The organism is Pelagimonas sp. KU-00592-HH (assembly GCF_040369695.1).
Taxonomy (GTDB): Bacteria; Pseudomonadota; Alphaproteobacteria; order Rhodobacterales; family Rhodobacteraceae; genus Shimia.
In genome coordinates this window covers 510,848-601,427 of the sequence record NZ_BAABWM010000004.1, presented here as the reverse complement: position 1 = coordinate 601,427, position 90,580 = coordinate 510,848, and the positions used below count along the sequence as shown (strand labels likewise).

At 61.5% G+C, this 90,580-nt stretch carries 85 protein-coding genes (1 of these 85 only partly in view); 24 read left to right on the top strand and 61 right to left on the bottom strand.

What is annotated here, in order from left to right; genetic code table 11:
* Positions 1 to 108: 108 nt before the first annotated feature.
* Entirely contained in the window at positions 109 to 720 is a 612-nt protein-coding gene (locus ABWV42_RS18165; RefSeq protein ID WP_353341400.1) for a hypothetical protein, read from the bottom strand.
* Between the two features lie 133 nt (positions 721 to 853).
* Here ABWV42_RS18165 and ABWV42_RS18160 point away from each other — a divergent pair, with 133 nt between their 5' ends.
* Positions 854 to 2,212 carry a cytochrome P450 gene (locus ABWV42_RS18160; protein WP_353341399.1) on the top strand — a complete coding sequence of 453 codons (1,359 nt, stop codon included), beginning with the start codon at positions 854 to 856 and terminating at the stop codon, positions 2,210 to 2,212.
* A 4-nt stretch (positions 2,213 to 2,216) separates the two neighbouring features.
* Here the strand turns inward: ABWV42_RS18160 and ABWV42_RS18155 are convergent, their stop codons facing one another.
* From ABWV42_RS18155 to parC, 3 genes are all read right to left on the bottom strand, one after another.
* Positions 2,217 to 3,347 (bottom strand): M48 family metallopeptidase, encoded by a 1,131-nt coding sequence (locus tag ABWV42_RS18155; RefSeq protein WP_353341398.1) that lies wholly within the window; start codon positions 3,345 to 3,347, stop codon positions 2,217 to 2,219.
* Positions 3,344 to 4,630 carry a DUF898 family protein gene (locus tag ABWV42_RS18150; RefSeq protein ID WP_353341397.1) on the bottom strand — a complete coding sequence of 429 codons (1,287 nt, stop codon included), beginning with the start codon at positions 4,628 to 4,630 and terminating at the stop codon, positions 3,344 to 3,346. Before ABWV42_RS18150 ends, ABWV42_RS18155 begins: the two co-directional genes overlap by 4 nt.
* Before the next feature lie 69 nt (positions 4,631 to 4,699).
* Entirely contained in the window at positions 4,700 to 7,045 is a 2,346-nt protein-coding gene (gene parC / locus ABWV42_RS18145; RefSeq protein ID WP_353341396.1) for a DNA topoisomerase IV subunit A, read from the bottom strand.
* 443 nt (positions 7,046 to 7,488) lie between these two features.
* Between parC and ABWV42_RS18140 the strand changes: the two genes are divergently transcribed.
* From ABWV42_RS18140 to ABWV42_RS18125, 4 genes are all read left to right on the top strand, one after another.
* Positions 7,489 to 7,788, top strand: coding sequence for an SH3 domain-containing protein (locus ABWV42_RS18140; RefSeq protein ID WP_353341395.1), 300 nt, complete (start codon positions 7,489 to 7,491; stop codon positions 7,786 to 7,788).
* Between the two features lie 65 nt (positions 7,789 to 7,853).
* A complete protein-coding gene (locus tag ABWV42_RS18135; protein WP_353341394.1) occupies positions 7,854 to 8,684 on the top strand; it encodes an SDR family oxidoreductase in 831 nt (276 codons plus the stop codon).
* A gap of 82 nt (positions 8,685 to 8,766) precedes the next feature.
* A complete protein-coding gene (locus ABWV42_RS18130; RefSeq protein ID WP_255107234.1) occupies positions 8,767 to 8,970 on the top strand; it encodes a twin transmembrane helix small protein in 204 nt (67 codons plus the stop codon).
* A gap of 6 nt (positions 8,971 to 8,976) precedes the next feature.
* On the top strand, positions 8,977 to 9,549 hold the full coding sequence (locus ABWV42_RS18125; RefSeq protein WP_353341393.1) for a cob(I)yrinic acid a,c-diamide adenosyltransferase: 573 nt from the start codon (positions 8,977 to 8,979) through the stop codon (positions 9,547 to 9,549).
* Positions 9,550 to 9,594: 45 nt separating this feature from the next.
* Here the strand turns inward: ABWV42_RS18125 and ABWV42_RS18120 are convergent, their stop codons facing one another.
* Complete coding sequence (locus ABWV42_RS18120) at positions 9,595 to 10,383, bottom strand: enoyl-CoA hydratase/isomerase family protein (RefSeq protein ID WP_353341392.1); 789 nt, start codon at positions 10,381 to 10,383, stop codon at positions 9,595 to 9,597.
* 293 nt (positions 10,384 to 10,676) lie between these two features.
* Between ABWV42_RS18120 and ABWV42_RS18115 the strand changes: the two genes are divergently transcribed.
* On the top strand, positions 10,677 to 11,435 hold the full coding sequence (locus tag ABWV42_RS18115) for an electron transfer flavoprotein subunit beta/FixA family protein (RefSeq protein ID WP_353341391.1): 759 nt from the start codon (positions 10,677 to 10,679) through the stop codon (positions 11,433 to 11,435).
* Positions 11,435 to 12,364, top strand: a complete 930-nt coding sequence (locus ABWV42_RS18110; protein ID WP_353341390.1) for an electron transfer flavoprotein subunit alpha/FixB family protein — start codon at positions 11,435 to 11,437, stop codon at positions 12,362 to 12,364. The genes ABWV42_RS18115 and ABWV42_RS18110 overlap by 1 nt, the downstream gene beginning before the upstream one ends.
* A gap of 54 nt (positions 12,365 to 12,418) precedes the next feature.
* On the opposite strand, the gene ABWV42_RS18105 is transcribed toward ABWV42_RS18110, so the two are convergent.
* On the bottom strand, positions 12,419 to 13,237 hold the full coding sequence (locus ABWV42_RS18105; RefSeq protein WP_353341389.1) for a DUF6473 family protein: 819 nt from the start codon (positions 13,235 to 13,237) through the stop codon (positions 12,419 to 12,421).
* Positions 13,238 to 13,395: 158 nt separating this feature from the next.
* Between ABWV42_RS18105 and ABWV42_RS18100 the strand changes: the two genes are divergently transcribed.
* The gene (locus tag ABWV42_RS18100) at positions 13,396 to 14,271 is read left to right on the top strand and encodes a 3-hydroxybutyryl-CoA dehydrogenase (protein ID WP_353341388.1); all 876 of its coding nucleotides are present in this window, start codon (positions 13,396 to 13,398) and stop codon (positions 14,269 to 14,271) included.
* A gap of 36 nt (positions 14,272 to 14,307) precedes the next feature.
* Here ABWV42_RS18100 and ABWV42_RS18095 read toward each other — a convergent pair whose 3' ends face one another.
* Genes ABWV42_RS18095 through ABWV42_RS18065 form a run of 7 tightly spaced genes read right to left on the bottom strand, consistent with a single transcriptional unit; the run spans position 14,308 to position 19,701 of the window.
* A complete protein-coding gene (locus ABWV42_RS18095) occupies positions 14,308 to 15,192 on the bottom strand; it encodes a lysophospholipid acyltransferase family protein (protein ID WP_353341387.1) in 885 nt (294 codons plus the stop codon).
* Between the two features lie 26 nt (positions 15,193 to 15,218).
* Positions 15,219 to 15,497, bottom strand: coding sequence for an HPr family phosphocarrier protein (locus ABWV42_RS18090; RefSeq protein WP_255106861.1), 279 nt, complete (start codon positions 15,495 to 15,497; stop codon positions 15,219 to 15,221).
* Between the two features lie 3 nt (positions 15,498 to 15,500).
* Positions 15,501 to 15,893 carry a PTS sugar transporter subunit IIA gene (locus ABWV42_RS18085; RefSeq protein ID WP_255106862.1) on the bottom strand — a complete coding sequence of 131 codons (393 nt, stop codon included), beginning with the start codon at positions 15,891 to 15,893 and terminating at the stop codon, positions 15,501 to 15,503.
* 24 nt (positions 15,894 to 15,917) lie between these two features.
* Entirely contained in the window at positions 15,918 to 16,820 is a 903-nt protein-coding gene (gene rapZ / locus ABWV42_RS18080; RefSeq protein WP_255106863.1) for an RNase adapter RapZ, read from the bottom strand.
* 3 nt (positions 16,821 to 16,823) lie between these two features.
* Positions 16,824 to 17,270 (bottom strand): HPr kinase/phosphorylase, encoded by a 447-nt coding sequence (locus ABWV42_RS18075; protein WP_353341386.1) that lies wholly within the window; start codon positions 17,268 to 17,270, stop codon positions 16,824 to 16,826.
* Between the two features lie 3 nt (positions 17,271 to 17,273).
* Entirely contained in the window at positions 17,274 to 18,992 is a 1,719-nt protein-coding gene (locus ABWV42_RS18070; protein ID WP_255106865.1) for a sensor histidine kinase, read from the bottom strand.
* Between the two features lie 7 nt (positions 18,993 to 18,999).
* A complete protein-coding gene (locus ABWV42_RS18065; RefSeq protein ID WP_255106866.1) occupies positions 19,000 to 19,701 on the bottom strand; it encodes a response regulator transcription factor in 702 nt (233 codons plus the stop codon).
* A gap of 363 nt (positions 19,702 to 20,064) precedes the next feature.
* On the opposite strand from ABWV42_RS18065, the gene ABWV42_RS18060 reads away from it, so the two are divergent.
* Complete coding sequence (locus ABWV42_RS18060; RefSeq protein WP_255106867.1) at positions 20,065 to 21,663, top strand: phosphoenolpyruvate carboxykinase; 1,599 nt, start codon at positions 20,065 to 20,067, stop codon at positions 21,661 to 21,663.
* Positions 21,664 to 21,762: 99 nt separating this feature from the next.
* On the opposite strand, the gene ABWV42_RS18055 is transcribed toward ABWV42_RS18060, so the two are convergent.
* The 18 genes from ABWV42_RS18055 to ABWV42_RS17970 form a co-directional block, all read right to left on the bottom strand.
* Positions 21,763 to 22,881, bottom strand: coding sequence for an ABC transporter permease (locus tag ABWV42_RS18055; protein WP_353341385.1), 1,119 nt, complete (start codon positions 22,879 to 22,881; stop codon positions 21,763 to 21,765).
* Between the two features lies 1 nt (position 22,882).
* Positions 22,883 to 25,621, bottom strand: coding sequence for a ribosome-associated ATPase/putative transporter RbbA (gene rbbA / locus ABWV42_RS18050; protein ID WP_353341384.1), 2,739 nt, complete (start codon positions 25,619 to 25,621; stop codon positions 22,883 to 22,885).
* Positions 25,622 to 25,632: 11 nt separating this feature from the next.
* Entirely contained in the window at positions 25,633 to 26,634 is a 1,002-nt protein-coding gene (locus ABWV42_RS18045; RefSeq protein ID WP_353341383.1) for an HlyD family secretion protein, read from the bottom strand.
* Positions 26,635 to 26,673: 39 nt separating this feature from the next.
* A complete protein-coding gene (locus ABWV42_RS18040; protein WP_353341382.1) occupies positions 26,674 to 28,053 on the bottom strand; it encodes a bifunctional enoyl-CoA hydratase/phosphate acetyltransferase in 1,380 nt (459 codons plus the stop codon).
* 7 nt (positions 28,054 to 28,060) lie between these two features.
* Positions 28,061 to 28,834 carry an enoyl-ACP reductase FabI gene (gene fabI / locus ABWV42_RS18035; RefSeq protein WP_353341381.1) on the bottom strand — a complete coding sequence of 258 codons (774 nt, stop codon included), beginning with the start codon at positions 28,832 to 28,834 and terminating at the stop codon, positions 28,061 to 28,063.
* A gap of 4 nt (positions 28,835 to 28,838) precedes the next feature.
* The gene (locus ABWV42_RS18030; RefSeq protein WP_353341380.1) at positions 28,839 to 30,605 is read right to left on the bottom strand and encodes a PHA/PHB synthase family protein; all 1,767 of its coding nucleotides are present in this window, start codon (positions 30,603 to 30,605) and stop codon (positions 28,839 to 28,841) included.
* 284 nt (positions 30,606 to 30,889) lie between these two features.
* Complete coding sequence (locus ABWV42_RS18025) at positions 30,890 to 31,279, bottom strand: RidA family protein (protein WP_353341379.1); 390 nt, start codon at positions 31,277 to 31,279, stop codon at positions 30,890 to 30,892.
* Positions 31,280 to 31,366: 87 nt separating this feature from the next.
* Positions 31,367 to 33,457 carry a molybdopterin oxidoreductase family protein gene (locus ABWV42_RS18020; protein ID WP_353341378.1) on the bottom strand — a complete coding sequence of 697 codons (2,091 nt, stop codon included), beginning with the start codon at positions 33,455 to 33,457 and terminating at the stop codon, positions 31,367 to 31,369.
* A gap of 11 nt (positions 33,458 to 33,468) precedes the next feature.
* Entirely contained in the window at positions 33,469 to 34,575 is a 1,107-nt protein-coding gene (locus ABWV42_RS18015) for an acyl-CoA dehydrogenase family protein (RefSeq protein ID WP_353341377.1), read from the bottom strand.
* 5 nt (positions 34,576 to 34,580) lie between these two features.
* On the bottom strand, positions 34,581 to 35,759 hold the full coding sequence (locus tag ABWV42_RS18010) for an acyl-CoA dehydrogenase family protein (protein WP_353341376.1): 1,179 nt from the start codon (positions 35,757 to 35,759) through the stop codon (positions 34,581 to 34,583).
* 58 nt (positions 35,760 to 35,817) lie between these two features.
* Entirely contained in the window at positions 35,818 to 36,978 is a 1,161-nt protein-coding gene (locus ABWV42_RS18005) for an ABC transporter substrate-binding protein (RefSeq protein ID WP_255106878.1), read from the bottom strand.
* 42 nt (positions 36,979 to 37,020) lie between these two features.
* Positions 37,021 to 38,907, bottom strand: a complete 1,887-nt coding sequence (locus ABWV42_RS18000) for an AMP-dependent synthetase/ligase (RefSeq protein WP_255106879.1) — start codon at positions 38,905 to 38,907, stop codon at positions 37,021 to 37,023.
* A gap of 2 nt (positions 38,908 to 38,909) precedes the next feature.
* Positions 38,910 to 39,683 (bottom strand): ABC transporter ATP-binding protein, encoded by a 774-nt coding sequence (locus ABWV42_RS17995; RefSeq protein WP_255106880.1) that lies wholly within the window; start codon positions 39,681 to 39,683, stop codon positions 38,910 to 38,912.
* Positions 39,680 to 40,444 carry an ABC transporter ATP-binding protein gene (locus tag ABWV42_RS17990; protein ID WP_255106881.1) on the bottom strand — a complete coding sequence of 255 codons (765 nt, stop codon included), beginning with the start codon at positions 40,442 to 40,444 and terminating at the stop codon, positions 39,680 to 39,682. Before ABWV42_RS17990 ends, ABWV42_RS17995 begins: the two co-directional genes overlap by 4 nt.
* Positions 40,441 to 41,538 (bottom strand): branched-chain amino acid ABC transporter permease, encoded by a 1,098-nt coding sequence (locus ABWV42_RS17985; RefSeq protein ID WP_353341375.1) that lies wholly within the window; start codon positions 41,536 to 41,538, stop codon positions 40,441 to 40,443. The genes ABWV42_RS17990 and ABWV42_RS17985 overlap by 4 nt, the downstream gene beginning before the upstream one ends.
* Positions 41,539 to 41,542: 4 nt before the next feature.
* Positions 41,543 to 42,418, bottom strand: coding sequence for a branched-chain amino acid ABC transporter permease (locus ABWV42_RS17980; RefSeq protein ID WP_353341374.1), 876 nt, complete (start codon positions 42,416 to 42,418; stop codon positions 41,543 to 41,545).
* A gap of 91 nt (positions 42,419 to 42,509) precedes the next feature.
* Positions 42,510 to 43,544 carry an alcohol dehydrogenase catalytic domain-containing protein gene (locus ABWV42_RS17975; RefSeq protein WP_353341373.1) on the bottom strand — a complete coding sequence of 345 codons (1,035 nt, stop codon included), beginning with the start codon at positions 43,542 to 43,544 and terminating at the stop codon, positions 42,510 to 42,512.
* Positions 43,544 to 44,218, bottom strand: coding sequence for a TetR/AcrR family transcriptional regulator (locus ABWV42_RS17970; protein ID WP_353341372.1), 675 nt, complete (start codon positions 44,216 to 44,218; stop codon positions 43,544 to 43,546). The genes ABWV42_RS17975 and ABWV42_RS17970 overlap by 1 nt, the downstream gene beginning before the upstream one ends.
* 258 nt (positions 44,219 to 44,476) lie before the next feature.
* On the opposite strand from ABWV42_RS17970, the gene ABWV42_RS17965 reads away from it, so the two are divergent.
* Positions 44,477 to 45,829, top strand: a complete 1,353-nt coding sequence (locus ABWV42_RS17965; RefSeq protein WP_353341371.1) for a calcium-binding protein — start codon at positions 44,477 to 44,479, stop codon at positions 45,827 to 45,829.
* Positions 45,830 to 45,832: 3 nt separating this feature from the next.
* Here ABWV42_RS17965 and ABWV42_RS17960 read toward each other — a convergent pair whose 3' ends face one another.
* The 8 genes from ABWV42_RS17960 to ABWV42_RS17925 form a co-directional block, all read right to left on the bottom strand.
* Positions 45,833 to 46,315 (bottom strand): RNA pyrophosphohydrolase, encoded by a 483-nt coding sequence (locus tag ABWV42_RS17960; protein WP_353341370.1) that lies wholly within the window; start codon positions 46,313 to 46,315, stop codon positions 45,833 to 45,835.
* Positions 46,316 to 46,485: 170 nt separating this feature from the next.
* Entirely contained in the window at positions 46,486 to 47,823 is a 1,338-nt protein-coding gene (locus ABWV42_RS17955; protein WP_353341369.1) for a S41 family peptidase, read from the bottom strand.
* Between the two features lie 3 nt (positions 47,824 to 47,826).
* Positions 47,827 to 48,963 carry a murein hydrolase activator EnvC family protein gene (locus ABWV42_RS17950; RefSeq protein WP_353341368.1) on the bottom strand — a complete coding sequence of 379 codons (1,137 nt, stop codon included), beginning with the start codon at positions 48,961 to 48,963 and terminating at the stop codon, positions 47,827 to 47,829.
* A complete protein-coding gene (gene gpmI / locus ABWV42_RS17945; protein WP_353341367.1) occupies positions 48,960 to 50,480 on the bottom strand; it encodes a 2,3-bisphosphoglycerate-independent phosphoglycerate mutase in 1,521 nt (506 codons plus the stop codon). Before gpmI ends, ABWV42_RS17950 begins: the two co-directional genes overlap by 4 nt.
* 93 nt (positions 50,481 to 50,573) lie before the next feature.
* Positions 50,574 to 52,631, bottom strand: a complete 2,058-nt coding sequence (locus ABWV42_RS17940; protein WP_353341366.1) for a hypothetical protein — start codon at positions 52,629 to 52,631, stop codon at positions 50,574 to 50,576.
* Positions 52,628 to 55,372 (bottom strand): DUF4159 domain-containing protein, encoded by a 2,745-nt coding sequence (locus ABWV42_RS17935; RefSeq protein ID WP_353341365.1) that lies wholly within the window; start codon positions 55,370 to 55,372, stop codon positions 52,628 to 52,630. Before ABWV42_RS17935 ends, ABWV42_RS17940 begins: the two co-directional genes overlap by 4 nt.
* Positions 55,372 to 56,244, bottom strand: a complete 873-nt coding sequence (locus ABWV42_RS17930) for a DUF58 domain-containing protein (protein ID WP_353341364.1) — start codon at positions 56,242 to 56,244, stop codon at positions 55,372 to 55,374. Before ABWV42_RS17930 ends, ABWV42_RS17935 begins: the two co-directional genes overlap by 1 nt.
* Positions 56,241 to 57,248: an AAA family ATPase gene (locus tag ABWV42_RS17925; protein WP_353341363.1), complete on the bottom strand. Its 1,008-nt coding sequence runs from the start codon at positions 57,246 to 57,248 to the stop codon at positions 56,241 to 56,243. Before ABWV42_RS17925 ends, ABWV42_RS17930 begins: the two co-directional genes overlap by 4 nt.
* 68 nt (positions 57,249 to 57,316) lie before the next feature.
* Between ABWV42_RS17925 and ABWV42_RS17920 the strand changes: the two genes are divergently transcribed.
* Positions 57,317 to 57,907, top strand: coding sequence for a DUF1285 domain-containing protein (locus ABWV42_RS17920; RefSeq protein WP_353341362.1), 591 nt, complete (start codon positions 57,317 to 57,319; stop codon positions 57,905 to 57,907).
* Between the two features lie 50 nt (positions 57,908 to 57,957).
* Here the strand turns inward: ABWV42_RS17920 and ABWV42_RS17915 are convergent, their stop codons facing one another.
* Complete coding sequence (locus tag ABWV42_RS17915; protein ID WP_353341361.1) at positions 57,958 to 59,313, bottom strand: aspartate aminotransferase family protein; 1,356 nt, start codon at positions 59,311 to 59,313, stop codon at positions 57,958 to 57,960.
* Positions 59,314 to 59,338: 25 nt separating this feature from the next.
* On the bottom strand, positions 59,339 to 60,136 hold the full coding sequence (locus ABWV42_RS17910; protein ID WP_353341360.1) for an IclR family transcriptional regulator: 798 nt from the start codon (positions 60,134 to 60,136) through the stop codon (positions 59,339 to 59,341).
* A gap of 165 nt (positions 60,137 to 60,301) precedes the next feature.
* On the opposite strand from ABWV42_RS17910, the gene ABWV42_RS17905 reads away from it, so the two are divergent.
* The 7 genes from ABWV42_RS17905 to ABWV42_RS17875 all read left to right on the top strand — a co-directional run bounded on the left by ABWV42_RS17905 (position 60,302) and on the right by ABWV42_RS17875 (position 68,272).
* Positions 60,302 to 61,243 (top strand): tripartite tricarboxylate transporter substrate-binding protein, encoded by a 942-nt coding sequence (locus tag ABWV42_RS17905; protein ID WP_353341359.1) that lies wholly within the window; start codon positions 60,302 to 60,304, stop codon positions 61,241 to 61,243.
* A 63-nt stretch (positions 61,244 to 61,306) separates the two neighbouring features.
* Entirely contained in the window at positions 61,307 to 61,837 is a 531-nt protein-coding gene (locus ABWV42_RS17900; RefSeq protein WP_255106899.1) for a tripartite tricarboxylate transporter TctB family protein, read from the top strand.
* Between the two features lie 10 nt (positions 61,838 to 61,847).
* Positions 61,848 to 63,467 (top strand): tripartite tricarboxylate transporter permease, encoded by a 1,620-nt coding sequence (locus tag ABWV42_RS17895; RefSeq protein WP_255106900.1) that lies wholly within the window; start codon positions 61,848 to 61,850, stop codon positions 63,465 to 63,467.
* Positions 63,350 to 64,816, top strand: coding sequence for an aldehyde dehydrogenase (locus ABWV42_RS17890; protein ID WP_353341416.1), 1,467 nt, complete (start codon positions 63,350 to 63,352; stop codon positions 64,814 to 64,816). Before ABWV42_RS17895 ends, ABWV42_RS17890 begins: the two co-directional genes overlap by 118 nt.
* A complete protein-coding gene (locus tag ABWV42_RS17885) occupies positions 64,813 to 66,108 on the top strand; it encodes an aspartate aminotransferase family protein (RefSeq protein WP_353341358.1) in 1,296 nt (431 codons plus the stop codon). The genes ABWV42_RS17890 and ABWV42_RS17885 overlap by 4 nt, the downstream gene beginning before the upstream one ends.
* Complete coding sequence (locus tag ABWV42_RS17880) at positions 66,105 to 67,037, top strand: phosphotransferase enzyme family protein (RefSeq protein ID WP_353341357.1); 933 nt, start codon at positions 66,105 to 66,107, stop codon at positions 67,035 to 67,037. Before ABWV42_RS17885 ends, ABWV42_RS17880 begins: the two co-directional genes overlap by 4 nt.
* Positions 67,037 to 68,272, top strand: coding sequence for a Tm-1-like ATP-binding domain-containing protein (locus ABWV42_RS17875; protein ID WP_353341356.1), 1,236 nt, complete (start codon positions 67,037 to 67,039; stop codon positions 68,270 to 68,272). Before ABWV42_RS17880 ends, ABWV42_RS17875 begins: the two co-directional genes overlap by 1 nt.
* A gap of 49 nt (positions 68,273 to 68,321) precedes the next feature.
* Here ABWV42_RS17875 and ABWV42_RS17870 read toward each other — a convergent pair whose 3' ends face one another.
* Positions 68,322 to 69,338 carry a putative 2-aminoethylphosphonate ABC transporter substrate-binding protein gene (locus ABWV42_RS17870; protein ID WP_353341355.1) on the bottom strand — a complete coding sequence of 339 codons (1,017 nt, stop codon included), beginning with the start codon at positions 69,336 to 69,338 and terminating at the stop codon, positions 68,322 to 68,324.
* A 205-nt stretch (positions 69,339 to 69,543) separates the two neighbouring features.
* On the opposite strand from ABWV42_RS17870, the gene ABWV42_RS17865 reads away from it, so the two are divergent.
* The gene (locus ABWV42_RS17865; RefSeq protein WP_353341354.1) at positions 69,544 to 70,050 is read left to right on the top strand and encodes a DUF2478 domain-containing protein; all 507 of its coding nucleotides are present in this window, start codon (positions 69,544 to 69,546) and stop codon (positions 70,048 to 70,050) included.
* 64 nt (positions 70,051 to 70,114) lie between these two features.
* Positions 70,115 to 70,945 (top strand): glucokinase, encoded by an 831-nt coding sequence (locus tag ABWV42_RS17860; protein WP_353341353.1) that lies wholly within the window; start codon positions 70,115 to 70,117, stop codon positions 70,943 to 70,945.
* Here the strand turns inward: ABWV42_RS17860 and ABWV42_RS17855 are convergent.
* Positions 70,942 to 71,709: a sulfite exporter TauE/SafE family protein gene (locus ABWV42_RS17855; protein WP_353341352.1), complete on the bottom strand. Its 768-nt coding sequence runs from the start codon at positions 71,707 to 71,709 to the stop codon at positions 70,942 to 70,944. The genes ABWV42_RS17860 and ABWV42_RS17855 overlap by 4 nt on opposite strands.
* Positions 71,710 to 71,853: 144 nt before the next feature.
* Here ABWV42_RS17855 and ABWV42_RS17850 point away from each other — a divergent pair, with 144 nt between their 5' ends.
* Positions 71,854 to 73,542 carry an acyl-CoA dehydrogenase family protein gene (locus ABWV42_RS17850; RefSeq protein WP_353341351.1) on the top strand — a complete coding sequence of 563 codons (1,689 nt, stop codon included), beginning with the start codon at positions 71,854 to 71,856 and terminating at the stop codon, positions 73,540 to 73,542.
* A 94-nt stretch (positions 73,543 to 73,636) separates the two neighbouring features.
* Here the strand turns inward: ABWV42_RS17850 and ABWV42_RS17845 are convergent, their stop codons facing one another.
* Positions 73,637 to 74,152 (bottom strand): hypothetical protein, encoded by a 516-nt coding sequence (locus ABWV42_RS17845; RefSeq protein ID WP_353341350.1) that lies wholly within the window; start codon positions 74,150 to 74,152, stop codon positions 73,637 to 73,639.
* A 146-nt stretch (positions 74,153 to 74,298) separates the two neighbouring features.
* Positions 74,299 to 75,984, bottom strand: a complete 1,686-nt coding sequence (locus tag ABWV42_RS17840) for a calcium-binding protein (RefSeq protein ID WP_353341349.1) — start codon at positions 75,982 to 75,984, stop codon at positions 74,299 to 74,301.
* A gap of 307 nt (positions 75,985 to 76,291) precedes the next feature.
* Between ABWV42_RS17840 and ABWV42_RS17835 the strand changes: the two genes are divergently transcribed.
* Positions 76,292 to 76,843, top strand: a complete 552-nt coding sequence (locus ABWV42_RS17835; RefSeq protein WP_255106909.1) for a TetR/AcrR family transcriptional regulator — start codon at positions 76,292 to 76,294, stop codon at positions 76,841 to 76,843.
* Position 76,844: 1 nt separating this feature from the next.
* Positions 76,845 to 77,246, top strand: a complete 402-nt coding sequence (locus tag ABWV42_RS17830) for an META domain-containing protein (protein WP_353341348.1) — start codon at positions 76,845 to 76,847, stop codon at positions 77,244 to 77,246.
* Here the strand turns inward: ABWV42_RS17830 and recO are convergent.
* The 14 genes from recO to folK form a co-directional block, all read right to left on the bottom strand.
* On the bottom strand, positions 77,221 to 77,952 hold the full coding sequence (gene recO, locus ABWV42_RS17825; RefSeq protein ID WP_353341347.1) for a DNA repair protein RecO: 732 nt from the start codon (positions 77,950 to 77,952) through the stop codon (positions 77,221 to 77,223). The genes ABWV42_RS17830 and recO overlap by 26 nt on opposite strands.
* A gap of 10 nt (positions 77,953 to 77,962) precedes the next feature.
* Entirely contained in the window at positions 77,963 to 78,295 is a 333-nt protein-coding gene (locus ABWV42_RS17820) for a DUF1491 family protein (protein ID WP_255106912.1), read from the bottom strand.
* Positions 78,296 to 78,317: 22 nt separating this feature from the next.
* Complete coding sequence (gene era / locus ABWV42_RS17815; RefSeq protein WP_255106913.1) at positions 78,318 to 79,226, bottom strand: GTPase Era; 909 nt, start codon at positions 79,224 to 79,226, stop codon at positions 78,318 to 78,320.
* A gap of 40 nt (positions 79,227 to 79,266) precedes the next feature.
* Positions 79,267 to 80,148, bottom strand: a complete 882-nt coding sequence (locus ABWV42_RS17810) for a DMT family transporter (RefSeq protein WP_353341346.1) — start codon at positions 80,146 to 80,148, stop codon at positions 79,267 to 79,269.
* A 5-nt stretch (positions 80,149 to 80,153) separates the two neighbouring features.
* Positions 80,154 to 80,834, bottom strand: coding sequence for a ribonuclease III (rnc, locus tag ABWV42_RS17805; protein ID WP_255106915.1), 681 nt, complete (start codon positions 80,832 to 80,834; stop codon positions 80,154 to 80,156).
* Positions 80,831 to 81,667: a signal peptidase I gene (lepB, locus tag ABWV42_RS17800; RefSeq protein WP_255106916.1), complete on the bottom strand. Its 837-nt coding sequence runs from the start codon at positions 81,665 to 81,667 to the stop codon at positions 80,831 to 80,833. Before lepB ends, rnc begins: the two co-directional genes overlap by 4 nt.
* A 70-nt stretch (positions 81,668 to 81,737) precedes the next feature.
* Complete coding sequence (gene acpS, locus ABWV42_RS17795; protein WP_255106917.1) at positions 81,738 to 82,169, bottom strand: holo-ACP synthase; 432 nt, start codon at positions 82,167 to 82,169, stop codon at positions 81,738 to 81,740.
* Positions 82,166 to 82,792: a LysE family translocator gene (locus ABWV42_RS17790; protein ID WP_353341345.1), complete on the bottom strand. Its 627-nt coding sequence runs from the start codon at positions 82,790 to 82,792 to the stop codon at positions 82,166 to 82,168. Before ABWV42_RS17790 ends, acpS begins: the two co-directional genes overlap by 4 nt.
* On the bottom strand, positions 82,789 to 83,238 hold the full coding sequence (locus ABWV42_RS17785) for an ABZJ_00895 family protein (RefSeq protein ID WP_353341344.1): 450 nt from the start codon (positions 83,236 to 83,238) through the stop codon (positions 82,789 to 82,791). Before ABWV42_RS17785 ends, ABWV42_RS17790 begins: the two co-directional genes overlap by 4 nt.
* Positions 83,239 to 83,249: 11 nt before the next feature.
* Positions 83,250 to 83,990 carry a pyridoxine 5'-phosphate synthase gene (locus ABWV42_RS17780; protein WP_353341343.1) on the bottom strand — a complete coding sequence of 247 codons (741 nt, stop codon included), beginning with the start codon at positions 83,988 to 83,990 and terminating at the stop codon, positions 83,250 to 83,252.
* A gap of 70 nt (positions 83,991 to 84,060) precedes the next feature.
* Positions 84,061 to 84,723 carry a DUF2062 domain-containing protein gene (locus ABWV42_RS17775; protein WP_255106921.1) on the bottom strand — a complete coding sequence of 221 codons (663 nt, stop codon included), beginning with the start codon at positions 84,721 to 84,723 and terminating at the stop codon, positions 84,061 to 84,063.
* A gap of 13 nt (positions 84,724 to 84,736) precedes the next feature.
* Positions 84,737 to 86,896: a RelA/SpoT family protein gene (locus tag ABWV42_RS17770; protein WP_502930972.1), complete on the bottom strand. Its 2,160-nt coding sequence runs from the start codon at positions 86,894 to 86,896 to the stop codon at positions 84,737 to 84,739.
* A gap of 27 nt (positions 86,897 to 86,923) precedes the next feature.
* Positions 86,924 to 87,277 carry a DNA-directed RNA polymerase subunit omega gene (gene rpoZ, locus ABWV42_RS17765; RefSeq protein WP_255106922.1) on the bottom strand — a complete coding sequence of 118 codons (354 nt, stop codon included), beginning with the start codon at positions 87,275 to 87,277 and terminating at the stop codon, positions 86,924 to 86,926.
* Positions 87,278 to 87,353: 76 nt separating this feature from the next.
* Complete coding sequence (gene folK / locus ABWV42_RS17760) at positions 87,354 to 87,899, bottom strand: 2-amino-4-hydroxy-6-hydroxymethyldihydropteridine diphosphokinase (RefSeq protein ID WP_353341342.1); 546 nt, start codon at positions 87,897 to 87,899, stop codon at positions 87,354 to 87,356.
* 166 nt (positions 87,900 to 88,065) lie between these two features.
* Here folK and ABWV42_RS17755 point away from each other — a divergent pair, with 166 nt between their 5' ends.
* The gene (locus ABWV42_RS17755; protein ID WP_255106923.1) at positions 88,066 to 88,638 is read left to right on the top strand and encodes a LabA-like NYN domain-containing protein; all 573 of its coding nucleotides are present in this window, start codon (positions 88,066 to 88,068) and stop codon (positions 88,636 to 88,638) included.
* Between the two features lie 42 nt (positions 88,639 to 88,680).
* Here the strand turns inward: ABWV42_RS17755 and ABWV42_RS17750 are convergent, their stop codons facing one another.
* Complete coding sequence (locus tag ABWV42_RS17750) at positions 88,681 to 90,291, bottom strand: DUF1963 domain-containing protein (protein ID WP_353341341.1); 1,611 nt, start codon at positions 90,289 to 90,291, stop codon at positions 88,681 to 88,683.
* 115 nt (positions 90,292 to 90,406) lie between these two features.
* On the bottom strand, positions 90,407 to 90,580 hold the 3' end of the coding sequence (locus ABWV42_RS17745) for a c-type cytochrome (protein ID WP_500151002.1). 231 nt of this gene lie beyond the right edge of the window; the window shows 174 of its 405 coding nt (coding positions 232-405); its start codon lies off the right edge, out of view; the stop codon is at positions 90,407 to 90,409.

Here is a 90,580-nt window from a genome sequence, read left to right as displayed (position 1 = left end):
CGAGGCGCCTTCTAGTTAAGAAATCTGGAAAGGGCCGTGATTGGCCCAAATTGGTCTACCGCGCGCGACATATTGGGTTGCGCGACAAAAATCAAGCGTGTCTTGGAACTATTGCCCCATCAGCTCCTGACGGCCCTTGTCATCCTTGTTGTCCTGCCAGCAGGCAGCCAGTTCTTCGGCTGTCGGATCGTCGCGCAAACAGGCCCTGTTTTCATGCAGCCAGGCCTCGATCGCGGCGGCGGCATTCTGGGAAAGATTGGCCATTTGCTCTTCTGCGGTCATGGTCAGACCAGAGCCGACGATGCTGGCACCGGTCAAGGTTTCCAGCACGATGATCTCCTTGGCTTCGTCATTGAACTTGCCACCAGCGCGGTCGTCCCATGCGGTCACGGTGATAATCAGCGCGGATTTCGGGGCCAGGAGAATCGGGATACCGGTCTGGGCCAGTACATAGCCGGACACGTTGATTCCCAGATGCACCTGACGCGTACCCTCATAGCGGCCCAAACGCGTCTCGACCGCATTCTTGACCGAGGCGATCCAGTCTTCCTTGGAGGCTTCGCGCGACAGCGGGCCTTTGCCGAGGTCAGGCGCGACGACAATGTTGTGGCCAAGCGTGAAATCGCCAAGATCCAGCTTTTCAGATGTCACGGGATCCTGCGGCGCCCCGCAGGCGGCAAGGGTCAGGGCAGCCAAAAGAACGGCCAGAAATCGCACCATTTGCGGGTCACTCCTCGAATTTCCTCTTTATGCGGCATAGCCGATGCAGGGGTGTCACGCAATCGGGCAGAGGGCCATCAGCATTTGCCCGCCTGCCGGTGGCGGCCTATGTTCGAAGGGGAAGGAGCCCACGATGTCCGCGACCCAGCCTGCCCTGCCCGCCCATGTTCCCCTTGCCACCGAACCGCTTGGCATCATGGGGTCGCTCAAGGCGGCGCGCAGCAACCTTCTGAGCATCCTGCCGGAGCTGGCCGTGCGTCAGCCAATGGTGTCGGGACGCACCGGCATCCGCTGGCACATGGTGATGGAGCCGGGCGCGATCCGGCGCATCCTGCTGGAAGAGGTCGACAACTACCCCAAGTCGAACGCCACCAAGAACATCCTGCGCCCCGCCATCGGAGACAGCCTGTTCATCGCCGAAGACGCGCACTGGCGCTGGCAACGACGGACGGCGGCACCGGTTTTTTCACATCGCAATGTCATGGCGCTGGCCCCAATCATGTCAGCCGCCGCCCAGCGCAGTGCCGATCGCCTTGGGGCCACGGGGGATCACGCTGTCGACCTGCTAGAAGAGATGGTCCGCACCACCTTTGACGTGATCTCGGACGTTACCTTTTCCGGCGAGGGCACATTCGACAGTGCGGCGGTACATCGCGCGATTGATGGCTATATCGCGGCGGCGGGCAAGGTTTCGATTCTCGATATGCTGGGCATGCCGGACTGGCTGCCGCGTCCATCGCGGTTCCGCTCTGGTCCGGTGGTGAAACAGATGCGGCACGTCGCGGACGAGGCCATCGAGGCCCGTATGCAGCGGGGGCAAGGCGACATTCCCGATCTGCTTGACCTGTTGCTGGCGGGCGAAGACCCCGAAACGAAACGGCGGATGAACACTTCAGAGCTGCGTGACAACCTTCTGACCTTCATCGTGGCCGGACATGAAACCACGGCGCTGACCCTGGCCTGGGCGCTTTACCTCTGTGCTTTCGATCAGGACGTGCAAGAGCGGGCGCGGCGGGAAATCGACGAGGTTGTCACAGGAGAGATGGTCACAGGCGAGGACGCCCAGAACCTGCCCTTCCTGCGGTGCATCGTGGACGAAGCCCTGCGCCTTTATCCGCCGGCGGGAATCATCTCGCGGACCGCGCAGAAGACGGACATGCTCTGCGCGCGCGATGTCCACCCCGGCGATACCGTGATGATCCCGATCTACGCGTTGCACCGGCACAAGCAGCTTTGGGAGGAACCGGATGCCTTTCGGCCCGACCGTTTTGCCGATCGCAAGGCAATAGATCGCTATGCCTATCTGCCGTTTGGCGACGGTCCGCGCATCTGTATCGGGGCCAGCTTTGCCATTCAGGAGGCGGTGATCATCCTTGCGACATTGCTTCGTCGGTTCCGGTTCAACCTTGTTCCCGGGCGTCCGCCGTCGCCCGTCATGATCCTGACATTGCGGCCGGACACGGGCGTGTGGCTAACGCTGGATCCCGTCTGAGGCCCTAGTTGCAGATACCTTGCAGGTCCTTCCATGCCTCGGCAGTCAGGATCGGCTTGGCCACGAACCCCTCGGGCGTTGCGTGATCCGCGGCTTCGATGCGTTCCGCCATGCGCGGGTGCGAAATGAAATGCGCCTGTATCCCGTCGGTATCGCCGTATTTCGCCTTGAGCCGTTTGAACATCGCCCCGAGTGCGGCGGGCTCGACCTCGGCTTTTGCAAGCACGTCATGGGCAAAGGCATCCGCCGCCACTTCGGCGCCCTGACTATACTGCGCTTCTATCAACTGCTCGGTCAGGAACAGCACAAGCGCCCCGCCTGCGAAATCCCCAAACAAAAGACCCAGCACACCAATTGAGCCAGCAGAGCGCAGGGCATGGCGGGTCGGATCGCGCGAGACCACGTGGCCGATTTCATGGGCAAAGACAGCGGCCACCTCTTCGGGCGCTTCCGCCTCGTCGATCAAGCCACGCATAAAGACGACATGGCCACCGGGCAGGGCGAAGGCGTTGACCATCTTGTGATCCAGTACCGTCACTGTGAGCGGCACGGGCAGGTCGGTATGGTCACTCAGGCGCGCCTGCATTTGGTTCAGCGCAACAAGGCCATCCGCATTGGTGCAGGTCTTCACCGAGATCGCCTCGGACCCCAGGGCGGATTTGATCTGTTCAAGCGTGGCATCGCCCAGCGCCTTTTCTCCCGCTGGCGGAATGAAGTTGGCAAGCTGGTTGGCCATGATCGGCACAAGGACAAAGATGATCAGCGCAACAGAGGCCAGCGCCGCCACCGCCCATTTCGCCAGCCTTGCGCGGGGCGCATCGGCGATGCGTTTGTGAAGGGCGGGAAACCCTTGCGCCAGGACGCGGTCATTGGTCAGCACACGGGCTGTCGGATCAGAGGCCGCGCGCAGGACAAGACCCTGCCGCCCCGCCTGATCCGGCACCAGCCGCACATCCGACAGGTGCCAGTCGACAACCTGCCCTCTGCCGCGGATTTCAAGCACGTCACGCATTGGATTGATCGTCAGGGCCACCTCATGCGCGGTGGCATCTTCGCCGGTGAAAAACAGCCCGTTTACCTGTTGGCCTTCTGCGGTTTTGCCAACCCGGATCACGGTCGGAATGGTCGACGTCATATCGCGGCCCCCACATCAAGCGCCTCGGCAAAGCCTTCGGCCTCTTCGAACTCGTCCCGCGGACGCTGCGAGATCGCGCCGATCTGGCCGGGATCAATCACCGTCAGGGTTTCGGCATAGTGTTTCCAGAGCGGCATGGTGATGAAAGCATGTGCCATCGCGGTCCAGATCAGGAAGATGGCAAAATATGTGGCCACGCCAGCCACCGCAAAGGCCCCTTCACCGATCTTCGCCAATGCCTCGACGCTGGCCCCGATTTCGCTAAAGATCCCCGCCGCAATGGCCGCGGCGAGGAAGAACCCGCCTAGGAATAATGAGGCAGCAAAGCCGCTCAGGAAATAGCCTCCGACATAGATCCAGAACACGCGCCATGGTCGGGGCTGGGCGCGGAACACGATGTCACCGGCGCGCTTGGCATTGGTCAGGATTTCCCAGCTTTTGACCCGGTAGTAGACGATTCCAAAGGCAAACCAGACACCGCAGGCTGCGGTCCCGAGAAACAACGCGGGATTGGCGTAGGCCCCTGCGATCGCGCAGATGCCCCCGACAATGGTGGGCAGAAGAACGTGGCGCACTGCCGGAAACAGCATCTGCCAGCGCCCCTCCTGTTCAAGCCGGACATCCCCGTACCAGGTGCGGTCCGTCTTGTATTTCTCAAGCCAGAAGGTCATGCGCGGCCACAGGATACCTGCCGTCACAAGGGTCAGCCCCCAATGCACCAGGGCCCGCCAGGCATAGCCCCAAGCGCCGGGTTCCAGACCGAAGCGGATGCCGCGCCAGCGGGTGCGGGCGAGGACGTAGCGGCGGGCGCGGTAGGTGGCGTAGAACCAGAGCGGGACGACGCCGACGAAACTTAGCAGATAGGCTGCGAAATTGTCCTGAAAGAAGGAATAGCTCAGGAACATCAGCAACAGGTTCACGATGCCGATATAGAAGGCGAGGATCACCACGGCGATCAGGAAACCCAGAAGCTTTTCAAAGGGATCGCCGACATATTCCCCCGGCACACCGCCAACACGCACCGCGGACCAGTACCAGCGGCGCATGCGGGTTTTCATCCAGAAACGGTAGATCCCAAGCGTCAGCACGGTGAAGATCGAGGTCTTCAGGGCAAGGCCGAAGATGCGCCCGCGACGCCCGATAAAGTCGCCCTGCAACCCTTCGACATCCGGCAAATCCTGCTGTCTGTTTTGCGTCGGTATTACGTCGGTATCGCGGAGGTGCGAGTCTGCGCCGCCCTGTTGCCACGGGCCGCCGTTGATAGGCCTGTCTGAACTGCTCAAATGGATCACCAGAAATGAGAAACCGCCCCCGACAATGGGGACGGTTTGTTTGTAACATCGAAAATCGCGTCAGGTGAACTTGTGATTTCGCGGAAAGCCGTAGGGCGGCTTCTTGCCCACACCTGCCCGCTTGCCAAGCCATTCTGTCATGTCCGGCTCATGACGTGTCTTGCCGCCGCCCATTTCCCAGCTGAGACCCTCGTCCCAGTTGAAGGTTGTGAGGTCGGACAGGCCGCCATCAAGTTCAAGCGTCCCCTGACGCCCGCGCGCCATGTTGTATTTCTGGATACGCACTCCCTTGCCGCGGCCCATTTCGGGCAGCTCGGACACCGGGAAGACAAGGAACTTGCCGTTCTCGGACACAACGGCCACGTGGTCGCCCTTGATCGGATGACAGATCTTGGCGCGGGCGTCGTCCTTGACGTTCAACACCTGCTTACCGGTCCGGGTTTGGGCGATGATGTCCTTTTCGGCCACCACGAAACCGTCGCCCGCCGACGAGGCCACCAATAGCTTGCCTTCGGGGTCGTGGATGAAGATATCGAGAATCTCGGCCTCGTTCGGCAAATCCACCATCAGGCGCAGGGGTTCGCCCATGCCACGCCCACCCGGCAGGTTCGCGGCGCTGACCGTGTAGAAGCGGCCGTTGCTTGCGAAAACCAGAAGGCGGTCCGTGGTTTCGGCGTGGAAGATGAAACAGGGGCCGTCGCCGTCCTTGAATTTCAGCTCGCGGGTCAGGTCGATATGGCCCGACATGGCACGGACCCAGCCCATCTGCGAACAGACAACCGTGATCGGTTCCTTGTCGATCATCGCCTCGATCGGCACCTCTTCGATTTCTCCGGCTTCGGCAAACTGGGTGCGGCGGGCGCCGCCGTCATGGTTCTTGCCGAACTTGAGCTTGGCCTCTTTCAGTTGATCCGCGATGCGCCCCCATTGCAGATCATCGCTGGCCAGAAGGTCTTCGAGACCCGCGCGCTCTTCCATGAGAGCATCACGTTCGCGGATCAGTTCCAGCTCTTCCAGACGGCGCAAGCTGCGCAGGCGCATGTTGAGGATGGCTTCGGCCTGAACTTCCGACAGTTCCCCTTCCCCTTCCGGTGCGGGCAGCGGCGAGCGGTAATCCTCTTCAGAGGTGGCGCGCACATGATCAATGCCCCAGTTTTCGGCCATCAGGGCCTGTTTGGGCGCATCGTCATAGCGGATGATGTCGATCACGCGATCGAGGTTCAGGAAGGCAATGATAAAGCCTTCGAGCACCTCGAGACGGTGGTCGATCTTGTCCATCCGGTGTTTCGAGCGGCGCTGGAGCACTTCGCGACGGAAATCGAGGAAGGCGCGCAGCACCTCTTTCATCGAACAGACCTTCGGGGTCACGCCGTCGATGAGCACGTTCATGTTGAGCGAGAACCGCACCTCGAGATCGCTGCTGCGGAACATCATACCCATCAGCACTTCGGGATCGACGTTCTTGGAGCGCGGCTCGAGGATCACCCGGATGTCGTCTGCCGATTCATCGCGGATGTCGGCAAGGATCGGCACCTTCTTGGTCTGGATCAGCTCTGCGATCTTCTCGATCAGCTTGGATTTCTGAACCTGGTAGGGAATCTCGGTAACGACGATCTGCCACTGGCCGCGTCCAAGGTCTTCGACCTCCCATTTACAGCGCAGGCGGAAACCGCCCTTACCCGTGCGATAGGCCTGGGCGATGGTATCCTTGGGTTCGACAATAACGCCGCCGGTCGGGAAATCCGGCCCCGGCACATAGTTGAGCAGCGTGTCGTCGCGGGCATCCGGCGTCTTGATCAGATGCAGGCAGGCATCACACAGTTCCGAGATGTTGTGCGGCGGGATGTTGGTGGCCATGCCGACCGCGATGCCGCTTGCGCCATTGGCAAGGAGATTCGGAAACTCTGCCGGGAGAACAACAGGTTCGGTCAGGCGGCCGTCATAGTTGTCACGATAATCGACTGCGTTCTCTTCGAGCCCCTGCAACATGGCCTCGGCGATAAAGGTCATGCGCGCCTCGGTGTAGCGCGAGGCCGCCGGGTTATCGCCGTCGATGTTGCCAAAGTTGCCCTGACCGTCGACCAGCGGGTAACGGACGTTGAAATCCTGCGCGAGACGGGCCATCGCATCATAGATGGCGGCGTCGCCGTGCGGGTGGAAATCACCCATCGTATCGCCGGAAATCTTGGCCGATTTCAGGAACTTGCCATTGGCCGCCAGCTTGAGGCGGTTCATGGCATAGAGGATGCGGCGGTGGACGGGCTTCAGACCATCGCGCGCATCCGGAAGAGCGCGGTGCATGATGGTGCTGAGGGCATAGGTCAGGTAACGATCTCCGATCGCACGGCGCAGCGTTTCCGTTACTTCGCTTGTCGGGATTTCGTCGTCATCGATCAAATCTGTCATGCTCCCGGTGTAGCCCCAAGATCACAGGCGCTCAAGCAACAGGGGGGAAAATCGCCGGATTTTTTCCATGACGCAAAGCGCGTCAACCTGTCAGGTTTTGTGGAAATTCACAGTCTGTAGTAAACTTGGTCCCAGTGACCCTCCGGGGAAAATTCATCATGACTCGTTTTGTATTACTGAGCTTTGCATTCCTGGGCTGGGCCTTTTACGAGGTCAGCGGTGGTTCCGATTTTGAACCACAGACACCCGGCCGCCTTATGGTGGCCGAGGCCGCAACAACTCAGCCTGCCCCCGAGACGGCGGAGACGACGGCGCCGATAGTGACCGCCGCACTGCTGACGACCGAAGAGACTGTGACGCAATCTCCCGCTTCTCTGGATGTGCCGACTACCAGGCGCGATACAGGTCCGGCAGAAGTGCGGCCGGCGTTGGTCTCTATGCCCATGCCCACACCGGCCACGGAGCGTGTCCGGATCGGTCCGTCACCTTCGGCCCCAACCGAAGCCACCCTTGGCACGTCCGCCATCGAGCAGGAGCAGGTTGCGGATCTCCGTAGCGTGCGCGGCAGCCGGGTGAACATGCGGTCCGGTCCGGGCACGAGCTATGGTGTCATCGGAAGCCTTGTGCGAGGAGATCGCGTCGAGGTGCTGCGTGATCCCGGCAGTGGCTGGGTCAAGCTCAAGGTGGAAGAGACCGGCCGAATCGGCTGGATGTCGGCACGGCTGCTTACCAAGGCGGAATAACCCTACAGGATTGCTTTTGCGCGCGGCCTTGGCCATAGCTGGCACGGGCAATGAACAGGGCAGTCATGGAAAAATCCATTCTCATTACCGGGTGTTCTTCGGGTATCGGGCTGGATGCGGCTCGGCAGTTGCGGGCGCGCGGGTGGCGTGTGTTTGCGGCCTGCCGGCAGGAAAAGGATTGCCTGCGGCTGCGAGAGGAAGGGTTTGACAGCCCGCGCCTCGATTACGAGGACGCCCACAGCATCAGGGCAGCGGTCGCGGAGGTTCTGGAGGCGACGGGCGGCACGCTGGATGCGCTTTTCAACAACGGCGCCTATGCGATCCCCGGCGCGGTGGAAGACCTGCCACGTGAGGCATTGAGTGCGATTTTCGAGGCCAACGTGGTGGGCTGGCACGACCTGACCCTGCAGGTGATCCCGGCCATGCGGGCACTGGGCCACGGACGGATTGTCAATTGCTCTTCGGTTCTGGGCATGGTGCCGATGAAGTGGCGCGGTGCCTATATCGCGTCCAAGTTCGCCCTTGAGGGCCTGACCGACACATTGCGCCTCGAGATGCGGGACACCGACATTCATGTCGCCCTGATCGAACCCGGGCCGATCACGTCGGAGTTTCGCCGCAACGCCGTGGTGCAGTTCGAGAAATGGATCGACTGGGAAAACAGCCCGCGCGCGGACCAGTATCGCGCGAGCCTTCTGAAACGCCTTTATTCCGCGAGCGACACGCCTGACCGTTTCGAACTTGGCCCCGAGGCGGTCACCCGGAAACTGATCCACGCGATCGAGGCAGACCGCCCGCGCCCGCGCTATTTCGTGACCACACCCACCTATATGATGGACATCCTGCGCCGCGTCCTTCCGACACGGGTTCTGGATTGGGTGCTTGCCAAAGGGTGATCCCCTATTAAATCCACTCGGAACGCCTTAGAGAACAACCAACCTCATTCGGGACAGGAGACGAATCATGAGCAAAGACGGACTGGCCAGCGACCCGCTTTTCTGGGTGGTCGCCGCAGCAACACTGGCCGTGCTTGTCATCCTGTCTGTCGGGATCGGCGGGTTCGCGAAGGGCGGGGAATTCAATCGCAAACATGCCAACAAGATCATGCGGTGGCGCATCGCGGCCCAGGCCGTGGCTGTCGCGCTCATCCTGCTCTTTGTCTGGCTGCGCCGGGGAGGCTAAGAAATCATGGTTGTCTTGAACAAGATCTACACCCGCACCGGGGACAAGGGCACAACCGCATTGGGCAACGGCGAACGCGTTGCCAAGCACGATGCGCGCGTCAACGCCTATGGCACCTCGGACGAATTGAACGCCACCGTCGGCGTGGCCCGCCTGCACGCCGATGGCGACATGGACCAACGCCTGTCGCTGATCCAGAACGACCTGTTCGATCTTGGCGCAGACCTGTGCCGCCCCGACATGGCAAGCGATGCCGAGGCCGAATACACCCCGCTGCGGGTGGTCGAAGCACAGGTGAACCGCCTCGAGGCCGAGATCGACGATATGAATGCGTCGCTGTCGCCCCTGCGCAGCTTTATCCTGCCCGGCGGTTCGGCGCTTTCGGCGCATCTGCATATCTGCCGCACGGTGGCCCGCCGCGCCGAGCGTCTGGCGACCGAACTTGCCGAGGTCGAAGACGTGAACCCGCTGGCGGTCAAATACCTCAACCGCCTGAGCGACTGGTTCTTCGTGGCCGCACGCACCGCCAACAACAACGGCGAAGATGACGTGCTTTGGGTGCCCGGCGCGAACCGCTAGGCACCTCCAGCCACAATATTGACGACATCCCCAAAGGGCGCGTTATCAGCGCCCTTTGAAGACCGGTTTCTGCTTGGTGATGAAGGCCGCAATGGCATTCGCCGAGTCCGAGGAATTGGCGCATTTGTTCTGATATTCGCTTTCCATCAGCGCGGTCTGGGCATGGCTCTGCGTGTGCGCGGCGCGCAGGATACGCTTGCCATACCGCAGGCTGAGCGGCGCGCGCTCGGCAAGGGATGCCCCCCATGCGGCGGCCTCGGCGTCCAGCGCATCATCAGCAACAACGCGGTTGACCAGCCCCATCTCTTCGCAGTCTTTCGCCGAAATGTGGGTGGCTTCGGCAATCGCGGCAAAGGCGCGTTTTGATCCCATGTGCTGCAGCAACAGCCAGCTCAGGCCCCCGTCCGGCACCAGCGAGATATTCGAGAAGGGCGCAAAGCAGGTGGCGCTCTCGGCCATCAGCGCCAGATCACAGCTCAGCGCGATGGACAGGCCGACCCCCCCGGCGACGCCGTTGATCGCGGCGATATAGATCCGGTCACTTTCGGTGATGCCGTCGATGATCGGCTTGTAGTCGCGAACCGAGATGTCGAACATGCCGTGCTTGCCATGAAACTCGCCCAGTTCCTTGAGATCGGTGCCCGAGGTGAAGGCGCGGCCTGAGCCGGTCAGGATGACGACTCGGATGTTGTCGTCGGCTTCGGCCTTGGCCTGGGCCGTCAGAATCTCGCGGCGGGTGGCGGCATTCATCGAGTTCATCGCCTTGGGACGGTTGATTCGGATCGTGGCCACATGGCCGTCGCTGGAATAAACTACGTTTGCGTCTTCGGTCATTTCCGGGGTCTCCTCCGTGGGACATTGCCCAATCAAAGACCGGATTCGCCAGCATTCCCAGACCTTGGAAAAGGCGACGTTGGGGCACCCCGACCTTCCCTAGCGTCAAATAAATTTCCGTTTGGCAACAATCTTGCAAAGAAATTGCGTTCAAACCTCGAAACGCGACGTCGTATGACCTCAACGTGACGATTTTGCGCTGTTTCAAGACGGCGCAAGATTATATCAACGCGGCGAGAGCTATTCGTCGAGTCGGCTTGCCGGCTTGTAAACTGTCAAGGAGTCCAACGCCCATGAAGGTGCTCGTACCTGTCAAGCGCGTGATTGACTATAACGTGAAGGTCCGCGTGAAAGCGGACGGTAGCGGTGTCGATCTCGCGAACGTCAAAATGTCGATGAACCCGTTCGACGAAATCGCCGTCGAAGAGGCCATCCGCCTGAAAGAAGCCGGTAAGGCTGATGAAGTTGTTGCCGTATCGATCGGCGTCAAGCAAGCGCAGGAAACCCTGCGGACCGCGCTGGCCATGGGTGCCGATCGCGCGATCCTCGTTGTGGCCGCAGACGATGTGCACACCGACATCGAACCGCTGGCCGTCGCCAAGATCCTGGCGAAAGTTGTCGAAGAAGAGCAGCCGGGCATCGTTCTGGCCGGCAAGCAAGCCATCGACAACGACATGAACGCCACCGGCCAGATGCTGTCGGCGCTTCTGGGCTGGTCGCAAGGTACCTTTGCTTCCGAGCTGGACATCGAGGGCGACAGCGCCAAGGTGACCCGCGAAGTTGACGGCGGTCTGCAGACCATCAACGTGAAGATGCCTGCCATCATCACCGTTGACCTGCGCCTGAACGAGCCGCGCTATGCGTCGCTGCCCAACATCATGAAGGCGAAGAAAAAGCCGCTGGACGAGAAAACCGCCGCCGACTACGGCGTCGACGTCTCGCCGCGCCTGGAAATCGTTTCGACCACCGAGCCGGAAGCCCGCGCCGCAGGCATCACCGTGGGTTCGGTCGACGAACTGGTTGAGAAACTCAAAGAAGCGGGGGCTGTATAATGGCTGTTCTTCTTCTCGCAGAAGTCAACAACGGCGAACTGGCGCTGGACGCCACCGCCAAGGCTGTCACCGCTGCAAAAGCGCTGGGTGACGTCACCGTTCTGGCCGCTGGCGGTTCCGCTGCCGCAGCCGGTGAAGCCGCTGCCAAGATCGACGGCGTTGCCAAGGTTCTGGTTGCCGAAGACGACTCGCTGGGCCACCGCCTCGCGGAATCGACCGCGGCGCTGATCGTATCGCTGGCGGATGGCTACGAGCACATCGTTGCTCCTGCCACCACCGACGCCAAGAACGTCATGCCGCGCGTTGCAGCGCTGCTCGACGTGATGGTGATCTCGGACGCCACCGAAGTGGTTGATGGTTCGACCTTCGTACGCCCGATCTATGCCGGCAACGCGATGCAGACCGTCAAATCGTCGGACGCCAAGAAGGTTGTCACCTTCCGGACCTCGACCTTCGACGCCGCAGGCGAAGGCGGTTCGGCCTCGGTAGAAACCGTGTCGGCAGCTGCTGATCCGGGTCTGTCGAGCTGGGTTGAAGACAAGGTTGCCGCAAGCGACCGCCCCGAGCTGACCTCGGCTGGCGTTGTTGTGTCGGGCGGCCGTGGCGTCGGCTCGGAAGAAGACTTCAAACTGATCGAGACCCTGGCTGACAAACTGGGCGCAGCTGTTGGTGCATCGCGCGCCGCGGTTGACTCGGGCTACGCACCGAACGACTGGCAGGTTGGCCAAACCGGTAAGGTTGTTGCTCCCGAGCTCTATGTCGCCATCGGCATCTCGGGCGCCATCCAGCACCTTGCTGGTATGAAGGACTCGAAGATCATCGTCGCGATCAACAAGGACGAAGAAGCCCCGATCTTCCAGGTCGCAGACTTCGGCCTCGTTGCTGACCTCTTCGACGCAGTTCCCGAACTGACCGAGAAACTGGGCTAAACCCCGGTTCACGCATTTCCGAGAAGGCCCGCCTACGGCGGGCCTTTTTGCGTTTCAGGCCAGCATCGACAGCAAGGCATTGGCGGCCTCGTCATGGGCCTGACAGCCAAGCATCCGCATCGCCGCGGGGCGTTCGAGATCGCGGAACACCATGCCGCGCACGCCCTGCGACAGCGCCTCGGGGCTGACCACCGCCTCGACAAGGCCGCTGACCATCGGGCGCAGCAGGTCGAGCATCTCGCGATCCACGAAAAGGGGATCACGCCCCATGCCGCGCTGCGTGCAATTGCCCGTGGGCGCATGATCGGCGAACCACAACAGGGTGACAGGGGCATCAATCGTCGCAATCAGCAGCTTCATCCGGGCAACCCAGGCCTTGCGCAACTCTTCGATCATCGCGGCGTACCTGTCAGGCGCCCGCGCGGCCAGCGCCCCGACCATGTGGCGCGTGAAATGAAACTCGGTGAAGTCCAGCTCGCGGAACGTCATCTGCATGGAGCTCGAGGCCCCGGTGAAGCGGTCATTGCGGCGGGGATGCACCGAGTAATAGCGGTTCGACATGTTGTGCGCGCCCATGATCTGAATCACCGTCATCTCGGCCTGATGCGCGGCCTGAAGAACGGCCGGGGTATGCAGAAAGACATCGATCCCCGCATTCACCACGCCAAAGTTGGCGCACTGGCGCCCCGTCATCTCGGCAATCCGCTGCGGATATGGCTTGGGCACAAACTTTCCATAGGTTTCGGTCCCGCCAAGAAAGACGGTGTATTTCCCACTCAGATCCGGCTGTGGCCCACGAAAGGCCAGCCGGGAACTCGACAGTCGATACGGCATGTAATCAAGGGCGCCGTCCCCCACCTTTTCAAAGGACATGATTCCCACCACAAATTTTCACCCACCCCGAGAATCGCGCCGACAGATTGCGAAATGGCTAATGCTTCATCTTGTCTTAAGTTTTAGACGTACCAGCCACTTGCGGGCATGGGACCGACAGGCATAAGGTCAGCACGAGATGTCAGGAGGAGCGGTCCATGGAAATCAAATCAATCGGTGTTGTCGGTGCAGGTCAGATGGGCAACGGGATCGCCCACGTCATGGCGCTTGCCGGCTATGATGTCATGCTCAACGACATCAATCAGGACGCTCTGGACGCGGCCGTGGCGCGCATCGACAAGAACATGGATCGACAGGTCTCGCGCAACCTCATTTCGGCGGATGACAAGGCCACCGCGATGGCCCGCATCGGCACCACGCTGGAACTGCCGTCGCTTGGGCAGACCGATCTGGTGATCGAAGCCGCAACCGAGCGCGAAGACATCAAGCACAAGATTTTTGATGCGCTTCTCCCGCATCTGCAACCGCATACCATCCTGACGTCGAACACCTCGTCGATCTCGATCACACGTCTGGCAAGCCGCACGGACCGTCCGGAAAAATTCATGGGCTTCCACTTCATGAACCCGGTGCCGCTGATGAAGCTGGTCGAGCTTATCCGGGGTATCGCCACCGACGAAGAGACCTATCAGGCCTGCCTTGCCATCGTGAACAATCTTGGCAAGACCGCTGCCAGCGCCGAGGATTTTCCGGCCTTCATCGTGAACCGTATCCTGATCCCGATGATCAACGAGGCCTGCTATACCCTGTATGAAGGCGTGGGCAATGTGGCGTCGATCGACAACGCGATGAAGCTGGGTGCCAACCACCCGATGGGGCCGCTGGAACTGGCCGATTTCATTGGTCTCGACACCTGCCTTGCGATCATGAACGTGCTGCATGACGGTCTGGCGGATACCAAGTACCGCCCCTGCCCGCTTTTGACGAAATATGTCGAGGCCGGATGGCTGGGCCGCAAGAGCAAACGCGGCTTCTATGATTATCGCGGCGAGGTTCCGGTACCGACCCGCTGAGCCAGAGTTGAGACGGGCGCCCGAGGGCGCCCTTTTTTATGCCTGATTGCCAAGGTCCAGCGTGTGCTGGCGGAGCCACGCCATGAAGCCGCGCGGATCGGTTTCGAGACGCGCCATCTGTTCCTCGGTCAGCGGCTTGCCGACGATGGGCGCCTGTGGCTTGTTGCAGGAACGGACGATCTCGTGCAGCAGGAGCCCCTGCCGCAGGATCGGGGAAATTTTGCAGGCCCATTGATACCAGCGCGAGTTGGACCCCGGGAAGAAGATCGGCACCACCCGCGCGCCCGAGCGGCGGATCATCTTGGCGGTGAAGACATTCCATTCCCGTTCGATGGCCGGACCCATCCAGGTATCGGAGGACATCACCACGCCCGAAGGAAACAGGGCAACCACGCCGCCGTCGGCAAGATAGGCCATCGCCTTGGCGCGCATCTCGACCATCTTTTTTTGGGCTTCCGGATCATGCGGGAAGGGCACCGGGATCATGAAGGAGGTTGCGGTTTCATCAAGTCCGGTCAGGACAGAGCGGGTCAGGATGCGATAATCCTGACGGACGCGGCCGATCAGATCGGCAAAGATCATGCCGTCGACCATGCCATGCGGGTGGTTCGCGACCACGACAACCGGACCTTCGCCGGGAATGTTTTCCAGTTGCTCCAACGGTGTCTTGAGCTCGATGCCCATCACGTTCAGTGCACCGCGCCAGAACGCCTGACCGCGGTATTCGGCGTTGTTGCGCTCGAACTTTTTCACCATGCGCAAGACGCTGATCTTGCCTGTCATCCACTCGATGGCGCGAATCGCGTTGCCGGTCCAAGGATTGTCGAAGCTGTTGGCGTAGGTCAGCGTGCTGCGATCATAGACTTCGCCCTGTTGTGGTTTGGGCGGGGTATCGTGCACTGGTTCAGTCAAATCTTTCATCCTGCCCTTCCGCGCAAACTTTGCGGTCAGACTCCTTCGCCGAACTTGTCGGCCACGAGCGCTTCTATTGCATCTGCAAGCGGCCCGGCATCGGGGCCCGACGTTTCCACATGGATCGACGTGCCTTTGGAGGCCGCCAGCATCAACAAGCCCATAATACTGTCGCCGCAGGCACTCAAGCCATCCTTTGACACATCTGCCGTCGCGTCAAATCCCTCGACGACCTCGACAAGCTTGGCCGAGGCGCGGGCGTGCAGGCCTTTCTGGTTCACGATCTTCAGTGTGCGGGTCACGGTATCGGTCATGGGTCAGTCCGTATTTATGTTCTGGCTGTCGATGTACTTGCGGCCGGCCTCAAGCGAGGCGCGCACGGCATCCGGCACGCTCAGATGGCGGCTTTTGGCAAGTTTGATAAGCATCGGCAGGTTGGCACCATACATGATGCGGCGGTTGTCCGGCTGGCAGGCACGCAGGCTCAGGTTCGAGGGCGATCCGCCGAACATGTCAGTCACGACGACAACGCCGTCGCCCTGATCGACCGTCTCGGCCGCCTCGCAGATCTCCTGCTGTTTGGCGGCGCGGTCGTGTTCATTTTCGATGGTAATGGCGAGGATGCCGGGCTTGCTGCCCACAACATGTTCCACGGCGGCCAAATATTCTTTGGCCAGCCCACCATGCGCAACGATCACTATGCCGATCAATCCAGTTCGCCCTTACTTTTCGTCTCAGGTGCGGGTCTTGGAACCAAGTTCCGCACGACGATCCAACTCGCGATGCCTAATTGACACCTGCCAGCCCTGTTGTGCAAGGGTGTGCGCCAATCTTTCGGTGGTAAAAACCGATCGGTGTTGCCCGCCGGTGCACCCGAACGCAATCGAGACATGGGACCGTCCCTCGGCAAGATAGGCCGGGAGCAGCATTTCGACCATATCGCGCAGTTTGTCGAAGAACGGGGCGAACCGTTCGTCGGCACCGACATAGTCTGCAACGGGCGCGTCCAGACCATTCATCTGGCGCAGGGAGGGCTCCCAGTAGGGGTTGCGCAGGAAGCGGCAGTCAAACACCAGGTCGACGCCCAGCGGCAAGCCACGCTTGTAGCTGAAGGATTGCACCGTGATTGACAGCTTGCGGGCGCTGTCGGGGGCGAACCAGCGTTCGATCTCGGCCCGCAAGGTGTGAGGCGTCATTTCGGAGGTGTCGATCAGGATGTCGGCCCTATCGCGGATCGGAGACAGCAGCTCCAGCTCGCGCTCGATCCCTTCCATCGGGCTTTCGCCGGGGGCCAGCGGGTGACGGCGGCGGGTTTCGTTGTAGCGCCGTTGCAGCACCTCGGGCTGGCAATCGAGATAAAGAAGCTCTGTCGCGACGCCGGCCTTGCGATCCAGCATATCGAGAGCAGAGAGAAGCGCCGACTGCGAGAAATCGCGGTTGCGTACATCCAGCCCAAGCGCCATCGGACGTTCAAGCGAGGGGCCGGAGAACAGCCGTTCAAGAAGGCCCAGCGGCAGGTTGTCGATGGTCTCATAGCCGGAATCTTCCAGCGCCTTGATGGCAGTGGAACGTCCTGCACCCGAAGGCCCCGTAACAAGGACCAGTCGCTGTGCGGCGGGAGAGGCCTGAGTTGTCATCGCTTACGCTCGTCTGCCAGATGCCAAATGGAGAAAAATTGCTGCCGGGAAATGGCCCTGATCCACGCGATGAAGCAAGGGGACGGATTGCCCCATGATCGTGGTTTCGCGCTGTGGCGGCAGGCGGTCGGTTTCCACGGTTTCCAGATCAACAACCAGCGCCACGGGGCATTCGGACACGGTGGGCGCGTTCAGGATGCCAACACCACGCGCCTCGATTATGCCTGCAAGGGGTGCCGGACAGCGGGCAATGACGCGGCCCCTTTCACATGTCAGAACCGTGCGATCATCGGCCACCAGCTTGCCCCCCAAGGCAATAAGCTGGAGCGCCAGCGCAGATTTTCCACTGCCGGATGGTCCGGTGATCAAGACGGCGCTGCCCGCGTGGGCAACGCAGGTGGCGTGCATGATCTCTTGCGCGTGTTGAGGAGGCTGCACGCCGTCTGTCACGGATCAGATCGGAAGGCCGACGACGAAACGCGCACCCAAGGGTTCGGAGGTCACGTCTGCATCCGTCGGGCGGATGTTTTCGGCCCAGATCACACCGCCATGCGCTTCGACGATCTGCTTGGAGATCGCAAGTCCAAGGCCCGAGTTGTTGCCGAACTGATCTTCGGGGCGCTGCGAATAGAAGCGGTTGAAGATCTTGGCCAGTGCCTGATCGGGAATGCCGGGGCCGGTGTCTTCGACCACGACAAGCACGCGGTTTTCGCGGCGACGTGCCCAGACACGGATGGCATCGCCATCCTCACAGAAGCTGACGGCGTTGGTGATCAGGTTCACGAACACCTGTGCAAGCCGCGCTTCGAGACCGTTGATATGGATCGGCTTGGCGGGCAGATCGGTGATGAAATCGATCCCCTTGCCCTTGGCATCCTCGCCCAGATACTGGGTCAGGTTGCCGATCATCTCGAGCAGGTTGAACCGCTCTTCCTCTTCCTTGACCAGTTCGGAATCAAGGCGCGAGGCGTTGGAGATGTCGCTGACAAGACGGTCAAGGCGGCGCACGTCGTGGTCGATCACGTCGAGCAGTTTCTCTCGATGCTCTTCCTTTTTGACCATGCGCAGCGAGCCGACGGCCGAGCGCAGGCTGGCCAGCGGGTTCTTGATCTCGTGGGCAACGTCGGCTGCGAATTGCTCGTTGCTGTCGATCCGGTCATAAAGCGCGGACACCATCCCGCGCAGGGCCCCGGACAGGCGGCCGATCTCGTCGGGGCGCGCGGTCAGATCGGGGATGCGAACGCGGCCGGGGTTCACCGTGTGGGAATCTCTGTCGCGGCCGATCTCTGCAGCTGCAGCAAGATCGGAAAGAGGATTGGAAATGGTCGAGGCCAGCACCATCGAGAGGCCAATCGACACCACGGTCGCGATGACGAACATCTGCAGGACGCGCTCGCGTTCACTGCGCACCAGTTGGTCCAGCTCGCCTGCGGCGCTTGTCAGGACTACGACACCCACCGGCGATCCGTTTTGCGTAAACGGCTGTGCAACGGCAAACACCGAGCTGTCCTCGGGGCCGCGCAGCGTGGTTAGAAGCGCCTCGCCGTTCAGCGACTGGGTGGCGATGGCCGTGGCCTGATCAAGGATGCTCTGGCCCTTGGTGGAAATCAGGTCTTCTTCACCGGCGATATTCCCCCACAGCCAGTTCAGCGTGTTGGTAATCGGCGTACCGCTGGGCCGTTCGGCAAGAGCATTGGCCGCTTCCGATGTCGCGGTGCCCTGGTTGGTGCCAACCAGATTGTCGGTGGTGTCGAAGACATAGACGTGGGTGCCCTGACGAAGGGGCAGTTTTTCAAGCGTCTGGCCAACATCAACGCCATCCCCCGTCACGAGGTTAACCGGTGCACCGGCGGGCATCTGGGCCTCGAACGCACCGGCAATCAGCCGCGCTTCGGACAAGAGGCCCGATGCGCGCTGCACCGCGAGACTGTCGCGGGCCGAGTTGAGGTAGAGGATACCTGCAACAAGAATGCACAGCGCAATCAGGTTGAACGTGATGATCTTGCGGGTCAGTGGCGATTTGCTCAGGGGCAGGAGGCGGCGACGCTCACGGCGTCCCCGCAACTCGTTTTCGACATTGGCTTCGGGGGCGACCCAATCGTCGCCCAGCACAACGTCGCCATCCCGCCCTTGGGCCATGTCGCGCACGTCTATCCTTTCGGCCAGAGCCATTTATCGCTCACTCTTCGTTGTATCTGTATCCGATGCCGTAGAGCGTCTCGATTGCGGAGAAATCGGAATCGGCTGTACGCATCTTCTTGCGCAGTCGCTTGATGTGGCTGTCGATGGTCCGGTCATCCACATAGACCTGATCGTCATAGGCGACATCCATCAGTTGATCGCGCGATTTCACGAAACCGGGACGCTGAGCCAAGGCCTGAAGCAGGAGGAATTCCGTCACCGTGAGGGTCACGTCCTTGCCTTTCCAGCTGACCGAGTGGCGCAGCGGGTCCATTGTCAGCTCACCGCGCACCATCACCTTGGTGTCTTCGGTGTCGCCGGTCACGTTGCCTTCGACCGCATCCTGACGGCGCAGGAGGGCGCGGATACGTTCTACCAGAAGACGCTGCGAGAAGGGTTTCTTGACGTAGTCGTCCGCGCCCATGCGCAGGCCGAGAACCTCGTCGATCTCGTCGTCCTTGGAGGTGAGGAAAATCACCGGCATCGTGGTCTTCTGGCGCAACCGCTGGAGCAGGTCCATGCCATCCATGCGCGGCATCTTGATGTCGAGCACGGCCATGTCCGGGAGTTTCTTGTTGAATGCGTCGAGGGCCTGCTGGCCGTCGTTGTAAGTTTCGACCTCAAAGCCTTCCGCTTCGAGAGTCATGGATACTGATGTGAGGATGTTCCTGTCGTCATCCACCAAGGCGATCTTCGACATTGCCTGATCCTTTACTGCTCTAATTTTTATGCCTGCTTTTTTGCGTCATTATGCGCCTTTCCGGGGATTTAGATCAATCCCAAAGTACGAATCAGGCCGGAACCACCCCATATTTGACGTCGATTTCCCTTATCAATGGCTAAAATGACTCACTGTTTTAGGCGGTTTTCTACCAATGCGGGCGTTGATGGCGCTAACGTCCACTTGGTTGCGCTAACTGCGCGAAAGCGTCCTGTTCATTCACAGAAGCGCCATGCTAAGAGCGCTGCATCGCCGCACGAGTCACGGCGAAAGGGCAATCAATTCGTTGCCCGAGAAGGAATAAACCGCCGCCTCGGACGAGCCGGCTACAGGAGTTAGAGCATGACATTTGGACGGGTAAACCCGCAATTCCGCCTCGAAGATCAAGGGATCGAAGGGCTGGGCAATGTCTATTATAACCTCATGGAGCCCGCGCTGATCGAAGCCGCGCTCAAGAACGGCGAAGGAACGCTGGGTAACGGTGGTGCATTCCTCGTTTCGACCGGCAAGTTCACCGGCCGTTCGCCCAAGGACAAGCACGTCGTCAAAACCGACAGCGTTGTCGACAGCATCTGGTGGGAAAACAACGCCGCGATGACCCCTGAAGGGTTCGACAACCTCTATGCCGACATGATCGAGCACATGAAAGGTGGCGACTACTATGTTCAGGATCTGGTTGGCGGTGCCGACGCGAAACACGCGATCAACGTGCGTTTCGTTCAGGAACTGGCCTGGCACAACCTGTTCATCCGCCACATGATGCGTCGCCCCGACCGTGAAGACCTCGACGGCTTCCTGGCGGATTACACCGTCATCAACTGCCCCAGCTTCCAGGCGAACCCGGAGCGTCACAACTGCCGTTCCGAAACCGTCATCGCGATGAACTTTGATCGCAAGATGATCCTGATCGGTGGCACCGAGTACGCAGGCGAAAACAAGAAGTCGATCTTCACCCTGCTGAACTACCTGCTGCCGGAAAAAGGCATCATGCCGATGCACTGCTCGGCAAACCACGCCAACAACAACCCCGTCGATACCGCCGTCTTCTTCGGCCTGTCGGGCACCGGCAAGACCACCCTCTCGGCCGATCCGTCGCGCACCCTGATCGGCGACGACGAACACGGCTGGTCGGACAACGGCACCTTCAACTTCGAAGGCGGCTGCTATGCCAAGACCATCAGCCTGAACCCCGAGGCCGAGCCGGAAATCTATGCCACCACCTCGAAGTTCGGCACCGTGATCGAGAACATGGTCTTTGATGAAGAGACCAAGGAACTCGACTTCGAAGACGACAGCCTGACCGCCAACATGCGTTGTGCCTACCCGCTGGAGTATATCTCGAACGCGTCGAAAACCGCCGTGGGTGGCCACCCCAAGAACATCATCATGCTGACCTGTGACGCATTCGGTGTTCTGCCTCCGATCGCGCGCCTTACCCCGGCGCAGGCGATGTACCACTTCCTGTCGGGCTTCACCTCGAAAGTGGCCGGAACCGAGCGCGGCGTGACCGAGCCCGAGCCGACCTTCTCGACCTGCTTTGGCGCGCCCTTCATGCCGCGTCGCCCCGAAGCCTATGGCAACCTGCTGCGTGAGAAGATCGCCCAGCACGGTGCGACCTGCTGGCTGGTCAACACCGGTTGGACCGGTGGCGCCTATGGCACTGGGTCGCGTATGCCGATCCGCGCCACCCGCGCCCTGCTGACCGCCGCGCTGGAAGGCACCCTGAGCGAAGTCGAATTCCGCAAGGACCCGAACTTTGGCTTCGAAGTTCCGGTGAACGTACCTGGTGTTGCAGAAGTCCTGCTTGATCCGCGCCGCACCTGGGACGACGCCGACGCCTATGACCGTCAGGCCGCGAAACTGGTCGAGATGTTCTCGAACAACTTCGAACAATACCTGCCCTACATCGACGCAGACGTGAAAGCGGCTGCCATCGGCTAAGCCGGGTTTCGGTTACAGAATTGAAAAGCCCCGCATCGCGCGGGGCTTTTTCTTTTGCGGCGGAGGCATGTGGCCCAAACTCGGCAGCGGGTTTGGCGGTCAGGAACTGATCGTATTGCGGAACCGTGCAAGGCTGCCGGTCAGGAACACGGCACCCAGACCGAAGATGGTAAGCAGTTCGGGCCAGACCGTGCTGATCCCTGCCCCGCGGAAGGCCACGGCCTGGGCAAAGGCCATGTAGTGGCGCGAGGGCAAAAGCCACGAGACCGGCTGCACGATTGCTGGCTGGCTTTCAATCGGGCTCATCCCACCGGACAGCATCATCATCGGCAGCACGATCATCAGCACCATCAGCGCGAACTGCGCCATCGTGCGGGCCATGGTGCCCAGCAGGATGCCAATGGCGGCAGCAGCAAAGAGATACAGGCCGGTGCCCGCAATCAACAACGCCTCGGAGCCGGCAATCGGCACGTTGAGAAAGCCTTTCACCACAAAGTTCAGCGACAGGGTGAACGCCCCGATGATGACCAGCCCGTTGGCCCAGATCTTGGCCGCGGCGATTTCAAAGGCGGTCAGTGGCATCACCAGAAGGTGCTCGATAGTGCCGTGTTCTCGCTCGCGGATCAGCGCAGCACCAGTGAGCAGAATGGTCACCATCGACAGGAAATCCAAAAGGCCGGTCATCGCCGAAAACCAGACCTGTGTGCCGTTTTCATTGAAGGCACGGCGCAGGACAAGGGTGATCGGCATCTCTGTCTCAACATCCTCGCGCGCGATGTGGCGCGAGATTTCGTCGGCAAGGATGCTTTGGATATAGCCATCCCCCAGCCCCGCCTGAAGCACCGCTGTCGCGTCGATGTTGAGCTGGATTTCCGGCTTCAGCCCCTTGCGCAGATCAGCTTCGAAGCGGGGTGGAATGACCAGCGCAAAGAGGTATTCACCACGGTCCATCGCGATGTCGATCTCGTCGATGCCAAGATGGTCCGGCCGTTGGAAGAAAGGCGGATAGAAGGCATCAGAGATTTCACGGGAGAGGGGCGAATTGTCCTCGTCCACGATGGCGATGGAAGCGTTGTTCAGGTTCTCGGGAATTTCAGCGGCCTGCGAATAGACCATGACGGTAAAGACAAACAGGATCAGGCCGCTCATCACCGGATCGCCGAGAACGGCGCGGAGTTCCTTGGTGCCCAGCCAGAAAATGCGCAGAAGGCTTTTCATCTTACCCCTCCTGCTTTCTGAGGCGCATGAGCGCGAGGCCAAGGAAAACCGGGACGAATACCATCATCCAGAAGACATCCGCCGAAAGCTCTTCGAGACCAAGCCCCTTGGTGATGGTGCCAACACTGATCCGCACGAAATAGGAGGCGGGCCAGAGGTTGCCGATCATCTGGCCGCCTTCCGTCAGGGTCGAGATCGGCTGAACCATGCCCGAGAACTGCACGGTCGGCATCATCGACAAGAGGGCGGCGGTAAAGACGGCGGCAACCTGGCTGTTGGTCAGGGTCGAGATCAACAGGCCGTAGGACGTCGAGACCACGACATAGACAAGCGCCGCAAGGGTCATCGTGAGGAGCGACCCCTTGAAGGTGACCCCCAAGAGCGTCGTGATCAGGAACAGGAGCAGGAAGAAATTGACCAGGCCAATCACCACGTAGGGCAATTGCTTGCCAACAAGGAATTCGATCTTTGTCGTCGGCGTCACGTAGAAGTTAGTGATGGTGCCGATTTCCTTTTCGCGGGCGACGGAGACGGCCATGAGGATGGCGGGGAACATCATCAACAGGATCGCGGGGATGGCGGGGCCCATGGCGTTGATGCTCTCGAAGGTGGGGTTATAGCGATAGCGGCTTTCGACGGCATAGGTCTCGAACGCCTCCGGATCATAGCCTTCGTCGCGGATCACCTTCTGGACCTGTTCGACATGGGCGGCGTTGACATAGCCTTCGATGGTGCCCGCGCGCATGGTGTTGGCGCCGTCCACCCAGGCCGAAATCTCGGGCGACTGACCCTGCCGCAGGTCGCGACCAAAGCCGTTGGGGATTTCGATGGCGACGGTCACCTCGCCCTTTTGCAGAGCCTTTTCAAGCTCTTCCACGCTTTGCAGGGGCGGCTGTTCCTCGAAGTACCTTGAGCCGGACAGGTTGGCGACATAGTCGCGGCTGGCCGGTGTCTGATCAAGGTCGAGCGCGGCCATGGTGAGGTCTTCAACATCCATCGACACACCGTAGGACAGCACCACGAGCAACAGGGCCGACCCGACAAAGGCAAAGGCAAGACGGATCGGATCGCGGACAACTTCCATGGCTTCGCGCATGGAATAGGCCAGCAGACGTGCCATGCTAAAGCCGCGGTGACGCTTGCGTTTGGGGGCGGATTCGGGCTGTCGGTCCTGCGTCGGTGTTACGTCGGTATCGCGACGGTCCCCGATCGCGTCCTCGATATAGCCGATGAACGCCTCTTCCAGCGTCTCGGCCCCGCGCTTTTCGACAAGGCCATCCGGCGTATCCGCAACCAGCACCTCGCCCGCGTGCATGAGCGAAATGCGGTCACAGCGCAGAGCTTCGTTCATGAAATGGGTCGAGATGAAGATCGTCACCCCCTCGCCGCGCGACAGTTCGACCAGCAGCTCCCAGAAATCATCCCGCGCCACCGGGTCCACGCCCGATGTCGGCTCATCTAGGATGAGGATTTCCGGTTCGTGCAACACCGCGACGGCGAGCGACAGGCGTTGGCGCAGGCCAAGGGGCAGATCGCCCGAGGGGCTGTCCATATGCGGGCTGAGACCAAAGCGATCCGCCAGCGCGGCAATGCGGTCACGGGACGCCGTTGGATCAAGACGGAACAGGCGGGCGTGCAGCGTGAGGTTTTGTTCGACCGTAAGTTCGCCATAGAGTGAAAAGGCCTGGGACATGAAGCCCACGCGCTTGCGCATCTCAATGTCAGAGGCATCAACCGGATGGCCAAACAGATAGGCCTCGCCTTCGGACATCGGCAGAAGACCTGTGAGCATCTTCATTGTGGTTGTCTTGCCGCAACCATTGGAGCCGAGAAAGCCGAAGATCTCGCCGCGCCTGATTTCGAAACTCACGTCTTTCACCGCCGTGAAATCACCGAAACGGCGGGTCAGGTGGCGGGCGGTGATGGCGGGCGTGTCGCCGTGATCTTCCAGAGGTGGGATGACAAGCTCGCGGGCATTGGCGCGCTTTTCTTCCGGCAGCAGCTGGACAAAGGCGGCCTCAAGATCATCGGTGCCGGTTTTGGCCATCAGCTCCTCTGCCGTGCCGGTGTCGAGCACCCGACCCGCATCCATCGCCACCAGCCAGTCAAAGCCCTGCGCCTCGTCCATATAGGCGGTGGAGACAAGGACGGACATGGCCGGACGATCCTCGCGGATGCCGGCGATCAGCTGCCAGAACTGGCGTCGCGACAGCGGATCGACCCCGGTGGTCGGCTCGTCAAGGATCAGCAGATCAGGATCATGCAGCAGGGAACAACACAGGCCCAGTTTCTGTTTCATGCCACCCGACAGCTTGCCTGCGGGGCGGGAGAGAAAGGGATCAAGGCCGGTGGCCTGTGTCAGACGCGCGATACGGGCTTCGCGTTCCGCCGGTGTCAGGCCGAACAGTTGGGCAAAGAAGGTCAGGTTCTCGCGCACGCTCAGCGTATGGTAGAGGTTCTTGCCCAGACCCTGCGGCATATAGGCGATGCGCGGTCCTGCGGTGCCCCGATGGCGGGCCGAGGCCATATTGCCATCCAGCACCATCACCTCACCGGTCTGGACCGCACGGGCGCCAGAGATGAGATCAAGCAGGGTGGATTTGCCCACGCCGTCGGGACCGATCAACCCGGCCATGATCCCGGCGGGGATGTCCAGAGAGATATCATCCAGTGCCACAACGCTCTTGTAGCGCTGGGACACGCCGCGCAACGAGATGACAGGGGGCTTGGGAGGGTGCATCGGCAACCTCCTTACTGGTCAAGAATTGGGGTCGGCAGGCTGGTCTCAAGGAAGTCGGGCCAGGGCGAAGACGGTTGATCCGAGGCCAGACGCACATAGGCCACGCCACGAATGCCGGTTTTCACGAGGTCCATGCGTTGCTTGACCAGTTCCTCGGGGATGCGCACCTTAACGCGGAACATCAGCTTGTCGCGTTCGTCCGCGGTTTCGACCTGCCGCGGCGTGAACTGCGAAACGGGCGACACAAAGCTGACGGTGGCGGGCACTACGACAGGGGCCACATCAAGGCGGATACGCGCCTCGGAGCCGATGGCGATGCGATGCACCTGCGAGGATGGCAGGAAGAACTCGAGATACACGTCGGACAGGTCGACCATCGTCAACAAGCGGCCGCCGGCCCCAATCACTTCGCCCGGCTCGGCAAGGCGATAGAGGATGCGACCCTTTGCGGGCGTGGCAAGCGCCGTATCCTCAAGATTGGTTGTGATCTCATCCACCACCGATTGCGCCGCATCCACGCTGCGGCGGGCCGCTTCCACCTGTGCCTGCGCCGCACGGTGATTGGCATCCGCGACGCGCTGGTCCGACATGCGCTGATCCAGCAGTTCCTGCGAAGCAACATCGCGTTCGTGCAATTGGCGGGTGCGTTCCAACTCTTGTTCGGAGAGATGCAACAGGGCTTCGGCCTGTACCTGAGCGGCCTCGGTGGCGGCCACATTGGCGATGCTGGCGGCCACTTCGGCCTTGGCACGTGCCAGCTGCGCCTCAAGCGCGCGGCGGTCAATGGTGGCGACAACCTGGCCCGGTTCGACCATGTCGCCCTCTTTCACGCGGATTTCGTCAACCCGGCCCGCGATCTTCGAGGAAATGTCGATCTGCACCGCTTCGATCCGACCATTGCCATAGGCGATGTCCTCGGGCAGCACCTCGCCATTCTGGTTCTGGTAGACATAGTATCCAATGGCCGCAGCAATGACGGCCCCTACCAAGACAAAACCCCGATTGATCTTCATCGGCCCCTCACAATGCTTTCTTCGAATACCGCAGGGCCATCAGGCCCCGCGTCTTGTTATATATAGGGACGCAAGCGCCGCAGAGGCTATCCTCGCGCGCATACCGTCGTTGCGTCCAGCGGTCAGCACCGGCACCTTTGCCCCCATCAGAAGCCCTGTCATCTCGGCCCCGGCGAGGTGGGTCAGCTGTTTGGCAATCATGTTACCCGCTTCGAAATCGGGCGCGACAAGAATATCGGCCTGCCCTGCCACATCCGATCCGCGGCCGGGCATGGTTTTGGCAGCCACCATCGAAATGGCCGTATCAAAGGCCAGCGGGCCATCCAGAACCGCACCGGTGATCTGGCCGCGATGCGCCATCTTGCACAGGGCCGCGGCATCAAGTGTCGAGGGCACGGCGGGCGTGACCTCTTCCACCGCCGAAAGGATCGCAACCCGGGGCTGATCAATCAGCAGGGTGTGTGCCAGATCGATGGCATTGCGGATGATGCCCGCCTTGGCGTCGAGATCGGGCGCGACATTGACGAGGCCGTCCGTCACCAGCAGCGGCTTCTGGTAGCCGGGCACGTCCAGCGCCACCACGTGGCTCAGGATGCGGCCCGTCCTGAGGCGCTCGCGAACAGGTTTGACCAGCTTGTCGATGCGGATCGTCCCCTGATCGATCGCGTCCACCTCGCCCGCTTCGGCAAGCGCCAGCGCGGCCTCCTGCGCGGCGCTGATGCTGTCTGTGTGCAGGATTTCCGCGCCATCCAGCGAGAGGCCAGCGTCATCCGCGACCCGGCGGATCATCGGTTCGGGACCGATCAGGAGAGGATCGGAAATGCCAAGGCGACGCGCCTCGAGCGGCCCTTCGAGGGTGGCCTGCGTCACGGGGGCGATCACCGCGATACGCGGCGAATGGAACTCGCGCCCGCGGGCTAGAAGGCGGTCATAGATCGCGCCGTGGTGATGCAGGTGCACATCGGGCAGATGCGCAGGTTCGCGGCGGATCTTGTGGTCAGGCGCAATGACCTCGGCCTCGCCAAGGATCACGGGTTTGCCCGCATCATTGAGGCAGGCGCAATCCAGAACGAGGCGGGATTTGTCAGCGTGTTTCTCGCGCACGGTGACGCGGGTGGTGATGGTGTCCCCAAGGCCAACAGGCCGTCGGAAGCTGAGGGACTGGTTGAGGTAGATGGTGCCGGGACCGGGGAGTTTCGTCCCTAACACGGCAGAAATCAGGGCGCCGCCCCACATGCCGTGCGCGATGACCTTGTGAAAGATCTCCTCCTTGGCAAACTCGGGATCAAGGTGGGCGGGGTTCACATCTCCCGACATCACGGCAAACAATTCGATGTCTTCGGCAGTCAGCGTGCGTGCCATTTCCGCGACATCGCCCACGGCGATCTCGTCGAAGGTCCGGTTCTCGATATACTGCATGGCCGCCTCAGCTCATCACGTGATAGCCGCCGTCGACGTACATGACGTTGCCCGTCATGGCAGAAGACTGGTCGGACAACAGGCACAGCGCGGCCTCGCCCACTTCGCGGATGGTCACAAGGCGGCGCAGCGGGGCGCGGGTTTCGGCCTCTCTTGCCAGTTCATCAAAGTGATCGATGCCCGAGGCAGCACGGGTCATCAGCGGTCCGGGCGAGATGGCGTTGACGCGGATGCCCTCGGGGCCAAGTTCGGCCGCCATGTAGCGGGTCAGGCTTTCGAGGGCAGACTTGACCGGACCCATCACGTTGTAATGGTCAACCACCTTCTCGGCACCATAGTAGCTGACGGTCAGGAGGCTGCCGCCGTCCCGCATCAGCGGCTCGGCGCGTTTGGCCATACGGGCAAAGGAATGCACCGAGATGTCCATCGCCTGCATGAAGCCCTCGCGCGAGGAATCCGTCACGCGGCCGTGCAGATCGTCCTTGGGGCAAAAGGCAATCGAATGCAGGAGGAAATCAAGCCCGCCCCATTCCGTTGCGATGCGGTCAAAGACCGCGTCCATCTGAACATCATCCGTCACGTCCAGCGGCAACAGCAGGTCTGCCCCTGCCGCCTCTGCAACGGGTTCCACAAAGCGCCTTGCCTTGTCGGACAGGTAGGTGAGTGCCAGCGTTGCACCGGCTTCGGCCAGCACTTCGGCACAGCCTGCGGCGATGGAGTGATCGTTGGCCACACCAACAATGAGGCCACGGCGGCCTTCAAGACTACGTCCGGGGATCATCGGCTTACTCCATCATCACATAGGTGCCGGGCGCGTCGCAGAGCGGCTTGCCCATCTTTGGCGGCGCAACCGGTGTGCCCGATTGCAGATCAAGCCACGCGGTCCATTCCGGCCACCACGACCCCTCGTGACGGTCTGCTACTTCCTGCCAGTGTTCCGGCGAAAGGTAGCGATCCCTGTCGCTGGAGGTGTGGACCATGTAGTGGCGGCGCGGGTGGCCAGGCTCGGACACGACGCCAGCGTTGTGGCCGCCGTTGGTCAGGACGAAGGTCACGTCAGAGCGGGTCAGGGATTCGATCTTGAAGGCCGATTTCCACGGCGCGACATGGTCGGTCTCGGTGCCCACGGCAAAGATCGGCAGGGTGATGTCACCGGGAAAGACCGGTTCCTTGCCCACCATGAACTTGCCATCCGCAAAATCGTTGTTGAGGAACAGTTTGCGCAGGTATTCCGAGTGCATCCGCGCGGGCATCCGGGTGGTATCGGCGTTCCACGTCATCAGGTCGTTATAGCGGGGTTTCTCGCCCATCAGGTATTCGTGCTGGATACGCGACCAGACAAGATCAGCCGAGCGCAGGATCTGGAAAGCGCCGGACATCTGCGCGGCGTCGAGGTAGCCCTGTTTCCACATCATATCTTCGAGGAAGGCGACCTGACTTTCGTTGATGAACAGCATCAGCTCACCCGCCTCGGTAAAGTCGATCTGGGCGGCAAACAGCGTCATGGAGGCAAGGCGTTCATCGCCGTCCCGCGCCATTGTTGCGGCGGTCACACCAAGCAACGTGCCCCCAAGACAATATCCGGCGGTGTGAACTTTCGGCGCTCCGGTGATCTTCTGCACCTGATCAATCGCCGCCATGGTGCCCATCTGGCGATAATCGTCGAACCCCAGTTCCGAGTCTTCGGCGCCTGGATTGCGCCAGGAGATCATGAAGACGGTATAGCCCTGCTCGGTCAGGTATTTGACCATCGAGTTCTGCTGGCTGAGATCGAGGATGTAGTATTTCATGATCCATGCCGGCACGATCAGCACCGGTTCGGGGCGGACCTTGTCAGTTGCCGGTTCATACTGGATCAACTCGATCAGGTGGTTGCGGTACACCACCTTGCCCGGTGTCACGGCGAGGGTCTCGCCCACCTTGTACTCTGACGTATCCCCAAAACGCTCATGCGCCATGATGTGGCGCAGGTCGTCCATGTAGTTCGCGATGCCATGCACGATGTTCATGCCGTTGGTTTCCACCGTCTTTTCGATGATCTCGGGGTTGGTCATCGGAAAGTTGGCAGGCGACAGCGCATCAAGCGCCTGACGGGCAGCAAAGCTGATGGCTTTCTCATTGGCTTCGCTGACACCCTGCACATGGGTGGTGGCCTCCTGCCACCATTCCTGCGCCATCAGGAAGGCTTCCTTGTAGGCGGCAAAAGGCTTGGCCTCCCAGTCGGGGTGGCGGAAGCGGCGATCCTTGCGGTGGGCTTGGGAACAGGGGCCTTCACCGCCCGACATCATGCATTGGGTCAGGTATCTGGAATACTCTCCCCATTTGGTGGCCGCGCTCATCATCAACTCGCCCTGTTTGCCGGGCGATGCCGCGAGGTGCAGCGCCCAGTCCATGTAGACAAGACCAAGAGCCGAGGGAGACAGGCCACCGGTCAGCGGGCTAAAGGCAGCGTGGAGGGCAGTGTCGATCCTGTCGGCCACTTCGGCCGCCACATCCTGTGCGGCGCGGGCCTTTGGGTCGTCGTGCGTGTAGAGCGTGGGTTTTCTGGTCATGGTTCGCGTCCTGACAGCAATCCTGAAAATGCGGCTCCTCCTGATTTGCGCAGCTGCACAAATCTCGCATGACGGGCTTAGGAAGAATGGCGGGGAAATCCCTTGATCTGGCTCAACTCTCGGCAGAGGCGCAGGGGAAAGGGAGGGGCACCAGCTGCGGCACGCCAAAGTATTTCACATTGTTCTCAAGGCACTAAATGACCATGCGGCAAACCCGCCGTGGCAGTTCAGGTGTTTCATGAAATTTTTGCGTCATTTGCAGACAAGAGCCGCCCGCCGGGCAATCAGGCGCTTTCAGCCGCCAGAACCTCGATCTCGACCACGAACTCCGGGCGGGTGAAGCCGGAGACGATGACAAGAGTCGAGGCAGGCAGCACTGGCACGCCCGCAAGGTAGCGATCCCGCGCCACCATGTAGCCCGCCATATGTTCGCGCCCCGTCACAAAGGCGTTCAGGCGAATGATATGGGTGCGGTCCAGACCGGCCTCGGCAAGGATCGCGTCGATGTTGGCAAGACATATGTCGGCCTGCGCCTCGGCCCCTTCGGGGATGCTGCCGTCGGCGGCAAGGCCAAGCTGGCCGCTGGTGGCGACAAGGCGTCTGGCGGTGACGTCGATGCCGTGGCTGTAGGCGGCGAAAGGCGGGGCGATGCTATCGGGGTTTAGGGCTTTCATGCGGAGAATGCTGCCCAAGCGCGAGGCAACAGACAAGAGGAAATCGGGCAGGGGAAATGCGCGACCCCTGCCCGCCTGTGCCGGTCATCATACGGGAGTAAGCGCGACCGGAACCCCGTTGAAGGCAGCGTTGCCGCTAACCGGATCAATCCGCGTGTCATCGGTCAGGTCGTTGATCGAGACCGAGCCGACCGCCGCCGCCGTCGCCACCTGCCCCTTGGCCTGCCCCCAGCCCTGCGGGATCGAGACCACGCCGGGGGCCATCTCGTCGGTGACTTCGGCGGGCATGGTGACGCTGCCGACGCGGCTGGCCACCCGGACTTGCGCTGCGTCGGCGATGCCAAGCCTTGCGGCATCCTCGGGGTGCAGTTGCACGGTGACACGGTTGCGCCCCTTCACAAGGCGCGGGCTGTTCTGGGTCCAGCTGTTGTGGCTGCGCACAAGGCGACGGCCGATCATGAACATCGGGTAGTCATCGTCGCGCCCGTCGGCAAAGGCCAGCAGACGGGGCAGATCATCGACAAAGACCTGCGGGGCGAGGTGCAGCTTGCCATCCGGTGTTTCAAGGCGGTCGGTCAGGTTGGGCACCAGCGGGCCAAGATCGATCGAGCCCCCCGCCGCGCGCATGGCTTCGACCGTTACTGTCTCCCCGTGGTAGCCGCGTGGCAAAAGCGCCTCGAGCATCTGCGTCGGGCTGGGCGCAGGGCTGTTGGTGCCCGCGATCTTTGCCGCCAGACGGGCGAGAACTTCCCACTCCTGCGGGTTGCCGTTGGGCGGGTCAAACACCGGGTCGGCAAAAGCCGCCGTGTTGCGCACGGCAAAGCTGTGGAACACCATGTCATAGACCACCTCTTCCAGGGCCACGGTTCCGGGCAGGATCAGGTCGGCGTGGCGGGTGGTGTCGTTGACGTGGATGTCGAAGGAGACCATGAAGTCGAGCTTTTCCAGCGCCGCCTCGATCCGCCGCCCGTTCGGGGCGGTCAGAACCGGGTTGCCCGCGATGGTGACCAGCGCCTTGATCTGGCCTTCGCCCGGGGTTTCCATTTCCTCAGCCATCACGGACACCGGAAACTCGCCGTTATAAAGCGGCTGGCCGGACACCCGTGACCGCCGTTCGGGATAGCTGCGGTCCTTGCCCTTGCGCGGGGTCATGCCGACATAGTTCAGAGCGGGCGTGGTGAACATCGCGCCGCCTTCGCTGTCAAAGTTGCCGGTGATGATGTTGAGCACATTGTTGGCCCACTGGCACAGGCCACCAAAGCTTTGTGTCGAGGCGCCCATACGGGCATAGCAGACGGCGCGCGGGGCGCTGGCAAAGCCAAGGGCAAGGCCCTTGATGGTCTCGGCCGGAATGCCCGTCATCGTGGCCGCCAGATCGGTCGTAAAGGGTTCGACCGCTTCGCGCAGGGCGGCAAGCCCGATCGCGGCGTGTGACAGGTGGCCAAGGTCGACCAGATCACGGGCCATGATTTCGCGGATCATCGCCAGCAGCAGGAAGGCATCGGTTTCCGGGCGGATGAAATGGTGCTCGCTGGCCTTTTCGGCGGTTTCGGTGCGGCGTGGATCAATCACCACCACCCGGCCGCCCCGCGCCTTCATTTCGTCCATGCGACGACCAAAGCCAGGCGCGGTCATCATCGACCCGTTCGACACCACCGGATTGCCGCCAAGGATCAACATGAAATCGGTGCGGTCTACATCCGGCACCGGGATCAGCATCGGATGGCCCAGCATGTGGATCGAGGCCACGTGATGCGGAATCTGGTCGGCGGTGGCCGAGGAATAGCGGTTCTTCGTGCCCAGCGCGCGCACCAGACCGGGGATGTTCATCAGGTTGCCGAACTTGTGGGCGTTGGGGTTGCCGAGATAAACACCGACACCATCCTTGCCGTGGGCCTCCTGCACCGCCAGCAGACGTTCGGCGGCATAGTCCAGCGCCTCGTCCCAGCCGATTTCGACAAATGTGCCATCCACCTTCTTGAGCGGCTTTGTCACGCGGTCGGGATCGGTCCGGAAATCCTGAAGCGCGACGGCCTTGGGGCAGATATGGCCCCGCGACAGGGGATCGTTCGGATCGGGTTTGATCGACAGCACCTCCTTGCCATCGTGAGTGATGACGAGGCCGCACATGGCCTCGCAGATGTTACAGGTCCGATGGTGCGTATGTGTCTCTGACATGGCTGAACTCCTCAGATTCCGCGATCTCGCAAAAGCCATTCCGCATGGCATCCCGCATCCCCCAGATGCTCGATCGCGGCGCGGGCCTTCTTCATGAACAACCCGATATCGAGCGCATCCGTCATGCCCATGCCGCCGTGCATCTGGACCGCTTCGCGCACCGCGAGAGAGGCGGTCTTGCTGGCCTTGGCCTTGGCGGCGCGGCTAAGGCGTTCGGCGTCCTCGCGCCCTTCGTCGATTGCCGCCAGCGCGGCGGCGGTGATCGCCTCGGCGGTCTGGATCTGGGTATAGAGGTCCGCCGAGCGATGTTGCAGTGCCTGGAACTTCGAGAGGGTCACGCCGAATTGTTTGCGTTCCTTCAGATAGGCGACGGTACGCTCGGCCGCTTCCTTGGACACCCCGACCAGTTCCGCCGAGGCCACGGCGCGACCAACCCGCAGGGCAGCGGCGAAACCGGCTTCGGCCTCTGGCCCCACGGCAATCTGCGCGGCCCCGTCCAGCTGAACATTGTCAAAGGTCAGGTCAGCGGCATTGCGATTGTCGACGGTGCGGTAGGCGCGGGTCGTGACACCCTCCAGTGCGGGATCGACAAGGAACAGGCCAAGGCCCGCGTCGGTTTGTGCAGGAACGATCACGCGGGTGGCGTCGATGGCGTCGTTCACGAACCGCTTGCTGCCGTTCAGGACAAAACCGTTGCCCGAAGGGGCCGCCGTGGTCTCGATCTTGTCGGGGGCGTGTTTGGTGGTTTCGTCGGTTGCCAATGTCACGACAGCGGTTCCGCTGGCGATCTCGGCGGCCAGCGTGGTCTCGCCGACATGGCGCAAGAGGCTTGCCGACATCACGCCCGACGACAGGAAGGGCGCGTTGGTCAGCCGACGCCCCATCTCTTCGGCGATCAGGCCCGCGGCCTGCGCCCCCATATCGGTTCCGCCCGCGTCTTCGCCCAGAAGCATCCCGTACCAACCCATCGCCGCGGTTTCGGCAAGGAGGGTGCGGTCATAGCCAAGGGCGCTGCGGTGATCGCGCAGGGCGCGCGCCGTTTCGACAGGGGCGTTTACCGACAGGAACCCGGCCGCCATCTCGCGCACCATCGTGTTTTCTTCAGTCAGTATCTGCATTGTCGTCACCCCAGTTCCAGAATGGCCTTGGAGAGGATCGACAGCATCACCTCGGATGTGCCGCCCTCGATCGAGTTGCCCTTGGAGCGCAGCCAGAGCGAGGCTTTCTCGTCGCCTGCCGCGTTCTCGAAATCCCATTCAAGCGCGGCAAGCCCGCCTGCGGCCATGATCAATTCCTGACGGCGCTTGTTGAGTTCGGTGCCCGTGTACTTGAGCGTCGCCGACTGCGCGCCCAGCTGATTGCCCGCGCGCATCCATGTCTTGGCCCGCGCCAGTTCGGCGTCAAAGGCGATCTCGTCGACCAGGAAATCACCGATCTGGCCGCGCAAGACAGGATCGGCAAGGCGGCCATCCGCATCGACCCCGATGGCCTCGCGCGAGACATCTACGATGTCTTCGGAGCCGAACAGCGCACTGTCGGTGGCCCCGATCATCTCGCGTTCGTGGGTGAGAAGATACTTGGCAATGGTCCAGCCCTTGCCTCGTTCGCCAACGATCTGATCAGCGGGGACCTTCACGCCGTCAAAGAAGGTTTCACAGAAGGGCGACGCGCCGGAAATCAGCTGGATCGGCTTGGTCGACACCCCGTCGCTGGCCATGTCGAACAGGAGGAAGGAAATGCCTTTGTGTTTCGGCGCATCCGGTTCGGTGCGCACGAGGCAGAAGATCCAGTCGGCCTTGTCCGCATAGGAGGTCCAGATTTTCTGACCGGTGACTTCGAAGTGCGCTCCGCAGTCGACGCCCTTGGTCTGCAATCCCGCCAGATCCGAGCCGGCGCCGGGTTCGGAATACCCCTGGCACCAGCGTACCTCGCCGCGGGCGATCTGGGGCAGGAAGTGGCGTTTCTGGTCTTCCGTGCCGAATTCCAGAAGCGCGGGGCCAAGCATCCAGATGCCAAAGCTCTGCAAGGGCGGACGGGCCGAGATGCGGGCCATCTCTTCCTTGAGAATGCGATCTTCGTCGCCGCTCAGGCCCGCACCACCATAGGCTTGGGGCCATGTCGGCACCGTCCAGCCACGTGCGGCCATGCGGTCGAGCCACAATTTCTGGGCCTCGGACTGGAACACCCAGTTGCGCCCGCCCCAGCACACGTCCGCCTCGGACATGGGTTGGCGCATCTCCTGCGGACAATTCTCCTCCAGCCACGCACGCGTAGCGGCGCGGAACTCCTGCACATCCATCATCTTTTCACCTGAGATTTTAAACCGGCGGGCACCAGCGCGGGCGCCCGCCAGATAAGATTTACTCTTCGTGGACTTTCATCCAGTTGCCGTCTTTCACAACCGACACATAGACCGAGTTCGCGCCCTGGTGATCGTCCGGGCCATAGTCGATGTGGTTTGCAACCAGCTCGTCCATGTAGTCGAGGCTTTCCATGCCAGCGATAAAGCTGTCGTGGGTCAGGTCGGGGCCAGCGGCCTCAAGCGCCTTGACCAGCTGCATGGCTGCCGAGTAGCCCAGCATCGAGAAGCCGACAGGGTTTTCACCGGTGACTTCCTTGTATTCCGCGATGAAGGCTGCGGGGGCCGGGTCAGATGCACGGGCCCAGAGGTCCTGCCAGCTGGCCGCCGCATAGAAGCCTTCGGTCACGCCACCGGGAACCTTGGCTACCACGGTCAGGAAGCTGGCCGACGTGCCGAGGAACTTCATGTCCGTCAGGCCCATCTTCTTGGCGGTGCCAGCGATGGTGATGGCCTGGCGTACCGGAACACCAACCGAAACGATTTCACAGCCGGCTTCTTTCAGCTTGGACAGCGAACCGACAAAGTCACTTTCATCCGGCTTGTGGGTGGTCTCTGCGACAAAGGCGATCCCGACTTCTTCGGCACCCATTTTCGTGCCTTCTAGGATTTCCTTGCCGAAGTCGTTGGGCAGATACATCGAGCAGACGTTCTTGCCACCGAATTCTGCCGCCAGATATTTCACGCCAACACGGGCCTGATCAACGTAGCTCGAGAACGAGGTGAACTTGTTGCGCATCGGCTCTTGCAGCATCTGGCGTGCGGCGGTCAGCGGGGCCACGTTCGGAATGCCCTTGGGATCCAGCAGCTTGAAGCCCGCCATGTTCATCGGCGTGCCCAGCGACTGCATCATCGCGAAGACCTTGTCGCGGTTCAGCAGCTTGTTATAGCCCTGCATCGCGCGCGGCATCTGGTAGCCGTGGTCCTCGGTCACGAACTTGATCATGCGGCCGTGCACACCACCGGCGGCGTTGACCTTGTCAAAGTACATGTTCGCACCCTTGGTGGCGGGAACACCCACAGCGGCAAAGGGGCCCGACAGGTCATTGACCGATCCGATGATGACCTCAGTGTCGGTGACACCCTGCGTCTGGGCCGAGCCCATCGACGCAGCAGCGGTCAGACCCGCGGCCAACGTCAGTTTCTTTACCAATTTTTTCATTGCTTTCCTCCCGTTGGTAAATTCGTCTTCGTTTGCGTTTCCCTAGTACATATCCTCAATCAGATGCGCGTGGCGCTTCTCGACATACGAGCGTTTCAGCTTCATCGTGGCCGTCAGCTCTTCGTCTTCCGCCGTCAGAAGAACATCGATCAGGCGGAAATCCTTGATCTGTTCGACCCGGGCAAATTCCTTGTTCACCGCCTTCACTTCTTCCCCGATCAGATCTTTGACCTCCTTTGCCGCGCAAAGTGAGGCGAAATTCGAGAAGGGCACTTTCTGGTCCTGTGCGAATTTCTCGACGTTTTCCTGATCGATCATCACCAGCGCGGTCAGGTATTTCCGGCGATCCCCGATGATCACCGCATCTGAGATATAGTGCGAAAACTTCAGGCGGCTTTCAATTTCCGCAGGCGTAATGTTCTTACCCCCGGCAGTGATGATGATATCCTTGAGACGGCCGGTGATGGTGACAAAACCTTCGTCGTCCAGACGACCGACATCACCGGTGCGCAACCAACCGTCATCGGTAAAGGTTTCCGCGGTCTTCTCGTTGTTGCGCCAGTAGCCCTGGAAGTTGTTGGCGCCCTTGGTCTGGATTTCGCCATCCTCGGCAATGCGGATCTCGTAGCCCGGAACCGCCTTGCCAATCGTGCCGATGCGGTTGTCCTGACGGGTGTTGATCGTCGCCAGCCCGGCGGTCTCGGTCATGCCGTAGCCTTCGACCAGCGGCACGCCGATCGACCAGTACCACTTGAGAAGTTCCGGCGAGATCGGGGCCGCACCGGTGCCGCCGCGACGCATCTTGTCGAGACCCAGCATACGGCGCAGGTTGCGCAGCACGAGCCGATCCCAGACCCAGTAACGCGCCGAAACGGACGCCGGAACCGGCTTGCCTTCAACAAGGAAGTCCGCCCGCGCCTTTCCGGCCGCAACCGCACGCGCATAGGCCCAGCGGCCCAAGGGTGTCGCCTCCTGGGCAAGGATCAGAACCTGCGAATAGATCTTCTCCCAGACACGCGGCACGGCGGTAAAGGTATTCGGGGACACCTCTTGCAGGTTGTTGAACACCGTTTCCGGGCTCTCGGCAAAGTTCACGACGCTCTTGCCCGCCAGGGGGAAGTAGATCGACACGTCCCTCTCGAGGATGTGGCAGAGCGGCAGGAAGCACAGCTGGTTGTCCGTCTCGAGACAGTTCAGGCGACGGGCCCCTGCCTCCATTGCGGCCATGATGTTCTCGTGGCACAGCATCGCGCCCTTGGGCATCCCGGTGGTGCCCGAGGTATAGATCAGAAGCGCGGTGTCCTGCGGTTGGGCCTTGGCGATTTCCTGTTCAAAGGCGCCCGGCTCTTCCGCTTCTGCCTTGCGGCCGATCTCGTAAAGATCGTCGATCATCAGACAGCGGGGATGGTCGAGATCGTGCAGGCCTTCATCTTCGAGGATGATGACCTTCAAAAGCCCCGGCACCTCGTTTTCGACCTGAAGGTACTTGTCGAGCTGTTCCTCGTTCTCGACGATCAGGAAACGGCTGTCGCTGTCGTTCACGAGGTACTGCAACTGCGCTTCCGAGTCGGTGGTATAGATACCCGACGCAATCCCGCCGACGCATTGGATGCCCATGTCGAAATAGGCCCATTCCTTGCGATCTTCGGACAGGATCGAGACCACCTCTCCCCGCTTGAGACCAAGTTTGCGCAGGGCAAGACCAATCCACTTGGCGTGGGTCCAGTAGTCATCCCAGGAATAGTCCTTCCAGATCCCAAGATCCTTTTCCCGGTGCGCCGTGCGACTGCCCATGGCCTTGCAACGCGTCTCGAACAGCGAGACGATGGTGGTGCAGCCATCGACATGGATCGGGCGCTGCCCGGCCTCGGCGTTATAGCGCACCCCATTGATGACGGTGGTTTCCGGCATGTTTGCTGAATCGAGCATGATTACCTCCACGTCTTCTTGCGCTTCCAGCGGCGTTCCTCACGCGCGCCTTCTTCCTGAACACCCAGATAGAAGTTCTGGATGTCCTCGGACTTCATCAGGTCGTCAGCGGTGCCGTCCATCACGATCCGGCCCACTTCCATGACATAGCCATCATGCGCCAGTTCCAGCGCCGCACTGGCATTCTGTTCCACCAACATCATGGTCATCTGCTGTTCTTCGTTCAGACGACGCAGGATGCCGAAGATTTCCTGAACAAGCAGCGGTGACAGGCCCAGTGACGGCTCGTCCAACAGCATCACCTTGGGGCGCGCCATCAAACCACGGCCAATCGCCAGCATCTGCTGCTGGCCGCCCGACAGGGTGCCCGCTTCCTGATTGCGACGCTCCTTGAGGATCGGGAAATACGAAAAGACCATCTCGCGGTCCTGCTCGATGCCCGCCTTGTCATTGCGGGTATAGGCCCCAAGCGAAAGGTTCTCGTCCACCGTCAACAGCGGGAACACCTCGCGCCCTTCCGGCACGTGGACGATGCCGCGATCCACGATCTTGTGCGGCTCCTGTCCCTGGATTTCCTCGCCTTCAAAGGTGATCTTGCCCTTCTCGGGATCCATCACGCCAGAGACGGTTTTCATCAGGGTGGTCTTACCCGCACCGTTGGCCCCGAGGATCGACACCACGCGGCCCGGATGCACGTCGAGTGAGACACCGCGAATGGCCATGATCGGGCCATAGAAGCTTTCGACGTTGCGGATTTTCAGAATTGGTTCGCTCATGCCGCATGCCCCAGATACGCTTCGACCACTGCGGGATCGGATTGCACTTCTGCCGGTGTTCCCAGCGCCAGCTTGGCACCGTCGGCCATAGCCAGAACACGGTCGGACACGCCGGACACAAGGCCCATGTCATGTTCAACCATGAGAACCGTGATCCCCATCTGCCGGCGGATGTCATCGATCCACCAGCGCATGTCGGTGGTCTCTTCGACCGACAGGCCCGAGGCCGGTTCATCCAGCAACAGGAGCTTGGGGTCGGTGGCAAGCGCACGCGCCACCTCGACCACCTTGCGCACCCCGTAGGGAAGCCCCGCGATGCGTTTTTCGCGGTAGGCCTGAAGATCGAGGAAGTCGATGATCTCTTCGACGAAGTGTCGGTTCTGAAGCTCCTGTTTCTTGACCGAAGGCGTAAAGAACAGCTCGCTCAGGAAGTTCGACTTGCGGTGGCGATGACGCCCCACCAGAAGGTTTTCCAGCACGGTTGCCTGTTCGAACAGCTCGATGTTCTGGAAGGTGCGGGCAATGCCATAAGAGGCAACGCCGCTGGCCTTTTCTTTCAACAGGTCGTGGCCGTCAAAGCTGATGCGACCATTCAGTGGCGTATAGAACCGCGAGATCAGGTTGAAGACGGTGGACTTGCCAGCCCCGTTCGGGCCGACGATGGCAAAGACCTCGCCCTGCTCGACCGAGAAAGACAGATCATCCACCGCGGTCAGGCCGCCAAACTTGAGCGTCACGTTTTCGAGGTTCAGCAGGCTCATCTCAGACGCTCCGTTTTCAGATAGGATTTCTGACGTTTGAACATGTCCTTGCGATAGAAGGGGAACAGTTCGAACCACGTCCTGATCTTGAGCCAGCGCCCGTAGATGCCCATGGGCTCGAACAGGATGAACAGGATCAGGATAAAGCCGAACACCCCGAATTCGAGGCCCGGAATGGCAACGTTGGCCCCACCGAAGACGGCGCCGACGTATTCCTTGGAGATCGACAGGAACTGCGGCAGGAAGCCGATCACGATGGCCCCGAAGAACGCTCCGTGGATCGACCCAAGACCGCCGATCACGATCATCATCAGAAGTTCAATCGAAATGATGACGCTGAAGGTTTCGTTGTTGAATGCCCCGGCAAACAGCCCCATCAGCGCCCCTGCCAGACCGGTCACGGCACAGGAAATGCCGAAAGAAATGGTCTTGGTACGGGCCACGTCGACGCCCATCGCCTGAGCAGACACTTCGCTGTCGCGCACGGCGATAAAGCTGCGCCCCAATGGTGCGCGCAGCAGGTTGATATAGCCCAGCGTCACGAGAACGGTGACAGCGAGGGTCAGGTAATAGAACTCGCGCGGGGTGCCCCAGCGGTCGATCATGATGCCAAAGACATTGACCGGCGGCGCGTATTTGCCGCCGACGCCCCCCGTCCATGTATCCGTCAGAACGATGATGTCATCGACAAGGATCGACATCGCCAGCGTGGCAATCGCAAGGTAGATGCCATGCAGCCGGAGCGCGGGAACGGCGATTGCCATGCCGACAATCCCCGTGATGATCCCCGCCAGCGGGAACGCCGCAAGGAAGGGAAGGCCCTGTTCCATCAGGATGATATTGGTATAGCACCCCATCGCCAGAAAGGCGGCGTGGCCAAGGCTGGCCTGACCGGTGTGCCCGGTCAGAAGCATCAGGCCAAGACCGGCAATCGCCCAGATCAGCACGTTGTTCAACTCGCCGAGATAGAAGTCGTCCACGATAAAGGGCGCGGCCACGACGACGGCAAGCAGGATGAGGTAAAGCGACAGCTGGTATCCGTCCTTCCACGGGCGGATATCCTGCGAGTAGTTGGTTTTGAAAACGATCCGCATGGGCTTAGACCTTCTTTACTCTGACCTGGCTGAACAGGCCGTGAGGGCGGAAGATCAGCACCGCCAGCAAAAGCGCATAGGGCGCAATCTGGCTGTAGCCTGCCGCGATATAACGGCTTGCGAAAGGTTCGATCACCCCGACGATCAGACCACCGGCAAGAGCGCCCGGAAGACTGCCAAATCCACCGATCACCGCAGCGGCGAAGGCCTTGATCCCCATCAGGCCGGTGCTTGGGTCTACCGCACCCTTGGCGGCAAACAGGATGCCGGCAATACAGGCCACGGCCCCGGCAAGCGCCCAGATAAAGCCCTGCACCCGTTTCACCGGTACGCCCATGTAATAGGCCGCAAGCTGGTTCTGCGACGCGCCCTGCATGGCGAGACCAAGCTTGGTGCGGTTGAAGAACTCGTACAGGCCCCAGGTCAGCAGGATCGTCACCACGATCACCGCCACGTCCTCCATGCCGAGGACAAGCCCTCCAAGCGACACGTCCTTGCCGGCCAACGGGTTTTCAAGAGACTGCGGCTCGTGGCCCCAGATCATCCCGGCCAGGAAACGGATCACGAAGCCCAGCGCGATGGTCAGGATCACGACGGCGGTCTGGCTCTCGCCAAACATCAGCCGGATCACGAAGCGATCCAGCAAATAGCCAAGAACCGCCATCAGGCCGATGGAAATCGGCAGGGCCATCCAGAAGGGAAGCCCCATGTAACCGGTGTTTGTTAGTCCAATGGTGACAAACGCGCCAAGCATCATGAAATCGCCCTGGGCGAAGTTCACGGCTTCGGTTGCCTTGTAAATCAAGACAAAGCCGAGCGCGATAAGGCCGTAAACACAGCCATTTGCCAGCCCGCTGATCAAGAGCTGCAAAGTATCCAAATTTTCCTCCCTGCGCCGGCGTATTGTTTTCTTTATGCCGGCTGATTTTTGGGTCCCCGTCTCCTCCACTTTCAGGGGACCCGTAGACCCACTATGGCGTGATGATCACCTTTCCGTCCGTCTTTTTCAGGGCATCCGCCAAACCTGACACAACGTCACGAAGGGGCAAATGCACAGAAACATCGGTTTTCCAGCGCCCGTCGGCAAATCTCGCCTGAACTTCACCCACGACGCGCATCTGGTCGGCGGGGGGCGTCGACATCATCCACGAGGTGAGCCAGAAACCCTCGATTCGCTTTGACTGGAAAATCAACTGTCCCATCATCGTCAGCTTGGGCAGCTCCGAGCTCAGCTTGCCATAGCTGATCCAGCGCGCCTTGTTCGGCATCGCGGCAAAGACCTGCTCGGAGAACTGGTCGGACACCGCGTCCAGAAACACCCGCGGCTTGAGCGCGGCGCTGATCTTGGCAAATTGCTGAACGGCATCTTCATCGGTGGTCACGACAACCTCGGCGGCACCCATGTCCTTGAGAGGCTGAACCGCCTCTGCACGACGCACCAGGGCAATGGGTTTCAGCCCCAGATCCTTGCCCAGCGACACCATCAGCTTGCCCAACTGGCTGGTTGCGGCGGAGACCACGAAGGACTCGCCGTCCTGGCGGGCGATGTCCACCATCGCCATTGCCGTCAGCGGGTTCACAATCTGAGCGGAACCGTCATCGTCCGAAATGTCTGGGCGCAGCGGAATGCAATTGATGGCGTCGGTGGTGGCATATTCGGCCCAGGCCCCAGAACAGCCAAGCGCCACGACAAAGGCCACGCGCTGGCCAACAAGACCCTCGGCCCCTTCACCGGCGGCCACGACATCACCACACCCTTCAAAACCGGCCGGATTGCCTTTGATACGGGGCTGGCCGTATTCACCCTTGATGAAATGCAGGTCAGACGGATTGACCGACGCTGTCCGCAACCGGATCAGAACCTGCCCCTTGCCCGGTGTCGGCACCGGGATTTCAGCGGCGTCCAGATAGTCTGCCGCATCCGCGATCGCAGGCCCCTCGGCCGTGCCGGAATAGCCTTCGTGCCTTTGCAGCGCGGCAAACATGGTGGCGGGGATTTCGGTCATCAGGACACTCCGGTTTTTTTCTTGAGAGCGGCGGTCATCTCTGGCGTCCATTCGACGCCAACCCCCCGCATGGCAAAACTCACCACGTCTTCGACGATGGCATTGATCTTGGTGGCGTCATCCCCGTCGCGGTGCTCGTACCAGAAGACCGGCCCGTTGATGGCGACAAGCAGACTTTGCAGGACAAAGGACATGTGAACATACGAGAACGCCCCCTGTTCCTTGCCCTCGCCCAGAACTTCGCGAAAGCGCTGTTCAAAGGCGTTACGTTGCTCGAGGTGACGCTCAAGCGCCTGGCGCTGGAACTCGGTCGTGGCGCCATAGCGGCGCAGCCGCAACCCATCCAGCAGCACCTGCATATAGGCGTGGTGTTCGATCATCGCCCGCACGTGGCCGTCCGCCATCAGCGCCAACCGTCCAACGGCATCCGTATCGGCCCGATAGCCCGGGGAAATCGCGTCAAAGGCAAGTTCCATACCGCGATCGCGAACCGCGTTGTAGAGATCCATCTTCGACGGGAAATAGTGGTAGATCCGCCCCTTGGTCGAATTCAGGTAGCGTGCCACCGTGTCGATCGAGGTCGCGGCGAAACCCTGCTGGCGAAAACACTCGGCAGCGGCCACGAGGATTTCCTCGTAACGATCCGGTTTCGTGGCGCGGGCAGCGGTGGGCACGTCGTAAACTCCTGGCGACTCTGTCTTGCTACGACGAAAACATACTACTCGGTATGTTGTCAAATTCGAGAGCATCGGAACGTCGCGTCAATCGCGCGTCGCGCGCAATCCGGCAGTGGCATGAAAAGTTCCGGATTTTCGGCTATACTCGGGCCAATGCCACGCGCGATCGGGGCGTTTTCACTTGTTTCATCATTAGTGCCCGCCTGACCTTTCAGGCGAATTTCTGAACCCAAATCCATTCACAGGAGACACCACATGGCCGTCATCGTCGCCACAGATACCAGCACCCCCATTGTTCTTCAGTCATCAGATCGGCTTTACGTCGGCGAGGATGTGGATGTCATAACCGGAACCGGCAGAGCCATCACCAGCGATACCAATGCGGTGTCACATCGCATCGCCATTGACGGCACCGTGGTTGCCATGTCCTCACAGGCCATCCTCCTGCAACAAGACACCAACGGAAACGGCGTTCATGACATGCTCATCGGTGCCACCGGGGTGGTGCGCAGCCTGTTCCCCAACAACGCGGCGATCTGGATGATGGGCAGCGGTTCGAGCTTCCAGAACTATGGCGAGGTCTCGGGCACCTGGGGGCTGTATCTTGAAGGATACGCCTCTGGCTTTATCGAGAACCACGGCACGATCACCGGCGAAGACAATCAACATGCCATCGAGCTCGAGTTCGGCTCAACCGATGTCTCGATCCTGAACACTGGCCTGATGTCCGGCGGCAGCGCGGTCTACATTGATTCCGGCACGGCGACCATCAACAACAGCGGCACCATGCTTGGCTCCAGCAAGACCGAGTACGTCATCCACGTCACCGCCGGTAACGGCAGCAATGAAGTCTATAATTCCGGCGAGATCCTAAGCCTGCACGGCAACGCGATCTGGTTTGGCGAGGCCGATGACTGGCTCGACAACTCGGGGCTGATCCAGGGCTATGTCGCAACCGGCGACGGCGCGGATATCGTGCGCAACTTCCACGGCACCATCGAAGGCAGCGTGGCCCTTGGGGACGGCGATGACATCTTCCTGTCGCGCCACGGCGAAATCACCGGCGTCGTTTCCGGCGGCGCGGGCGAAGACAAGCTGCGCGGGGGCAGCAGGGACGACACGCTGTTCGGGGGCGATGACAACGATCTTGCCCGGGGCCTTGCCGGCGATGACATCCTGACAGGCGACGACGGTGCCGACACCCTGAAAGGCGGGCGGGGATCGGACGAGATGCTTGGCGGCACCGGCGCGGACACCCTGCGCGGCGGTCAGGACAATGACACCATCAAGGCCGGCAGCGGCAACGACCTGATCGCCGGCAACCAGGGAGACGACCTCCTGACAGGCGGCCTTGGCCGGGACACTTTCGTCTTCGGGCGCAACGCCGGTGTCGACACCATCACCGATTTCCAGAACGGCAAGGACAAGATCGACCTCTCGGGCCTCGGGCTCAAGACGGGTGAGTTCGCGACCAAGATCGCGCCTGCGCTGACAAATGCCGGCAACAACACCACGCTGCTGGATCTCGAGGCCCTTGGCGGCGAGGGATCGGTCCTGATTCAGGGGTTGGCCTTCGCCGATGCCAACGGCACCGACTTCATTCTCTAACGCCTAGAGATGCCCTTCGAAGGCGGCCACGACCTGTTCGTAAACGCCGCGTTTGAAGGGCACGATATTGGCGATCAACTCATCCACCGGCAACCAGCGCCATTCCGAGAACTCGGGGTGGTCGACGGCGATGTTCACATCCGCATCGGTGCCGTGAAAACGCAGCAGATACCATTTCTGCTCCTGCCCCCTGAAACGGCCTTTCCAGATGCGCGGCACGATGTCGTGCGGCAGGTCATAGGCGATCCAGCCCTCGGTCTCGGCCTCGACGGTAACAAGGCTGGCCGAGACGCCGGTTTCCTCTTCCAGCTCGCGCAGCGCCGCCTCTTTCGGGCTTTCCCCCTTGTCGATACCACCCTGCGGCATCTGCCAGGCGGGCACCTCGCTATCAAGGCGCTGGCCGACAAAGGCATGACCCTCGGCATTCACCAGCATCACGCCCACGTTGCGGCGATAGGGCAGTTTGGCGATCTCTTCGGGGGTCATGGCATGCTTCCTGAAAACTGAACTGGCAAACACCTACCCAATGCCCCGCGGCCATGCAATTGCCCAGGGCTTCAATGCACCGCAAATACTCCCGCCGGAGGCATCCGCCGGTGCGGCAAACAAAAAGGGGCGCCCTGCCGGACGCCCCCCACTTCGTCTATCTGATCACATCAGTTCTGCGGACCCAGCGCCGACAGGCCCTTGAGGATGTCGATGGCATAGGCCAGCTGGTAATCATCCTCGCGCAGCTTGGCCGCTTCTTCCGCCTTGGCGCGATCCTCTTCGATCTGGCGGATTTCATCCTCGGTCAGGCTGTCGTTGTTGAGGCTGCCACGCAGGTCGGCCTCGCTGCGGCGGCTGCGGGTCGAGCTTTCTTCCTCTTCCTCGCTGGCTGCCGGACGACGGGGCTGTTCCACGACGATGTCGGGCGACACGCCCAGCGCCTGGATCGACCGGCCCGACGGGGTGTAATAACGCGCGGTGGTCAGGCGCATGGCGCCATTGCCCCGCAGCGGCATCACGGTCTGGACCGATCCCTTACCAAAGCTCTTGGTGCCGACCACGATCGCGCGGCGATGGTCCTGAAGCGCACCCGCGACGATTTCCGAGGCCGATGCCGAACCGCCGTTGATCAGAACAACCATCGGCTTGCCTTCAGCCAGATCGCCGGGGGTGGCGTTGAAACGGTCACCATCTTCCGGATTGCGGCCACGGGTCGAGACGATCTCACCCTTTTCAAGGAAGGCATCGGACACGGTGATCGCCTGGGTCAGCAGGCCACCGGGGTTGTTGCGCAGGTCAAGCACGATGCCGTTGACGTTTTCCATACCGCCCAGCGCCTCGACCTGTTTGGCAAAACCGGCCTCCAAGTTAGGGGTGGTCTGATCGTTGAAGGTGGTGACACGCAGAACCACGGTGCTGCCCTCGGTGCGCGAACGCACGGCGGTGAGCTTGATGGTGTCGCGGATGATGGTCACGTCAAAGGGTTCATCCTCGCCTTCGCGGGCAACGGTGATCACGATTTCCGAGCCAACCGGACCGCGCATCTTTTCCACCGCCTGGTCCAGCGTCAGGCCAAGAACGCTTTCGCCATCAACGTGGGTGATAAAGTCTCCTGCCTCGATGCCTGCGGAATCGGCCGGCGTGCCGTCGATCGGCGAGACCACCTTCACGAAGCCGTCTTCCTGGGTCACCTCGATGCCAAGGCCGCCGAATTCCCCGCGTGTCTGTACGCGCATGTCTTCGGCGTCGTCGGGCGACAGGTAGGAGGAGTGCGGATCAAGCGAGGTCAGCATGCCATTGATGGCGGCTTCGATCAGATCGCCTTCGTCCACGTCCTCGACATATTGCGCGCGGATGCGTTCGAAAATGTCGCCGAACAGATCAAGCTGTTCATAGACGTTGGTGGTGCGGGCGCTTTCCTGCGCCAGAAGCGGGCCGGCAATCTGCACGGCGAACAGCGCGCCAGCAAGAGTGCCACCCAGCGCGGCCACGACAAATTTCCTCATCGGTTATTCTTCCTTGTTTGTCCGGAACCAGGTTTCCGGGTCCACGGAATCCTTGCCCTGTCTCACTTCTATATAGAGCGTTTCCGACCGCCCGTTACCAGCCCCTTCACCGGACTGTGAGAGGATTGCCCCGATTTCAGGGTCATTTCCGCCCATCAAACCCACTGGCGTGCCCTCGGGGATCACGTCTCCGGCCTCGCCAAAGACCGTCGACAGCCCTGCAAAGACAAACATCAGCCCCGCCTGCGGCTCGAGGATCACCACGTTGCCATAGTCCAGAAGCGGACCACGATAGCGGATGGTGGCGGCTGTCGGGCTGCTGACCAAAGCATTCGGGCGGGTGGCCAGCACAAGGCCCGGACGGCGGATACCGGCGGCATCAGCCTCGCCCGAACGGCGCAGGATCTCGGCTTCGACCGGCAGAGTGATCCGACCCTTGCGGCTCGAGATGTCGACCACCGGTGCCGCGCTCGCGCCTTCGCCCTGGATCTCGGTCAGCCCGCTGGCAAACCCTTCCAACGTTTCGGTGGTCGCGATCAGCAGCGCCACCTTCACCGGATCGTCGGCAAATCGCTTGGGAAGGTTGGTGCGGTCGGCAATGGCCTGGCTAAGTTCGGTGCGCGCGGTCTGCACCCCGGACAGCCCGTGCTGCAACTGATCGGCCGCATCCTGTTGCAGCGCCCGCAGGATCGCGATTTCCTCGAGATCATGGCGCAGCGCGGCGGCGCGTTCTTCCAGCGCAGGGGTAATGTCGGCAAGGATCATGCCCGACCGCGCGGTGCCGGTCGGCCCTGCCGGATGCAAAAGCATCACCGGCGCGGATCGCTGGCCCATGCCTTGCAGCACGCCCAGCAGGCGGGCAATTTCATCTTCCTCGGCTTTCAGGGCGCGACCCAGCTGCGCCTCGCGGATCGCGGCGCGGCGCAGCCCTTCGCGCATGGCGACCAGTCCGGCCTCATAGGCCCGAACCGTCGCCGTCAGTGCCTTCACACGGTCACGGGCGCCGCCAGCCTCTTGCAGGGAAATCGACGCGGCCTCAAGCTGCGACGCCGCCTCCCGCGCTGCCTCTGCGGGATCGGTCTCGGCGCGGGCCAGTCCCGCCACCAGTCCGAGCATCAAAAGCAGCGCATGGGATTTCATCGGATAATCAGGCTCTCTCCGGTCATTTCGGCGGGCTGGTCAAGCCCCATCAGGTCCAGCAGCGACGGGGCGAGATCGGCCAGGCGACCGGCACGCAGGCCCGCCCCTTCCGGCCCGTTGAACAGCACCACCGGCACGAGGTTGGTGGTATGCGCCGTGTGCGGCCCGCCGGTCACCGGATCAACCATGACCTCGCAGTTGCCGTGGTCTGCGGTCACAATCATCGTCCCGCCGACCTTGGTCAAGGCCTCGGTGACCGCGGCCAGCCCCTGATCAACCGCTTCGCAGGCCCGCATGGCGGCCTGAAGATCACCGGTATGGCCCACCATGTCGGGGTTGGCATAGTTGGTCACGATGAGGTCATAGCCTTCTTCGATCGCCGCCACGAACTGTTCGGTGACTTCACCGGCGGACATCTCGGGCTGGAGATCATAGGTCGCAACTTTGGGAGACGCGGCCATATAGCGGTCTTCGCCGGCCGCGGGCTCTTCCTTGCCGCCATTGAGGAAGAAGGTCACGTGCGGATACTTCTCGGTCTCGGCAAGGTGGAACTGGCGCAGACCCTTCTTGGCCACCCATTCACCCAGCGTGTTGACGATCTCCTGCTTGGGATAGGCGGTGGTCATGTATTTCACGTGGTCATCCGAATAGTCGACCATACCCAGCAGTCCGGCAAGCGCCGGGCGCGGGCCGGTCTCGAACTCGGCAAAGTCCGGCTCGCCGATGGCCTGCAGGATTTCGCGGGCACGGTCAGCGCGGAAGTTCAGGCAGAAGAAACCGTCACCGTCCTTCACACCGGCATAGTCACCGATCACGGTGGAGGTGATGAATTCGTCGGTCTCGGAGCGTTCATAGGCATTCGACACCGCATCATGCGCGGTGGCCGCCTTCAGGCCCTCGGCCTTGATCCAGGCGTTGTAGGCCTCGGACACCCGTTCCCAGCGGTTGTCGCGGTCCATCGCGAAATACCGCCCTGCGATCGTGCCGATACGGGCCCCTTCCGGCAGGCATTCTGCCAGTGTTTCGAGATAGGTAAAGGCCGATTTCGGGGCCACGTCGCGGCCATCGGTGATGGCGTGCAGGACCACCGGCACACCGGCATCCGTCACCGCCTTGGCCGCAGCGAGGATATGTTCGATATGGCCGTGTACACCGCCGTCCGAGATCATGCCCATGAAATGCGCGGTGCCGCCGGTTTCCTTGAGATTGGCCGTAAAGGCGTTGATCGCGGCGTTTTCAAAGAACGACCCATCTTCGATGGCAAGGTCGATCTGACCAAGGTCCATCGCGACAACCCGACCTGCGCCGATATTGGTGTGACCCACTTCCGAGTTGCCCATCTGCCCCGAAGGCAGCCCCACATCCGGACCATGCGTGATCAGCGTGGCATTGGGGCATTCAGCCATCATCGCGTCAAAGGTAGGCGTGTCGGCAAGCGCCGGTGCATTGGCCTCGGTGGTGTCGCTCAGACCCCAGCCATCGAGAATGCACAGGACTACGGGTTTCGGGGTGCTCATCTTGGGCTGCTCCATCTCGGGTTCGGGCGCGTTTTATCGCGGCCCTGTCCCAAGGTGAACCAGTTTCGGCCATCCTGCTGCGAAATGCCCGCTTTATTGCCGCCCCTCGCGCAACCAACCGGCAAGGATCAGGGCCGATGTCAGCAAAAGCACAAGCCAGGCAGGCAAAAGCGGGGTGCGGGCCACATCCGTCACGTCATAGGCCCCGCGCGGTGTCAGACCGATCCAGCCGCGACCTGCCGCCGGACGCCCCTCGCGAACCGAGCGCAAGGTTGGCAACCCGTCTTCCAGCGCGAAACTGCCGCCGCGCTGTGCCTCCAGAAGCGGGGCCATCGGCTCTGGGCTTGCGATGGTTTCCTCGAACTCGCGCGGCGCAGCGGGGCCAAGGCCAATCACGGCCTCATGCTCGCCATTCGTCAGTCGATAGAGGCCGATATCCGCGCCGGTGTAACGCGCCTCGAAATGGCCGGGGCGCTGTTCTGCCATCGACAGGGTCACCACCTCACCGGTCGGCGAGGTCACGGTCACCTCCGGCACGGTTTCCGACAGGCTGCGACGGATGATGCGCATGGTCTGGCCCTTGGCTTCGGCCCACAGCGCCTCTTCCTCAAGCTCCGGTTCGCCCATCATCCAATGCGCCAGACGCCGCAACACTTCCAGCTGCGGACCACCGCCCTCATAACCCCGCGCCCAAAGCCAGGCCTGATCCGAGGCCAAAAGCGCGACACGCCCCTCATCCACCCGATCCAGCACCAAAAGCGGCAGGCCGTCATGGCCAGTCATCACCACATCGCCACCGGGCGATCCATCGCGCCGCAGGGGTTCGATCTCGACCTGGCGAAGCCACCGCCCCCAGGCCCCTTCCTGTGGCAGGTTCGCCGTCACGGGGTGGCGGGCGCCAAGATCCGAAACTTCGGGGGTAAACGGCAGATCCAGCACCCGCGCCGTGGGGCGAGCGGGGATGATGGCCGACAGGGGAGAGCGGAAGATACTGTCTGCGGTTGCGAAATCCGGCCCCGCCGCGATCAGCACGGCACCGCCCTTGCGGACATAGGCCTCGACGTTTTCAAGGTAGAGCGATGGCAGGATGCCCCGCCGCTGGTAGCGGTCAAAGATGATGAGATCGAAATCCTCGACCTTTTCCATGAACAGCTCGCGGGTGGGGAAGGCAATCAGCGACAGTTCCGACACCGGCACACCGTCCTGTTTCTCGGGCGGACGCAGGATGGTGAAATGCACAAGATCGACCGAGGCATCGGATTTCAGCAGGTTGCGCCAGGTGCGGGTGCCGGGATGGGGTTCACCGCTGACCAGCAGAACCCGCAGGCGATCGCGCACACCGTTGATCTGCACAAGGGCGCTGTTGTTGCGGTCGGTCAGTTCGCCCTCGGCGGCAGGCACCGTGAACTGGATCACGTTGCGCCCGCCATGAGGCAGCATCAGCGGCATTTCGACGTCGCGTCCAATCGGAACAAGGAACCGCTGCGGCGCGGCTCCGTCGATGGAAATCTCGACAGGGGCCTGGGTCTCGGCAGGGGCATTGCCGGTGTCTTCGATCCGCAGAGTCAGCAGCACCTCTTCGTCAAGAATGGCAAAGGCCGGTGCGCCGGTCACCCGCAGGCGGCGATCCCAGTCGGCACGCAAGCCGCTGTGCAAAAGGTGCATCGGGGCGGGAATTTCCGGCGCGCTCTCCATGTCATGCACCCGCCCGTCGCTGAGCGCGATAATCCCGGCAATGCGGCCGCGCGGCTCTTCTGCAAGGGCGGTGTTGAGGGCGGCCATCATCTCGGTTCCGGCATCGCCTGTCCCGTCCGGCACGTCGATGCGGCGCACCTCCATGTTGTTGCGCCCGTTGATCCGCGCGGTCAGGGCCTCGGCGGCGGCGGCGGTCCGATCCGCGCGGTCCGACAATTGCTGGCTGCTGCTCTGGTCGACCAGCATCAGGACAATATCGCTCAGGTCTTCGCGGCTTTCGCGGTGCAACACCGGACCTGCCAGCGCCCCGATCACCACCAGCGCGGCCAGACCACGAAAGGCCCATCCCGAAAGCCCGCGCCACCAGGCCCAGCCACAAGCCAGCACCGCCATGACAGACAGTCCAATCACCAGCCACAACGGCAGAAGGGGGTCGAAAAGGATCTGTCCGGTCATTGGCCCAACCTGTCGAGAAGCGCAGGCACGTGGACCTGATCGGATTTGTAGTTGCCGGTCAGCACGTGCATCACGAGGTTCACGCCGAACCGGAACGCCAGTTCGCGCTGCCGTTCTCCGGCGCGGCCACGCCCCACCGGATAAAGCGCGTTGCCACGGGCATCCATCGCCCAGGCTGCGGCCCAATCGTTGCCGCCCACGACAACCGGCGTCACGCCATCATTGAGGTTGCGGAACGGCATGCCTTCGATCTGCACCGCATCCGGCGGCGCGGCCTCGACCCAGATCTCGCGGCTGTCATAGCGCCCGGGGAAATCCTGAAGCAGATAGAAGGTGCGCGTCAGCACGTGATCGCCCGGCACCACCTCGAGCGCGGGAATATCCAGCGGCGCGGCAAGGCGTTGCAGCTTGCGGCCATTGGGGCTTGAGGCGCCATACCCCGCGACATCCGCGTCACGGGTATCAAACAGGATCATCCCGCCCGAGCGAAGATAGGTGTTCAACTTGGCATAGGCCTCGTCCGATGGGATCGGCTGATCCGGGGTGATCGGCCAATAGACCAGCGGATAAAAGACCAGCTCGTCGGTCTCGAGATCAATGGTGCGGGGTGGATTGGGCTCCACAGCGGTGCGGAAGAAAAGCGTCTCGGACAGGCCGCGCAGCCCCGCCAGCGCAAGGTTGTCGATCTCGGTGTTGCCGGTCTTGATATGGGCAAAAACCACCTCGCGCGAGTCAGCGATGGCAATCGGATTTTCCTGTGCCTCGGCCCCCTGCCCCACCAGCATCAGCGCCACCAGCCAACCGGCCACGCGCGCGCCCCAAAGCCGCCCCGACACGAACAGCGATGCCGCTACATCCGCCGCAAACAGCACAAGCGCCGCGGCAAGGAACCATCCCGACAGGTCACGCACCGGAGTTTGCTCAAAGCCCGACACCCGGATACGCGCGGGCCAGTCGGCAGGGTGAAGTTTCGTTTCGCCATCAAGCACATTGCGCGCAACAAGGCGCAGGCCGTCGCGGTAAAGGCCGGGCTGGAGTTCCGGCCCAAGGGGGGCGCTGGCAAGGTCTTCCCCGGTCACACCGGCAAGCGTCTGCGCTTCCTGCAAACGGCCAAACCCATCAAGCACCTTTACCGGAGACCAGATGGTGCCGGCCATGCGGGCATCGTCATCCACATCCGTGGCGCTCAGAACCGCCAGCCGGTCGAGCATCTGCACGAACAGACCCGACAGGGGCAGACCCGACCATTCCGCGTTGGCGGTGACATGGAACAGAACCACCTGCCCCTGCCCAAGCGTCTTGCGGGTGACCATCGGCGTGCCGTCGCTCAACTCGGCAACAACGCGATCGGCAAGGTTGGGATCGGGCTGGGCCACCACCTGCGCCTCGACCCTTACCTCATCGGGAATGGCAAGGCCGTGGAACGGGCTGTCGATGTCAAAGGGGGCGATGGACTTTGGTTCGCCCCAGCTCATCGCGCCGCCAACACTGCGCCCACCGCTGCGCAGGCGCACCGGCATCAGGGGGTCTTCCTCGTTGCGGCTGACCTCGCTTGCGGCCAATCGCGGACCGGCAAAGCGCAGAAGCAGGCCACCTTCAGAAACCCAGTCCTGAAGCGCTTCGGATTCGCCCGCAGACAGAACGGCGATATCCGCCAGTACCACCACGTCGGGATTGGCAGGCAGCAGATCGGTCAGCGCCCCTTCCAGCACTTCGGCATTCTCCACCAGCGCCTGCCGCAAGTAGTGCAGCGGCGACAGGAGTTGCAGGCCCTCGCGGTCTTCGCGCCCCGCCACAAGCGCCACTTCGCGGCGGCGCAGGCTGTCATCCGAAAGTGCCACGGCCCCGGCAGAGCGCAGACCCGCGATCTCGAAACGGGAAATCCGCGCGCGCAGTTCCGCAGGCAGCGACAGGTCAACGCTGGCGGTTGCCTCACCGGGTGCAAATGTCATCGGCGTGGTGGCCAGCACCCGCGCCACGCCGTTGGGATCAAGGCCGTGGGCCTCGACCGTGATCTCGCGCGCGCCTCCCATACCGGCACGCTTTCCGGTCAGAACCAGCACGCCATCCTCGTATCGCCCCGGCGCAAGGGCCACGACACCAAGGTCATCTTCGACCACTTCAACGGCGCCGCGCGCCTCGAGCGCCACAAGCAAATCCGGCCGTCCGGAATGGTCCAGACCGTCGGAAACCCAGAGCGTATCAAACGCCGTTTCCGGCAGGGTTAGAGCCACATTTTCCAAGGCCCCCGCCTCGGGCTGCCAGGGTTGGGGCTGGATGCCGGGCAGTTGCGATTGCCATATCGCGGGGCTTGCAAAGCGCGGGTCTTCCGGCGCGGTCAGCTGGATCAGGGCCACTTCGCGCCCGTCCCGCGCCGCCGCATCAAGCCGTGCCTCGACCATCTTCATCTTGGCCGCCCATTGCCCCGCCCCGGCCCAGCCGCCATCCATCACGATCAGAAGCGGCGCATCGCTGGCGCGCTCCTCCGGCGGGTTCAGCACTGGTCCCGCAAGGCCAAGGATCACCGCCGCCACGGCAAGCGCCCGCAACATCAGCAACCACCACGGGGTCCGGTCGCTGACCGTGTCTTCGTCCTGCAAGCCCAGCAACAGCGCGACACCGGGAAACCGCCGCCGCACGGGGGCTGGCGGGATCGCGCGCAGGATCAGCCAGAGAACCGGCAGGGCCACCAACGCCGCCAGCATCCAGGGCGCGGCAAATCCGATCGACAACAGACCCATCACAACCGCCTTTCCAGCGCGCGGTGCAGCCACAACAGGGCCGATTGCGCCGAGTGGCTGGTGTCATGCAGGCCGTATTGCCATCCCGTCGTGGCACACAGCGCCCGCAGCCGTTCCTTGCGTTCCGCCAACCGTTTCAGATAGCGCTCCTGAAGATCCGAGGCCTTGTGCGTCTCGTGCACAAGGCTCTGGGCCATGCTTTCGAAAATGGCGCGGCCGCGATAGGGAAAACTCTCTTCCGCCGGATCAAGCACCTGCAACAGGACGCCGCGAATACCCCGGTCTGCGGCCTTGAGGAGGGCGGCTTCCACGGCGTCGAGATCGCCAAGGAAATCCGAGACGAACAGGGCCCGCGAATGCGGTAGCATGGCCCGCGCTTCGGGTGTGCCATAGTCCGCGTCTTCGTCCTTGAGGAACATCTCGGTCAGGCGCAGGATCTGCCCTTCGCCACGGCGCGGCGGCAAGGTGGTGCCTGTCAGGCCGACGCGTTCGCCCGAGCGGATCAACAGGATCGCCACCGCCAGCGCCAGAACCCGCGCACGCTCGCCCTTGGACACCCCGTTCTTCTCGGAGGCAAACTCCATCGAGGCCGACTGGTCGACCCAGAGCATCACCGACTGGGCTACCTGCCATTCCCGCTGGCGCACGAACTGTGCATCGCTTTTGGCTGAACGCCGCCAATCGATCATGCGCAGGGAATCTCCCGGCTGAACTGGACGGTACTGCCAGAAATCATCGCCAAGACCGGACCTGCGCCGCCCGTGTTCCCCAAGAAGAACCGTCCCCGCCAGATGCTCGGCCTGCGCCAGCAACGGCGGCAACCGCGCCGCTTCGCTCTCGGCACGGGCGCGCAACTGGGGGTAAGAGATCACGCGGCGGCTCCGATGCCGTCCATGCCGGCAAGGGTTTCGCGAATGAGGTCACCGACGGTTTCGCCACGGGCCCGCGCCACGAAGGTCAGGGCCATGCGGTGGCTCAGAACAGGGACGGCCATGTCGATCACGTCCTGCGGGCTTGGGGCAAGGCGGCCATGCAACAGCGCCTGTGCGCGTACCGTCATCATCAGCGCCTGTGCGGCCCGTGGCCCCGGCCCCCAGGCAACGCTTTCGCGCACAGCCTCGCTTGCCGAGGGGTCTTGGGGCCGGAAGGTGCGCACAAGATCAAGGATCATCTCGACCACGTTCTCGCCCACCGGAATGCGGCGCAGAAGGGTCTGGGCGGCGATCAGCTCTTCGGCGCTGAACACCTGATGCGCCTCTTCCTCTGCCACGCCGGTGGTGGCCAGAAGGATGTCTTTCTCGGTGTCCCGCGTCGGATAGGGCACGTCGATTTGTACGAGGAAACGGTCAAGCTGGGCCTCGGGTAGCGGATAGGTGCCTTCCTGTTCGATCGGGTTCTGGGTGGCCAGAACATGGAACGGTGCATCCAGCGGCCGATCAGCCCCGGCGACAGTGACTTTTTTCTCCTGCATCGCCTGCAAGAGCGCCGACTGGGTGCGCGGGCTGGCGCGGTTGATCTCGTCGGCCATAAGCAGCTGACAGAAGATCGGCCCCGGCACAAAGCGGAATTCGCGCGCGCCACCCTTGGCCTTTTCAAGAACTTCCGAGCCAAGGATATCCGCCGGCATCAAGTCCGGCGTGAACTGAACCCGGTTGCCGTTCAGGCCCATCACCGTCGACAGGGTATCGACCAATCGGGTTTTTCCCAGCCCGGGCAGACCGATAAGCAGACCGTGCCCCCCACACAGAAGCGCCGAAAGCGTGAGGTCGACCACCCGCTCCTGACCGATGAACCGCTTGGTGATCGCCTCTTTCGCCTGCCCCAGCTTGTCGCACAGGGATTCGATTTCGATCACCAGATTGGCGTCTTCGGTCATGACAACTCTCCTGTTTCGGCTATGTATATAACCTGACCTTATCTCGCCGGACGCAAATGGCAAAAACAATGAGCGGACAAATTCCTGTGAAACCAACGGCAGACGGCATCGCGGCCTCGGCCACGGCAGCCAAGAAAGACCAGGGCCTGCCCCCTGTGCACCTGTGGAACCCGCCCTTCATGGGCGACCTCGACATGCAAATTCTGCGCGACGGGTCGTGGATTCATGAAGGCGGGCGCATCAATCGCCCGCAACTGGTGCGGCTTTTTTCAACGATCCTGAAGAAAGAGGGTGAAAATTACTTTCTGGTGACCCCGGTCGAAAAGGTTGGCATCACGGTCGAGGATGTGCCTTTCGTGGCGGTCGATGTGGATATGTCGGGTGACGGGGACGCCCGTGTTCTGACCTTCACAACCAATGTCGAAGACACCGTTGAGGCCGGACCGGATGCGCCGATTCGGGTGGAACGCGATGGGCAAAGCGGCGAACCCGCCCCCTATGTCATGGTGCGTGCGGGACTTGAGGCGCGGATAGACCGCAAGAGCTTTTACCGCATGGTCGATGTCGGCGAAGAGCGCGAAGTCGACGGTGAGGCGTGGTTCGGCGTGACCTCGAAAGGCGCTTTCTTTCCGATGATCCCCGCCAAAGACCTGTCCTGAAACAGGAAAACCCCGGGCAGATCCCGGGGTTTCCAAGAGCCGGTTCAGGCTCAGTTCACTGCGGCAAAACCCGCATCGAGCGCCGACAACAGCGTCTGAACGTCGTCCGACGTCAGCACCAGCGGCGGTGACAGGATGATATTCGGGCCGGACACGCGCACCATCGCGCCCTCCTTGTAGGCGACCTCCTGAATGGTGCCGATGGTCTTTTTATCGATGGCGGCCTTGGTGTTCCGGTCGCTGACCAGTTCCATCGCGCACATCAGGCCCTCGCCGCCGCGCACGTCGCCGATCTGTTCATACTTCGCGCCCAGCGCCTGAAGGCCGGCATAAAGCTCGGCACCGCGCGCCGCCGCGTTGTCTTTGACGTTGAGCTTGAGCGTTTCCTGAACACAGGCAATCGCCGCCGCCGCACCAACCGGGTGGCCCGAGTAGGTATAGCCATGGCCAATCGCGGCCTTGCCCGAGGTGTCGTTTTCAAAGACCTCTGCCACCTTCTCGGCGATCATCACCGCGCCGAAGGGGAAATAGCCGTTGGTGATCGCCTTGGCGGTCGACATCAGGTCGGGCTGCACGCCCCAATGGCGCGATCCGGTCCAGCTGCCGGTACGGCCGAACGCGGTGATCACCTCGTCCGCGATCAGCAGGATACCGTGCTTGTCACAGATCGCCCGCGCCCCGCGCATAAAGCTCTCATGCGGTACGATCACGCCACCGGCACCAAGGATCGGCTCCATGATCATCGCCGCGATGGTGCCCGCGCCCTGGAAGGCGATCTCGTCTTCCATTGCCTGCAGACACAGCGCCGCCAGCTTTTCGGGATCGGTTTCGTTGAACGGGTTGCGATAGGTATAGGGCGCCGGAATGTGGTAGCAGCCGGGCAAAAGCGGCTCGTACTGGGTGCGGAAGTTGGCATTCCCGTTAACCGAGGCCCCGCCCATGTGGGTGCCGTGATAGCCCTTTTTCAGCGAGAGGAACTTGGTACGCCCCTCTTCGCCACGGACCTTGTGGTACTGACGGGCAAGGCGCAGCGCGGTTTCCACCGAATCCGATCCGCCAGAGGTATAGAAGGCGCGGGTCAGACCATCGGGTGCATAGAAATCGCGCAGCATCTCGGAAAGTTCGATGATCGCGTCATTGGTGGTGCCGCGGAAGGTCGAATAATAGGGCAGCACATCCAGCTGGCGGGCAATCGCCTCTTTGATCGGCTGGCACGAAAACCCGAGGTTCACGTTCCAGAGGCCGCCCACGCCGTCCACCACTTCGTGGCCGTCGACATCGGTAATGCGCACGCCCTGTGCGCCGGTCACGATGGTCGGCGGGTTGTTCAGGCAATCGGCGGGATGCGCCATCGGATGCCAAAGCGACTTGGCATTTTTTTCTTTGAGGAAGTTGCTGTCTTTCATGGGTCAGACCTTTCGGGACGGAGGATTACGCAGGCACGACGAGAGATTCGCCGGCCTTCTGTTTGAATTCATCGGGGACAAAGCCGCCAAGCAGGCGGGTCATTTCAAGCGAGGCCTGCATGACCTCGTGGCGGATGGTGTTGCGCAACCCGTCGGTCATTCGCGCGACAGGGGCCGCGACGGCAATCGCGCCGTAACAGGATTGCCGCGCATCAAAGATCGGGCACGCGTGCGAGTGCACATCCATTTCATGGCCGCTGACCGATTCCGCGACACCGATCCGGCGCGCCTCGGCAAGGCGCGCACGAATGGCTTTGGGGTCGGTTTCGGTTTGTTCGGTCTTTTTCTGAAGCGGTCCTGCAAGCACGGTGTCAACAAAGTCGGCGGGGCTGAAGGCAAGCACGGCGTGGCCGGAACTTGTCGAGTGAAACTCGATCTGTTCGGCGTCTTCCATCGTCACGCGCGTACCGTGCAGCGCGCTGTAGGCAAAGCTGACGACATGCAGCTTGTCGCCCTGGCGGATCGACATATGGGCGGTTTCGCCGGTGGCATCACACAGGCGCGACAGGACTTTATGGGCCACTTCACGCGTGGGAACGGCGGCTTCGCGCAGCGCCGCAAGGCGCGGATAGACCGGGCCAAGACGGTATTCACGGCCCGTTCCGACCTGTTCGACGAATCCCTGTTCGGCCAATTCAGTCAGTAAACGATAGACAGTTGCCTTGTTCATGCCGGACAGGCGGGTCATCTCGCTCAAACCGATCTCGGATTGTGCACGCGAAAAATAACCCAACAGTGACAATGCTTTGGCTACCGTACCCATCAGACTTTCATTCGCTCCCGCTTGTGTTTTCTGCCCCCGCGTCATCGAAAATGTGGGGCGCTTCTTAAAAGTGTTGACAGAAAGATAGTTAACCTGTCAATCTATTTTCGAACCTTTGGTTTAAATAATGAACCGATCCAAAATAGATCGAACAGGGAGACGACTATGAAAACCAAGACGCTTCTGGGCACTGCCCTTGCATTTGGCATGGCAACCCTCGGTGGGGCTGCTATCGCCGAGTATCCTGAAAAGCCGGTGAGCTTCATTGTACCGTGGCCTCCGGGTGATCTCGAAGACGTGCTGACCCGCATGATCGCCGAGGACTTCCAGGCCGAATACGGCATCTCGGCGGCCGTGGTGAACAAGCCCGGCGGTGGCGGTGGCCCCTTCCCGGGTGCGATCGACGTGGCAACCGCGCCTGCGGATGGCTACACCATCGGCTCGTTCGTGCCCGCGGTTCCCGTGATCGGCCACGAGATCGGTATTGATGAACTGGCCGACGAAGTCTTCGAGCCGGTCGGCATCTTCCTCACCTACCCCTTCGTCATCGCCACCAGCGCGGATGCGCCTTACTCCTCGATGGCGGAACTGGCGGAACACGCGAAATCGAACGACGTGGCACTGGGCCACTTTGGCGCGGTCCTGACCCCGACCAAGGTGACCATGGCCTATGCGGTGAACGCAGGCTTCGAATGGGGCTCGGACGCAGCCTTTGACGCGCTCGACTGCAACACGCTGGCCTCGGGGGACGCGGATGTCATCAACACCACGCTCCAGCTGATCCTGCCCTGCCTCGACAAGGTGAAGGTCCTGACCTCGATCACCGGCGAGCGTATCCCGCTGGTGCCGGATGCCCCGGCCATCGGCGAACTGGATGCGTCGCTCGACATCGCGCTGTGGAACGGCCTGTTCGTTCACAAGGACACCCCGGCAGACGTCCGTGAGAAAATCGCCGCCGTCGCCGCCAAGACCGTCATGAGCGACCGGGCACAGGCAGTCGCGAAAGAGACCGGCGCGCAGGTTTACTGGTCGGATGCCGCTGCTTCGGCAGAGATCATCGCCAAGGACAAGGCCACCACGGCCCACATCGGCAAACTGCTCGAGTAACCCTGACAAACGGGCCGGAGGTGCACGAACCCCCGGCCCTTTCTGTATCCAGAGGCTGGACAGATGAGTGACCCAAAATACAGCACCTTCAGAGGCCCCCTGCGCGGACAGATCCTGTTTGCCATCGTTTTCCTGCTGGCGGCGCTGTTTCTCATGTCGCAGCTTGGCGACCAGACAAAATGGTTCAAACGGACCAAGTTCTTTGCCCAGCCCCGGTTCTGGCCGATGGTGTCGATTGGCGGCATGGTGATCTTTGGCGGGCTGCACCTTTGGAAACTGCCGCGCCGCAAGTTCGTGACCGCCGATTACACCGAGTGGAAGATCTGGTTCTTCGCCATCGAATGGGTGTTCTGGTTCCTCGCCTACGTGATGCTGGTGCCGCTGATCGGCTATCTGCCGGTGACGATGGTCTTCATGCCGATCATGTGCTGGCGGATGGGGTATCGCAGCAAATCGATGCTGTGGATTTCGGTCGCCTTTGGCGCTGCCGTCGTGGTGCTGTTCAAATCCTTCCTCGACGTGAAAATCCCCGGTTCCCTGCTTTACGAGTATCTGCCCGGTGCGATGCGCAACTTCTTCATTCTGAATTTCTGAGGATACACACATGGACCTCCTCCTCTCCTCAGTCGACATTCTGGCGCGCTGGGATGTTCTGCTCGCCCTCCTCGCAGGCTCGGTCGGTGGCGTTTTGATCGGGGCCATTCCCGGTGTCGGCCCCGCCGTGGCCATCGCCATCCTGCTGCCCGCGACCTTCTCGATGGACCCAATTGTCGGGCTCACCGTTCTCTTGGGTATCTATGGCTCGTCCATGTACGGCGGCGCGATTCCGGCGATCCTGATCAACACGCCCGGCACCGCCGTGAACGCGCTCACCACCTATGACGGCTATCCGATGACCGCGCGAGGCGAAGCGCGGCGCGCGCTGTCGCTGGCCTATTCGGCCTCGTTCTTCGGCGGCATCTTCTCGGTGGTCTGCCTCATCCTTTTTGCCCCGATCCTGGCCAAGATCGCCCCGATGTTCGGCAGTCGCGAAATCTTTCTCGCAGCCCTCCTGGGCATCATTCTGGTGATCGTGGCGCACCGTGGCCAGGCCCTGATCGCCGCCGCGCTGGCCTGTTTCGGCGTCTTCCTCAACACCGTCGGCCTCGAGCCGGTGAAATACTCTAAACGCTTCACCTTTGATCAGTCCTTCCTGTCTTCGGGCGTGAACCTAATCGTCGTGGTTCTGGGTCTCTTTGCCCTCTCGCAGGCCTTCTACCTGTTGCAGGGCGATGACGAGAAAGTCCGCATGACCAAGCTGCGCGGCGGCATGTTCCAGGGCCTGCGCGAACTGGCGCGGCACCCGCGCGTGGCCGGTGTCTCGGGCACCTTTGGCGTGGTGATGGGCATGATCCCCGGCGTCGGCGAATTCACCGCCCAGTTCCTGAGCTACACCTACGCGCAGAAATCCTCGAAACGTCCGCAGGACTTTGGCCACGGGTCCTCTGAAGGCCTGATCGCGGCCGAAACCGCCAACAACGCCGTGCCCGCCGCCGCCATGGTGCCCCTGCTGGCGCTTGGCATTCCGGGCGAGGCCCTGACGGCGATGATGCTCTCGGTGTTTTACGTGCACAACGTGGTGCCCGGCCCGCAACTATTCCAGAACCAGATGGACTTTGTGGTTGCCCTCTACCTCGCCCTGCTGGCGCTGAACGTGCTGGTGCTGGTGTTCCTGCTGTTTGCCACAAACCACCTGATCAAGGTGGTGAAGATCCCCAACCGGTTCCTCGGCGTCTGTATCCTCGTGCTGAGTTTCGTCGGCGTCTACAGCCTGCGCAACTCGGTCACCGACTGTCTGATCGCGGCCTGTTTCGGCATCTTCGGCTTCGTTCTCAAGCGCCTGTCCCTTCCGGCTGTTCCGATCATCCTCGGCATGGTTCTGGGCGGCATCATGGAGGTCAAGCTGCGTGCCGGCATGGCACGGGTAAAAACCCCCTTCGATTTCATTGACCGCCCGATCGCGATGATCCTCTTCCTGATGATCCTGGGCGTCCTCTTCATCCATTTCCGCCGCGTCTGGCTGGATCGCAAAGCAATCAAGGAGGCCAAATGGTCGACCAAACACGCATCGACGAACTTCGGCATGCACCTGTTCCGCCGCAAAAGCTATTTGTTGAGGGAACGTGGACGGAAGGTTCGGGAGAAACACTTGAAGTACAATCCCCGATCGACGGACAAACGCTAACCACGCTGGTCCGCGCCTCTGCCGATGATGTGAACACCGCGGTGGCTTCGGCCCGCGCCGCCTTTGAAGATGGTCGCTGGAGCCGCATGGCACCGGCGGGTCGCAAGAAGGTGCTGATGCGGCTGGCCGAGCTGATCGAACAGAACGCCGTCGAACTGGCGGTTCTGGGCGTGCGCGACAACGGGACCGAATTCAACATGGCCCTCAAGGCCGAGCCGGGCTCGGCTGCGGGCACCTTCCGCTACTACGCCGAGGCGCTCGACAAGGTATATGGCGAGGTTGCGCCAACCGATCCGTCGGTTCTGGGTCTTGTCCACAAGGAACCCGTGGGAGTGATCGGGGCCATCGTGCCGTGGAACTTCCCGCTGATGATCGGCGCATGGAAGCTCGCTCCGGCGCTGGCGATGGGCAACTCCGTTGTGCTCAAACCGGCGGAAACTGCGTCTCTATCCCTGCTGAAACTGGCCGAACTGGCCTCGCAAGCGGGTCTGCCCGACGGTGTCCTGAACGTGGTCACCGGCCAGGGGGCCGTGGCGGGCGAGGCGCTCGCGCTGTCGATGGATGTCGATGTGTTGGTCTTTACCGGCTCTGGCGGCGTGGGCCGTCGCCTGCTGGAATACTCTGCTCGCTCAAACTTGAAGCGCTGTTACTTGGAGCTTGGCGGAAAATCCCCGAATATCGTCTTTGCCGATGCGCCTGATCTCGAAGAGGCTGCCAAGGTGTCCGCCATGGGCATCTTCCGGAACTCGGGTCAGGTGTGCGTGGCGGGGTCTCGACTTTTGGTCCAAGAGTCCATCCATGACGAGTTTGTCGAGGCCCTTTCCCGCCACGCGGCGGCGCTCAGGGTTGGTAACCCACTTGATCTCGACACCCACGTGGGTGCGGTCAACTCTCTTACCCAGCTTGAAGGCAACCTTGGTTTCATCGACAGCGCCCATGCCGATGGCAACACCATTGCACTTGGCGGCAATCGCATCCTGCAAGAGACCGGCGGCTACTATATGGAGCCGACCATCGTGACCGGTGTGAAACCCACCGACCGCGTCGCCCAGCAAGAGGTCTTTGGTCCGGTTCTGGGTGTTCTGCCCTTCAAGACCGAGGAAGAGGCCATCGCCATTGCCAACAGCACCGATTATGGCCTTGCCGCCGGTGTCTGGACCTCCGACCTTGGTCGCGCCCACCGCATGATCCGCGGCGTACGTTCAGGGGTGATCCACGTGAACACCTATGGCGGCGCCGACAACACCGTGCCGCTGGGGGGGCACAAGCAATCGGGCAATGGCCACGACAAATCCCTGCATGCGCTCGACAAATACGTCGACCTGAAAACCGCCTGGATCAAGCTATGAATATCGCTGCAAAAAACCTGATCGACCGGCGCGCAAGGCTGCTCGGCCCCAATGTCAGCACCTTCTACGAAGAGCCCGTGCATATCGTGCGCGGCGAAGGGGTCTGGGTCTGGGATGCCGAGGGCAACAAGTTCCTCGACTGTTACAACAACGTGCCCCACGTCGGACATTGCCACCCCAAGGTGGTCGAAGCGATCTGCCAGCAGGCGGGCACGCTGAACACCCACACGCGCTATCTGCACGAGGGCATTCTGGATTACGTCGAGGCGCTCACCGACACCTTTGCCGATCCGCTGAACACCGCGATCATGACCTGCACGGGGTCCGAGGCCAATGACATCGCCCTGCGCATGGCACGCGGCATCACCGGCAATACCGGCGTGATTGCCACGGATCACACCTATCACGGCAACACGATGGCGGTGTCGCAACTGTCCTGCACCAATCCGCCGCCGGATCGCTGGGACAACGTGGCCTTTGTCCCCGCCCCCGACAGCTATCGCCCCCTGGGTGGTGAGCCCGGCATGGCCCATGCCCAGGCCTTTGCGGCAGAGGTCGAAAAGGCCATCGCCGATCTCAAGGCCCGTGGCCATGGTCTCGCGGCGATGATCATCTGCCCCTATTTCGCCAACGAAGGCTTTCCCACCCTCGAAAAGGGCTGGCTGCAACCCGCCATTGACGCGGTGCGCAAGGCTGGCGGCATCGTCATCGCCGACGAGGTCCAGCCCGGGTTTGGCCGTTTGGGCACTGATTTCTGGGGCCACCAGAAGGCGGGCTTCCTGCCCGACGTGGTGACCATGGGCAAACCGATGGCCAACGGCCACCCGGTTGGCGGCGTCGTGACCAGCATGGACATCATGTCGGCCTTCCGAAAGAACTTCCGCTATTTCAACACCTTCGGCGGAAACCCTGTCTCGGCGGCGGCGGCCCATGCCACCCTCAAGGTGGTGCAGGAAGAGGGGTTGATGGAAAACGCCCGCACGGTGGGGGACTATGCCCGCGACGGGCTGCGCAGGCTTGCCGAAACCCACGCCTGCATCGGCGACGTGCGCGGCTCGGGCCTGTTCTTCGGGGCCGAGATGGTGCTTGATCGCGAAACCCGCGCTCCGGCCACGGCCTTTACCAAGAAGATCGCCAATGCCATGCGCCAAAAGGGCGTTTTGCTGAACTTCCTTGGCATCCACTACAACGCGCTCAAGATCCGCCCGCCGCTGCCGTTCACGAAAGAACAGGCCGACATCCTGCTGGAACGGCTGGACGAGGCCCTGCACGAAACGCCGCTGGAACCATGAACGACACGATCCTCAATGAGGCGCTGCGACGATGGGGGGTGTCCGCCCCCCCGCGCCTCGTGGCGCAACGGGAAAACCACGTCTATGCGGTGCAAAAGGACGGGGCGAAATATGCCCTGCGCCTGCATCGCCCCGGCTATCGCACCCAGGCGGAACTGCGCTCGGAACTCGACTGGATGCAGCATCTCGCGGGGGCGGGCCTGACCGTTCCGACGCCGGTGCCGTCACAGCAGGGCGACCTTCTGGCCACGATTAACGGCCAGAACGTCAGCGTGCTGACATGGCTGTCCGGCACCCCGATCGGCGAGGGCACCGAGATCACACAAGGCACCCCTACCGATGTTGCGGGGCGGGTTGGCCGTGAAATGGCGCGCCTGCACACCGTGACCGACGCATGGGAGACACCAGCGGGATTTTCGCGCCCGCGCTGGACGGCCCCCGACATCCTTGGCGAGACCCCGTTGTGGGGGTGCTTCTGGGAACATCCGCATCTTTCGCAGGACGACACCGCCCTTTTGCAGGCGGCGCGTCTCAAGGCTGCCGAAGATTGCGCGCGGATGGATCAGGACATCGGCCTGATTCACGCCGACCTGCTCACGGAAAACCTGCTGGTCGAGGGTGACCGGATCGGCATCCTCGACTTCGACGATTGCGCCATCGGCTATCGCGCCTTTGAACTTGCCACCTTCCTGTTGCGCTATCTCGAACGCCCAGACTTTGAAGACATTCGCGCCGCGCTGGTGCAGGGCTATGCCGCCCGCCGCCCGATCCCGTCCGGAGAACTGGATCTGGCGTTGCTGTTGCGCGCGCTCACCTATGTTGGCTGGATCATTCCACGCCTCGACGAACCCGGCGGATACATCCGCTCGACCCGCATGATTGCCCGGGCCACGCGCCTGGCCCAAGATTACCTGGAAGGGAGACCATGATGAGCCAGGACAAAACCATCCTTGTGGTTGGCACCTACGACACCAAGGACGACGAGTTGAATTACATGTGCGATTGCATCCGCGGACAGGGCGGCAACGTTCTGTCGATGGACATCAGCGTGCTGGGTGACCCGTCCGAGCCAACCGATTATTCCAAACACGATGTGGCCGAAGAAGGCGGGTCTTCGATTCAGGCAGCCATCGACAGCGGCGACGAAAACACTGCCATGCAGATCATGGCGCGTGGCGGGGCCGCCCTTGCCCTGCGCCTTTATCGCGAAGGCAAGGTGCATGGCGTTGTCGTGCTTGGCGGCACGATGGGCACCGATGTTGCGCTCGACATCTGTCAGGCGCTGCCGCTGGGGGTGCCGAAATACGTGGTCTCCACCGTGTCCTTCTCGCATCTCCTGCCACCCGAGCGCCTTGCCGCCGACATTCAGATGATCCTCTGGGCCGGTGGGCTTTATGGTCTGAACTCGGTCTGCAAATCGTCCCTGTCGCAAGCCGCTGGCGCCGTCCTTGGTGCCGCCCGCGCGGTCGAAGCCCCCTCGCGCTACAAGCCTCTGATCGGCATGACATCCTTTGGCAAGACCATCCTGCATTACATGGTTACCCTGAAACCCGCCTTGGAAGCACGCGGCTTCGAGGTCGCCGTATTCCACGCCACCGGCATGGGCGGGCGGGCCTTTGAATCGCTGGCTTCGGAAGGCGCCTTTGCCTGCGTCATGGATTTCGCGACGCAGGAAGTGGGCAACCACCTGATGGGCTGTCTTTCGGCCGGGGCGGATCGCCTGACCAACGCGGGGGCCACCGCGACGCCACAGATCGTGGCCCCAGCCTGTTATGACCTTGTCGACATGGTGGGCTGGAAACCCCTGCCCGACCGCATGAGCCACAAACCCGCGCATGACCACAACCGCCTGCTGAAATCGGTGGTTCTGGATGCAGACGAGCGCCGCGAAGTGGCCCGCACCCATGCCGAGAAACTGGCCACCGCCAAGGGCAAATCGGTCTTCATTATGCCCAAGGGCGGCTGTAACGAATGGGATCGCCCCGGCGCTGACCTGCATGACGCCGAGGGCCTTGCCGCCTTTGTCGACGAGATCGAGGCCACCCTGCCCGAAACCGTGACCTACATCCCGCTGGAGGCGCATATCAACGATGCCGTTTTCTGTGACACGGTGCTCGAGGTGTTTGACGGCTGGGTCGCTGACGGCACCATCAAGACCGCGTAAATGCAAAAGGGCGGCCCCATGGCCGCCCTCACTTTTTTGGGAATTGGGCTTATTTAGGGTCTGATTTTCCGTCGTACCGCGCCTGCCATTCCTTGAGGATACGGGCACGGTTGTTGGCGGCGAATTCGAAATCATTGTCGATCATGCCCGCCTGCAACCCTTCGGGGAAATGCTCGACCGGCTTGGCGATGCCGGGAATGGCCAGCACGGCATAGCCCTTGTTGTACATCCGGTTCGCCTCTTCGGTGACCGCGAAGTCCACCAGCTTCTGAGCCGCTTCAAGGTTCATGGTACCGGCCACGATGGCCGTGGCCTCCATGTCCCAGCCCACACCCTCGCTTGGCACGATGATCTCGAGCGGGGCACCGGCAGCCTTGGATTTGGCACCGCGGAAGGCAAAGCTGATCCCGATCGGAATTTCGCCAGCCGCCGCCAGCTTGCAAGGCTTGGAGCCCGAGTGGGTGTAACGCGCGATGTTCTCGTGCAGCCCGTCCATATAGGCCCAGCCACCCTCTTCTCCGAACATCTGCAACCAGCTCGACACGTCAAGGAACCCGGTGCCGGACGAGTTCGGGTTGGGCATGATCAGGTGCCCCTTGTACTGCGGATCAAGCAGGTCTTTCCACGAGGTCGGAACCGCCAGCCCAAGCTTTTCGGCCTCGACCGTGTTGTAGCAGACCGAGGCCACCCAAGCGTCCATACCGGTCCAGTAGGGCGGATTGTCACCATCGACAAACTTGGAATCCAGCTTTTCGACACCCGCCGGAGCATAGGGTTCAAGCATCCCTTCGGACTTCAGCAACAGAAGCGAGGTCGCCGCCAGGCCCCATACCACATCGGCCTGCGGATTGTTCTTTTCCGCCAACAGCTTGGCCGTCACGATCCCGGTCGAATCCCGCACCCAGTTGATGGTGATGTCCGGATGCTGCTCGTTGAATTTCGCGGCATAGCGGGCGAGATCCTCGGCCTCGATCGCCGAATAGACGGTCAGTTCGGTTTCCGCCACCGAGGCCGTCGCGATCCCCAACCCCGCCAGAGCCGAGAGAAGAAATTTCGATTTGCGCATCATGTCCCCCTAATGAACTTTTGCAGCTGTGTAATTTGTCGATTTTGAACTCGTTGATTTCAATGAAAATACTAGCATTTGTATATTTCTCAATAAAAACTGTGACGCAGGTGGTTTCGCGGTCTCAACCGCCGTGCTCTCGCCTCCGGAGCTGCGCGCTTGTTACGGGTTTTCCAAAGCCGAAAAACTGCCTACATATCGTGTCATGAAAATCGCCTACACCATGACCCGCGGCAGGGGCGAGCTTGACCGCCTGCTTGCCGATTTCGCCGAAACGCTGGGCGCGCGCGGCGTGCGCACCTGCGGCATCGTCCAGATCAACACCGATTGCGGGTCGGGCCATCGCTGCGACATGGACGTGCAGGTTCTTCCCGACGGGCCACGCATCCGGATTTCCCAGTATCTCGGCAAGGAGTCGAAAGGCTGCCGCCTTGATCCGGCCTCTCTCGAAACCTCGGTCGCGGAAGTGGGTCGCCGGATGGAAGAGGATTTCGACATCTTCATCCTCAACAAGTTCGGCAAACAGGAAGCCGAAGGCCGCGGCTTTCGTCACCTGATCGGCGATGCACTGGCGCGCGGGGCTTCGGTTCTGGTCGGCACCAACCCGCTGAACGCGGAAAAGTTCGAAGATTTCACCGACGGCGCCGCCACCAGCATCGCCCCTGATCTCGACGCCCTGTTGCACTGGTACGAAAGCCCTGAAGAGGCGTGACCTCGGGGCTATGCCACGTGGCACCGCTGTTCTAGGCTGACAAAAGGCTGAACTCGGGGGCGACATGTTTCTTCTCGCTGACATCGGCGGCACCAATACGCGGCTGGCACTGGCCGATGAAAGCAGCGTGCGTTCCGAAACCGGTGCCGTTTTTTCCAATGACAGTTTCGCCTCGTTCGACAGGGTGCTCGACACCTACCTGCGAGACCAGAACGCGCCTATGCTGAGCGCCGCCTGCTTTGCCATCGCCGGCCCCGTCATTGGCGAAACCGCCCGCCTGACCAACCGCGACTGGACGTTCGACACGGCAGCCCTGGGCCGACACCTCAAGGCGCCCGCGACTCTGGTGAATGATCTCGAGGCGCTGGCGATGGCCCTGCCCTTCCTTTCGGAAACGGAAAAGGACGTGCTGGTCTCCGCCAGCCAGCCGGGCAACGGACAGTATCTTGCCGTCGGCGTGGGAACCGGCATGAACCTCTGTGCCCTGCGCAAGGGGCCGATGGGCACCACGGCGCTGCGCGCGGAATACGGCCACGCCCCCCTCCCCTTTACCCTCTGCGATCAACTGTCGGAATGGGACCTGCCGATACCTGAAAGCGTGGAAAACCTGTTCAGCGGTCGCGGCTTGCGCGCCTTCCGTGATGCGGGAGGCAGTGATCCTCAATATGCCGGGTTGCTTGGGCTGCTCTGCGCCGCGCTTGCCGCGCAATACCTGCCCCGCAACGGTATCTTTCTGGCCGGTGGCGTGGCTCGTGCCATCCTGTCCGAAAACCCGACACCCTTTGCCATTCCCTACAGCGTCGCCTGCCCGAATGAGGCAGGTATCCCGCCGGTCTCGCTCGTAACTTCGGACATCGCGGCACTGAACGGCTGCTTGGCGGCACTGAACTCCTAGATGAACACCGCCCGCCGGATCAGGTTCAGTGCGGCAATGGTCAGGATGATCAGCGTCGCCTTGCGAAAGGTCTCCTGATCGATCCGGTCGTGAATGCGGGTTCCGATCCACATGCCGAACATCGCCGGCGGCAAAAGCCCGATCGACAGCGGCAGCGTCTCCCAGCGCAGGACACCCGATGTCAGGTGCGCGGCCAACAGGGCCACCGCCCCAAGCCCATAGATCACCCCCTGTACGCGAATCTGTTCGGTCTTCTCGGTGTTCAGCGCGGTCAGGTACAGGACGGTCGGCGGCCCCCAGACACCCGACAGCCCGCCGATGACCCCGGCAAACCCGCCCACGGCCATTTCGGCCCGCGCATTGGCAACGGTCAGGCGCATCTGGACACCCAAAAGCTGAAGCCCGGCAAAGATCGCAACCGGCACGCCGATCACCAGCAACAGGATATTTTGCGGAAGAACCGGCACGAACTGGGCCGAGATCAGGAGAAAGACAAGCCCGGTCCAGAGGAACACCCGGAACTTCTTGACCGAGGCAATCGCCGCGCCCACGCCCTGGCGAAACGCCTGCACACCGTTCGACAGAAGGGTCGGCAGGATCAACCCCGCCAGTGCCAGTTCCGGTGCCATGAGCGAGCTTAGGCCGGAGATCAGCACCATCGGCATACCGAATCCCACCATGCCCTTGATCAGCCCCGCCAGCAGGGCCACCAGTACAGCCAGAAGAAAAACCACAGGGTCGAGGGAAGATAACAGCAGGTCCATGCCCAAGGTATAAGCGGCCTAGCGCTGCACCGCAAAAAATCAACGCGCAACAAACGAACAATTTCCAATAAACAAAAGTATTATTGTTGCGCTGCATGTGCAAACAGATTATGTCACAGTGCAGCAATGTGAAGGACATGAATCATGGCCCATGACGGACAGGACCTGACGATGACAAACTCTGTAATTCTTCCCGATCTCCTTGCCCTGACCGGCGCGGCTGTTGCCCCGGTCAAGGCACTGCTTGAGACCGCAACCGCAACCGTGCGTGAAACCGTTTCCGCCGATGGCCGTGTCTCCGGTGGTCTTCTGGAACAGAACCAGGCAGCCGCGCATGGTCTGTCGTGGCTGGCAACCTACGAACAATCCCTGACCCAGATGCAAGCCTGGGCCGAACGTCTTCAGGGCGAGGGCAAGTTCGGTGAGATGGAACAGCTGATTCACCAGATCGCCTTTGGTGAGTACCTGAACCAGATCAAGGGCGGCATCCCGATGAGCCAGGGCGAGATTGTACGCCTTGGCGATCTTGGCCTTGGCGTTGACGCGCTGTCGGGTCTCAACACCGCCGAGATCGACGCGCTTTGCACCTCGGGCAACACCCAGAACGCTCGTATGCGCCTTGTCGAACTGATGCAGGACAACGCGGGCCACGCCACCTTTGGCGCCTCGGGTCTCGATGAAGAACTCGAGATGATCCGCGAACAATTCCGTCGCTATGCCGACGAACGCGTGGTGCCCCATGCCCACGAATGGCACCTCAAGGATGATTACATCCCGATGGAAATCCTCGAAGAGCTGGCCGAAATGGGCGTCTTCGGCCTGACCATCCCCGAGGAATACGGCGGTCTTGGCCTATCCAAGGCCTCGATGGTCGTGGTGTCGGAAGAACTGTCGCGCGGCTATATCGGTGTTGGCTCGCTCGGCACCCGCTCGGAAATCGCGGCCGAACTGGTCGAGGCTGGCGGCACCGAGGAACAGAAACAATACTGGCTGCCGAAATTGGCCAGCGCCGAAATCCTGCCGACCGCCGTGTTCACTGAACCGAATACCGGTTCCGATCTCGGCAGCCTGCGCACCCGCGCCGTGAAGAACACCGATGGCGACTATGAAATCACCGGCAACAAGACCTGGATCACCCACGCGGCCCGCACCCACGTGATGACCCTGCTGGCGCGGACCGATCCGAACTCGACCGACCACCGCGGCCTGTCGATGTTCCTTGCCGAGAAAACCCCGGGCGACGACGAGAACCCCTTCCCGACCGAAGGCATGACCGGCGGCGAGATCGAGGTGCTCGGCTATCGCGGCATGAAGGAATTCGAACTGGGCTTTGACGGCTTCAAGGTCAAGGGCGAGAACCTGCTTGGTGGCGAAGAAGGCCAGGGCTTCAAACAACTGATGAAGACCTTTGAAGCGGCCCGCATCCAGACCGCCGCCCGCGCCATCGGCGTGGCCCAGAACGCGCTTGAGGTCGGCATGCAATACGCCGAAGACCGCAAGCAGTTTGGCAAGTCGCTGATCAACTTCCCCCGCGTCGCCGGCAAGCTGGCGATGATGGCGGTCGAGATCATGGTCGCGCGTCAGCTGACCTATTTCTCGGCCTGGGAAAAAGACCACGACCAACGCTGTGACCTCGAAGCTGGCATGGCCAAGCTGCTGGGTGCCCGCGTGGCATGGGCCGCCGCCGACAACGCGCTGCAAATCCACGGCGGCAACGGCTTTGCGCTGGAATACCAGATCAGCCGCATCCTCTGCGACGCGCGTATCCTGAACATCTTCGAAGGCGCCGCCGAAATCCAGGCCCAGGTCATCGCCCGCCGCCTGCTGGGCTAAGCCACATTTTTCTGGAAAAACGAAACCCCGATACGCCACCGCGTGTCGGGTTTTTGTATTGGGGTGAGCTTTCAATCAGACCGACGAAAACCCGTCAATCTTCAAATTTGCCCTTAACTAAGAAGACGTCGCCCCGACCTTGGTCAATCGGAAGCTGCAAAAATTCATGACCACCAGGTCGATCAACGTTCCACTTTTTCATCGCGTGGAAGATCCGTTGGTCTTTATTTCTTTTCCAGCGCACACTCATGGAACACCAGTGAGGTGGGTCACGCCTCAAATCGACGGACACATGCAAATCCTTGTGGTAAAAGTACCCATTCTTTGTGTTTTGGACAAAGGGGTACTTCTTTATAACGTCAATCGCCTGTGTGAAGTCAGACCGATTATCAAGACAGATCTCTTTCAGGAGTTTCGCTCCGGTCTCGGGATCAACAAGCTGCGTTCCAGCTTTCGCACTGCGAGAGGACGGAATTGAAGGATACAGGACGAAGCCCTGTTCCTTTATTGGCGGCGGTGCTTTGCTTGGGCCGGTCGCGTCACCGCTTTGTACATTGCAGCCACCCAGAATTGCCAGAACCAGCGCCATTCTCAAAAAACGATGTGCCACGTGCAAACCCCTCAACAATAAGCAAAATCATAGACCTACGCTTGCACGCGCACGCCGCATCTTCAATCTGCTTCTGCTGACTTTGCGACAAAAATCAATGCGCACGCCCGCAACCCCAAGGGACCGCGGGCGCTGGTGCAGGTGCCTCAGAAGATGAAATCCGCTGCGCCCAGATCGCCAAGGTTCACGTTCAGCAAGGTGATCGTGTTGCCGGCCCCGGCGTCGATAACCACGTCTGCGCCGACCTGGCTCATGTGACCACCGGAAATGTCGGCAAAGCTAATGATTGAAGAGACCGCAACGAGGTTGATCTTCTCGTTGTTGTTGGTCGCCTCAAATCCCTGGATCACGTCCACACCGAAGCCATCAGCAAAGACGAACTCATCGGACCCGGTGCCACCGATCAACCGGTCGTTACCCGTGTCGCCGCTCAGGACATCAGCCCCCTTGCCCCCATTCAGCGTATCGTTGCCCACTCCGCCATTCAGGGTGTCCTTGCCGTCCTCGCCCAGTTGCAGATCGTTGTCAGCGCCACCTGCCAACAGGTCATTGCCCACGCCACCGCGCAGCGTGTCATCGCCCTGCTGCCCGCGCAGCGTGTCATTGCCATCCGCCCCCTTGAGCAGGTCGAGGCCCTCTTCCCCCAACAGGGAATCCGCGCCCGCACCGCCTTCCAGCGTGTCATCATCAAGACCGCCGCTCAGGGTATCATTGCCGTTCTCACCCTGAAGCAGGTCGTTGTCCTCCCCGCCTATCAGCGAGTCGGCCCCAAATCCCCCTTTGAGGCTATCGTCGCCCTGATCACCCTGAAGCGTATCATTGCCGCGTTGCCCCCTCAGAAGGTCAGCGCCAATGCCCCCGCTCAGGTCGTCGTCGCCCTTGCGCCCTGCCAGCGTATTGCTGCCCTCGTTGCCGACCATCACATTGGCCAGCGCATTGCCCCGGCCATCAAGGTCCACCGTCCCCAACAAGGTCAGGTTTTCCAAGTTCTGCGCCAGCGTGTAGGTTACGAGGCTCTGAACCTCGTCGGTTCCCGCGTCCAGGTCTTCGACAAGAAGCATGGCTGCATCGTCGATGATATAGGTATCGTCACCATCGCCGCCCCGCACCGAGCCGGTCACGGTACCGCCGCGCCCGTCGAACAGGTCTGCGCCGCCCAAAAGATCGACATTTCCAGTGATCTTCCCGGAGTTGACGACGGTCTCGTTGCCGTGATCCCCCCTCAAGGCCAGACTTGTCGGATCGCCGCCCGAGATCGTGCCCGAGTTGATTAGCGCGTTTTCGGCGTTTGTAAGCGTGTTGAAATCGACCCCGTGGAAAAGACCCGCAAGAACACCCGTATTGATCACTTTGTTACCGGTGCCCTGGACCTCGACACCTAACTGGTCCCCGTTGATCACGCCGGAATTGGACAGAAAGCTATTGTCGCCGTCCAGCAGCACCCCGTCAGTTGCCCCGAATATCGTGCCGGAATTGGTCACACTCGCCGCGTCCCCGATCATCTGGACCCCGCGGTCCGCCAGTCCTGTGACAGTGCCCCGGACGATCACCTCGTGATTGTTCCCCGCCATCTCGATGCCGTCGCTGGCACCGAACACCGAACCGGTTTCCAGCACTTCCACCGAGTTGCTGGCCGAGTTCGTGTCTGAATCGATGCCGTCCAGTTCACTGTAAATCGACCCCGAAACCGCAAGCTGGTTGCCGGTGAACGTCAGGAAATCGAACCCGTCGGATGTGTTCGTAATGTAGCGACCATTCAACAGCACCCACAGGTCACCATTTGCATCCGCATCAACGCCCGTCGTCGTATTGAAAATCATTCGAACAGCCATAACCTCTCATCCCAAATCCAATTCTGATCCCGCCAGTCTACCAGATTCGGGCCGCACCCTATGAAACTGGGGGTCCTACGGTCCAAACTCGCCGACAGGTCGACTGTCGTGAAACATCCGATCTTCACAGTATCCCTGCGATTTCAGAGCTTTGGAGTGTTGGTGTCGTTGCACTGCCTAATTTGGGATCATAGACCCTATCAGAGAGGGCAGAGTATCTGGCGCAACCTGCAACAGATTGTCGCCGCAATGCAGCATTTTCAATGCCGCACTTGCAAAACATCCAACACCCCCGTACCCATTTCGCATGTCTTCGACTCGCCTCTCCCCCGACAGCTGGATTCAAGCCGGCTTTGATGCGCTGATTGCGCAGGGGCCTGCTGCACTCAAGGCAGAGGCGCTGGCCCGCGATCTCAAGACGACCAAGGGCTCGTTCTACTGGCATTTCAAGGATGTTCCGGCCTTCCACAACGCCATGCTCGAGCGGTGGGAAACCACCAGCCTTGCCCGTTTCGAAGACGCCGCCAACAGCGACGATCCCCCGGTGCAACGCCTGCGCCACCTTGCGCAGGTGGTCGAGAAGGAAGATGTCGCCGATACCCGCCGCGCGGTGGAACCGGCGATCCGGGCCTGGGCGCATGGCAACGACAAGGTGGCCCAGTCGGTCGCTCGCGTTGACGCCCGCCGCATGGAAGAGCTTGATCGCCTGCTGGCCGAAGTGGGCCTGTCCAACCCCGAACTCTCGCGCATCATCTATGCCGCGAACCTTGGCATGGCCGAACTGTCGGGCCGTGACGGGCAGGCCAATGATGACGCCCTGGGCACCTTGGTGGATCTGGTTCTTGCCCTATATGGGTAGGATGACACGTATCTTTCTCGGGCTTGTTCTCGCCCTCACCCTCTCGGCCTGCTTCAAGGATGAAACCGTGACCGGATATGGCGGTGATCGCCTCTGGCAGTTGAACGAACTGGACGGCACCCCCTTCACAGCCCGCGCCTCGATCCGGTTTGACAAGGATGGCAAGGTGTCCGGCCAGGCCGCCTGCAACCGCTTTTTCACCCAGCAAACCGCACCTTACCCCTGGGTCGAATTCGGCCCCATCGGCAGCACCAAGATGGCCTGTCCCGACCTTGAGGCCGAGAGCGCCTATCTTGGCGCATTGGCCGAGATGAGCCTTGTCGAAATAAGCGGCGACGTGATGATCCTGAGCAACGATGCCGGGCGCAAGATGGTGTTCACGGCTGCGCAAGACGGCGGCTGAACAGGTCCATCAACCGACCCCGCGCTTCGGGCAGGGGTTTGTGGCCCAGCTCGGGCGCAAGCTTGTTCTCCATAAAGTACCCGGTTGTGCCAAGCGCCTGAAGAACCTCGTGATCCGGCGCATCGCCCTGCCCCAGCAACACCGGCGGCAGCGGCAACAGGCGATCCGCCCATTCCCCCGCCCCCTGACGCGAGACCGCCCGTCCGGACCGCGGCGAGACATAGACCAGATCGTCGCGCCCGCCCGTCACGGCGCATTCCGAGAGATCAAGGCCAAATCCCAGTTCCTCCAACAGCGCCACTTCCCAGCGCAGATAGGCCAGCGGCCAGATGTCGTTCTGCCCCAGAAGATCCAGAAGACGTTCGGTCTTGAGGTAAAGATCAGCATGCGGTTCGCGTTCCGGCAGGCTGAACCCCAACAGCCCCGTCACCGCGTTCAAACCGGCCAGCGCCATACGGTCCGACAGGGCCGCCGCGCGGCTGCGCAGGGGTTCCACGGTGAAACTGCCGATATGTTCCTCAAGCCGTGCACGCCATGATACGTCAACCTGTGCGCCCGGTTGTAGGATCGGGGTCATCTTGCGGCTGGTGCCACCGCGCACCACGCCCGCATGGCGGCCCCGTTCGGGCGTGAAAACGTCAAGGATCACCGAAGTCTCGCCGTGTTTCCGGCTGCTCAGAACGATTCCCTGGTCACGCCAATCCATATCCGCCGCCCTAGTCCGCCAGCCCCGGCTCATCCAGCAGATGCCGCCCCTGGCGGTCTTCCACCTCGACCACCCAGAGGTCGGGATCAAACTCGCGCTGTCGGCGCAGGGCCGCATCCACCGATGGTTCATCCCCTTCCGCCAGAACCACCCACTTGCGGTCTCCGGTCATCAGGTCGAAAGACCGCTGAAAGGCCTGTGCCTGCCCGTCCAGCGTGGCCAGTTTCACAAGAACCGCCCCCGCCGTGTCATCGCCGTGGGCCATCACATAGGCCGGAATGCCCGTCAGTTCGAGCCGCGCCATATAGGCCTGTACCCAGAATTTCGCGGTCAACCTCGCCATCAGCGGTTGGTCCTTCCCGCCATCACTTGTTGCCGTCGCGGAAATCCAGCCCCATCTCGGAATAGCGCTCTTTTTCCTCAAGCCAGTTCGGACGCACCTTCACCTGCACGAACAGGTGGACGCGGCGGCCGAGAAACTCCTCAAGCTCTTCCCGCGCGGCCTTTGAGACGGCCTTGATGGTCTCGCCCTTGTTGCCAAGAACGATGCCCTTGTGCCCGTCACGCGCCACATAGACCAGCTGGTCGATGCGGGCCGATCCGTCCTTGCGCTCTTCCCAGTTCTCGGTTTCGACGGTCAACTGGTAGGGCAATTCCTGATGCAGACGCAGGGTCAGCTTTTCGCGCGTCATCTCGGCGGCAATCATGCGCATGGGGAGATCGGCGATCTGGTCCTCAGGGTAAAGCCACGGCCCTTCCGGCAACTCTTCGGCCAGCCACTGTTTCAGATGGTCGGCACCATGCCCCTTCTCGGCCGAGATCATGAAGGTCTCGACAAAGGGGAACCGCTCGTTCAAGTCCTTGGACAGGCCCAGCAGAACCTCGGATTTCACCTTGTCGATCTTGTTGATCGCCAGCGCGATCTTGCGCCCTTTCGGCAATTCCTTGAGACCCTCGAGGATGGTCTCAACGCCTTCGGTGATGCCGCGATGCGCCTCGATCAGCAAAACGATGATATCGGCATCCGCCGCCCCGCCCCAGGCCGCCGCCACCATGGCACGGTCCAGACGGCGACGCGGCCGGAACAGGCCCGGCGTATCGACAAACACCAACTGGCTGTCACCTTCCAGCGCGACACCGCGAATGCGGGCGCGGGTGGTCTGAACCTTGTGCGTCACGATCGACACTTTCGCCCCCACCATGCGGTTGGTGAGCGTGGATTTGCCCGCGTTGGGCTCTCCGATAAGGGCGACGAATCCGGCGCGGCTGGTCATGGGCATTCCTTGATGTTGCAAGCCTTGGGTGTACAGGAGATCAGGGCTTAGAACCAGACGGGATTTTGCCGCCCGATCGCATCAGCGTATAAAGCCCGCTGCCCACGATCAGAACCGCCCCCACCAGCGTCATCAGGTCGGGACGTTCGCCAAACCACAAGACGGCAAAGCCCAGCGCAAACAGCAGGCGGGAATAGCGGAACGGCGTGACCACGGCGATGTCGCCAGTGCGCATCGCCACCGTCAGCGCGTTATAGGCCACCACCCCGACCACCGCCGCAATCGCCACCGCCCCGAACGCGGGCAGAGCGGGCATCTCGGCAGGCACGCCATAAAAAGGCACCAGCACCAGCCCAGCAACGACCAGCACCATGAACCCCAATGTGCCCAGCTGACGGCCCGACATCGTCTTGGGGCTGACGCTGGTGGCAAGGTCGCGGCCCGCGAACCCAAGGGTCGCCAGCAGGGCAAAGATCGAGGTGGCCTCAAAACTTTCCGGTGTCGGGCGCAGGATCAGCAGCACGCCGACAAACCCCACCAGCATGGCAATCCATCGCCGCGGCCCCACCTTCGCGCCAAGGAACAGAACCGCCCCCAGCGTCACCACAAGAGGCGCCGATTGCAGGATCGCCGAAGTGCTCGACAGGGGCGTAAAGGCCAGTGCCAAGGCAAAGAACAGCCGCCCGCCCAGTTCAAAAACCGAACGCAGGATCATCGCCTTCGACAGAACCGCCGGATGAAACACCGCCTCGCCCGCCCGCAGGGACAAGCCGACAAAGATCACCAGACCAATCAGGCCAAACATCACTAGGGCAACGCCCACGGGCATCCCGGCGGTGGCAAATTTGAAGAACGCGTCTTCGACCGCAAAGGCCGCCATCGCCAGAACCATCGCAAGGCTGCCGCGCAGGTTCTCGGACATGAGGCCTAGCTTTCCAGACGCGACAGCAACGCCTTGGCCGCTGCCTGCTCGGCCTTGCGCTTGGAATTGTCGCTGGCCTCGGCGCTTTCGCCATTCTCAAGCTTGGCCGCAATCTCGAAGATCGGCGCATGGTCCGGGCCGGACCGCTTCAACAACTCGTATGTCGGCGGCTTCAGCCCCCGCGCCTGCGCCCATTCCTGCAACGAGGTCTTGGGATCGCGGGCATCGGCCTCGACCTTGCTCACGCGGTCGCCCCAAAGGCGCACCACCATCTCCTTGGCGGTCTCGAACCCCGCATCAAGGTAGACCGCCGCGATCAGCGCCTCCATGGCATCACCCAGCAGGGCCTGCTTGCGGCGTCCACCCGACAGCATTTCCGAACGGCCCAGCTTGAGCCCCGCACCAAGATCAATCTCGCGCGCAACGTCGGCACAGGCTTCCTTGCGCACCAGCGCGTTGAACCGCGGGGCCAGCTGCCCCTCGGTCGCCTTGCGATCCTGCGCCAGCATCGCCTCGGCCATCACCAGCCCAAGCACACGGTCGCCCAGAAATTCAAGCCGCTGGTTGTCATCCCGCGTCGGCGACGACATCGACGAATGCGTCACCGCGCGCACCAGCAACTCGGGCCGCTTGAACGAATAGCCGATCCGCCCCTCAAGTGCCTTCAGTTCCGCCGATAGCTTCATTCGACCGCCTTGAAGAAACGGTCCTTGCGCCATGTCCAGAAGAAGAACATGGAACGGCCCGCCGAAGAGAACATGATGCGGTCTGCGCGGCCGATCAGGTTTTCATAAGGCACGAAGCCAACCCCACGCGCGGCACGCGGAACGCGGCTGTCGGTCGAGTTGTCTCGGTTGTCACCCATGAAGAAATAATGTCCCGCCGGTACCGTGAAAACACCGGTGTTGTCCGCGCCACCCGGACCGATGTTCAGGATCGCGTGGCTGGTGCCGCCGGGCAGGGTTTCGATCTGGCGCGACTTCTCGCAGATGCCACCATCCCCCACGGGGCCATTTTCACAGCGCGGACGCAGGCGCTGCGGGCCTTGCGGGCCGGCCACTTCCTTGAAGATACCATCATCCTCGAGCTTCACCGGATTGCCATTGATGTGCAGCACGCCCTGTTTCATCTGCACCGTCTCGCCCGGCAGGCCGACAAGGCGTTTGACATAGTCATAGCCGGTCAGCGGGTGGCGGAAGACAACCACGTCGCCGCGCTTGGGCTCACCGCCGAACAGGCGCTTGTTGTCCCCGTCGACAAAGCCGCAGATGTCCTTGGCGTCGATGTTGATCCCGAAACGCGCAATGCGGATCGACGGGCACGAGGCGTAGGAATAGCCGTAGGCCATCTTGTTGACGAACAGGAAATCCCCGATCAACAGCGTGTCTTTCATCGACCCCGACGGAATCCAGAACGGCTGGAAGATCAGAGAACGGAACACGCCCGCGATCAGAAGGGCATATACGATCGTCTTGACGGTTTCGATGAAACCGTTCTGCTTCTTGGCTTCGGTTGCCATGTGCGCGCCTCTCAGGGGTTTTCTGATGGTTTTCTGCTTGCGGGTTACATGCGGTGCGCGGGCTTTTGAGTCAACCCGAACGCCCCGTTTGCGGCGCCTCATCGCGCAGTGGCCGTGCCTCGATCACAACAAAGGCCTGTGCCCAGGGGTGATCATCGGTCAGGGTCACGTGAATAAAGGCCTCGTGACCCGCTGGCGTCATGCTGTCCAGCCGCTCCTTGGCCCAACCGGTTACCTGCATTGTCGGTTGCCCCGTGCGCAGGTTCGACACGGCCATGTCTTTCCAGCTGATCCCCATCGCAAGCCCGGTACCCAGCGCCTTGGAACAGGCTTCCTTGGCGGCCCAGCGTTTCGCCAGCGTTCCCGCCTCGTCGCGTCGCCGCGCCGCCTTGGCAAGTTCCGTCTCGGTGAAGACGCGGTTGCGAAAACGGTCTCCGAAACGCTCAAGCGTTCCGGCCACGCGGTCGATATTGGCAAGGTCGGTTCCGATACCAAGGATCATTGCAAACGCGCCGTCAGGATTTTGAAACTGGCAAAGCCGAAGAAGCCAGCAAAGGCGATGTCGAACCAGCGTTGCGCCTTGCCATAGCCGCGCACGATCCGTTCGGACGAAAACAGCACCGCATAGCCAAGGAAGATCATCGCCGATCCGGCATAGAGCAGCCCGAAATAGCCAAACAGCGTGGCGGGCGTGGCGTCTGCAGGGGCGACAATCGCATAGATTGCCCCCCAGCTCAGGATCGCCTTGGGATTGGTCAGGTGGATGGCCGTGCCCTTGGTGAACAAGGTGACGAACCCGCCGTTGAAGCCGCTGCCCAGCTTGGCCCCCTCGCCGCTATGGGCCGCGCGTTTCAGCGCCTTGAGCGCGAGCCAGCCAAGATAGGTCGCCCCTGCATAGCGCAGGACTTCGAAAACCCAGGCATTGGCCAGCATCACCGCAGACAGCCCCAATGCGGCGGCTATGCCCCAACTGGCCGATCCGGCAAGAATACCCAGCGCAAAGGCCAGCGCCGGACGCCGCCCCGCGCTCATCGCCGTGCCTGCGATGCCCATGGTGGCCGGCCCCGGAGAGCCCCCCGCCATCAACCAGGCCACCCAGATTGCCATGAATTCGGGCGTGATCATTTCGATTGCCCCTGTCTTTCAAACGCCTTGATCCCGGCCCGCACGCCGAGGCCAAGGAAAAAGCGGTTGGTAAGGTAAAGCAGGCCCACGGTGATCAGAAGGATCACGAACAGCGCCGGACCGCCCACGAACAGAAGGAAGTTCCAGACATCGAACCCCCTGACGGCGTAGATCGTCGTCGACACCACGAGGTAGGCCGCCTGCACCGCCAGCGCACAGCCGGTCAGCGGCCAGGCCAGTTTCCAGGCCACGCCCTTCTCAAGCGGCGTGCCGGTGGTCTGGCCGTGCTTCATCGCAATGTTCTGCGCCGCCACCATGGCCGGAAGCCAGATGGTGATGCCCGGCGGCAGCTGGAATTCGAACCGCGCGGCAACAAACCCCAGCCCGACAAGAGCAAGCATCGTCAGGGCATATTGGATCGTGTAGCTGCGCAGGTTCAGACTCATCTCAGGTTCTCTCAGGACGCGGCCCGCGCCTCGTCCATCAGGCGGCGCATTTCCTTGATCGCGGGATCAAGCCCCACAAAGATCGACTCGCCAATCAGGAAGTGCCCGATATTGAGTTCCATCACCTCGGGGAAGGCGGCAACCGGCTGAACCGTTTCATAGGTCAGGCCGTGACCAGCATGAACTTCGAGACCTAGAGAATGGGCAAAGGCGGACATCTCGCGCAGACGCGCCAGCTCGGCATCGCGTTCCTCGAAACGGCCCTCGGCGTGGAAATCGCAATAGGCCCCGGTGTGCAGCTCGACGACCTGCGCGCCGATACGCGCCGAGGCCTCGACCTGCGCCTTGTCTGCGGCGATGAAGATCGACACCCGGCACCCGGCATCGCGCAGCGGCGCGATGTAATGCGCAAGGCGGTTTTCCTCACGCGCCACTTCCAGCCCGCCCTCGGTGGTCTTTTCCTCGCGCTTTTCCGGCACGATGCACACGGCGTGGGGTTTGTGGCGCAGGGCGATCTCCTGCATCTCTGCCGTTGCCGCCATCTCAAAGTTGAGCGGCACGGTCAGGTGCTCCATCAGCGCGTCAATGTCGGCATCCAGAATGTGACGACGATCTTCACGCAGGTGCGCGGTGATCCCGTCCGCACCCGCCGCTTCGGCCAGACGGGCCGCGCGCACCGGATCGGGATAGGCCCCGCCGCGGGCATTCCGCACCGTGGCCACATGGTCGATATTCACTCCAAGACGCAGCATCTCGGTCGCTCCTTGTTTCCTCTTCGAATCCGGACCCTAGTAGCGCTTTGGCGCAGGGGAAACCGGATTCTTAGGTTTGTTGATCTTCCTTGTGCGCCGCAGCCTGCTCGCGCGCCTTGGCCCGCAGCGCCTCGACCCGTTTCTTGAACTTGGCAGCGCGGCGCTTCTGGTAGGCGCGAATCACCGGAACGCTCAGATAGTAGCTGATCGTGGCCGCCACGATGCCCGGCGCGATCCCACCCACAAGGTAAGGCAGGAACACCTCGTCATAGAAAATCCTAAGACCATCCCAATCCGCCTGGTGATCAAAGAACATCGACAGGAAATTGTGCCACAGGTCCGCACCTGCATCGGCAAACTTGCGCACCAGCGACCGGTGCTCGCCTTCGTGGAACTCGGTCCCAAGGATGAAATGCCCGGTCTTGAGCGAGATGATCCCGATCGGCAGATAGGTCAGAGGGTTGCCGAAAAACGTACTCAGCAGGGCCGCCAGAAGGTTACCGTTGAAAACCCGGGCAATCAGCGCGGCAACCACGAAGTGCAACCCATAGAAGGGTGTGAAGGTGGTGAACACACCCGCCCAGACACCACGCGCGATAAACTCGGGCGATCCCGGCAGGCGATGCAGCCGGTGCCGCACGTAGTGAAACGCACGGGTCCAGCCACCCTTGGGCCAGAGGAAATCGAGCACGATCTTGTGAATCGGCCTTTTGTCCCGGCGCTTGAACACCACGATGGTGCGTCCTCTACTCCTTTGGACCCGCAGGCACCCTTGCCCGGCTGGGATCCCGGTGTCTTTCGATCTCGGCCACGTCGCTTTCGGCGCCAAGCGCCATCAACAGCGAGTGCAGATGCTCTGCATCCCGCAGGTCGACATGTACGAGCAAGCGATAGAAATCCGGCTTCCTGTCCACGAATTCAAGGTCCGAGATATTGGCCTTGTGTTCGCCAATCAATGTGCAAATTCGCCCCAGCACCCCGGCGTCATTACCGATGGTGATATTGAGCGGCACGGTATAGATCGCCTTATGCTTTCCGCCATGCCAATGCAGGTCGACCCAGCGCTCCGGCTGGTCCTCGTAATTGCCAAGCGAGTCACAGTCGATGGCATGCACAACCACCCCCTGACCCCGGTAGGTGATGCCCACGATCCGCTCGCCCGGAAGCGGCGAACAACAGGGCGCGCGCTGGAAACTCTGGTCAGGGCTGAGGCCGATCACAGCGCGATCAGTTGTGATTTCCTCGCTCTCGTCAGGCACAAGATCGGGATAGACCGCCTGCACGACCTCATGGGCCGTCAGTTCGGCACTGCCCAGCCGCGCCAGCACCTCGTCCATGTCCTTGAGCCGCAGGTTCTTCGCCGCCATGTCGAGAACCTTGTCGGTGGCCTTCTTGCCCAGATGTTCGAATGCTGCCCGCGCCAGTTCGCGACCCAGCTTGATAAACCGCTCGCGGTCCATCTCGCGCAGGGCACGACGAATCGCGGTACGCGCCTTGCCGGTGGTGGCAATATCAAGCCAGGTGGCCTGCGGCGCCTGTCCTTCGGCGGTGATGATCTCGACCGACTGGCCGTTCTTGATCCGGGTCCAGAGCGGCACCCGCATATGGTCGATCTTGGCCCCGACACAGGCGTGGCCGATCCGGGTGTGGATCGCATAGGCAAAATCAAGCGGCGTCGCCCCGCGGGGCAGCTTCACCACCTCGCCCTTCGGCGTGAAGCAGAACACCTGGTCCGAATACATCTCGAGCTTGACCGCCTCGAGAAACTCGTCGTGGTCTTCCTCGGCATCGAACTGTTCGGTCAGAGAGCTGATCCATTTCACCGGGTCAACCGCAAAGGGGTTCTCGCCGCGCACACCGTCCTTGTAGGACCAGTGCGCCGCCACGCCGGTTTCGGCCACATCGTGCATCTGCTGGGTGCGGATCTGCACCTCGACCCGCCGCCCGTCACGCCCCGACACCGTGGTGTGGATCGAACGATAACCGTTCGATTTCGGCTGGCTGATATAATCCTTGAACCGGCCCGGAACCGCCCGCCAGCGCTGGTGGATCGCCCCCAGCACCCGATAGCAATCATTCTCGTCACGGGTGATGATGCGGAAACCATAGATGTCGGACAGGCGCGAAAAGCCCTGGTCCTTGGCCTGCATCTTGCGCCAGATCGAATAGGGCTTCTTTGCCCGCCCAAAGACCTGCGCGTCAATATCGGCCTTCTCCAGCTCAAGCCGCATGTCACCGGTGATCCGCTCGATCACGTCACCGGTTTCCTTTTGCAGCGTGATAAAGCGGCGCATGATCGACGCCCGCCCCTCGGGGTTCAGCACCTTGAAGGCGAGGTCTTCAAGCTCGTCGCGCATCCACTGCATACCCATGCGGCCCGCCAGCGGTGCATAGATGTCCATGGTTTCGCGCGCCTTGACGACCTGCTTTTCCGGACGCATCGCCTTGATGGTGCGCATGTTGTGCAGGCGGTCGGCCAGCTTGACGAGGATCACCCGCAGATCCTTGGACATCGCCATGAACAGCTTGCGGAAGTTCTCGGCCTGCTTTGTCTCGGTCGAGGACAACTGCAGGTTGGTCAGCTTGGTCACACCGTCCACCAGCATCGCCACCTCGTTGCCGAACCGGTCAGCAACCTCGCCATACGAGGCCTTGGTGTCTTCGATGGTGTCGTGCAGAAGCGCCGTGATGATGGTGGCATCATCAAGGTGCTGTTCCGTCAGGATGCGGGCAACATCGATGGGGTGGGAAAAATAGGGTTCGCCGGAATGGCGAAACTGTCCCTCGTGCATTTCACGCCCGAATTCATAGGCGTCAGCAATCAGCTTTTCATTGCACTTGGGGTTATAAGTGAGAACGAGCTCTACGAGCTCATCCGCAGGAAACAGCTCGTAAGCGTCGCTCATTCTCGCCTTACCAATTCGTCCTGGCTATTAGCCCTGGCCCTGCGCTTCCATCAGCGCGCGCAGCAGCTTTTCTTCCGACATGTCGTCTTCTGCCGGGGCGTCCGATTCGGCGCCCATCAGAAGCGCCATACGATCTTCTTCCGGCTCATCGACTTCGATCTGGGTCTGGTTCGCCTCGATCAGACGCTCGCGCAGTTCGTCGGCGGTCTGGGTTTCCTCGGCGATCTCACGCAGGCTGACAACGGGGTTCTTGTCGTTGTCACGGTCTACGGTGATCGGCGCACCGGCCGAGACTTCACGCGCACGATGGGCAGCCAGCATTACCAGCTCAAAGCGGTTCGGAACCTTGTCGACGCAATCTTCTACGGTCACGCGGGCCATAGGGCACTCCATTCTCTCAGGATCGGATCAGAAAACACGTATCTAAAAGGGATCGCCCCCCTTGACAACCCTCGTTTCACAAAGGAACGACCGCTTTTCGATCACTTTCCGGCAGGTTGTTCAGCATTTCGGCCACGCTTTGGCCGCTAACCGGGTGAATCCATTCCGGCGCAACGTCGTTCAGGGGCACCAGAACAAAGGCACGGTCCTGCAAACGCGGGTGCGGCAGAATCAGTTGCGAAGGGGCCGCCTTCATCTGCTCTTCCAGCGGCAGGTCCCGCCAATGCGCATAGGTCGCGGCGTCCGGCAGTACCACGTCACCGCCGCCAATGAGATCAATATCCAACGTACGCCCGGCCCAACGGGTTTCGCGGGTGCGCCCGAACTCGGCCTCGATCTCGTGCAACCGTGCCAGCAACTCCTCTGCATCCAGCGCGCTTTCCACAACCAGCGCCGCATTCACGAAATCGGGGCCTGCCCCCGCAGGAAAACAGGGTGTTTTAAAAAAACGACTCACCTGCAAAACTCGAGATTTGACGTCATTCAGCGTCAAAACGGCGCGTTTTAGCGTCACAATAGGATCACCGATTTCCGACGGCAGATTCCCACCGATCGCTAACATCCAGATATTGTTCACCTTTTCACACCTCTCAACAAAATGAGCGACAAAACAGCGCTGATTTACTTGCAGGCTGGGAGAATTGCATTACCCTATTGGGACCGTTTCGCCCAATATTTTTAAACTCACGGGACATTTCAGGGCGGCGCGGCACTAGGAAGGACATTAGATGTTTTACAAAGACGAACGGCTCGCGCTGTTCATCGATGGATCGAATCTGTATGCGGCCGCCAAGTCGCTCGGCTTCGACATCGACTACAAACTCCTAAGACAAGAGTTCATGCGGCGCGGCAAACTTTTGAGAGCTTTCTACTACACGGCGCTGCTTGAGAATGACGAATATTCTCCGATTCGCCCTCTGGTAGACTGGCTGCACTACAACGGCTTCACCATGGTGACCAAGCCGGCCAAGGAGTACACGGACTCCCAGGGCCGCCGCAAGGTCAAGGGAAACATGGATATCGAGCTGGCAGTGAACGCCATGGAACTCGCACCACACGTAGACCATATCGTGCTGTTTTCGGGAGATGGGGACTTCCGGCCGCTCGTAGAGAGTCTGCAACGTCAGGGTGTACGCGTTTCGGTGGTTTCCACCATCCGCAGCCAGCCGCCGATGATCTCGGACGAACTGCGCCGCCAGGCAGACAACTTCATCGAACTCGATGGTCTACGCGAAGTGATCGGACGTCCGCCCCGGGAAGGCGCGATGGGCGAACGCGAAGCGGAATACTCCGACAGATAATCAGGAAAACCGGGGCCAGGCGCCCCGGTTTTTCTTTGACAGCTAGACAGCGCCGTGCGTTGTCAGCCCCTCGGCCTCGTGCCAGTTCTCCGAAACAAGATCACGCAGACGCATATCGACGTAAAACCGCGAGTCGTCACCAAAAGACAACCCCGCCAAGGGATGTGATGGCACATCGATCAATCGCGCATCCGGCTGCATGCCCACTGTTCCGTCGTGGTTACACCCAACAAAAATCAAGGTGTCTCGACACTGACGCTCCCACAACGGTGCAAACCGGTCGAAAAGAGCGTCCGACAGATCAGAAGGGTGTCGCACATAGCAATACCGCGCATAGTTTTCGACAAAATGCTGTACCGCAGGTCGCATATGCGCCGATGGCGCAGGAAAGGCGTCGTTCAAAGTATCAAGCACCTCATGCCCAATCTCTGCTGCGAACGGCACGTCGTCTTCAAAGCCACGCACCTCGGTCTCGATGCGACCGGCCAACACCAGCGCCTGATCCATGCGGGTCAAGTCCTGCTCCAATCGCGAAAACTGGTCCGATAATCGCGCTTCGGCCTGTTGGTGTTTCAGCTTCATCTGCGCGAAAGAAGCGGCTTCAGCACCGGGGTTCTCTTCCAGCAGGCGCAGTTCTTTCCCTTGAGCGTCGCGCAGCCGCTCCAGCCGCGCATCTCTGCTCTCCAACTCTCGCCTCACCTGTTCTCGTTCTTCCGTGACAACACGACGCCAAATTCCAAGCAATCCGAACAATCCGCGCCAATCCAACCCATGTCCAAAGGCATCTTTCACATCCAAATCCCGCATGACGTCGTGGCGCACCCCCAGCCAACTGCTGGCCCAGATCCAGTCGCCAGCATCGTCATCCCAAAACGCGGGGTTATCCGCCATCATGTCCTCGACGGCACCAAGAGAGGCATCCTCCGCAGGCTCCAGATACCAACGTAACGGCACCAAGCCCTCTGTCCCCAGCGCCGACTGCATCCCGCAGGGCTCCATGTTCCAGTGCCAGCATGGCGCAACCCCATCCGGCTGCGCGCGCTCCTGCAACGCACCGGACACATGGCGCAGAGCTGTCCCGCAACCGCCCTCTTCGTCCCCCCAGATCACGAGCCACCCATCCCGCGGGCCAGCGCCCTGCCAAAGATCATCCGGCATATCGGCAAGGCAAATCTGGGCGATGAACACCGCAGGCTTCCCCTCGATCCGCGGCCAATCCATATCAACCGGAAGCATGGGCAAGCCGCCGATCCAACTTTTCGTTTCACGTTGAGGCCAGCACGGACGCAGGGCAATCCGACGTTGTGCGCGCCCAAAGACATCACCCACCGCCTGTTTTTCCGCCGCCAACTGCTCTTTGCCTATCCGATCCCAAAGCGCCCGTGTCGCGGGATCGTTGCTGAACATATCGGGCGGTGCAGCGGCCTTCTGCCCAAGCGCGCGTCGCGCCGACATGCGATGGCCGAGGAATATTGCGACAGCGCCGATGAGGATCAGCACAATCGCTGCCTCAAAATTCACCGTCCACTCCGGAAGCATCGCTCTCAGGGACGACCAACCCGGCTTGGGCATCGATACCCCGGCCCAAAGCACGCCACAGGCCAGGGCAACACCACCAAGAACCTTCAAACCTTCGAAAAACCGATCAAACATGAATACCCCTCTTCAATTCACCGACATACATCGGGAATGGGGCGAGAGTTCGGTCAAACTAGGAAAAGAAAGAAGACCCGAGACCCCAAGCGCGACACGGACGTCCCGAGTGACATCACCCGTTGCGCTCGTTGTGCATTTTGACAACGCGCTTGGGCCAGGTGCTCTTGATATAGGCCAGCACCTCGACGATATCCGCATCGCTCAGAACGTCTTCAAAGCCCGGCATCCGGCTTTCATAGCCATTCCCGACGATCTTTGCCGTACCGTATTTGGTGATCATGAACAG

Bases quoted from the DNA above. Each gene is read 5' to 3' on its own strand.
- ABWV42_RS18165 (WP_353341400.1), bottom strand. From the start codon at position 720: ATGGTGCGATTTCTGGCCGTTCTTTTGGCTGCCCTGACCCTTGCCGCC.
- ABWV42_RS18160 (WP_353341399.1), top strand. From the start codon at position 854: ATGTCCGCGACCCAGCCTGCCCTGCCCGCCCATGTTCCCCTTGCCACC.
- ABWV42_RS18155 (WP_353341398.1), bottom strand. From the start codon at position 3,347: ATGACGTCGACCATTCCGACCGTGATCCGGGTTGGCAAAACCGCAGAA.
- parC (WP_353341396.1), bottom strand. From the start codon at position 7,045: ATGACAGATTTGATCGATGACGACGAAATCCCGACAAGCGAAGTAACG.
- ABWV42_RS18140 (WP_353341395.1), top strand. From the start codon at position 7,489: ATGCCCACACCGGCCACGGAGCGTGTCCGGATCGGTCCGTCACCTTCG.
- ABWV42_RS18135 (WP_353341394.1), top strand. From the start codon at position 7,854: ATGGAAAAATCCATTCTCATTACCGGGTGTTCTTCGGGTATCGGGCTG.
- ABWV42_RS18125 (WP_353341393.1), top strand. From the start codon at position 8,977: ATGGTTGTCTTGAACAAGATCTACACCCGCACCGGGGACAAGGGCACA.
- ABWV42_RS18120 (WP_353341392.1), bottom strand. From the start codon at position 10,383: ATGACCGAAGACGCAAACGTAGTTTATTCCAGCGACGGCCATGTGGCC.
- ABWV42_RS18115 (WP_353341391.1), top strand. From the start codon at position 10,677: ATGAAGGTGCTCGTACCTGTCAAGCGCGTGATTGACTATAACGTGAAG.
- ABWV42_RS18110 (WP_353341390.1), top strand. From the start codon at position 11,435: ATGGCTGTTCTTCTTCTCGCAGAAGTCAACAACGGCGAACTGGCGCTG.
- ABWV42_RS18105 (WP_353341389.1), bottom strand. From the start codon at position 13,237: ATGTCCTTTGAAAAGGTGGGGGACGGCGCCCTTGATTACATGCCGTAT.
- ABWV42_RS18100 (WP_353341388.1), top strand. From the start codon at position 13,396: ATGGAAATCAAATCAATCGGTGTTGTCGGTGCAGGTCAGATGGGCAAC.
- ABWV42_RS18095 (WP_353341387.1), bottom strand. From the start codon at position 15,192: ATGAAAGATTTGACTGAACCAGTGCACGATACCCCGCCCAAACCACAA.
- ABWV42_RS18090 (WP_255106861.1), bottom strand. From the start codon at position 15,497: ATGACCGATACCGTGACCCGCACACTGAAGATCGTGAACCAGAAAGGC.
- rapZ (WP_255106863.1), bottom strand. From the start codon at position 16,820: ATGACAACTCAGGCCTCTCCCGCCGCACAGCGACTGGTCCTTGTTACG.
- ABWV42_RS18070 (WP_255106865.1), bottom strand. From the start codon at position 18,992: ATGGCTCTGGCCGAAAGGATAGACGTGCGCGACATGGCCCAAGGGCGG.
- ABWV42_RS18065 (WP_255106866.1), bottom strand. From the start codon at position 19,701: ATGTCGAAGATCGCCTTGGTGGATGACGACAGGAACATCCTCACATCA.
- ABWV42_RS18060 (WP_255106867.1), top strand. From the start codon at position 20,065: ATGACATTTGGACGGGTAAACCCGCAATTCCGCCTCGAAGATCAAGGG.
- ABWV42_RS18055 (WP_353341385.1), bottom strand. From the start codon at position 22,881: ATGAAAAGCCTTCTGCGCATTTTCTGGCTGGGCACCAAGGAACTCCGC.
- rbbA (WP_353341384.1), bottom strand. From the start codon at position 25,621: ATGCACCCTCCCAAGCCCCCTGTCATCTCGTTGCGCGGCGTGTCCCAG.
- ABWV42_RS18045 (WP_353341383.1), bottom strand. From the start codon at position 26,634: ATGAAGATCAATCGGGGTTTTGTCTTGGTAGGGGCCGTCATTGCTGCG.
- ABWV42_RS18040 (WP_353341382.1), bottom strand. From the start codon at position 28,053: ATGCAGTATATCGAGAACCGGACCTTCGACGAGATCGCCGTGGGCGAT.
- fabI (WP_353341381.1), bottom strand. From the start codon at position 28,834: ATGATCCCCGGACGTAGTCTTGAAGGCCGCCGTGGCCTCATTGTTGGT.
- ABWV42_RS18030 (WP_353341380.1), bottom strand. From the start codon at position 30,605: ATGACCAGAAAACCCACGCTCTACACGCACGACGACCCAAAGGCCCGC.
- ABWV42_RS18025 (WP_353341379.1), bottom strand. From the start codon at position 31,279: ATGAAAGCCCTAAACCCCGATAGCATCGCCCCGCCTTTCGCCGCCTAC.
- ABWV42_RS18020 (WP_353341378.1), bottom strand. From the start codon at position 33,457: ATGTCAGAGACACATACGCACCATCGGACCTGTAACATCTGCGAGGCC.
- ABWV42_RS18015 (WP_353341377.1), bottom strand. From the start codon at position 34,575: ATGCAGATACTGACTGAAGAAAACACGATGGTGCGCGAGATGGCGGCC.
- ABWV42_RS18010 (WP_353341376.1), bottom strand. From the start codon at position 35,759: ATGATGGATGTGCAGGAGTTCCGCGCCGCTACGCGTGCGTGGCTGGAG.
- ABWV42_RS18005 (WP_255106878.1), bottom strand. From the start codon at position 36,978: ATGAAAAAATTGGTAAAGAAACTGACGTTGGCCGCGGGTCTGACCGCT.
- ABWV42_RS18000 (WP_255106879.1), bottom strand. From the start codon at position 38,907: ATGCTCGATTCAGCAAACATGCCGGAAACCACCGTCATCAATGGGGTG.
- ABWV42_RS17995 (WP_255106880.1), bottom strand. From the start codon at position 39,683: ATGAGCGAACCAATTCTGAAAATCCGCAACGTCGAAAGCTTCTATGGC.
- ABWV42_RS17990 (WP_255106881.1), bottom strand. From the start codon at position 40,444: ATGAGCCTGCTGAACCTCGAAAACGTGACGCTCAAGTTTGGCGGCCTG.
- ABWV42_RS17985 (WP_353341375.1), bottom strand. From the start codon at position 41,538: ATGCGGATCGTTTTCAAAACCAACTACTCGCAGGATATCCGCCCGTGG.
- ABWV42_RS17975 (WP_353341373.1), bottom strand. From the start codon at position 43,544: ATGACCGAAATCCCCGCCACCATGTTTGCCGCGCTGCAAAGGCACGAA.
- ABWV42_RS17965 (WP_353341371.1), top strand. From the start codon at position 44,477: ATGGCCGTCATCGTCGCCACAGATACCAGCACCCCCATTGTTCTTCAG.
- ABWV42_RS17960 (WP_353341370.1), bottom strand. From the start codon at position 46,315: ATGACCCCCGAAGAGATCGCCAAACTGCCCTATCGCCGCAACGTGGGC.
- ABWV42_RS17955 (WP_353341369.1), bottom strand. From the start codon at position 47,823: ATGAGGAAATTTGTCGTGGCCGCGCTGGGTGGCACTCTTGCTGGCGCG.
- ABWV42_RS17950 (WP_353341368.1), bottom strand. From the start codon at position 48,963: ATGAAATCCCATGCGCTGCTTTTGATGCTCGGACTGGTGGCGGGACTG.
- gpmI (WP_353341367.1), bottom strand. From the start codon at position 50,480: ATGAGCACCCCGAAACCCGTAGTCCTGTGCATTCTCGATGGCTGGGGT.
- ABWV42_RS17940 (WP_353341366.1), bottom strand. From the start codon at position 52,631: ATGACCGGACAGATCCTTTTCGACCCCCTTCTGCCGTTGTGGCTGGTG.
- ABWV42_RS17935 (WP_353341365.1), bottom strand. From the start codon at position 55,372: ATGGGTCTGTTGTCGATCGGATTTGCCGCGCCCTGGATGCTGGCGGCG.
- ABWV42_RS17925 (WP_353341363.1), bottom strand. From the start codon at position 57,248: ATGACCGAAGACGCCAATCTGGTGATCGAAATCGAATCCCTGTGCGAC.
- ABWV42_RS17920 (WP_353341362.1), top strand. From the start codon at position 57,317: ATGAGCGGACAAATTCCTGTGAAACCAACGGCAGACGGCATCGCGGCC.
- ABWV42_RS17915 (WP_353341361.1), bottom strand. From the start codon at position 59,313: ATGAAAGACAGCAACTTCCTCAAAGAAAAAAATGCCAAGTCGCTTTGG.
- ABWV42_RS17910 (WP_353341360.1), bottom strand. From the start codon at position 60,136: ATGGGTACGGTAGCCAAAGCATTGTCACTGTTGGGTTATTTTTCGCGT.
- ABWV42_RS17905 (WP_353341359.1), top strand. From the start codon at position 60,302: ATGAAAACCAAGACGCTTCTGGGCACTGCCCTTGCATTTGGCATGGCA.
- ABWV42_RS17900 (WP_255106899.1), top strand. From the start codon at position 61,307: ATGAGTGACCCAAAATACAGCACCTTCAGAGGCCCCCTGCGCGGACAG.
- ABWV42_RS17895 (WP_255106900.1), top strand. From the start codon at position 61,848: ATGGACCTCCTCCTCTCCTCAGTCGACATTCTGGCGCGCTGGGATGTT.
- ABWV42_RS17885 (WP_353341358.1), top strand. From the start codon at position 64,813: ATGAATATCGCTGCAAAAAACCTGATCGACCGGCGCGCAAGGCTGCTC.
- ABWV42_RS17880 (WP_353341357.1), top strand. From the start codon at position 66,105: ATGAACGACACGATCCTCAATGAGGCGCTGCGACGATGGGGGGTGTCC.
- ABWV42_RS17875 (WP_353341356.1), top strand. From the start codon at position 67,037: ATGAGCCAGGACAAAACCATCCTTGTGGTTGGCACCTACGACACCAAG.
- ABWV42_RS17870 (WP_353341355.1), bottom strand. From the start codon at position 69,338: ATGCGCAAATCGAAATTTCTTCTCTCGGCTCTGGCGGGGTTGGGGATC.
- ABWV42_RS17865 (WP_353341354.1), top strand. From the start codon at position 69,544: ATGAAAATCGCCTACACCATGACCCGCGGCAGGGGCGAGCTTGACCGC.
- ABWV42_RS17860 (WP_353341353.1), top strand. From the start codon at position 70,115: ATGTTTCTTCTCGCTGACATCGGCGGCACCAATACGCGGCTGGCACTG.
- ABWV42_RS17855 (WP_353341352.1), bottom strand. From the start codon at position 71,709: ATGGACCTGCTGTTATCTTCCCTCGACCCTGTGGTTTTTCTTCTGGCT.
- ABWV42_RS17850 (WP_353341351.1), top strand. From the start codon at position 71,854: ATGGCCCATGACGGACAGGACCTGACGATGACAAACTCTGTAATTCTT.
- ABWV42_RS17840 (WP_353341349.1), bottom strand. From the start codon at position 75,984: ATGGCTGTTCGAATGATTTTCAATACGACGACGGGCGTTGATGCGGAT.
- ABWV42_RS17835 (WP_255106909.1), top strand. From the start codon at position 76,292: ATGTCTTCGACTCGCCTCTCCCCCGACAGCTGGATTCAAGCCGGCTTT.
- ABWV42_RS17830 (WP_353341348.1), top strand. From the start codon at position 76,845: ATGACACGTATCTTTCTCGGGCTTGTTCTCGCCCTCACCCTCTCGGCC.
- recO (WP_353341347.1), bottom strand. From the start codon at position 77,952: ATGGATTGGCGTGACCAGGGAATCGTTCTGAGCAGCCGGAAACACGGC.
- ABWV42_RS17820 (WP_255106912.1), bottom strand. From the start codon at position 78,295: ATGGCGAGGTTGACCGCGAAATTCTGGGTACAGGCCTATATGGCGCGG.
- era (WP_255106913.1), bottom strand. From the start codon at position 79,226: ATGACCAGCCGCGCCGGATTCGTCGCCCTTATCGGAGAGCCCAACGCG.
- ABWV42_RS17810 (WP_353341346.1), bottom strand. From the start codon at position 80,148: ATGTCCGAGAACCTGCGCGGCAGCCTTGCGATGGTTCTGGCGATGGCG.
- rnc (WP_255106915.1), bottom strand. From the start codon at position 80,834: ATGAAGCTATCGGCGGAACTGAAGGCACTTGAGGGGCGGATCGGCTAT.
- lepB (WP_255106916.1), bottom strand. From the start codon at position 81,667: ATGGCAACCGAAGCCAAGAAGCAGAACGGTTTCATCGAAACCGTCAAG.
- acpS (WP_255106917.1), bottom strand. From the start codon at position 82,169: ATGATCCTTGGTATCGGAACCGACCTTGCCAATATCGACCGCGTGGCC.
- ABWV42_RS17790 (WP_353341345.1), bottom strand. From the start codon at position 82,792: ATGATCACGCCCGAATTCATGGCAATCTGGGTGGCCTGGTTGATGGCG.
- ABWV42_RS17785 (WP_353341344.1), bottom strand. From the start codon at position 83,238: ATGAGTCTGAACCTGCGCAGCTACACGATCCAATATGCCCTGACGATG.
- ABWV42_RS17780 (WP_353341343.1), bottom strand. From the start codon at position 83,990: ATGCTGCGTCTTGGAGTGAATATCGACCATGTGGCCACGGTGCGGAAT.
- ABWV42_RS17770 (WP_502930972.1), bottom strand. From the start codon at position 86,896: ATGAGCGACGCTTACGAGCTGTTTCCTGCGGATGAGCTCGTAGAGCTC.
- rpoZ (WP_255106922.1), bottom strand. From the start codon at position 87,277: ATGGCCCGCGTGACCGTAGAAGATTGCGTCGACAAGGTTCCGAACCGC.
- folK (WP_353341342.1), bottom strand. From the start codon at position 87,899: ATGTTAGCGATCGGTGGGAATCTGCCGTCGGAAATCGGTGATCCTATT.
- ABWV42_RS17755 (WP_255106923.1), top strand. From the start codon at position 88,066: ATGTTTTACAAAGACGAACGGCTCGCGCTGTTCATCGATGGATCGAAT.
- ABWV42_RS17750 (WP_353341341.1), bottom strand. From the start codon at position 90,291: ATGTTTGATCGGTTTTTCGAAGGTTTGAAGGTTCTTGGTGGTGTTGCC.